This is a genomic window from Vibrio sp. Vb0349 (assembly GCF_033338975.1).
The window spans coordinates 57,672-172,094 of sequence record NZ_JAWOTS010000005.1; the positions used below are offsets into that span (position 1 = coordinate 57,672).

Here is a 114,423-nt window from a genome sequence, read left to right on the forward strand (position 1 = left end):
CGCTTGTTTCTTCATGGCAACTGAGTTGGGTATGGGGCTCGTTAGATGCGGTTTCACAAGCGGGGTGGGGAAGTAAAATGTGGCTTGGTGCTACTTACTTTCTCCCGGTTTATGCGACGGTGTTTATCGTTGGTGGTTTCTGGGAAGTTCTGTTTGCTATTGTGCGAAAGCATGAGGTAAATGAAGGTTTTTTTGTCAGCTCTATACTCTTTGCGCTGATCCTTCCCCCGACAATTCCACTATGGCAAGCGGCTTTAGGTATCACTTTCGGTATTGTTGTGGCGAAGGAGATTTTTGGTGGTACTGGACGAAACTTCCTAAATCCAGCTTTAGCAGGGCGCGCGTTCTTATACTTTGCCTATCCTGCCAACATGTCCGGTGGTGCCGTGTGGGTCGCGGCTGATGGTTACTCTGGCGCTACTCCACTTAGCCAATGGTATGAAGGAGGGCAAAGTGCTTTGATAAATAATATGACGGGAGAGCCAATTTCATGGGGAGATGCTTTTGTTGGTAATTTACCAGGCTCGATGGGTGAAGTCTCCACGTTGTTGATCGCACTAACAGGCTTGGTTCTCATCTTTATGAAGATTGCATCGTGGAGAATTGTTGCGGGCGTGTTGGTCGGTTTAATCGGAGCTTCATTACTATTGAATGCGATCGGTTCAGACTCTAACCCCATGTTCTCCATGCCGTTCTACTGGCACTTCGTGATTGGTGGGGTTGCGTTTGGTACCTTCTTCATGGCGACAGACCCTGTCTCGGCAGCTTTTACCAATAACGGGAAATGGGCATACGGACTATTAATCGGCGTGATGACGATTTTTATCCGAGTGCTGAACCCGGCTTATCCAGAAGGCATCATGTTAGCGATTCTATTTGCTAACTTATTCGCGCCACTTTTCGATTACCTAGTCAAAGAAAGTAATATCAAACGCAGAATGAAAAGGGCGAGACCTTCTTAAAATGAGGGTGACCTCACTGAAAATTGATTGAAAACTGCACTATATTGAAAAGGTCAGAGACATGGGGTTTCTGACTTTTTATTTTTATCAGGAGGACGAAGACGATGAGAATAAAGGATATTCTCGATAGCCGTTTGGTGCTGTCGTTCTGGTATAACCTAGACTACTGCTTGTCTCTTCTTAGTAAAATCTCTTCTCGTTGATTTCCTCAATGCAATCGCATTGAAAAGTATTCTATCTATTTGTTTTTTAGTCTTACGTGAAACTGCGTAGGGCAATGCGTATAAGGAAATTAACAATGAAACGTATTCCAGAACCTTTCCGTATCAAAATGGTTGAGCCAATCAAAATGACGACTTTGGCAGACCGTGAAGTCGCGTTAAAAGAAGCGGGCTATAATCCATTTCTTCTTCGTAGTGATGATGTTTATATCGATTTGCTGACTGACTCTGGCACTGGTGCCATGAGTGATAATCAGTGGGCTGGCATCATGATGGGGGATGAATCCTATGCGGGGAGTCGAAATTACTACAACCTGTGTGATGCAGTGGAGCACTTCTTCGGTTATAAGCTCACCGTGCCTGCACACCAAGGGCGTGGTGCCGAGCAAATTTTGTTCCCAGCTTTGATTGAGCGTATGCGTCAGGTGCGTGGTGGCGAAACGCCAGTATTTATCTCGAACTACCATTTTGATACCACAGCGGGTCACATTGAACTCAATGGCGGTAAAGCGATTAACGTGGTAACGGAAGAAGCATTCGACACCACTACGCCTTATGATTGGAAGGGCAATTTTGATATCGATAAGCTGGTGGCAACAATTGAAGCGCACGGTTCGCATAACATTTGTGCAATTATCACCACGATTACTTGTAATAGCTCCGGTGGTCAGCCTGTGTCGATGGAAAACATGCGCAGTGTGTACGAGATTGCAACCAAGTACGATATTCCAGTGGTGATTGACTCGGCTCGTTACTGTGAGAACGCCTACTTTATCAAGCAGCGTGAAGCGGGTTACGAGAATAAATCGATTCTGGAAATCATCCGTGAGATGTACCAGTACGGTGATATGCTCACCATGTCAGCTAAGAAAGACCCGATGGTAAACATTGGTGGCATGTGTTGTATTCGTGATCATAAGGAGTTGTTCCAGGCGGTGCAGACGCGCTGCGTACCCATGGAAGGATTTGTAACATACGGCGGCATGGCTGGGCGTGATATGGAAGCGCTCGCTCGCGGTTTGTATGAAGCCGCGGATGAGGATTTTCTTCACTATAGAATTAGCCAAGTTCAATACTTAGGTGAGCGCTTACGTGAAGGCGGTATTCCGATTCAATACCCAACGGGTGGTCATGCGGTGTTTGTGGATGCCGCTAAGATTTTGCCACATATTCCAGCGGATCAGTTTCCTGCGCAGGTATTGTGTAATGCTTTGTACTTGGAAGCGGGTATTCGAGCAGTAGAGATAGGATCGTTGCTGCTTGGTCGAGATCCGGAAACGGGTAAACAAAAAGCGTCAGAGCTTGAGTTGATGCGTTTGACCATTCCACGTCGTGTCTACACAAACGATCATATGGATTACATTGCGGATGCGATTATCGAACTGAAAAATCGTGCACATGAGTTAAAAGGGCTCACTTTCGAGTACGAGCCACCAGTGCTGCGCCACTTTACTGCTCGATTTAAAGAGATCGATTAACTCAAGTTTAAATCTAGATAAGCAAAAGGCCGCGAGTTTCACGGCCTTTTTCGATTCGTTTATTTCTTAGCGTTACAGTTACGCTAACTCTAATGTGATGCGAACGAACTGGTCGTCTTGATACTGCACTTCATAATTGAAGGTACCACTGGCGTAAATGCTGCCAAGAAAAAGTGAGCGTTGACTCATTGGTCCGCGGAACAGCATCGAAATAGGAGCGATTAGGGCGTTATTATCATCGAAGTGCTGATTTAAGTTCTCAGAAAGCACACACAGCAAACAGCCGTGTTGGTCGTGAGATAAGTCGACGTCTTCCGGTCGCGATAATAACACGGTAGTCCCCAGTTTCTTCTCAATCTCGTTGATCAGCAGCAAGTAGCTATCTAGATCGGGTTGAGGATTTCTGGGTTTGTCTGCACCGACGCAGCGCTCGAGTAATTCTTCCAGATTTCCGTTCTCACCTTTTGCCTGCTGAGTCAAAGATTTTAACGGCTTTTTAATCAGCTTATAGCGATTACTCTTCAGTTTTGGTTTCAGCCATTTCTGAAGTAAGTCATTACGTTCTTTAAGGGAGAGGCCATGCGAGGACGCGTGAATTTTAAAGTGCAGGTGTAATAAAGCGTGAACCGCAAGCTCACTCAGAAGTTGGTTAGCATCTGTAGACTGTCTTGCCTGCTTAGAACTTTGCATTACACTCGAACAAAATTAGGGAAGAAGGATAATGGTGCCGAGAGAGGGACTCGAACCCTCACACCAAAGGCACTAGCACCTCATGCTAGCGTGTCTACCAATTTCACCATCTCGGCATCATGATGCTCTGAATACTCAGAGGCCTCGAAAGAAGCAACGCGAATTATAACCAAAATCCACCTGTTGGCGAGAGCAAAATGACGAATTTTGGCTCTTTCGAGTTTGATTGCATATTTATTGGTCACTTTTATGTTTTTTACCATCAACGCCTATCCTTATTCCCTTACTTTTATTAATGGTATGACGACAAAAGAGTACTTTTGCCTAAATTTTGAACGCTTGAACGTTTGCGTAAATAAATGTGATGAATATCTCTTTTTGTTGGCTATACTTGCGTCCCGTTTAAGCGGGAATTAGGGTTTAGTTGTTCAGGACCCTTACCCATACAAGCCGTCACATGGAGCAGGCCAAGCAACATGCTCGCCAGCAGTGAATGACCCCACGGACCGGACCAGCTAAGTTCAATTGCTTGTATAAGGTAAAAATAAGATGTCGAACTATTCGTTCTGTCTACATTCTGGATCTAAAAGTGAGTTATCACTCGCTGCGTTGTCCCTTTCTTCTGCCAATTCCTTTGGCTCTTTTTTCTTTTTCAACGTTTAGTAGGTCCAGCTCATGAGTGTTCTATTTAGTCTATTTGGTATTGTTGCACTGCTAGGTTGTGCTTTCCTACTTTCTGAGGGTCGTTCTTCCATTAATTGGAAAACTGTATCTCGCGCCTTGATGCTACAAATGGGGTTTGCTGCTTTGGTGCTCTATTTCCCGTTGGGTCAAGCGGCGCTGGCGAGTTTAAGTAATGGTGTCGCGGGGCTACTCAGCTTTGCTGATGAAGGGATTAAATTCCTCTTTGGTGACCTCGCTTCTTCTGGCTTTATCTTCGCTATCCGTGTCCTTCCTATCATCATCTTCTTCAGTGCTCTTATCTCCGCCCTTTACTATTTGGGCATTATGCAAAAAGTGATTCAATTTATTGGCGGCGCTATCCAGAAGTTCTTGGGTACGAGTAAAGCAGAGTCTTTGGTTGCAACAGGGAACATTTTCTTATCTCAAGGCGAGTCACCACTTCTTATTCGTCCATTTCTTTCTAACATGACTCGCTCTGAACTGTTTGCCGTGATGGCTGGTGGTATGGCTTCAGTGGCGGGCAGTGTGCTTGGTGGTTATGCTGGTTTGGGTGTCGACCTCAAATACTTGATCGCGGCAAGCTTTATGGCAGCACCAGGTAGTTTGATGATGGCAAAAATCATCGTTCCTGAGCGTCAAACGCCAAGCGATTACAACAATATTGAGCTAGATAAATCAGAAGAAAGTAACGTTATTGATGCGCTAGCAAGCGGTGCCATGGGCGGTATGAAAGTTGCCGTTGCTGTTGGTACCATGCTTATCGCTTTCGTGAGTGTTATCGCGATGGTGAACACGGGGCTAGAAAACTTGGGTGAGATATTTGGTTTCTCTGGCGTAACGCTACAAGCGATTTTTGGTTATTTGTTTGCACCTCTCGCATGGTTGATTGGTGTGCCAAGCCACGAAATTCTAGCTGCGGGTTCATACATTGGTCAGAAAGTGGTGATGAATGAGTTTGTTGCGTTTATCGATTTTGTGCAGCACAAAGCGACACTGTCTGAGCATACTCAAATTATTATCACTTTTGCGTTGTGTGGTTTTGCGAACATTGGCTCAATTGCGATTCAGTTGGGTTCTATCGGCGTGATGGCACCTGAGCGCCGCAAAGATGTTGCAAGTCTAGGCCTAAAAGCGGTTGCTGCTGGTACACTCGCTAACCTGATGAGTGCGTGCTTAGCGGGCATTTTTATCTCTCTCTAATTTAGATTGAAGATACACACTAAAAACCCGCCTAAATGGCGGGTTTTGTTATTTCTAAGGCTTGGGCATTAAGCCGTAAGGTATCGATTTAAAAGCCTCTGGGTGCTCTTGATAAGTTGGCGCTTTATGTACCCCTTTCCAATCGAGCAGCATGATGGCTAGTACGTTACGGTGTTCGCCGTACTTGAGATCAAAGTTACCGTCGACCGACGGAATCATCCCTTTTTCTGCGTTGATTGCGTGACGAATGGCTTGGCGGGTCTTCTTTACGACCGGATCATGGTCCAAGCCTGCTAACAAAAACGAAATGCCGACTTCCGCAATCACGTCTTCTTTGGCGCGCAGTAGTATAGTGTCGATGTTGTTGCGAAAGTAATCATAAATCCATTGGTGTTTCTTCTCGCTTACTCGCTCCTGATAATACTGTGAATCGGCAAAGATGATGTGCGTCATACCATAGAGTTTGTTCCAATACTGCTGAGCTGAAAGCATCTTATCTTTATCGTCGGGGTAGGTGTTCCGGAAGGTTTGAGTGAATTCCTCGACCACATCTTGCTCTCCTAACTGACGAAGCCAGTAGACTTGGTTTGCAAGCTGAGCTGCCCATGCTTCTATCATCTCTTTGTCCGTAACGTAACGCGAGAAATCGTAGCGCCTAATAATTTTTCTCAGCGTTTTGTCTTGTTTATGCTTTAGGCCGTATTCGTTTGCTCTTGCCAATGCGCCAAGCAAATCCACACCAAGATAAAGGTACTCAGGATGGTGTTTAGTCACGGTATAGCGTCGCTGCCCTCGTTCGGTTTCTTTCTCTTGATACGTGGTCAGCCTTTGAGATGAATAGAGAATGATGTCTTCTGGTTCAACAACTTCATTAGCAAATTGGTTTAACCGGCTGGCTACTTGTGCCATGTCGGTCCAAATGGCAGCGTGATATTTCTCATCTAATGTTTGGCGGTACATGCGTAAGCCAAAATGGCCCTCTTTAAACGCCGGGAAAGTGAACAGTTCCTGTTCGTAGGTACTACGAATCAACTGCGCTGATTGAGTATTATCGAGAAGCGGTACCTCTTCCTGTGATGCCTGAGCTGCAAAGGTAAGTGAGCAAGAGAGTAAGACCGCTAAGCTAAGAGGTTTAATACGCATAAATCCATTCCCTATGAAGTCCTGAACCTAAACCTACCATCAATATTAATTGAGAATGTAAAAGCTGAGTCAATAGTTAAAAATTTGCCTAAAAGTCAGGTTGATACGTTCATCTTTGGTTTTCGCGGTTTTTGGTACGCAGTGCTTCCAGTGATGCTGTAGCTCGCCAGCCATAATCAGTAAGGAGCCGTGAGAAAGCTCGTATTCAATCTCAGTTTTACAATGTAAATTTCTAAGCAAAAATCGACGTGTTTCACCTAAGTTCAAAGATGCGATAACAGGGTTTCTACCTAACTCTGGTTCATTATCTTGGTGCCAGCCCATTGAGTCTTGGCCGTGTCGATATAAGTTAGCGAGAACAGAGTTAAAAGTGACATCAGCAACTGATTCACAACGCACTTTCAGCTGAGTTAACTCAGGAGTCCAAGGGTGAGGCTGCATGGTTAAGCCTGAGTAAGTATATGCTGCATCACCGTGCCACGCTTGTAAGCGAGGTTGAAGTACTGACTTGCCGAACATAGTAATGTGTTCTTGGTGCCATGGCAGTGTCTTTCGAAGTTGGTCAAAGTAATTATCCGCCTCAAGATGGTTAAGAAAATGAGGATCATAATAAAGTTTTCCTCTTTCTACTTCTTGCCATAGATCGCCGCCAAATAAATCGCCTTGTTGATGCATCATCTCACACCTAAAACATAAAAGTTGTCAATCACTGTTACCTTTCTGATTATGATTGGTTATTCTTGTGATAATAAGAATTTTAACAATAAATAAAAAATCTCGTAGTTGTATACGAGTTGTGGGGAGAAAATGCGTTATTTACCCAGAAAGCGATGCTATTTTGCATTGTTCTTCCTCACCTTTTTCGCTTTGTGTATTGGGGTTATTGAGCTGTTAAATCGAAACCAGCAAGAGCTTCACAAAGAGCGAGTTCAAGTTGAGGCCAAAGAACAACTTTCCATTCTCCGTTCCAATTTGGAAGCGGTACTTATGGCGGATATCTACAAAGCCAGTACTTTAGCGACACTCATTACGTTACTTCCTAAAAATCAAGAAGAAGAATTGAGTATCGCCGCTCACCGAATCCTAAATAAAAGTAAACATATTACAATCATCGGTATCGCGAAAAATGATGTAATTAGTCATGTATTTCCACGCCAAGGTAATGAGCGCCTAATCGGCCTTGATTACCGCGCAGTGCCACAGCAGTGGGTACAGGTGCAAAAAGCCAAGGATGTACAAGAAATTTTCATCGCAGGGCCAGTGACTTTGATTCAAGGTGGCCGAGGTTTGATCGTGCGTGTGCCTGTTTTTCTTGATCCTCCAATGAATCAGGACTACTGGGGAGTGATCAGTGCGGTGATTGATTTCGATGCTCTGATGAGAGAAACCGGCGTAATTGATTTCTCGTATCGTTACCCTTTAATGATCCGTGGTTACGATAGCGGTGGCTCATTTGGTGATGCTTTCTTTGGCGCGCAAAGTGTAAATAGCATGGTATATGCAAAAGAGATGGTTCATTTTCCTTATGGTGGGTGGAGTATGGTGGTTTTCTCTGGAGGCAAAGCTGATCGCCAAATCTCTTGGCATCAGTTGCATTTAGCTAGAGTAATCGGCTATCCCATTATATTCGCACTTAGCCTCGCGCTGTTCGCCATTTATCGACTGTATACCATTGCAGATGACAGAGCTTTACACGATGAACTCACGAATTTACCAAACCGTCGCTATTTTATGAAGTTTTACAAGCAGCAGTTCGAAATAGCGAAACGTTATAAAAAGCGTTATAGCTTCGCCTTAATTAATATTGACCTAGATAGGTTTAAACACATTAACGATACCTATGGTCACGACGCAGGTGACAAAGTTTTAATCGCTACGGCTGAAAGGGTAAAAAGCTCTCTGCGTAAATCAGACATCGTGGCCAGAATGGGCGGTGATGAGTTTTTAGTTGTAGTCCATCACCCTGGAACGGAAGAAAATGTTCAGTCCCTTCTACAAAAACTTCGATTAGCGCTATGCTCGACGCCCGTCATTTACGATGAAACGCTTATCTATTTGAAAGCCAGTATTGGGTACGCGATATTTGACCCGCAAATGTCATCTCCTGAGCAAATGATGAAAATAGCCGATGAGAGAATGTATCAACAAAAGCATGGCGGATGAGCCTGAACCCAGTTTCAATAAGGGGTTAGAGGAATGGTAAAGTTGGGATCCCGAAATCTCATCATCATTGAGGTGCAAGAATATGTGACTTCATATGTTCACAGACACTTTGCTGAGAGAGTCGTTATTAGCAGTGCATTTAGTGGCATATTTGCATAATGTTGCATTTTGCAAATGCAGTTTGCGAAATTAATGGTTAATAAAGCAACGATATGCATCTGGATCTACTAAAAAACGGCTTTTTTAAAGTTGGCACGCATCGTGCTTTACTTAGAGTGACCCTTATTAAGCCGAGGGTCACCTAGCCAACTGACGTTGTTAGTGAATACAAATTGTTCACAAGTATATACCGCCAATCACGTTTATTGTGATTGGCGTTTTTTCTTTCTAAAGCCCGATGATATCCACATCGTTGCCCGTCTCATCAGCTTCTTCGCACTTGCTGTAACAACTAGGTTGTCTTGGACAAACCGCCCCTCTGGAGCAGATTAACCTTGCTTGGGTTTGAATCCCGCGCTCTATCCAGTTGATGTTTAATATCTTAGCGATAGTCGTTAAGTCTTTTTTGATGTGGGGAGGAATAACACTACTTCCGCCGGAAGCGACACAAAGGGACTTAAGTTCTTCCGCTATGGAAACGGCATCGCCACCTTGTGCAGAAATGGCAGGGTTAAGATCAATACCGGCACATAGCACGCGATTATTCCCCGCAGGATCAAATACGTTGACCGATTCGCAGCAGTAGATACGTGGCTCGTCGCCAACATTTAAAATCGAAATTTGCGCTGAACTTGTATCCAAAGGCTGGGAAAGGCGTCGGAATACCGCCCAGTGCTGGCAAGGGTCGTTCACTTTGCGCATGTTACCCCAAGGCAATGGAATACCGTTTCCTCGATACACTGCTTTTAACTTGCCAGGGCCATAGGCATCAAAATAGTGCCAATGAGGGTAAGGCGAGACCACCGTCATGCGACGCATTGCAACGGAAGGAGAAACGCCGGCCTTTTTGTGAACATCAATTTCGTAACCGGAGCGGTCAAGCAACTGACGAAATGGTACTTTGGGGCAAAGCAAGGCACCAGCAAAAAAGCTGGACTCAAAATCACGCCAAGCTTGCAGGATATCTTGCGAATTGAGTTCAGAGTTCGACACAGGGCTGTCCATTTGCTCCCAATTGTTTTGATGCCCGATAGATAAAACGTTATTCATTGCATCGCTGCTATGGAGCACTCGATGGCCGATATATACCGCCAAGTCATACTTCAATCGGGTTGGATAGTCACGCATTCGTTTATTGAGATAAATAGTCCCAGGTGGCTCCATGAAAGACGTAATCAACTGTTTGGCGCTGACGCCCAGTTCATCAATCACATCTTGTGGCGCTCGATCTACCCAGCGGATATCCAATCCCATACTCTTTGCAATGTCTACGAGATCTTCTACAGATAGATTCAGCCGCTTCAAGCCGATCTCTTCGGCGGCGCGCTCTAAATCAGGAAAATGGTTTTGATGGTTTTCTTGGTGTGCACGGATCAGTAAGTGGGCGAATTGACGCCCCGTGATACCTGTTTGGGAGAGCATTTCTGGTATCGCGATTTGAAGAATATCATTGGAGAACAGGAAGCTCGGCTCCAGCGCCATGCCACTAATCCCACCACGATTCCCTTTGTTGGGTGTGATGGCTTCTAATTCGGGTTCATCATCTAAAAACCACGCAGGATCTTTTTGAAAAACTTCCGCGATCACTTCGAGCATATCGATACTCGGTACGCGTTTTCCGCGCTCAATCATCGAAAGGTAAGAAACCGAAGGAGCGTACTCTGGATTAATTCTTACACAACGGGCAGATAAATCCTCCATCGTTAAATGGTTGTTTTTTCTTAGATTACGAATTTTCGTACCAAGAAAATGAGACTGACGAATAAGGCTTTTTGACACAGACATTTTGTAAAATTCACATTGTAAAATTTTTGTTGTGAAATTGTAGTCAATATTTCGCTAGTCTACATAATGAGCAGGCAAGGAAATTAACCATCCACTTCACAGAATTGCCTGAAACTTAAATAAAGGATTTAAGTTTTTACTCTAGGACGAGTTTTTAAGTGCGAGGATATGACGATGAATATGCTGAACTTCGATAAAAAAGAGATGCAACAACAACAACGCCCATTTATCGCTGAAGCCGTATTTGCCGTCGAAGCGGTAAGTGCCGAGCAGCAGAGTGAGAAACAAGTAAAAGCGAAGCAACTGCTTGACCGCATGTTCCCATTGGAGAACGGGTCGCACCAAGACGTATCAAGTTACGTAATTGATTATCGCCATGTATTGGCTTACTTCAAAGACGGTACGCATAGCGGCCTGAAAAGTCCGAAACATTTTGTGGCGTACACTGGTGAAAAGGAAGATCCAAAGTCGATTTTGTTTAAAGATGATTCGGGCAATCATGTAGAAGTGCTGTTTGGCTGTCACAAAGGCACTGGTTGCGTGGAATTAGTGGACATTGACGATATTCAATTGGAAACTCGCACGACGTTTCATCCTGAACTAACTGGCAATGCACCAACCGCGATGCGCCATTGGATAAGCCTAATCAAAGGCGACAAAAAAGGTAAGCCGATGGCATGCAGTGAAGATAAAGAATATACCGCAAAAAATGGTGACGACTACATTCTAAGTTATTGTTACAGCGTCGATTAAGATACTCATGATTGGATACAAAAACCCCGCACTTTACAGCGCGGGGTTTTCTTTTTCATCATAAAAGTCGTTTTCGCTTAGCCAGTTTATTTAAATTGGCATCACGCGGTTACGACCGAGTTGTTTTGCTTCATAAAGCTGTTTATCGGCTTTATTGATTAAGGCTTCAGGCGTATCACCAGGCTCAAACTCTGCTACCCCAAAAGAAGCGGTAATGCTGTGAACTTGTGTGCCTGAGCGCTTATCTCTGATACGCAGTTTTTCTATCATCCGGCGTAGTGTGTCTGCATATTGGTGAGCAATTCGCAGAGATTTGTTAGGTACAATTAACGCGAATTCTTCACCACCAAAACGGTACGCACATATCCCATCTCGACAACTTTGTTGTAGCCGGCGGGCAATGGCTTTTAATACTGTATCGCCAAAAAGGTGCCCGTAATTGTCGTTAAATGATTTGAAATGATCGATATCAAGCATGATCAAGGTCATTGCCTGATTTGATGCAATAAGTGAAGAGAGATCTTTGTCAAATGCTCGGCGGTTGTATAGGTTTGACAAACCATCGAACAACGCATCTTGCTGTACTTCAGCCAGTTGGTTTTTGAGGCGAGAAATTTCTTCACTCGCGTTAGTCAATTGGCTATTCAAAAACTTTGTTGAGTGACGAATTTCGTGTGACTCTGCGACAAGTTGACGAATCACTACCATCACTTCTTCAATGCTTAGGCTATTGTCCTCAACTTTTTCCAGTTTATTAAAGCTTTTGTCTACCATCTCAGAAAAGGAGGAAGTATCTGAAATTGTATCGCTCATTGAACTGGATACTTCATGTAGCAGAACTTCTACATTGGTTCTAAGATCTTCAAGGCTGGTTTCTGCTTTGCTGGCCACATAGTTGTTGTAAAGCTGTTTATTGGTTGCTGGCGGGCAAATACCGTAGTTTTCTAACACCGTGTCTAACTCAAAGTTGAGTTCTGGAATGGTCTTGTCAACGTAGGTATACCAAAGCGCGTAGTTGGCTGGCGTGGCAGCAACATGGTTTTTGATCATCAGTGGGACCGCTTTTTTTAAATTAGCGGTTGATTTCTTAAACTCGTCGGTCATTTCTGCGATGGTACTAGCAAAATGGGATTGGGCTTAGATTAACGGATATTAACTAATGTCGCTTTAATTTTTATCACTTTTGCATGGTTTATATAGAAAATGAGTGATTAAGATCGTGATCAATACCGTTGGATTCAAATTTTATAAAATATCAGTATGAAACATGTACAGGCATTTGGTGGTATTGCGTGTTTTGAGATATCCAGCAAATGGATTCCGTGTGAACGTTAGTAACCTAATGATCGTCAAACTCTCGTTTTCGTATAAAAGCAAGTAAATCAAAAGGCTTAACGTCAGGGTCTCCGTGAAAAGAACTCGTAGACGAAGAATTAACATCTGAGGGTGCGAATTGAAAAAGAAAATAGGACTTTATTGGTTCACGAACGACTTGCGATTGCACGACAACCCACTGTTGAAAAGCGCCAGTGTAGAAATGGACGAGTTAATTTGCTTGTATTGCTACCCTTCAATGACGCCTTACTTGCATCACTTTGCGCAGGAAGCCTCTTTCGGGCGCGCGAAATTGCAGTTTCTCGACTCATCGCTTAGTGAACTCAATCAATCTTTGAATCACCTTGGTCAGCGATTATGGGCGGTTGAACTAACGCCCGATCAAGCAATCAAGTATGCTGTTAATCGCTTCGGCGTCACACATATATATGCTGACGCCTTTCCCGGTTCGGATGAGCAACAAGCGTTAGATCGCGCAGTTGAAGGCGCGTCTCATGTAAAAATAAAACAGCAAGCAATCCGGACCCTGTTAAGGGAAGAACAACTGCCATTTGACTTGAGCAATCTGCCTACCACTTTCACGCAGTTTAGAAAGCAAGTTGAAGGTTTAGACATCTCTCGGCCCCACGAGAGTATCCGTTCGTTACCTCCAATTCCTTTAGGTGTGAATCTTCCTTCCGTTACTGCATATTACTTTGACGCAAAAGCTGCGTTTCATGGTGGAGAAAGCCGCGGGCTTGAACATTGTCGCCAGTATTTTGCTTCCACACTAGCCAGTGAATACAAACAAACACGCAACGGTTTAGATGGCATGGATTACTCCACCAAGTTCTCTCCTTGGTTAGCTCATGGGTGCGTTTCTCCGAAAACTATTTATGCCATGTTGAAACGTTATGAAGCGGAGAATGGTGCAAATGATTCAACCTACTGGATTTACTTCGAACTGCTTTGGCGTGAATACTTTTATTGGTATGCCCGACGACACAAGCGACAGCTCTTCCGATTCGGTGGCATCCAAAATCGAGCACCACTCACCAGCTTTTACGCGCACCGTTTTCAACAATGGAAGAAAGGTGAAACGCCATTTCCTATCGTCAATGCGTGTATGCACCAACTTAATGAAACGGGTTATATGTCGAATCGTGGCAGACAGTTAGTTGCCAGTTGTTTGGTGCATGAGCTTGGCCTCGATTGGCGTTATGGCGCGGCGTACTTTGAGTCACAACTGGTCGATTACGATGTGGCATCAAACTGGGGAAATTGGCAATACTTAGCAGGCGTTGGTGCTGATCCGCGTGGTTCACGACAATTCAACCTCGAAAAGCAAACCGAAATGTACGACCCGCACATGGAGTTCATCGATAGGTGGCAAGGTCGTTGTCCTGGCGCGCATTTGGATAGTGTAGACATGGTCGATTGGCCGATTGTGATGGGCAGCAGTGACAAAGCTTCGTCATCGGAGAAACCGTAATGCAATTTGAAACCGTACGATTGATCTTGGGCGATCAACTTAACAGTGAGCACTCTTGGTTTCAGCAACCGGATGAGCAAGTGCTTTACCTGATTGCGGAGCTCAAGCAAGAGAATACTTACGTCACGCATCATATTCAGAAAGTGTGTGCGTTCTTTTCCGCAATGGAACAGTTTGCGAAAGAGCGTCTGAGTGAAGGTCACCAAGTTCTGCACCTCACGTTGGATGACACACAATCCTTCGACGATCTTGAGCAAGTCTTGCAACACTACGCGAGTGAAGTTGGTGCAAGTAAGTTTGAATATCAACGCCCGGATGAATACCGTCTTCTGGAGCAGTTAGCCAAACTAAAGCTTGATGGGGTCGTGACGCGTTGTGTCGACTCGGAACATTTTTTGTTGCCGTTTGAGGAAATAGAATCGCAGTTTCCTCAAGGTAAACACATCATGATGGAGCACTTTTACCGCCGTATGCGCAAGCGCTTCGACATCTTGATGCAAGACGGAAAGCCCGTCGGCGGAAAATGGAATTACGATGCCAATAATCGCAACAAGCTCAAAGCCAAAGACATTGAACAACTGCCACAACCTTTGATGTTCAGTACTGACATCCACGGCATTATTGAGCGGCTGGCACGACATGACATCAAAACCATCGGAAATCTTGAAGGGGACTTGTTGTGGCCGATTAATCGCGCGCAAAGCCTCTCTTTACTCGCGCATTTCTGCCAAGTCTGTTTGCCGTTATTCGGACGTTTTCAAGATGCCATGACAGGTCAGCACGATGCTAAGTGGAGCCTGTATCACAGCCGAATTTCATTCTCGCTCAACAGCAAATTGCTGCACCCGAGAGAAGTCATTGATGCTTCACTCAAGGCATTTCACTCCAACGCAGATATCGACATTTCTCAAGTCGAAGGGTTTATTCGCCAAATCTTGGGATGGCGAGAGTACATCCGAGGCGTCTACTGGGCGAATATGCCTCATTACCCACAAAAGAACGAGTTGGGCGCAGACAGAAAGCTGCCAGACTTCTTTTGGAATGGCGAAACCAAAATGGCCTGTATGCGCAATGCGATTGGTCAATCCCTCGATTATGCCTACGCACACCATATCCAACGTTTGATGGTCACAGGTAACTTTTGTTTGCTAACCGAGATAGATCCAGACCAAGTGGATGAGTGGTATCTCGGTATCTATGTTGATGCGATTGAATGGGTCGAAATGCCGAACACACGTGGCATGGCATTGTTTGCGGATGGCGGCATTGTTGGCACCAAACCTTACGCGGCGAGTGGTTCTTACATCAACAAAATGAGCGACTACTGTAAGGGTTGCCATTACGACAATAAGGCGAGGAGTGGGGAAGGATCGTGTCCGTTTAACAGCCTTTATTGGCGCTTTATGAACAAACACGACAAGCGCCTCGCAGCCAATCCACGAATCGGGATGATTTTCCGCTCTTGGGACAACATGGAAGAACAACAACGCCAAGCGATTCTTGATACCGCAGAGCACTACATAGAAAACGTGGAGAACTTGTGATGGAAATACTCATCGTCGGTGGCAATGGTGGAATTGGTTTGGCGATGGTGAGAGAAGCCGCAGCTCGGTTTCCTCAAGCTCGCGTGCATGCCACTTATCGTAAGCAGCAACCAGATTGGCAACACCCAAATGTCGTTTGGCATCAAGTGGATGTATCGCAAGACGAGCAGGTAAAAGCGTTCAGTGAGCAGATTGAACACGTCGATTGGTTGGTGAACTGTGTTGGTATGTTGCACACCCAAGAGAAAGGTCCTGAGAAGAATCTTAGCTCGCTCGACGCAGACTTCTTTCAGCAAACCATCACGGTTAATACTTTGCCAAGTTTGCTGTTGGCGAAATACTTCACGCCCAAGCTAAAGCGCAGTACTGCACCCAAGTTTGCGACCATTTCGGCCAAAGTTGGCAGCATTAGCGATAATCAGTTAGGTGGTTGGTACAGCTATCGAGCATCGAAAGCCGCATTAAACATGTTCCTAAAAACCATGTCGATCGAATGGCAAAGAGTGGTCAAACATGGCACGGTGCTTTCACTTCACCCTGGCACCACAGATACCGCTTTGTCGGCACCTTTTCAAACCAATGTCCCAAAGGGAAAGTTGTTCACGCCAGAGCGAGTTGCTAAGGATTTATTAGGCTTGATAGAAAAAGCAACCCCGCAAGATAGCGGGGCGTTTTGGGCTTATGATGGGACGTTATTACCTTGGTAAGAGAACGCGTACAAACGTTAATACAAATGAAATAACATACTCCAGAGAGGGTCGGAGTGACCTACGTTTTCGTTGATTTATTTCTTCGGCAACGCTCAGAACAATAAACGATTTCCTCCCAATTTCGCGCCCACTTCTTTCTCCAAGAAAATGGGCGCTGACAGACCGGACAGACTTTCATGGGAAGGTTGGATTTAAAACCTTTCATCGCGCTGAATGTTCACTCCTAATTTGGTTAAAACTACTTATCAAATAGGTACAGGTAATCGCCGTAGCCTAAACTCGCCATCTTGTTCACAGGTACAAATTTCATCGCAGCAGAGTTCATACAATAGCGCAATCCCGTCGGCTTCGGACCATCTTTAAACACATGACCTAGGTGTGAATCACCAAACTTACTGCGGATCTCCGTTCTAGGGTAGAGCAGTTTATAATCGGTTTTCTCCACGATGTAACCCGGGTTAATTGGTCGAGTAAAGCTTGGCCAACCTGTGCCAGATTTGTATTTATCAGTAGAAGAAAATAGCGGTTCACCGGTCACAATATCCACATAAATTCCCGCTTCTTTGTTGTCCCAGTATTCATTATCAAACGGACGCTCCGTGCCTTCTTCTTGCGTCACGTAATACTGTAGCTCTGTTAAGTTTGATTTGATTTCAGACTGAGCAGGTTTACTGTACGCTTTCACTTTCGAAAGCAGCTTTTTTTCTTCAATCAACTGTCGAAGTGTTTTAGGACTTTCTTTTCGATCTTCACCAAATACTTCGTCGAGATATTTATCGCGACCTGATGCGTAGCGGTAGTATTTGTACTTCAAGCTACTCTTCTTGTAGTAATCCTGATGGTACGACTCCGCAGGGTAAAACTTTTCAAACTCGATCAGCTCTGTTTTCAACGGTTTTGGATAGATCATCGCCTTGTCGATTTCCATCATAAACTGCTTAGCAATCTGCTTTTGCTCCGCATTATGGTAGAAGATCGCTGGACGGTATTGAGGACCACGGTCAACAAATGAACCTTTATCGTCGGTAGGGTCGATATGACGGAAGAAGTAGTCCAGCACTTGCTCGTAGTTCACGACAGCAGGATCGTACTTCACCTCAATCACTTCAATATGACCAGATTTACCAGAAGAGACTTGGCGGTAAGTCGGGTTTTCAATATGACCACCTGAATAACCTGATACAACATCGATTACGCCGGGCAGTTGCTCTAAATCCGATTCTGTACACCAGAAACAACCGCCAGCTAGCGTTGCGATTCTTGTATTCTCTGAAGCCTTCAGCTTATCCATCGTATCGGCGGTACCTGTTTTACTCAATAGTAGAAACAAGACTGGAAGTGCGAAGGAGAAACCGGCCAATAACTTAGACATATTCTTCATAGCTACCTCATCGTTATTTTTGTAGAAAGTGTTACTTAAATAAAAAGTGTTACGTATAGAGAAAGGTAACCGAGCGAAAAAATTACAGTAATGTTGAAAATTCCGTTGCCCTTTTATGCGATAGAGCTAAAGTATCGACAAGAAACACACCGCTAGTAAGGGCAACGATGCCTTGAATAAGCGATGCTAAATGAGGTAAATCATGCAAGCTGAAGTTAAATGGATAGAAGATTTTAAATTCCTTGGGCAATCTCAGTCGGGCCACTCCGTAGTGATGGATGGCAATGGTGGTGCAACCGCACCAAGCCCAATGGAAATGGTACTAATGGCTGCTGGTGGCTGTAGCTCTGTCGATGTTGTTGATGGTTTGAAAAGCGCAGGCCAAAAGGTGGTATCTGTTAACGCTAAGCTAACCACTGAGCGTCGTGAAACCGCGCCACGTATCTTTACGCAAGTGAATATCCACTTTGAAGTGTCAGGTGACGAGCTTGACCCAGAAGTCGTAGCAAAAGTGGCGGCTGACTCGCTAGAAAAATACTGCTCGGTTTGCCTAATGCTTGGCAAAGGTGTCGAAATGACACACAGCTGGGAAATCGTGTAAATCGATACCCTCCGCAGAATGAAAAAATAGCAAAATAGGAAAGAGAAAAGTGCAGGCTTTTCTCTTTTTTTCTTGTGCAATTCGCGTACTGTGTGTTTGGTCTAAAGTAGTAGGAATTTTCCAATGACCGAACTAGAAAAAATGATGTCCGGCCAAGTATTTGATGGCATGGACAAAGAAATTGACGCCATTCGAACTCAAGCGACTCTTGCCCTGCGCGCCTTCAATAACAACACTGACGAAAGTAAGCGCGACGAATTGCAAAAACAGCTGTTTGGCAAAGTGGGTCTTTGCATTGTTCAAGCCCCTTTCCATTGCGAATTCGGTAAAACCATCGAAATCGGCGAAGAAACCTTTATCAACATGAACGTGGTCATGCTCGATGGTGCCAAAATTACCATCGGGAACAACGTGCTCATTGGCCCGAGCGTGCAATTGTATACCGCTTCTCATTCTGTTGATTACCGAAGTCGCCGACGTTGGGAAACGTTTTGTAAACCCATCACGATTGAAGATGATGTGTGGATTGGCGGAAATTCGGTCATTAACCAAGGTGTGACGATAGGTGCTCGCTCAGTAATTGCGGCGAATTCAGTCGTTAACTATGATGTGCCGCCAGATTGTCTATACGGAGGCACACCAGCGAAGTTGATTCGTCGTCTCAACGAAGAAGAGTAAGAATCGATAGTGATGGCATGATGACTCGCTTTACAGGCGTAAGAGAATCATGCCATCAGAAAGGGATAATTCGTCAAGGAGTCTAAGATGTCGAACAAGACAGAAGTCCTCATGTGCCCTACATGTGGGGTAGAAACGCATCATGTCGTGGTGTTAGTTAGAAAAAAAAGTGGCTTTGAAGGCGATAAAAATCGCAACAAGAAAGAGTTCATCGCTGGCTTTCTCAAAAGTGTAGTGTTCGGCGCCTTCCTTGCTTCTATGGATGAATTTGAACGTCACTTGATCTGCGAAAACTGTGGTCATAAAACCATTCAACAGTAACGGATAGTTTTTCTTTCTCTGCATAAGTTCATAAGTGCGGTTTGAAGCACTGGTTATTCAAATCGCATTATCCTCTTTTAGTGCTTTTGCTCTTCTTATGTTCCTCTCTCAAAAATGAGTCACATCAGTACGCATTTTAACCGCTTGGATACGGGTAACTCACTGCTATGTATAATAAATTTTGGTGGGAAATACGTGTTTCAGCTCGATGTTTAACCTCTGTTCTATCGACACGTTTTGGGTCAGTAAACACTTAAATTTCGTTTGCTTTATGTTGTATGTAGCGTAATTGTGTGAAATTGCTCACATTAATGTTTAATTTATAAAAAAATAATTAATGAATAGTAATTCACAAATATGCTGACCGTATGTGCTATTTAGTTTTGACTTATCTTTTAATTATTCACTTGGTGAATGTTTTGTTGTTTTTAGATTGACTAAAGGTTTGATTTTCTATTCAAACTTGTGAAAGGTTGAATCGATATATTAGAAAACATGAATTTGATCTTGTTTCTATCTTTTGTTTTAAATGCGAAATTCATTATTAACAACGGATGGTTTTGATGATTTCTCTTGTGTGTATCCCACCAATTTTAGAAATTGAAAATTAAACTTTCTCAATACAATAACGACTAAAATTAAACGGAATGATGTTCTTATATTTTTATTGTATTTTAACTTATACATTTTGATTCATTCATTTTAACTGTTTTTGTTGATTTTAAGTTGTTGATAGTAATTGTCTTTTAACTTTTGTTTTAATGGCGTTGCTTTGCTGCTTCTTTAATGTTGTGGTGAGTGGCTTTGTTTATAAAAAGTCATTTTAAAGTGCGTTTTTAAGCAAAGTAGAACGCGACAATACTCAGATAAATAGTATTAAAAAATTAAATAAGGATTTAACCATAAGAGTAATTTTATGGTTGATAGGTTTATTGGGGTTGATTATCTGAATTTTTATGGAATTTCATCCCAATAATCTGTTTGTCTTTAAGTTTATTCTAATAAACTTAATTCTCATGGAAGTTTCAAAACATGCAGCACACAACAAAGTGGATGATGACGCCGCTTGCAATGTTGTTGGGTACGCTGTTTTCAGCGCCATCATTCGCGGTGGAAACGAGTGTAATTGATAGCACTAGCACGCCTGAATCTACACAAAATGAAGGAGATACGTCCTGTATTGTTTGTAAGTTTAGTGGGGCCGTTTACCTATCTTACGATACAAACATTTACGATAAAGACGACTACCGTTCTGTCCGCAATTTCTCGTGGGGAGGCGATCTCGTTTATTCCTTTTCGAGCGACACAAAAGCCTATTTTTCTACGGGGGGCTATCGTGCCCTAGAAGATGAAGTCGGCACCTACGCGACAGATTCGGTGTTGGGCTTGCAATACACGAACCTATATCGCTTTGGAGATACAGGGAAAATCGGCGTTGCGGGTCAGCTCACCATTCCAACTTCAGAAACATCTCGTAAAGATGAACTGCACACCGCGGTTCGTTTAGATGTGCCGATCTCTTTTTCAGCTTGGAGCGTCGATTTTTCGGTTTCGCCAAGACTGAGAAAAAATTTCCACGAATACAAAACCATGGGTGGACGCTCGCTGACTGAGTGGACTTACTCGTTGTTTGCTGTTGCGGAAAAGTCGTGGGAATCGTTCGCAGTGGGGATTACGGCGTTAGGTGGTAACAGCATCAGTTATCAAGGTACGCGCAGAAGCAGTTGGCAGTATGAGGGGGCGTTGTACGGCACATACGAGTTTGATGAAAGCTGGTCATTGCTACTCGCGGCATCATCAACGGGTTTCTATCAAGATGCAGAGCGAGGCACCTTGGGCAACATCGATTTGTTGGATCAAGAGAAAGCGTCTTACATCGTGACAGTGACTTACTCCTTCTAGGAAAATAACAACAATTAAGGATATCCAAATAATGTTTAAAAAATTGACTCTGGTGTCAGCAATAACGGCCGCACTTGCAGGCTGTGGCGCAGATGATCAGGCGTATGACTATGTCGAAAGAGATGCAAAAGAAGTCGCAGTAAAAGATCTTAAAGACGGTCGTTGGTTTTACGTTCCGACGACTGGTGCCGCTCCACGCTTTGCTCTTAACCAATTCCCATTCTTGCAAGGTTCACCTCGTTACGTTGAGCTTTGTTTTACCAAAGAAGGTCTGGAAGTTCGCAGTTACGATAAAAACTACCCAGACGCACATCTAAGCAAAGATGCTAATAACTACTGCGGTGAAGAGAAATTTGTCGCAGACGACGACGGCGTTAACTTCGCGCAAGTGCTGACGATTCCGGGTGACTTTGCGGCGTATCGCTGTCAAGAAGACGCGCATGGTGATTGCACCAACAAAGAAGAAACCAACGAAGACGCAAGCCTAAACTACAAGAAGAAAACCCACTTCACTCCTCGTCCTGAAGATCTCGAAATTGCAGAATTCAATATGGAAGATCTGTATGGCATTACCGAAGGCATTGATGAAATTGGCGCACCACGATTGATCTCGTGGGACTTTGACCCTAAAAACGGTCTTCTCAATTTCGAGCTAGAGCGCACGTTCCGTATCGATTTAGATAATATTTCTGATTACATCAACTTTGCAACGAAAGCGAGCTTGGATGAAGCGCTTGTGGATGGCGCGTTTAAATCTCGGTTCTACTATTCGTTAGTGCACGAAAGTGAAGTGGCAACCGAAGGTTACCAACCGATCTTGTACCCAGTGGGTGATGAGAACGACATTGGTTTCTTCACCACGTCGACGAAAAAGCTTAACCCAGTCACGAATAAATACGACCGTGATGTGGTTTACCTCAATCGTTTCAACCCAGATCAAGGCTCTATCAAATATTACTTGAGCGACAATTTCTTTGAAGAGAAGAACAAGTTGCTCTTGGATGCAACGCTGCAATCGATCGACAAGATGAACCACGCGCTGAATGTATTTGGGGCGGATGCAGGCAAGCCTGAAATCGAGATTGTGAACAAAACCAAAGCGGCTGGTATTCACCCAGGTGATCTGCGTTACAACGTGATTAACCTGATTGACGAGCCTCTAGCGAACGGTCTGCTTGGCTATGGCCCGTCGGTTTCTAACCCGATGACGGGGGAAATCATCAAAGGCCACGTGAACCAATACGCAGGCGTTGCAAGAACGGGTGTGCCTTTCTATTGGGATAACCTGGCGCGTTTCTATAATCGTAATCAACTGGACTTAGATGGCTTAGATCCATTGCCAACCAGCAGCGAATCTGTGAAAACAGAAGTTGCGGATAGAATTGAAGCGCTTTCTACAATGGCGGCGATGGCGAGCCTGAAATCGGATGAAAACATTCATGCGCCGCTCGTTTCAAAAGAAGACATCGTTTCTGGAAAAGCAGCGACGAAGAGCCCAACTCAGCTAATGAAAAACTTCAATGATGACATGGAGTTTGAAAAGGTGGTTGAAGCTGAAGAGAACCGTTTGTCTTTCTGGGCAGAGAACAACGTTTATCCAATCGAAGCGTCGTGGGTTTCTTCAACCAACAAGGCCATGTTGGACAACTTGAAGTTGGATGACGAGCGTTACTTTGAGATCAAACTCGATGACGCAGGTAACGAAGTATCGCGTCAGCTTAAGCGTTGGAAATACCTACCAAAAGAGTTGCAAGTGAAAGCCGCAGATGCGATTACGGTTGCGACTTACAGCAATACGCTTGTTCACGAGCTTGGTCATAACATGGGTCTGCGCCATAACTTTAAAGGCTCAAATGACAAAGCGAACTACTACACGCTAGAGCAAGCGCATCAACTTGGTTTGAACAACATTCCTGCTTACAGTTCGACGATGGACTACGCACCAAGCATGTTGGATGAAACGCCAACTTGGGGTCTGTACGACATTGCGGCGTTTAAGTTCGGCTACGGCCGTAAAGTCGAGACGATTCAAGATTCTTCAGGTTCAGCTCCTGCACCTGTTGCGAAACCGGCAGACAGTGCGAGCGATGAAGACAAAGCGGCATATGCTCGTTACCTCGCTGATCAGCAAGCCTACCAACAAAGCTTTGCATACAAGTTTGGCAACAATCCAGACAACACATCGCTGATGGTGTGTTCTGAAGTGAAGGCGCTAACGGGGGACGAGAAAGGCAAATCACTCTACAACTGTGACTTTAGCCGATTCGATATCGCTGCGTTGTCTGATGATCCAGAACTGAATGCGAAAACTCGTTATGGCGCACTTTACTACCTAGATAAAGTGAATGAAATTGAGCGTAAGTCTTACGATTTCTGTACCGATGGGAACGTTTCTCTAAACAGCGACTGTAACCGTTTTGACGAAGGTACAAACCTAGAAGAAATTGTTTCTTACGAGTGGCAGAACTATCTCGATAGCTATGATCGACGCAACTTGGAGTTATATGGGACTACGGGATTATTCTCGTCCGATTATCCTGGTTACTTAGTGCGCCGTTACATGGAAATGAGCGCTATCCGTGACAAGATGGAAGATCTTGAGCGCATCGATAACCTGTACACCAATCTGGGTTACACTTCGTCAACGGATAAGCCGGGTGACTTCTTATTGCGCATTGCTTCAAACCCTCAATACTGTAGCGAAGGCAAAGCCGATAACTCATGGTTCTGTGATTATGCGAATGGGGCGAAAAAATCCGCGGCGTTCTTCCTTGATATCTTGCGCACACCAGAGCATCAATGTGTGATAGAAAATGCGGCAGGCAACCAAAAAGTGATTTCTTTTGGTCAACTGTTAGACAACAACTCACACCAAATTCCGGCTGATTACGATCTTTCAACAGCCAGCTGTTTTGATGATTTGGCAGCACGCTTTATCGAAGATTCAGATGAGGGCTATATAGCTGTTGCGGAAACTGCGAATGGACGCTTCCTAAACTCAATTGGTAGCTTTGACCCGGATTACCCTTGGTCAAATGCGGTGTCTGTGTTGGGTAACTGGCCAGACAAAGCGCTTGCGAGCCACTTCTTAGCACGTCGATTCTCGAACCGTTTTACCGATGAGGTGAGCTTTGCATCGCTGCTTGATATCCCTGGGGTGCAAGCTGAATACGAAGACATCATGGGCAACATCGTGGCAAATGATGCGTTAAATACGCCAGTTAAATTGGTGGGTAAAGACGGTAAGGAATACACCAATCTAAAAGGTGTTACCGTGAACCTACACATCACTGAGCAAATGGAGTCCCTACCACCAATGCCTCGTGGTATTGCAAGATTCCTTGATATTGGCGCAGAAGGTCGCGGACGTGTTGGCGATGTCATCTTGAGAATGGGTGTGCGCCAAATGAAGTCTTACGACTACACAGTGAAGACTCGTGGTCAATCTCAGTTTGATACGTTTACGAAGCAACAAGACCGCTACGGTATTATCGCGGGTGACAAGGTTGAGTTTGTTATCGACGGCGAGAAGTTTGTGGCAACAAAAGCAAACAAGCTGGCTTACGACTACGCAAATCAACTGGTGACGTCCAAAGGTTACGATCTAAAAACGTACCTAGATAGCTATGAGCATGCAACACTAAACAAGGTTGCAGAGAGCATCGATAGCGCTTGGGGGCCATTCCGAACAGCGATTGTCCCAGCGTTCCACGATCCTGTATTGCTGCTGGATGCGCCAATGGTCAACGCAATGAAGCGAACCATTGATGCGGATATCGCGGCAGGTGTGCTGTCGTTCAGCCAGTCTTTCATCAACTTTACGACAGCGAATGTGACTTCGGGTGATTTGGTCATCGATGCAACTTCGGGCACATTGAGCTACAAAGGTGGTAAAGCGCACGATGAGCTGAAAGCGTTCGAAGCTTACACTGATGCGATGCTTTTGATTTACAACGATCACGCCGAAGACATGATGTTCGCGGTCGACAATGTGTACGCAGGGTACATGGCGTCTTCAGATGCTGACAAAGAACTTTGGCTGAAAGATCTCAATATGATTCAAGCGTATTTGCGTGGTGATATTGGCGCTGTAGCTGGTGATTACTACAAGATGCTTGATCGCCTACCAACGGCAGTGAGTTTCCAGTAAATAACTCTTAATTCACTCATACAAAGGCCTGCAGCAATGCAGGCCTTTTTCGTCATAGGATTGATGGAATTTAGGAGTGAAAGATGATCTGTCCGTCTTCTGTCATCACAAGTGTCGCTTTGCTTTGTTCGATAAGTTGGGCAGCATAAGAAGGGGTAACGGCCTGCATATCACCTTTAGATCGAAGAGTTAAAGACTCCCACGCTTGATCTCGATATTTCCCTGCTTGGGTGTATTGAATCAGTACTTTCATAGCTTCACGCTCCGGTGTGGTTGACGTGCTACTTAAGTTAACGATCTTAGGTTTGTTGTGCATCTGTTAAAAATGAAACATTAGTTTAACCCAAATGTGCCTTTCCAAATATCGCGCATTGAGCAGAGCAATTTAGAATCCTTGTGATGAAGGGATGAAAAACACTCAATCTTTCGATTCATACTGCGCAATATAATGTTTGAGAGATTTGGTTTCCGCACTCTGAAACTCTTCATCGTGCATACGCAGTGCTTGGATACGGTCGAGGCGGAACTGGCGGTAGTCATCGCGCAATTCGCACCAGGCGACCAGCGTCCAGACTTTGCCCCAAAAGAACTGGCCTAACGGTTGGATTTTTCTCTCGGTCACCTGTCCGCTTTCATCTTGGTAATCCAAACTGACCTTAAACTGATGATCAATCGCGTGGCGCAGAAGCTGCCCTCGTTTGGCAGTCTCGGATTGGGTGTGATAATCGGGCACAATCAGCGGACAATCTTCCACTTGTTGTTTGAGCTTATCGGGCAATACCGAAAGTATTTTGGTGGACGCAGAGTGAGACGCTTCGGCGAGTTCAACATCCGACCAGGCTCGAACCATCCGCATGCCCAGTTCAAGCGCCATCATCTCTTTTTCTGAGAACATCAAAGGCGGCAGATGAGAGCCAGCTTGCAACAGGTAGCCGACACCTGCTTCACCTTGAATCGGAACACCAGAACTGAGCAACGACTGAATATCGCGATAAATCGTACGTTCGCTAACTTCCATTCTTTCTGCGAGCTCTTTCGCTGTCACGGCGTAACGCTTTGCGCGCAAAAGCGTCAGTAGCTCAAACAGTCGTTCTGATTTGCTCATGATGTTCCTTATCTAGACCTACTGGTTGTTAGTGGTAGTGTGGCTGATTACTTCTCTAGCTCACTGCACATTTTTAAGTTGTGATGTTTAAGCTCGAAGCTTTCGCAGTCAATCATTGATAACAGAGGCTGAAATTCAACGGCTTGCTTAATCTGTTTTCCCGCCTGTTTTGCATCGTCCATTGAACGCCAGTAAATGATGTATGTCCACACATCGTCCGTCGCTTCGTGACTGAGTGAGCGATACAAAAAGCCCGGCAGATTCTTCACAAACGTTTGTGACTGTTTGGCAGCAGCGATCACGTCTTGCTCTGTTGTGCCTGCGGTTAGACGAAATTGCACAGTTTCGATAACGGTTTCCATATTGTGATTCCTTATTGGTTTTGGCGGATTGCCTGTTGAGTTCCAAATAAGGTTACGCGGATGGAATGTCAGAACATGTCAGTAGTGAAATCTCACTCACTTATCATCAATATGGTTATTTTTCTGGGCTGTTGTAACGATCCCAGTAAGGTAAATCTGTGCCGAGTTTTTCGCTGATAAAATCGATAAAGGCTCTTACTTTCAACGGCATGTGCTTGCGCTCAGGAAAAACCGCATAAATGGCGTGTTCTGGTAGAGAATACTCTTCCATCACCGGTTTTAGATTTCCTGCAGCAAAGTCTCTTCCTGCAATAAACGTCGGCAGTTGAGCAATGCCCGAACCTCTTAACAGCAACTGGCGAATAGCTTCGCTGTTATTGACGATAAAGTTTCCTTTTGGAAGCACTTTGTATTCGCTGCCATTGTTGATGAACATCCATTCGACGCCGCCACGGAAATAGGAGTAGCGCAGGCAGTTGTGACTGACTAAATCACTTGGTTTTTGTGGTGTTCCAAACTCCGCTAAGTAATCTGGCGAGGCACAAAGCACACTTTTACAAGGGGCGAGACGTTTTGCGATTAGATTGGAAGAGGTGAGTTCACCAATACGGATCCCCAAATCAAAACCGTCTTTAACCAAATCGACCATTTTGTCTTCGAGGTTTAAATCCACTTCAATTTTCGGGTAACGAGCGAGAAACTCGCTGATCAAAGGCGCGATATGCAGTACACCGAAAGACATCGGCACGGTAATTTTGAGCCGACCTTGTGGAGAGCCTTGCAGCTCAGATACCGCGTCTACGCCTTGCTGGGCCAGATTGAGCGCTTGAGAAGCGTACTCAAAATAGCGTTCTCCCGCTTCGGTCAGGCTCAGCTTACGCGTAGTTCGGTTAAGGAGACGAATGCCCAAATCGTCTTCTAGTTGGTTGATGCGTTTGCTGATCGCCGATTTCGTCAGATTCAGCTGTTTGGCCGCAAGGGAAAAGCTGCCGCATTCGACAACAGCAACAAAAACGGGCAGGGAGGCAATCGCGTTCACATCAATCTCCTATTATCGTGAAGCATTTATTGTTGAGCACAAGGATACAATTAATTTCCAATTATAGAGATTATCTTCAAGAAGAAAACAATCTAGACTATGCACCAGTATTACGACCTTGATTTTGGGAAGAAGAAAATGAAGTACGATTGGATCCTGTTTGACGCTGACGAAACCTTATTCCACTTTGATGCTTTCAAAGGTTTGCAGCTTATGTTTTCTCGCAAAGGCGTAGATTTTACTGAACAAGATTTTGCTCATTACCAAACCGTAAACAAACCGCTTTGGGTGGATTACCAAGACGGCAAAGTAACGGCAGATGAGCTAAAACATAAGCGTTTTACCGAGTGGGCTGAGAAGTTGAATACCACAACAGCAGATCTCAACAGCGCATTTTTAGAAGCAATGGCCGATATTTGCAGCTTGTTGCCAGGTGCAAAAGAGCTGATGGAAGCGCTGCAAGGCAAAGCTAAAATGGGCATCATCACCAACGGTTTTACAGAGTTGCAAGCGATTCGCCTTGAGCGCACAGGGATGACTGAGTACTTCGATAAAGTGGTGATCTCTGAACAAGTGGGCGTAGCAAAACCGGACTTAGGTATTTTTGAATACGCGATGCAGCAAATGGGCAACCCATGCAAAACGCGCGTACTGATGGTGGGTGACAACCTTCATTCCGATATTCTGGGTGGTAATAATTTTGGTATTGAAACTTGCTGGTTAAATACCACAGGCGCAAGCGTCGATGAGCGTATCGCACCAAATTACACCGTTGAGTCTTTGAGTGAACTAAAGAACATTTTGGTGGCGTAACCGAATCCGGTATTATTCCGCAGTAACCCTCAGAAAAATCAAGGAATAACCATGTCAGACATCAAACAGCTAGACAGCAAAGTCGTTTACCAGAATAAGTGGATGACGGTGCGTGAGGACAAAATTTTACGTCCGAGCGGCGCAGAGGGTATCTATGGTGTGGTCGACAAACCTGATTGTGCTGCGATTCTGGCTATCGATAACGGGATGATTCACTTGGTTCAGCAGTACCGTTACACCGTAGGTCAACGTTGTTGGGAGATCCCACAAGGGGCGTGGGAATCAAACCCAGATGCGGATCATCTTGAGCTTGCCAAAGGCGAGCTGCGTGAAGAAACGGGCATGCAGGCGAGCGCTATGGCGTATGTCGGCGCGCAGTTTATCGCATACGGCTTTTTGAATCAGACATGTCACGTCTACTTCGCCACTGATTTAACGGACGTGGGTAATCAACTCGACAGTGAAGAAGAGGATTTGATCACTCGCGCTTTTTCTGTTGAGGAGTTCGAACAGATGATGATCGACGGCACGATCAAAGATTGTGTCACCATCGCCGCTTATGGTTTGGCGAAGCTGAAGAAATTCATTTAGTTATCCATGACGATTTTTTAATGAAAACAGCGGCCTAGTGCCGCTGTTTTTAGTTTGGGTGAGCTCGTTGAGCCATCGCTTACTCGTCGATTTTCTTACCTAAGATTTCCACTTGCGCTTTTTTAGTCACCCCCGCGACTTGCAGCGCAGTGCTGCCAACCGATTCATAGTTCAACTCGATTTTGTCTAACTTCGCGTTATCTTTTGTTGGTAGGCTTAAGCTTCTTGATGACATGCCTTTAGTCAGAACCCCTAAACTGTCGAACGTCTTTTCCTGACCATCTTTCATGATTACTTTAACGCTTTTCAGATCGACCGTACCTTGCGTACATTTGATTTTTATGTGGCTGAAACGAGCGTTAGCAAATGGTGACAGTGGATTGACTGTGTCGGTTTCCGATTTAAAACTGACGGTCTTATCTGCAATCTTATCCCAATCGTTGTCTCCTGCAACCGATTGGAAAGAGGCTACAGCCGCTAAAAGACAGAGTGCGATGGTGTTGAACAGTTTCATAGCTTTTCCTTACCTTAGGTTTAGATATTCTGTTTAATCAGTTCGATGACGTGTGTGACTTCGTCTTGAGTTAAAGCCCCTTCTTTCACGAATAAAATTTCACCTTGTTTATTTTGTACGATAATCGCAGAACTTTCTTGCTGCAGATCCCAAGTTGTTGCTAATACGCCATTCTTGTCTAACACCATGGAAGACCAAGAGAATGTCTTTTTGCTGTCCTCTGCCGACGATTTAACAAATGTACCGGTTCCCCAAATGGCGTCTTCTTGGTTGATCACGGTTGTGGTCTGATACTGATCTTCAGGAAAGTGAGCGGCAGTGATTGCTGACATCAGCGGCGCGTTCATCTCTTTGGCTTTACTACGACCTGCAATGGCTTGTATCACACGGATTTTGCCTAACATCTGCTGAGTTGCCCAAGGTTGATAAGCCACATCGTCTCCTTGCAGCGTCATTTCGCCATCGGTATCAATGCTGACGGAAGGGGTGGTTTGACCGACAGAAAGGTTATGAGAGAAGGCGAATGTCGGGGCGAGTGAGAGTAAGAGTGACAGAACAGATGGAGTTTTCATTGGGGGGCCTGTAACGAAGTGAGGTTAGAGCGAATCAAAATAAGGGGCAAATACGATGCCCCTTATCGGATTTGGCGATTAGTTAGAAAGTACAACGCGCGCATTTAACGGTTGTAGCGGACGATTGTTTTGTCCCATGACTTCCATAAGTTTCGCGGCTTGATCTTTGGATAAGGTTTGAGTGTCTTTAAGCACAAACCAGCGCACACCTTCTGAACATGGCGGTGTGGTTAAAGAGCCGTTAAATCGATAGTAGTTTGCAGTTTTTGGCAGTAAGTCGTTAATCTCAAACGTATCTTTAAAGAACGTGGTTTGATTCTCTTGTGGGATTGCGTTGATCAGTTTAGACAGTGCTGCGTTTTGATCGCCAGCATCAAACATCACCGAAATTACCGCCAACTCGCCGTCTGCGTTGGCGTGTACAAAGTGCGCTTCAAGTGGATATTGGCGGCCTTTGATTTGGTTTTCTGAAGGTGTGTGGAAATGGAACTGTTGCAGCTCGAACGTCTCGCCATCGATGGTGAAGCTGTTACGTCCGTTCACTTGCGCTTGCAGCGTATGACCATTGTTGGTTAAACCAATGACCTGACCAGTGTACGAAAGGTTCAGTGCTTCCAGTTTTGCATCGGCTGGGTTGTCGATGTTGATTGGGCTTTGGTTTTTCGTGGTTGCGCAGTCTTTGGCGATTTCTCCCCAGTGTTCTGGCCCGTGTTTGTAATTGCCATAGCCCCATTCCGAAGCCTGAGCTGCGCTTAGAGTGAGAAGTGAGAGTGAAAAAGCAAGTAGTGTTTTGTTCATAATAATGTCTCTGTTCGGTCGCTTTGATAAGCGTTGTTACAAGGCAATGACCTAGAGGTTTGATCACTGCCTGACAAATTAGAAACGGTGGCTGAGTTGGGCACCAATTAGGAACGCATTTGAATGGGTTACGCCCGTTACCATCGGTGCAGGAACACCTTCATACGCGTACTCTTCTACGTTGACATCTTCACCAATCAAGTACGTCATGCCGATGTCAACCGTGGTATCTGATGACCATTGGTAAGAGGCACCCGCAGATAACCAGTGACGGTTCGAATCTGGGATAGAAAGCGAAGTCAGCTCATCGACAGGTGTTTTGTCGAACATGTAACCCGTGCGTAGTGTCCAACGTTCATTGGCGTACCAAGTCGCACCGATGGAGTAGTGCGCGGAGTCTTGCCACTGAAAATCTTTTAGCAACTGATCATCAGCTTTCAAGCTGTCAAATGCTGACCAACCAATCCACTGCACAGAATAGTGCAGGGCAAATTTAGGTAAGACGCGGTGATAACCGGAAAACTCCGCAATATCCGGTAGCGGCATAGCAAGTGAGTCGTACGATTCGCCAGCAAAGTGGATGTCACCCTTGGCATCGATATTAGGGCTGTGCTTGTAGCTTAAACCTAAGCGATGACGTTCGTTAAACTCGTACATCATGCCAATATTCGCACCAAGCCCAATGCCGCCGGCTTCCACATCAAGTGCGTTGCCTTTTACGGATCCACAGCGTTGTTCTAGTTCGTTTCCAAGTATGTTCCCACCAACGCAAAAACCCACGTCCATATCGCGGTACAGCTCACCAGAGCCGTAAATCACATCAATACCACCACCGATACTAAAACGATCGTTCACCTTGTATGCCAAGCTTGCGCTAAGGTTGACACTCGCTACGCTGGTGACACCGCCAAAAACAGGTGCGCCATAGTTTGGTTTAAACTCCATGTCGGTTCCGAAGTTGGAATATGCCGATAAGCCTAGATACCAGTCGTCGTTGATAGGGTGAATAAAGTAAAAATTGGGTACAACGGCTGGTTGACCAACGCCATCGACGTCATCAATGTCGGTCACGGTTTGAGAGAAGGACGGGGTAATGTCAACTTGAGGGGACGGAGGAAAACCACCCATACCAACATTGACATCCGCATTAATGTTAGCTCGATGATATTGCGCATTTTTAACGGTAACGTCAGGTTTGACGTAAGTGACACCGAACGATAAGGCATTTTGTTTAAACAGCGTCATCGCTGCGGCGTTGCGGCTGATTACAGACGCATTATCACCAATGACGGCATCACCAGCAAAAGCACGGCCAAGACCCGTCGCAGAATGTTCGTTAATTTGAAAACCACCGGCATACGCCGTCGAGGAGGCTAACCCGATTAATAAATAAATCGGTGAAAGAGTTAATTGTCGCTGCATGTTTTTCTCATGAATTAATTAGAAGTTGTATTGCAACGAAAATCAGTAAAATAAACAAATCTGACCAGTGCATTTAAGAGTAAAACTAACAGTGTGCTGACAATAAGTAAATTTAACTTAATAAATATTTATTGTTGAATTTATTAATGCTTCATGGCGTGAATATAGTGGTTATTTTACGTGTAAATTAAACTCAGAGCCCCTATTTTTATTTTTGCGGTATTACTTCTCTATTTTTATTGTGCTGACTGTTCCCTAACAAACAGAGGCAAATCCAGCGATAAAGTGTCCGTGATGGAAACTCTGAGTCATTTGTATTTCCATTGCATCCCAACGTTGGTAGTTCGAATCAGCAAGAGAACTATCGTTTTAAACCCACATGACACACTCCTCTCGGTCTTACCTGTGTTATGTGGGTATTTTTTATTTAACTTGCCACTTAACTCCTCTTTAAATTCAATCATCAAAATGACCATAATGAAATTTAAATGGATGGCATATTGAATAAGCTTAGATTTTACTGGTTTTTTGGTATTTAAAAGTTTTGTTTATAATACTTATAACTTGAATTTCTATATTAAAAATGATCTTTGTTATATTTATTGAATGATAAAGTTTTGAAGTGACTATAATATCTCGGATTTTTCACGTTAGTGATGTTATTCCTTCAGTATCTTGACGTTAATTTACCTATCTTTACGTCTCGTACCCTGTACGGCTAAGACAAATAGCAGTATAAAATCAAAACTATTATTTACTTCACTCCTGCTATGAAACTCAATAAAAAATGGCTCGTTTTGTGTGGCCTACTCGCTATTGGTGCTGGTGGTTATCATTATCTGCAACGTTCAGAACCCATTTCTCCTTACGCGACAGAAGTCGTTCGCAAAGGCAATATCGAAAAGGCGGTATTAGCCAACGGCATGTTGCAAGCGTCCAAATTGGTGAATGTAGGTGCGCAAGTATCTGGGCAAATTCAACGCCTCGCTGTGAACTTAGGGGATGAGATCAAACAGGGGGACTTGATTGCACAGATTGACAGCCTGACTCAGCAAAACAGCCTCAAAGAAGCCCAAGCGTCTCTTAATAGTCTCAACGCTCAGTACCAGGCTAAGCAAGCGCAGATTAAACAAGCAAACTATGAATACGTGCGCCAAAAAGGCATGTTGGCAGCGAAAGCGAGCTCACGAGCTGATTACGAGAATGCTGAAGCGACGCTCGCCATCTACAAAGCCGAGTTAGCGCAACTGGATGCCGAAATCGAGAAAGCCAAAATCAACGTCGACAATGCGCAGTTAGATCTCGGTTACACCACCATTAACGCACCGATGGATGGCACGGTGGTCTACACCGCGGTGGAAGAAGGACAAACCGTGAACGCCAATCAAACCACGCCAACTATTATCGAGTTAGCCAAGTTAGATACGATGACGGTGAAAGCCGAAATTTCGGAAGCCGATGTGATTTTTGTTCACCCAGGCCAAACGGCGCTGTTCACCATTTTAGGCAAACCGAATCAGCAGTTTAAAGGCACATTGCGCGCCATTGAGCCGGGGCCAACCATCATGGATGGCGATGACAGCGATCTGAGCATTTCAGATAGCGACGCCATTTACTACAACGCTGTATTTGATGTGAAGAACCCGCAAGGTATTTTGCGCATCGGCATGACTGCGCAAGTTTCGATTGTCCTTGAGCAATCGGAAAATACCTTGATTGTCCCTTCACAAGTCCTGCAAAAATCTGGCGGCAAAGGCAACTATACCGTGCCAGTGCTTGAACAGGGCCAAGTGGTGCAAAAGCCCGTGACTGTGGGTATTAACAACAAAGTGAACGCAGAAATTCTCTCAGGTTTGAAGGAGGGCGACCAAGTTGTTCTTGGCAATGCTATGGATGGAGAATCATCAAGCCGAGGTGATCGTCGTCGACCTCCAATGAGGTTCTAAGATGAGTGACGTGCTTTTAAAAGTTGAGGATTTAACTCGACGTTTTGTCTCTGGCGACGAGTCGCTTACTGTGTTGAACCACATTAATTTAGAGATAAAACGCGGTGAAATGGTCGCGATCGTGGGTGCATCAGGCTCTGGTAAATCGACGCTGATGAATGTGCTCGGCTGCTTGGATAAACCGTCCAGCGGTCGATACTTCATTAATGGGCAAGATGTCTCGACGTTGGAATCCGACCAACTGGCGGAGCTGCGCCGCGAGTATTTTGGCTTTATATTCCAGCGTTACCACCTGCTGGGGGACCTAACCGCGGTGGCAAACGTGGAAGTACCGGCGGTTTACGCGGGAGTTCCTCATCGTCAAAGAACGGAGCGAGCGCAGTCACTATTGGCTCGCTTGGGGCTGGAAGATCGTTTGACTCACAAGCCCAGCCAACTGAGTGGTGGCCAGCAACAGCGCGTGAGTGTTGCTCGTGCACTGATGAACGGTGGTGAGGTGATTCTCGCCGATGAGCCCACTGGCGCATTAGACAGTCACAGTGGGCAAGAGATGATGGCACTGCTTAAAGAATTGCATCAACTTGGGCATACGATCATCTTAGTGACTCATGATATGAACGTGGCGAACTTTGCGGATCGCATCATTGAAATCAAAGATGGTGAAATCATTGCAGATACGCTAAATGCACAAGTTGTAATCAATGAGCAAGCAGCAAATACACCGAGCGCGTCTTTTCATCGCCCAGCGCAAGTCGCCAGTAAGTGGTGGAAGTGGGACAGTTTTATTGACGCGCTCAAAATGGCGCTGCTGGCGATGTCTAGCCACAGAATGCGCACGTTTTTGACCATGCTCGGCATCATTATTGGTATAGCTTCGGTGGTTTCCGTGGTGGCACTAGGTAATGGTTCACAACAGCAAATTTTGTCGAATATTTCATCCATGGGAACAAACACCATTGATGTCAGGCCGGGCAAAGGGTTTGGTGACCGCCGCTCCGGACGAGTGAAAACGCTAACCGCCGACGATGCTAAATCGTTGGAGAGTCTACCTTTTGTCGACAGTGTCACGCCGTCTTTATCCAACAGCTTAACCGTGCGTTATGCCAATCAGGATGCAACCGCGTCTGTGGAAGGGGTTGGGGAAGATTATTTCCGTGTGCGCGGTTATGAGATCGCCAAAGGTCAGTTTTGGGATGAAGAGAGCGTGAACTCACTCGCCCAAGAAGCAGTGATTGATGACAACACCAGAAAGGAAATGTTTGCGGATAGAAATCCGATTGGTGAAGTGATTTTTCTTGGTTCATTGCCAGTGCGTATTGTGGGTGTCACGCAGAAAAAAGAAGACGCGTTTGGTAACAGCGACGCGCTGAAAATTTGGGTGCCATACACCACTATGTCGGGACGCATGATGGGACAACGCTACCTCAACGGCATTACTGTACGGATTGATGAGAACGCCCCAAGTGCGGCGGTAGAGCAGAGCATCATCAACTTGTTAAAAATGCGCCACGGTACAGAAGATTTCTTCACGATTAACACTGACACCATTCGTCAGAGCATCGAGAAAACCACCGCAACCATGACGTTACTGATCTCAGCGATTGCGGTGATCTCCCTAATTGTCGGCGGAATTGGCGTAATGAACATTATGTTGGTGTCGGTGACAGAGCGCACGAAAGAGATCGGTGTGCGAATGGCTGTGGGTGCGCGGCAAGCGGATATTTTGCGTCAGTTTTTGATTGAAGCGGTACTGGTGTGTTTATGTGGTGGCATTGCTGGTATTGGCTTGGCATTTTTGATTGGTTTTGCATTCAGTACATCTGGCAGCAGCTTCCAAATGATTTACTCAATGAACTCGATCATCTGGGCGTTTATTTGCTCAACGTTGATTGGCATCGCTTTCGGCTTTTTACCCGCTCGCAATGCCGCCAAACTCGATCCGATAGAAGCGCTAGCGAGAGACTAAAAATGAGTAACACAATGAAATTCAAAACTCGATTGGTCGCGGCTGCCTTAAGCGCAGTGTGGTTGTCAGGTTGTGGTTCGCTTATGCGTAGCGACTATCAAGCTCCTGAGGTGCAAGTGCCTGCAAATTGGCAACAGATGCATGTTGCGGGTGATGTCAGTATGGATCCTTGGTGGTTGGCGTTTAACGACCCAACGCTTAATCAATACATTACTCAGGTGTTGGCTCAAAACAACGATTTGACGCTGGCAACGCTAACGCTAAAGAAAGCGCGTTTACAGCTGGGTTTAGCGCAAGATGACCTTTTCCCTACGTTGAGTTCTTCCACATCAGGACAAGTTCAAAAATCTCTTGATGGCGGGGAATCGGCAGATAGCTACAGCACTAACTTGTCCGTCAATTACGAGTTGGATTTGTGGGGAAAAATCTCGGCGGACGTTGACCAAGCCAAGTGGACGGCGATGGCAAGTCAACAAGATCGCGAGGCGACCGCACAAAGTTTGGTGGCAACGACGGCATCGTTATATTGGCAAATCGGCTATCTGAAACAGCGTTTAAACCTCAGTCAGCGTAATGTGGAAGACGCAGCTCAAACGCTACAATTGATTGAAAAACAGTACCAACTTGGCGCTGTGGATCAGTTAGATGTGCTTGAAGCCAAACGTACGTTGGCAAGCTTACAAGCGCAGCAAAGTGAGTTTGAACAGAGTTTACTTGAGGCAAACAACGCCTTTGCGATTTTGTTCAATCAACCGCCGAAGAGCATCAGTGCAAACATCCAAATGCTGCCTGAAGGCGATATGCCATCGTTGAGTGTTGGTGCTCCGTCTGATTTATTGATCCGCAGACCCGACATTAAAGCAGCGATTTATGAAGTCAAAGCCGCGCTAGCAAATAAAGACGCAGCAGATTTGGACTACTTGCCTAAGCTGACGCTCACTGGGGCTTTGGGTGGATCGTCACAAGCGCTCAAAGACCTGCTTTCCAACCCGATCGGCAGTTTAGGTGCAGATATGACGTTGCCGTTTTTGCAGTGGAATGAGATGAAAAATAGCCAAGCCATTGCCGATTTAGACTATCAATCGGCTATTGTGAGTTATCGCCAAGTGTTGTACGCCGCATTCCAAGATGTCGAAAATGCCTTGTCGGCACGCGAGAAATTGAAGTATCAGGCGGCGCGTTTACAAGAACAATATGATGCCGCAAGTGCCGCTGAGTCCATATATGCCGCGCGGTATCAGTATGGCTCGACATCGATCATGGACTATTTGAATGCCCAAGAAGACACCAGAAACGCACAAGCTTCTTTGTTGGAGAACCGCTACAACCAGTTTCTCACTCAGGTTACGCTTTACCAGTCTTTAGGAGGAGCCGACGTTGCGCCGTTGTAATTAGGTGTCAGCTCACACTAGCGAAGCGCCATGCAACAAAGCCTTTTTTGAAGGTATTACTGGTCCCATGAATGGGACCAGTAATAAAAGCTTAAGTTACTTGGCGAACTTCTTGAAAGGTGCATCAACCGGGGTGTCAGCTAGGTGATTGGTATAGTTACTCATCACTTTTTGCGCTAGACCAAGTACAATTTCAAGCAGTTGCTGCTGTCCGTAACCCGCCGCAAAGAACTTCTCTATCTGAGACTCTTCCACTACACCACGTTGGCGCACCATTTGAAGCGTTGTCTCTCGTAGTGTTTCAAGTTTTTCGTCTGCCAATGGTGTTTGGTTGACGAGAGCATCAACAATCTCCTGATCCACTTTCATTGATGCCGCGATCGCACTATGAGCAGGAACGCAGTAGTGACAACCATGTTCAACGTTGATGGTTTGCCATACGACGGTCAATTCTTCTGCGTTAAATGATGTTTGTTGAAATAGCTCATGCACAACTTGATAACCCTCAAGCAAGGTTGGCGCTTCAGCCATAACAGCATGAAGATTTGGTAGCATGCCAAACGCTTTGACTGAATTTTCAATCAGGTGCTTTGATCCTTCGGGTGCGTTTTCTGCGGTATACAGTTTAAATTCTGCCATGTTTAAATCTCCTGTAATTGGATATGAGCGGATTAGGCAAGAACAGGATAGTTGATTTTGAGCGGTCGCTCAATATAAAATTGAGCATATGTTCAAAATTGATAATTGCTCATGGCGAATACAAAGAAATTCCAACGTGATGAAGTGGTGAAAGCCGCCTCGGATCTATTCTGGAAGAAAGGTTTTCATGCAACATCTACACGTGATTTACAAGATAGCGTGAATCTGCGTCCTGGAAGTATTTATGCGACGTTTGGGTCAAAAGAGGGGCTATATTGTGAAGCGCTAAAAATGTACGTTGCGAACTTGCAAGCCCTGTTTGAGTTGCATTTAGCTCAGAACACAACGGTTCTAGATGCAATAGAAGCTTTCGCGATTGATGTGGTTATCAATCAGCGAGACTCCAATCCCAGTGAAGTGTGCATGTTAGTCAAATCAGCAAGTGAATTTGCTGAGGATTTTAATGCGCTGCGCAATCAAACAAACAGCTTAGCAAACCAATTTGAATCTTTTCTTGCAAAGCTGTTTGAGCGAGCAATCGAGAATGGCGAAATTGAAGCCCAGGATACATTGCTTCTTGCTCAGTTGTTCCAGGTTCAGTTTACGGGTATACGAGCCTACTCATACCGCAGTGATGATGAAACCTTAAAGACGTTGATCTCTATTATGGTGAACAGCTTCCGCGGTAACGTACCAAAACAGAACGCTGAATGAGACTGCTCAAAGTCAACGTCTCTAAATCAACGGCTTGAAGTAAGCGAGCTCAAATAAACCCGTTATCGGGGGTCGATATCGATAAAAAATGACCACGAAGCATCGTGGTCATTTTTATGCAGATTAACTTGCAATGAACAACAACGGCTTATTAAAAGCGAAACTCTTCTAAGTTATTGCTGCTTTCTAACATTTTTTCAGCCACATAACGATGCGTTGCTGTGGTTGGGTGAGTCACATCCCAGAACACGAACTTATCTGCGCCAGATGCTGCACATTCAGAACGTAATGAGTGAGTGTACATGTAGTCAACAGAGGATGAACGGTTGATGTCTAAGCAAGGGTCGCTTGCATTTACGAAACCGTGTTCTTCTGGTGCCGAGGTTAACTTCTCAAACAGTGCGTGTGTATCAAACAATGCGATGTTGTAGCCTTGGGCTTTGTAGTACATCGCTTGTGCTTTGATGAACTCGTTCATCTTCAATACTTTCGCACGAATCGTTTCAATTTCTTCCTGTGTTGAGTATTTGAACTGTGGTGCTTTGGTTGCATCTGGCAGTGTCATCAACATGAAGTTCTTCGCGCCAGCGTCTGTTAAACGAATCAGAGCTTCAGCGTAATCCGCTTTTACTTCCGGCACGCTACGGTTGTAGTTCATGAAATCATTTAAACCAAACTCTAACGTAAACAATGTGTTAGCAGGGTTGTAGTTCTTCGCCAGCTTTGTGTAGGTTAAGTAAGAAGAAACTTGTTCGCCGACACCAGTTAGCGCGATGTATTGGTTTTCACCTGCTGCGCCACCAACTGCCCAGTTGTATAGCGGTAAGTTTTTGGCTTTAGCAACGTATTCCGTCCAAACAAAACCGTTTGAGAAGTGACCCAAGAACCAGCTATTAGGGTTAGGGAAGCGCCATTGGGACGCGTTAAAGATGTTGCCTGTATCAGACAAGCTATCGCCCAAAGCCACCACCTTGTTGATTTGATCTGGTTGCATTGCAACATCATTGCTCCAGATCGTGTGGTTATAAGAATAACGATTGTCGGCAGCAAAAAATGTAATGTCTGCGTTCTCGTTCGCTAGATCTAGTGTTTCCTCACAACGCTGGCGAATTACGTTTTGTGAGGTATTGGTGTAGAACATGTTTTTAAATGAAACAGAGCTCCACCAATAACCATCGATAGTGAAGTCACTACCATCTTGGTTTTTTGCCCATTTCCAATCGGTAGCCGCATCGTCCTTAGAGTGGCTCGTACGATACCAGCATCGAACGTACGTATAAGTTTGATTTTCTTGCGCGCTAACCACTTCAGCCGCAGAAACCATTGCTGGTGATAAAGTTGGCTCCTCTGCAATGGCGGAGGCAAGCGGAAGTAATGCAGTTAATAGTGTGATTGTTTTTTTCATCATTCACTCTTCTTGTAATGGTTATTGTTCCGAATGCGTGAATACGCTCGGCTATAACAGTATTTAGATGAGAATTTTTCTCACTAAACCTTCTAATTCTGAGTAAATGCTCAAGACAGTCAACAACTAAATATTCAATATTTCAGTTTTGGCATCACGGTCAAAAAATCCATTCAGCATAGCAATCGATTAAATGGGTTATATTTAGAATAATTACTCACTAACATTAATTTAACATTCACTTTTTGTTAATTAAGTAATTGCTTTATAAGGTTTTGTTGATTATTTTTAATGTTAACTTAAAGTGTTTATTGAATGATCTTTTGTACAAATTTTTATATTCATGAAACAAATTGTTTGGCATTTTTGCTCTGTAAACTATAGCTGAAGCTCTCATGCAAACATCATGATGATGACTTTTCATGAGAATATAGTGAATAAAAATTAGCTCAAATAAGGAATAGGGCAAATGCACTACACAACAAGTAAAAAACAAGGCTTATTTTCGTTGTCTGCCGTAGCAATAGCACTGACCACTTCGATGTCAGCGTTTGCGGCTCCACCAATGGGATTTGATGAATCTAAGTTACCGACGAAGTACATCGTCAAATTCAAAGAAGATGCAGTCAGCCGTTCTTCAATGGGTGGTAACTCATTCTGGGGGCCACGAATCGCGCAGGAGTCTGTTCTAGAACAGGTGAAGGCACGTAAGGTGGAAAAACTGGGCAATCGCGCCATTTACAGCGTTGAATTGGATGGCGATGACTTAGAGCCGCTTCGCAACCGTAGTGATGTGGAATACGTGGAAGTCGATCCACCTCGCTATTTGCTCAGCGAAACGACCCCATGGGGATATGAAGCGGTTAATGCTCAACTGCTAGCTGACTTCAATGCGGGTAATCGCACTGTATGTATTATCGATTCAGGGTACGACATTTCGCACAACGACCTAAGCGGTAACCGCGTTGCTGGTACTAACGATAGTGGTACGGGATCATGGAGTGATCCGGGTAACAACAATGCCCACGGTACTCACGTCGCGGGTACGATTGCTGCGATTGCCAACACCGAAGGTGTAAAGGGTGTGATGCCAAACCAGAATGTTAATTTGCACATCGTGAAAGTATTTAATGAATCGGGTTGGGGTTACTCATCTGGGCTTGTTAAAGCAATCCAGACCTGTGCCGATAATGGTGCTAACGTTGTGAACATGAGCCTTGGTGGTAGTCAATCAAGCCGAACTGAGCAAAATGCACTGCAAAATATTTACGATCAAGGCGTTCTATTGATCGCAGCTGCGGGTAATGATGGCAATACAGCGCACAGCTATCCAGCTTCTTATGACTCAGTGATGTCTGTTGCGGCCGTTGATAATCAAAATGATCATGCAGCGTTCTCACAATCTACTAATCAAGTTGAGATCTCAGGCCCGGGTGTGGCGATCTTATCAACGGTTACGGTAGGTGAAGGTAAACTTTCTGATATTACCTTGAATGGTGTCAGTCAGTTTGATCGTGGGATTGTTCCTCACAATCGTTTGATCAATAACGGTTCTTCGTATGTTCCGGATCCAATCGCGGGTTCAGTAACGGCAACGCTAGATAGCTGTGATGTATCTGGCGGTAACTTTAACTGTGGTGATATGTCGGGCAAAATTTGTTTGACTGAGCGTATCGGCAACCAGTCTTCAGGAAACTACCCTGAAGTAGATGCGGTTCAGGCTTGTTACAATGCGGGTGCGCGAGCTGCAATCGTATACAGCAACTCTGAACTACCTGGTTTACAAAACCCTTTCTTGGTAGACACAAACAACGCTTATCGTATGGTTTCGGTAACGGTTGATCGTGCATTTGGTCAAGAGCTATTGGGGTATGTTGGTCAGGAAATTACTGTTGCAACAACCTCTGGTGAAGATTACGAGTACTACAATGGTACATCAATGGCGACACCGCACGTAACGGGCGTAGCTGGCTTGGTGTGGAGTTACCACCCAACCTGTACAGCAGCGCAAGTACGTAATGCCCTAGTGAAAACTGCAACAGATATTGATGTTGCTGGTCGAGACAACCGTACTGGCCACGGCCTAGTTAATGCTGAAGCGGCGAAGCTGTTCTTGGACGCTGGCTGTAATGGACCTGATGGTGGTAGCTCTTCGGACTCTAGCTTCTCAAATACCAGCCCTGTTGCGATTCCAGATAATAAATCTTCTGGCGCAATCAGTGCAGTAGAAGTCGATCGCTCTGGTGATTCAGGCACAGTAAGTATTGACGTTGATATTAGCCACACTTACATCGGTGATCTACGAGTGACTTTAACGTCACCGACTGGTGGAGAAGTTGTACTTCACAATAATACTGGCGGCAGCGCTAACGATATAAAAAATACGTTCCAAGCGGATTTTTCTGGTTTTGAATCGCAAGGTACATGGGAACTAAAAGCGGTGGACAGTGCCAGAAGAGACACAGGCACCATCAACAGTTGGACTCTGACCTTTCAATAAGGAGTGACTATGAAGAAGTTGACCTTACTTTCTTTGTCTGTGGTAGGCGCTACCGCACTATTGGCAATCGGACTGAGCTCAAGCAGCTTGGCAAACAATCAAGGATTTCCTCTCGTGGATGAACGCCAAGATCAAGCCGAGCAGCAACCTGCGCGTTACTTTGTTAAGTATCATGAAGGAAAAGAGAGCGAAGTGAGAGCGCTTCTTCGTCAGCACAACATTGAAGTGGTCGACGCTCTGGTGAAACAACACGTGTTGGTTGTGGTGGGTGAACAGGCGGAAGTCGATAAGCTCGCGGATCACGATGCGGTCGAATACACCGAGCAAGAGCCGACAAGAAAGCTGCTATCTAACGGAAGTACGTTTCAATAAACCAAACCTCCTTAAGATAGTGCCAAAAAGAAAAACGCCCCTCACGTGAGGGGCGTTTGTTTTCTTTCATGCTCCGGTTCTTCTAAAGTCAGTCGCTTGCTATGACTAGAGACTCTTTAGGATTGATGCCGATGAGCCTATTCCCGCATCAATCAAGTCAGTTATCAGCTAGTCATATTCAGACTAACTACTTAACGAACAATCAGACCCAGTAGGATACCAACAGCGCCGAAGTCTGCGTCACTAAAGGTCGTGTTAGCAAAGCCTAGGTCACCAAGTACTGGCATTAGGAATACTGGTAGGAAGGTAATCAATAGACCTTGTGCAAAAGCACCCAAGATTGCACCGCGACGACCACCTGTAGCGTTACCAAATACACCTGCCGCTGCACCTACAAAGAAGTGTGGAACGACACCAGGGATAATCACAGTAAGCCCCATCACGTAAAGTAGGAACATGCCCAAAAGACCCGCCGCAAAGCTCGATAGGAAGCCAACCAATACTGCGTTTGGTGCGTATGGGAATACAACCGGACAATCAAGCGCAGGTTTTGCGTTTGGTACTAGTTTGTCTGAGATGCCTTTAAACGCTGGAACGATTTCTGCGATAACCATACGTACACCTTGAAGGATAACGTACACACCACCGGCGAATGTGATGGATTGCATCAATGCGAACATGAACCAGTGCTTACCACCACTGACTTCGCGTACAAAGTCACCGCCAGCGAAGATACACGTCACCATAAAGATGATGCCCATGGTGAACGAGATTGCTACAGGCGTATCACGTAGGAACAACAAGCTCTTAGGTACGTTCATCTCTTCAGTAGAGTGTTCTTTGTTACCGAACTTGCTGCCAATAAAGCCCGCTAGTACGTAAGAAAGGGTAGAGAAGTGACCAATCGCAACGTCGTCAGAACCTGTTACTTGCTTCATGTACTTGTGAGCAATCGCAGGGAAGAACACCATCACAGAGCCCACAACCAGAGAGCCAAGTGCGATCAGTGGAACACCTTTCATGCCGCTAGAAGCAAGGATCGCCGCTACCATCATCGACATAAATAGAGTGTGGTGACCTGTTAGGAAGATGAATTTCCATGGCGTGAAGCGAGCGATCAAGATGTTCACTAACATACCGAAGAACATGATCATCGCCATCTCTTTACCAAACGCTTCTTGCGCGATAGAGACGATAGCTTCGTTGTTTGGAACCACGCCAGTGATGCCGAACGCGTGTTGGAAAATCGTCGCAAAGTCACCCAGAGAAGTTACAACCAGACCCGCACCCGCACCAAGCACGATGAAACCAAGAATGGTTTTTACCGTGCCTTTAATGCACTCGGTGACCGGTTTTTTCTGGGCAATTAAGCCGATTAGGGCGATAAGACCTACCAGAACCGCCGGCTCTGATAGGACATCGTTCATTAAGAAACTGAAGAATTCCATAACGCCACCTTATAGAGCGCCAAGCTCTTGAAGTGCCACAGATAGACGCTCTTTCATTGCCACTTTGTCGACCATGTTATCAAGCGCAACGATGCGAGGTTCAACGCCAAGTGCGTTCAACTGTTCAATGATGTCGTTAGTACCGATGAAGATGTCACAATCCGTACCTTTTGCAGAACCTAGATCGATATGATCCACTTCTGCGTTTACATTCAATTCTTTCACGATGCCTTTGATGCTCATTTCCATCATTAGGCTAGTACCAAGACCGTGACCGCAAACAACCATAATTTTCATAATTCAGACCTTTTCTTTTTATAGGGGTGTATGCCCATTTTGAAGGGCACATCAGGAGTTAGTACTTTTCGATGATCGCGAGAACATCTTGTGTGTTTTGAGCGGTGCAGATGGCTTCTACATGCTCTTCATTCATAAACAACTCAGCCAGTTTAGAAATCGCATCCACGTGCGAGTTACTGTCTGTCGCGGCTAGCGTAACCAGCATTTTTACTGGATCGTTACCTTCAGAATCGAAGTTCACGCCGTTTTGAATCACCGTGATGGCAAGAGACAAACGGTTAACGCCATCTTCAGGGCGAGCGTGTGGCATTGCCATACCAGGACCTACCACGTAGTAAGGACCGAGCTCTTCGTGTGAGCGGTAAATAGCGTCCACATAGCTTGGCTCAATCGCACCATTTTCAATCAGTGCTTCACAGGATTTGCTCACCGCATCTTTCCAGTCGGTTGCGTCAGAATGGATGCGAATGACATCAGAGGTAATCAGTTCACGTAGCATTGGAATGTTTCCGATTTGTTGTTTTGTTGCTGCGTACTTTATCGATCAATTTGTCAGAAAAACCTGAGAATGATCACAAATGGTAGCGCTATCTGATAGCGCTATCATAAATTGTGATAGCGCTACCATTTTTATCAGTCATCCGAGTTTCATATGCTTGTGATCGACTTCTAATGCGCTAATATCAAAACCACTAAAACGCTGTGGTAAGATGTCGCGGCAGAAAATAGAGAACACTAAATAAAAACAATGAGCGAACCTCGCAAACGAAGAAGTACTGGCAATGTCACCTTGGCGGACGTCGCTAAAAAAGCCGGCGTAGGCACCATGACGGTGTCGCGAGCATTACGAACGCCCGAGCTAGTATCTGACAAGCTGAGAGAAAAGATTCAACAAGTGGTTGATGAGCTCGGCTATATCCCGAATAAAGCGGCAGGGGCTTTGGCGTCTGCTGAAAGTTACTCCATCGCTCTTATCATTCCTTCCCTGTTTGAAAAAGCGTGCGCGCTTTTCTTACCGAGCTTTCAACAAGCGTTGAACAAGGCAGGTTATCAGTTGCTGCTTGGTTACAGCGACTACTCGGTAGAGCAAGAAGAGAAACTGCTTTCGACATTTCTTGAGAGCCGTCCAGCCGGAGTGGTGTTGTTTGGTAATGAACATAGCCAACGTACTAATCAGCTTTTGGAAGCCTCGAACACGTCAGTATTGGAAATTGCTGAGCTAAGTTCGAAAGCCAGTTATCTCAATATCGGTGTTGATCATTTTGAGGTGGGTAAAGCCTGTACCAAGCATGTGATTGAGCAAGGCTTCAAGAACGTGGGCTTCATTGGTGCGCGCGGCGATCACTCCACTTTGCAACGTAAGCTACACGGCTGGCAAAGCGCGATGATTGAGAACTACCTTGCGCCGGACCATTTCTTAACCACGCACGAAGCACCATCTTCACAATTAGGTGCGGAAGGATTGGCAAAACTATTGCTGCGCGATTCAAGTTTGAATGCTCTGGTATGTAGCCATGAAGAGATTGCGATTGGCGCATTGTTTGAGTGTCACCGCCGAGTGCTGAAAGTCCCGACCGACATTGCGATTATCTGTTTGGAAGGCTCTTCCATGGGTGAGCACGCCTACCCAAGTTTGACCTGTGCGGAATTCGATTACGAACGTATGGGGACGAAAGCCGCAGACAAGTTACTGCAAGCCATTAAAGGTGAGCCTGTAGAACATGCAACGGACATGGGCTTTAAGCTAAAACGCCGAGCGAGTACTGCGATCAACTAACCTCATTTGGTTAGAAACTAATACGTGATACAAAAAACCTCTCGATGCTGAGAGGTTTTTTATGCGTGAGAATAATGATTCTCTACTAAGGACGCTCACCTGCTGCTAGGCGACGTTCGATATCTGCAACCACTTCTGGGAAGTCAGCGATCGTATCGATAAAGTAGTGCGGCGAGCTCTTGAGCAATTTTGCACGCGCTTTTTCACGAGCGGCATTAAGTGTTGCTTCGTCCGCAGCTTGGTATTCTTCAAACGTTAGACCTGCTTCGTTACCAGACAGCAGCAAACCAACGGTCCACATACCGGCGTTGTGACCTTCGTCGATGCCTGGGGCTGCGTCATCCACTTTGATACACGCGTTAACGTCCGTTACATTCAGCTCAATCACGTTTTTCAGTGCCATAAATGGTGCAGGGCGACCACCTTGAGGCAGGTCATCCGTTGCTACCACGTAATCTGGTTTGTAGCCGTAATCCGCTGCAACTGGAATCAGTACGTCCATCACTTCGCGAGGGTAACCAGAGCAAGAACCGATCTTGATGCCTTTGTCTTTCAGATCGTTCACAACTTCAATCGCATTGAGAATTGGCTCTGCGTGGTCAGCCACTTTTGCTTTTTGCAAAGGCATAAATGCTGCGTAGATAGCATCGATGTCTTCGCTGGTCATTGATCGACCAAACTTCTCATTCCAACGCTTATCAACCGCAGGGATGCAACCCACAGCTTGGATGTGATCCCACTTACCAAGCCCCATTGGTTCGCGCGCTTCTTCAAGGTCGATTTCAAAATCAAAACCTTGTTTGAACGCTTCCACAAAGATACTGGTTGGCGCAAAAGAGCCAAAATCGACGATAGTGCCAGCCCAGTCAAAGATCACTGCTTGAATTGGTGAAATGCTCATGTTCAATCCTTTTTTCTTGCTTGCCAGAGCGCTTGCCTACACGTTGGAACCGCGCTCTGGGTAAATTGGTTTTTGTTGAGGTCTATTGACCCTAAAAGTAGTAAAAGTCTTTACACACTTTGGCGATGGCTTCTTCGAAGATCGCCAACGCTTCTGTCAGTTGTTCACGAGTAATGATCAGCGGTGGGCTGAGCTGAATCACGTTACCTTGCGATACCTTGAAGCTCACGCCGTTGTTGAGGCATTGGTACAGTACAGCTTCCGCTTCGTCATACGCGCGTGCTTTGCTTTCGTGGTCAGTGACCAGTTCAATGCCCCACAACATGCCGATGCCACGCACATCACCAATCACTGGGTATTTGGCTTTCATCTCTAGCAGCTTTTCACGCATGAACTGGCTGTCGGCTTTGGCTTTATCTAGCAAGCCGTCTTGCTCAATAGCTTCCATGGTTGCCAGTGCCGCAGCACAACCGATAGGGCTTTTCTCATGAGTGTAGTGACCCATGGAGATTTGCTCGGCGGTGTTGTATTTGTCTTTGGTTACCATGGCTGCGATAGGTACTAAGCCTCCGCCCAAACCTTTACCGATGCAGAGCATATCTGGCTCGATGTCGTAGGCTTGGTAGGTAAACCATTCACCGCTGCGACCCATGCCATTCGGGATGTCGTCGATGATCAGCATGACATTGTGTTTGCCACAGATTTCTCGAATGCGTTTCCAGTAGGCTTTGCTTGGCACTTGTACGTCGGTATTACGAACCGCTTCTGCGATAAATGCGCCCACGCCGCCTTCTTTCTCAATCACGTATTCAAGGTAGTCGGCGTAATGCACGTCGCTGCCGTCCTCTACTGGGAAAGCGCCACGGTAAGATACGGCTGGTGGAATGCGCTCAACACCTGCCATTAATGGTCCCATGCCTTGTCGGAAACACGCTTCGCCACCTACTGAGATGGCATCCAATGATGCGCCGTGGAAGGAATCCCACAGAGACACCACCTTGTAGTTGCCCGTGATGTGGCGTGCTAATTTAAGAGCCATACCAACCGCAGATGTGCCACCCGGAGCAAACAGCACACGGTTCAATTCACCGCCACAGATTTGGGTGAGCTTTTCGGCACATTCAATCGCGGTCTCGTTGGTAAAACGACGTGGTGAAAACGGCAGTTTGGCAATTTGCTCTTGCACGCGTTTCATCACATGCGGGTGACCGTAGCCCAACTGGTGGACGTTATTGCCATGGAAATCCATGTACTTTTTGCCCGTGGCATCTTGGATGTAGATGCCTTCTGCTGCTTCCAAGGTATCTAAGCAAGGCGTCGACATAGCTTGATGAAGAAAGACCTCCGAATCACGCTTCAATAATGTTTGCGTGCGTTCGTCATCCATCGATGCATTCCAAGCTTGGCGCGCTGGTGTTGTGTTGACATCGCCTTCGCTGCGGAAATGGGTCGGTTTGATATTCTGAGTCATAACGCTCTCTCAATCAGAAGGCTGCTTTACGCAACTTGCCAATACATTGCTTTTTCAATCGCACCGATTAAGCGCTCGATATCTGCTGGATAAACTTCACCGATGTTACCGATGCGGAAGCAATCTGCGTTCGATACTTTACCCGGATAAATCACAAAACCTTGCTCTTTCAAACGTGTGTAGAACGCTTTGAACTGGTAATCACTGTGTGTCGGAGAGTAAAAAGAAGTGATGATTGGCGAGTGAAGGTCATCACTCAGTAGCGGTTCGAAACCCAAAGAGCGCATACCTGCAACCAGTGTTTTCTGGTTAGTTTGGTAACGGTTATGACGAGCTTCAATGCCGCCTTCTTGTTCCAGCTCTAACAAGGCTTGGTAGAAAGCGCGAACCGTGTGCGTTGGAGACGTGAAACGCCATTTACCGTGGTTCACTTCCATGCAGTGCCACTGGTCGTAAAGATCAAGGCTCAAAGAACGTGCCTGACCTTGGCACTTTTCGAGCTCAGTTTGCTTTGCAATCACAAAGCCAAAGCCCGGCACGCCTTGAATACATTTGTTTGCAGAGCTGATCATAAAATCGATGCCTAGCTCTGCGATATCGATAGGAATGCCACCAAAGCTCGACATGGCATCGAGAATCACCACTTTACCGTGTGCTTTTGCCGCGGAAGCAAATGCCTCAATTGGATTCAGCATGCCAGTGGTTGTCTCGCAGTGAACAATCGCCACGTGGGTGATCGCAGGATCCGATGCCAATGCAGTTTCCACCTCGTTCAAGTGTGGCTGTGATGTTTCGCCTGGGGAAACTACATGGCATGGAATATTTAGGTAATCAGCGATCTGAGCGATACGCGCACCGTAAGCGCCGTTGTCGACAACCAACAACTTCCCATCTTTGCCAATGGCGCTGCCAATTGTCGCTTCTACTGATGCGGTGCCGCTACCTTGCATTAGTACGCTGGTGTAGCCGTCTTGCTCCGTCGCCAGTTTTACAAGCTTAGTGCGGATCACTTCTACAATGTCTTTGTTGTATTCATCATCCCAAGTACACCAGTCTTTTAGCATGGCTTCACGTACCGTTTCAGAAGTAGATAGAGGACCTGGAGTCAGTAGTAGGTATTCGTTTTTCATCTCGATTTCCATCAGAATAGGCTAGTTGGTCTACACCAAATTTCGAGTTCACTCTAGCGAGGAAGAAAAGGGCAGTAAATAGGCGAATATTCAATTTCATAAAACTTTAACATCCAGAAAATGGCGGATCAATTGAACGATTATTCATCGCAAGTTTTCGTAAAACTGCCATTTAATGGTCATGATTTCGTCACAAAGGCTAAGTAGGGTGTATATCGTCAACTGGTACAGACCAAATGAAAACTTAGCCAAATTAACTGGAGAAAATGATGAAAAACCGTTTGATGAAAGGATCGCTGGCTGCACTTGTCTCTCTGCTAGCTACGAATGCAATGGCAGCACAGGAAGTCACGGTTTACACCGCTTTCGAAACTGACATTCTTGCGAAATACAAGTCTGCGTTTGAGAAAGATAACCCAGATATCAAGATTAAGTGGGTTCGCGATTCCACCGGTATCATGACGGCGAAGTTGCTGGCAGAAAAGAACAACCCTCAAGCGGAAGTGGTTTGGGGTCTTGCTGGCTCGTCAATGGCACTGCTTAAAGATGAAGGTCTTCTTAAGCCTTACACACCAAAAGGTTTGGAAGAGCTGCATGCGAATCTAAACGACCCTCAATCAAACCAAGCTTGGTTCGGTAACGATGCATTCTTTAACGCAGTTTGTTTCAACGAAGCGGTTGCGAAACAACTTAACCTACCGAAACCAACGTCCTGGGAAGACCTAACAAAGCCGGTTTACAAAGGTCACATTGCAATGCCTAACCCAGCGTCTTCAGGCACTGGCTACATGCAGGTTTCTGCGTGGCTACAAAACATGGGTGAAGATCAGGCATGGACCTACATGCGTGACCTAGACAAGAACATTGCACACTACACGCACTCTGGCTCTAAGCCATGTGTTCAAGCGGGCATGGGTGAAGTGGCTATCGGTATTTCGATGGCAAGCCGCGGCGCGAAGTTGAAAACACAAGGCGCGCCACTAGCGGTGATCACACCAAAAGGCATCGGTTGGGAATCAGAAGCCGTTGGTCTAGTAAAAGAGTCGGATGCAGCGAAACGTGTTGTCGACTGGTCAATCTCTAAAGCGGCAAACGAGCTTTACGTAGAAATGTATCCGGTGGTTGCACATAAAGAAGTGAAAGCGACTGTGTCTAACTTCCCTAATGTTCAAGAGAACATGGCGAAGATGGACTTCGCGCAAATGGGCAGTAAGCGTGCAGAGATTTTAGCAGCATGGTCTGAGAAGTTCGATGCGAAATCAGAGCCAAAATCTTAATTGAATTTGCTTTGAGTTGAATGCTGAAATCCACCTCGGTTGAGGTGGATTTTTTGTTTTCTCTGTTATTTCAGAGTTTGCTGCAAGTAGATTCCTAGTCTCACCTAGGTTCGCTGGAATGACGGACTTAAGAAAGTCGGGAATCTCTAGTTACCACTCTCATCGCCCTTCATCTATTTGTCATCTTCTGGCTATAAATTTGTCATTGGAGCGTAACACTCCAAAACTAAAATTGGTATATACCATTTGGAGCATGTGTTATGTCAACTAACCAACATTACCTAAATATCGAAAATGTAGTGAAGCAATTCGGACAGTTCACTGCGTTAAAGAAAATCTCGCTAGCGATTGAAAAGGGCGAGTTTGTTTGTTTTCTTGGTCCTTCTGGCTGCGGTAAAACCACTCTGCTACGTGCCATTGCAGGTTTAGACTTGCCAACGTCTGGTGCGATTTTTCAAAACGGTCAAGAGACCACATTTCTACCACCAGAAAAGCGTGATTTCGGCATTGTGTTTCAGTCTTACGCGCTGTTTCCGAACCTAACTGTGCAAGAGAACATTGCGGTGGGTTTGAAGAACCAAGGTATGTCGACCAAAGAAGCGTTAGAGAAGGTGGATTACTGGTTAGAAACCATTGGTCTTCCAACCTCTAGCGAGAAATTCCCTAACCAACTTTCTGGTGGTCAGCAGCAGCGTGTTGCTTTGGCTCGTGCATTGGCGTTGTCACCGGGTCTACTGTTACTTGATGAGCCGCTGTCAGCGCTAGATGCAAAAGTACGTGTTCACTTACGTGACGAGATTTGTAAGCTGCAACGTAAGCTGGGCATCACCACCATCATGGTTACGCACGATCAGGACGAAGCATTGTCGATGGCGGATCGCATTGTGGTGATGAACCATGGCGTGATTGAGCAAGTCGGTACACCTCAAGAGATCTACCAACAACCAGCAACGCGCTTTGTTGCTGAGTTTGTCGGCAGCATGAACTTTATTGAAACCTCAGCCGCAACAGACTCCCAAGTGCGCATTGCTGAAACCTTGATGCCAGCGCCAAGCTTGACTAATCGTAAGATCCAACGTGGTGACCGCTTCGACCTTGCGGTGCGTCCTGAAAGCATCAAGTTCGTTGAAAACTACAATAACTCTTTACCTGTGCGAGTTACGGCAACCGAGTTTCTGGGGGCGTTTTTCCGCATTGATTGCGTATTGCAAAACGACAGCTCAACGAAAACCATCGTAGTGGATGTGCCTGTGGAAACGGTTCAAAAACTCAATATCAAGGCGGGCGATGTACGTTACATCCAGTTTGCTGAAGAAGGGCTGCATGGTTACGCCGTGCCCTCGGTTGATAAAGCGCTAGCAGCGTAGGTGTAAACATGGATGCGAAGACAATGACGATGAATAGCCTGACCACACAAGACAAAGCAAAATCCTTACTCGGACGTGTCAGCCGCGATAACCTTGTGTTGTTCGGTTTGCTCGCAGGCTTGTCGACCATGATGGTGCTGTTCATCTTAATGCCGCTTTGGGCAATGTTGACCAAGAGTGTGCAAAATGCCAATGGCGAATTTGTCGGATTGGCAAACTTTGCGACGTACTTTTCTTCTTCAAGCTTGTGGGTGTCGGTGGGAAACACCTTCACTTTGGGCGTGATTGTGACCTCGGTAGTGGGTGTGCTTGCGTTTGGTTATGCCTACGCGCTGACTCGTTCATGTATGCCGTTTAAAGGTTTGTTTCAAATCCTAGGTACTGCGCCAATTCTTGCGCCTTCGTTGTTGCCGGCGATCAGTTTGATCTTCCTTTTCGGTAATCAAGGTATTGCCAAAGAGATGCTGTTAGGAAACTCGATTTATGGCGTGATTGGTATCTCGATGGGTTTGATTTTCTGGACATTCCCTCATGCATTGATGATTTTGACCACTTCGCTGCGTACTTCAGATGCCCGTTTGTATGAAGCAGCTCGTGCACTTAAAACCTCTCCCATCAAAACTTTCTTTATGGTGACGTTACCTGCGGCGAAATACGGTTTGATCAGCACGCTCATTGTCGTCTTTACGCTAGTTATCACGGACTTTGGTGTGCCGAAAGTGATTGGTGGTAGCTACAACGTTCTGGCGACTGACATCTTCAAGCAAGTCGTGGGACAGCAAAACTTTGCCATGGGTGCGGTGACTAGCATTATGTTGTTATTCCCTGCGGTAATGGCGTTTGGCGCAGACCGCTGGGTACAGAAAAAACAAAAGAGCTTATTCGACACTCGCTCGGTGCCTTATCAGCCAGAACCTAATAAAGCGCGCGACAGCATCTGTTTGGTTTACTGCAGCATCATTTCTATCGCAGTGCTGGCTGTGCTTGGCATGGCGGTGTATGGCTCGTTAGTTACGTTCTGGCCTTGGAACAAAGCGCTGACGCTAAACAACTACAATTTTGCTGAAATGAGCACCTACGGTTGGAGCCCATTCTTCAACTCGCTAACACTTGCAGGTTGGACGGCGGTTATTGGTACAGCCATTATCTTTGTCGGTGCTTACTGCATTGAGAAAGGGCGTGCGTTTGGTCCAATTCGTCAGGTGATGCAAATGCTTAGCGTGGTGCCAATGGCGGTTCCGGGTATGGTGCTTGGCTTGGGTTACATCTTTTACTTCAATGATGCGAATAATCCTCTGAATGTGCTTTATGGCACCATGGCGTTCTTGGTGATTAACACGGTAGTGCATTACTACACAGTGGGTCACATGACCGCCCTGACAGCGCTAAAGCAGTTGCCATCGGAGATTGAAGCCACAGCAGCATCGGTGAAGCTTCCTCAATACAAGTTGTTCTTTAAAGTGACATTACCTGTATGTTTACCTGCGATTTTGGACATTGCGACTTACTTGTTTGTTAATGCATTGACCACCACTTCTGCGGTAGTATTCCTTTACTCAACTAATACGATTCCGGCTTCGGTCTCGATTCTGAATATGGACGATGCAGGTCAAACTGGCGCTGCAGCAGCGATGGCTGTGATGATCATGATGGCTGCCGCGATTGCGAAGATTGTTCAGATGACTTTGGGTAAATTGTTAGAAAATCGCACACAAGCTTGGCGCAAAAGATAAGGACACTTCGTGCAATACGTAAAAATTAAAGATTCGATTGTTGAACAGATTGAAGCGGGCATGCTATCGCCGCGTCAAAAACTGCCAGCAGAGCGTAAGTTGGCGGAGTCGTTCGATACTACACGCGTCACTCTGCGTGAAGCTTTATCACTGCTAGAAGCGGAAGGTCGAATCTATCGCGAAGATCGCCGAGGTTGGTTTATCTCACCTGAGCCATTGCGTTACGACCCAACCCAAACACTGAACTTCCCGAACATGGCGAAAGCGCAAAATCGCGTGCCAAAAACGGAGTTGGTCGCAGCAAAAGGGACGTTGGCAAACAAACAAGCCGCACGCTTGCTGGACTTGCAACCTTTCTCGGACGTGTATCGAGTCGACCGTGTGCGATACCTTGAAGATAGACCAGTGGTATTCGTAACAAACTACATTCGCCCAGAGCTGTTTCCGAACCTGTTGGACTACGATTTATCAAATTCACTGACGGACATTTACCGCGATCATTATGGCGTGACGTATCAAAAGATTCGCTACCGCATTTCAACGAGCACTTTGTTGGGTGAAATGGCTCAGGCACTGCGCGCGACAGCTGGCACTCCCGCGATGGTGGTGGAGCGCATCAACTACAACCAGCACGGTGAGTTGATTGATTGCGATATCGAGTATTGGCGACACGATGCCATCAGCATTGAATCTCTGGCGGAACTCAATCGTTAAGTGGATTTTCTCATTATCTAAGGCTCCATCTCGGGGCCTTTCTTTTATTCAGACAGGAACGTTGAAATGGATTTGTTGGCGATTGGTCTCGTCGTTTTCTCTGCTGTTCTCCATGCGGGCTGGAATATCCTTGGCAAAAGCAACTCAGGCTCTGGACTCGCGTTTACCATGGCCGCCAGCTTTTCTGCATGTTTCATTCTTACCCCTTATTTGATTTGGTATTTGGCAACCATTGGCTGGACATCATTACCGAGTGAGTTTTGGGGATTGCTGTTCATTAGCGGCATTTCACAAATGGTTTATCTGGTTGGTTTGATTGTCGCTTATAAGCACGCTGATGTGGGGGTGGTTTATCCGATTGCTCGGGCACTGCCTGTGATGATGGTCGGCGCAATCAGTGTGGCATTGGGGCATGAATTATCCAGTCAGCAGTGGCTTGGATTCTTGCTGATTACCCTTGGTTGTATGCTGGTACCACTGACGAACTTTCGTCAAATGACATTGGGCTCTTATTTGAACGTTGGTGTGTTCTGGGCATTGATTGCCGCAATAGGCACAACGGGTTACTCCCTGGTTGATAAAGAAGCGCTGAGTTTACTCACAGGGCAAGCGGCAGAGATCTTGAATGATCAGTACAGTGCGATCTTTTACTTAGGCGTGCAGTTTTGGGCAATTGGTATTCCTGCTCTTGTTTGGTGCTTGGTTACAGGCAAGCCAGATGAGATTAAGACTGCGTGGCAGATCCGCAAAACAGCCAGCATGGCGGGGGTAATGATGGCATCCACCTACGGTTTGGTACTGTTTGCGATGACCATGACAGACAACGTGAGCTTGGTCGTAGCACTAAGGCAAATCAGCATTGTGTTTGGATTGTTTATGGGGATTTGGTTTCTGTCTGAGAAATGGTATCTCACCCGAGGGCTTGGCGTTACTTCTATCGTGGCGGGGATCATTCTCGCGCTTGCGTATTGACCTATATTCACGAAAAAAGGCAGCGAATGAGCCTCTCGCTGCCTTTTGTATTAACTTGTAAGCCTTGTTTAAAAACGCAGTTGCGCACCAAACATCACGCCGCTAGAGTCAAAATCGCTGTTTTTTGAGTACACATATTCTGCATTCAAACCAAAGTGTTTATAGCTCCAGCCGATACCGCCAGCCGCTTCACCTCCGACACTTGAGTGTTCGATGTTCTTGCTCTGACCGTTCACTTTATAAGTGTATTCGAGAGTGTAGAGAGTGACACCTGCCTTGCCGTACAGTTCGAAACCTGAACCCAGAGGATAGCTAGCATAGCCACTCAAGCGAGGTCCGGAGAAGCTCGTATCGGTGACTTCTGAAATCGGACTCACGAGTATCGAGCCGATACCGTCAAACGCGCCTTTATAACCTGCTTCGATACCAAAGTTATGTGTTGGCATGTAGCGGTAATATATTTCACCTAAGAACATGTCGCCTGATTCTTTGCTTGTCGGAGCATCGTAGTTCACATCGCCATAGCCAATGTTTGTACCTATGATGTGCTCACTGGTTTCTGCATTGGCTGACAAAGAAAAAGCCGACAGCACTAAAGCAGTAATGAATGAATAACGCATGAACGCTTCTCCTTAGCTTTTAGCTTGCTCGCCTTTTAATATTTGTTCGAAAGTGACCTTGGTGTTGTCTAGCCATTCATAACGGCGACGATACATCGAACGCTTAGAGCGCGACATGCCTTCGATATCTCGACGGGGTGCATTTACATCAATTGAGTAAAAATGACGATTGTATTCGGTGCCGCCCAATTCTTGCCAGAGTGCATCGTAATCCGTTTTTATTCGCCCTTTGCTGTAACGTTTAGCTGCGTAAGTATGGGACTGCGTTTTCACCGCTAGAATCGTATTTACTTCCCAAATTTGTGCGAGCAAAGTGAGCAAGCTCACCATCAAGCTTTTTGGTCTCTGTCCGTAAAGCTTACGAGTTAGCTTTTTAATTTTCGCGTTGTTTTCTTCACTGCTTCGCGGTCCTTGTAAGCCGCCAATCATAATGCTGCGTCCAGATTCGATGTGACCTAGCGTAAAAGAGAGCGTGTAGAAGTTGCCATCTTCAGCGCTGTGCAGCACTAGGCTCATGTCGCCTTCTTTTTGATAACGTGCTTCGTATACTAATCTCACCGAGTACAGTATTTCGTCAATTTCAAAAGAGGCTAATGTTAGGCCTTTCGAGTCTGTGTAGATTTCTTCGATTGTTTGTTTAGAAAACAGTTCTGAAATAGTTTTATAGTGATCAACTACCAAGTTAGAACGATCGAACGCTGAGTTGTTTTTGATGATATACGGACGAAACGGTTTCTCTAAAAACCGATGCGTACGTGTACAAAGCAACTCTAACAATGACGATTCAATATTGTCTGAAAGGTGCTTAAATGCACGTTTGTAATAAAGCGCACGTAAGATGAACTTAGCTCTGTAGGTCCAAATTGGCTTGTAGACATCAGCATAATCATCTGAGTAAATCGATTTGCTATGGTAAAAAATGGATTTGTTCGCGGTCATTTTCACTCCAGATTAACTTGTGCTCAATAGCGACAATTAAGAACCGACGGACGAGCAGCGAAGAACCCGAAAAGGAGGAATGCAAAGCACGACTGAAAAGAGGTGGTTTTTGCTGTGTCCGACGTTTGTGTAAGGTTTTGAACACTGTTCTTTTGCTGGAATTCTAAGAGAAAATTGACCTTAGGTATTGTATGGTTTGGTAAGGAAGTGTCAGGTTGAAACCCATTGTTCAAAAGAAAGAAAATGCGAATGTCGGCTGAATATGACGTTGAGTTGCTAAGTTAATGTGAAATAAGTTGAACGAAAATTGAACATTATTTGAAATTGTTTTGACGTGTTTTAGGTCTTTATACGTACCTTATAAGTATCGAGCCAATTTTGGCCCGATGTAAAGGTAAGTAAGGAGAGGTTTATGAAACGCTTAACAACTTTAGCAAGTACGATTGCTCTGATTGCTGCACCTTCTATGGCTCTTGCTAGTGGTTATCAGTGGACAAACGATACCGAAACTATCCATGGCGACGTAATGGATAGCAAACAAGCGGCTTATGAAATGGGCCGAGACATGATCCAAAGCTACCAAAATAAATCATCTGGACAACTCCGTGATGAGTTTACGAGCCTTACAACGTATGTTGATCGCCAATCGTTTTCTATCACTGACTCAAAAGTCATGGTAAATGAGTTCTTGCAAAGTGACGGGCAAGTTGTTTACCAGCCTATTCTCAATGTTCAATACGAGTACCGCATGCGTGATACCGGTAAATACTAACCAGTAAGACGGACTTGAATTGTTTACCACTAATATTTTTTGCTGTTTGTTTTGGGGAGCCACGAGCTCCCCATTTTGTTTTTGTCGAAAGCGAAAATTTTCACACTCTCAGTGCAACATTTTCTATCGCTCAGCGTTAGATTTTCTTGCTCGTTGATTGTCATCATCGTTTGTAAAGTGTTTGCGGAAATGGATGTAACGCACTAACGAGGATACCCGATGACACATCATTCATATTGGTTCAAGCAGGCAATTGAAGCTGAGCAACCAGAAACGCCACAACCGTTACAGCAGAACATTAATACTGACGTTGCGATTGTTGGTGGCGGATACACCGGACTTTGGACCGCGATTATGATTAAGCAGCAATCTCCGGAAAAAAAGGTAGTCGTGATTGAAAAAGGCCTTTGTGGCAGTGGTGCATCGGGCGCAAACGGCGGTTGTATGCTTACTTGGTCTACCAAGTTTCCGACATTGAAACGGTTATTCGGTGAAGAACATGCTGCTTGGTTAGTAAAAGAGTCGGAACAAGCAGTGCTAGAGATTGACGACTTTTGTCAGCAGCACAACATTGATGCGCACTTATCGTTGAAAGGGGTTTATTACACTGCAACCAATCAGGCTCAAACTGGGGGAATGCAGCCAGTTGTGGACGAGTTAAAGCGATTAGAAGTGAACAGTTGGCGTCGTTGCTCGGTGGAGGAACTGCGTGCCAATGCGGGTTCACCTCGACATATAGAAGGCTTTCACTCTCCAGTTGCAGCCAGCGTTCAACCTGCATTATTAGTGAGGGGGTTACACCGTGTTGCTATTGATCTGGGTGTAGAAGTTTATGAGAACACGCCGATGACGCGTCTAGATTATGGAAAACCTGCCACTGTCTGTACACCTAAAGGAAATGTTCAAGCGCAGCAGGTGGTATTGGCATTGAACGCATGGATGGTGGAGCAGTTTAAACAGTTTAAAAACAGTATCGTGGTGGTCTCTTCCGACATGGTGATCACCAAGCCGCTTGGTGACGCACTACCTCAATCTGGTTGGCAGGCAGGTTCTAGCGTGTTGGATTCACGTATCTTCGTCCACTATTACCGAGATACGCCAGATGGCCGTTTAATGTTGGGGAAAGGCGGCAATCAGTTTTCTTTCAATAACCAAGTTGACGCAATGTTTAACAAGCCAACACGCTACCAAGGTCTACTGCGCAAGTCGTTCGATAAGTTGTTTCCTCATTTGAGAGGGGAGGAGTTTGCTTATTCATGGACGGGGGGCTCTGATCGTTCTGCTACTGGTTTCCCTTTTTTCGGCGAGCTAGATAAACAGAGCAATATCTTTTACGGATTTGGTTATTCAGGCAATGGTGTAGCGCAGACTCGAATGGGCGGAAAAATCTTATCTTCGTTGGCATTGGGAATCGATAATGAATGGACGAAAAGCGGTTTAGCCAAAGGGCCGTTGGGGCATTTCCCGCCAGAGCCATTCCGTTGGACGGGAGCAATGATGGTACGCAACGCGGTACGTCGCAAAGAGGAAGCAGAAGATAACGAGCAGACGCCATTCATCTGGGATAAGTGGCTAGCAAAACTCGCGGGACCAGCAGGCAAAGCGGATAAGCTTGACTAAACTGAAGACTTTAGCCACAAACGAGACAGTTTGCAGTGAAAGTCATTGGGGCGCGATGAAGCCTTGTGTTAGCCTCTGTCTTTCAAGCTCAGATTTAAAAGGTGAGTCATAAAATGAAAGTATTCAGCAACTTCGATAGCGGCAGCATTCACGTAGTGAAAGCGGACGACAAAAACGACATCCAACTCAAAATTCCTAACGACAATATGTCGGAATTCTACCAGTGGTTCCACTTCCGTCTTGAGACAGAAGCCGAGCAATCACACACCATCAAATTGCTTGATTTGGCTAAATCGGCTTATCCAGAAGGATGGCAAGGTTACGATGTGGTTGCGTCTTACGATCGTGAAGAATGGTTCCGAGTACCGGCAGAGTTCGATGGCGACACGCTGACTTTCACTGTAATCCCTGAGCGCAGCTCAATTTACTTCGCGTACTTTGCGCCATACACGTACGATCGTCATTTAGACTTGTTACACATGGCACAAAGCGCGCACCACTGCCAACTAGAGACGCTTGGTCATACGCTAGATGGCAATGACATGAGCTTGCTTACTTTCGGTGAGCCAGAAGAAGGCAAAAAGAAAATCTGGATGATTGCACGTCAGCACCCAGGTGAGACCATGGCGGAATGGTTCATGGAAGGTATGATCCAACGTCTGTTAGATGAAAACGACATGGTTGCGCGTGCATTGCTTGAAAAAGCGGTGCTTTACGTCGTACCAAACATGAACCCAGACGGTGGTATTCGCGGTCACTTGCGTACCAACGCAGTAGGCGTAAACCTAAATCGTGAATGGCAAACGCCATCAATGGAAAAGAGCCCAGAAGTCTACCTTGTGCGTCAGCGCATGCTGGAAACGGGTGTTGACATGTTTTTAGATATTCATGGCGATGAAGCGATTCCGTATAACTTCGTCGCTGGCTCAGAAGGTATTCCTTCTTACGATGAAAATCTTGCCGCTTTAGAGACATCATTTAAGCAAGCGTTACTGACTATTACGCCAGAGTTCCAAGATGAGATTGGTTACGATAAAGATGAGCCTGGTAAAGCGAATTTGACGGTCGGTTCAAATTGGGTTGCAGAGCAGTTCAAATGCTTGTCTTACACAATCGAAATGCCATTTAAAGATAACAACAATCACCCAGATCCACTTTACGGTTGGTCTCCTGAGCGTAGTGTTTTGTTTGGGCAAGATGTATTAGCTGCAACGTTAACCGTAGCGGATAAAATTTAGCTCGACGAGTTAACGCTTTTTCATTATTTCGAAAACAGCTCATTTAAATGAGCTGTTTTTTTGTGCTCTCCAGAACCACGCTCCCCTGTAAAAATTTGTTGCCATTCACAAGCTTAAATGATGATTCTTAAATTTGAGAAAGTGGCCTTTTATGGTGATTTGCGTCACAGAAAGTTGGCTTCTTTGTGATATTCTCCGCAACGAATTGACTATGGCTAAACCAACGCAACGAACTTTATTTTTCGGTTGGGTATGCGGATGAAGCTCATGAATAGATGGTCTTGAGGTTACCTTTTTCCGTTTTACGTCATTGGCGTTTGAATATCATTTTTGATTCTTTCCTACGCTATTTAGCTATTTCTATTCGAAGAAAAGAGAAAGTTACGGCTTCATATTTTACGGCAGTATGCTGCCGCGATGTGTTGCTTTGTGTACAAGAAAAAGGAAAAGAATAATGAAAAAAATCGCTATAGCAGTGGCTACTGTACTTGCTGGTGGTGTGATCTCAAACGTTGCACTTGCTGACACTTACATGGGCGGTAAAATAGGTTACAACTCTCTAAACGATGCGTGTTACCTAAACGAACCTTGTGACGACGACAGTTTTGCAGCATCTATGCACTTAGGCTACAGCTTCAACAAGTACGTTGCAGCAGAGTATGGTGTTGATTACCTTGGTGACTTCACTGCAAACTTCAAAAAGCCAGGCCTAAACACCGTTGATGGTGATCTTTGGGCGTTGACGCTTGCTCCTAAATTTAACCTACCGCTAACGGATTCTTGGAATCTATTCGCGAAAGTTGGTGCTGCATACATGATGGCTGGTGACGAGAAAGATTTCGTACCAACTGGCTCTCTGGGTGCTGAATACCAAATCAACTACAACTTGAGCCTACGTGCTGAATACCAACGCTACCAAGATATGTCTGATGATGTAATTGAAGACATGGATTCAGATTTCTTCGGTATCGGTTTCAACTACAAGTTTGGTTCTGAGCCAGTCGTTCAAGAAAAAGCCGTTGAAGAGGTGGTAGAAGCACGTCCTGCAACACGCATTGTAGATCACGTTTACCCTGCTCAAACAACAGCGACAGTACAATTCGACTTAGAAAGTGCAGAAGTGAAAGACACGTCGAACCTTTCTGGTACCGTTGATTTGATGAATACTTACCCACAAGCTCAAGTTGAGATCACGGGTTACAGCGATACGACAGGTTCTGCTGCTTACAACAAACAACTCACAGAAAAACGTGCGAAAGCCGTTGCTGACGAGTTCCAAGCAAAAGGTATTGCGGCTGAGCGTATGACAGTGAAAGGCATGGGTGAAGCTAACCCAGTGGCAAGCAACGAGACACGTCAAGGTCGTCAAATGAACCGTCGTGTTGAAGTGGTTGTTCCTGCGTTTGAATACCAAACAACTGAAAAAGCAGAATAATTCCTGCTTAAGATAAAGTTCCAAAAGCCAGCGTGTATCACGCTGGCTTTTTTGATCCCGCTTAACAAACTAAGTAGTTGTGTAGAAACATAGTTATATCGGGACGCTTTGACATATGCTCAACATACGTAAACTCAGCACCTTCATCAATTTGTCATCACCAGTTCATAGCATGACAGCTAAATGTCTGGGAGAATGATATGCAAAGTTTACCGCCGCTCAATTTGCTCCGAGCTTTTGAAGCCACGGCGCGACTACAGAGTTTTACAAAAGCCGCAGAGGAGCTAAATGTGACTCGTGCGGCCGTAAGCCAACAGGTGAAATCGCTAGAGTCACAGCTCAATGCGACGTTATTCGAGCGCAAGGGCACGCACCTTACGCTGACCTGCTCAGCACAAGAATACTGGCCTGTGGTTAATCATGTGCTTCAAACATTGTCGACCACGACGCAGCATTTATTTACTCGTCCCAAGAATACGCAAGTTAACTTACATGTCGCTCACAGCTTTTGCTCTCAGTGGTTAATGCCAAGGTTGGCTGATTTTCAGCGACAATTCCCAGACATTTCCTTTAAAATCTCGACCACTGCTAATACGGTTCCAAACGCCAGTGCGATTGCGGATATCGAAATTATTAACGGAGATGGAGATTGGCAAGAGCAAGAAGCCATACGATTAACCCAAGAAAACTGGATTGTTGTCGCAAGCCCCGGCTTTATGCATTTAAACCCGATAAATGACCTCTCGCAGTTAGCTAAAGCGCCTAAAATCTGTACTAGCGGTTATCATGAATCTTGGCAAGAGTGGCTTTCACACCAAGGTTACCAAGGGAAGGTGAGCAAAGTCGTCGCCGAGTTTGAACACTCATTGCTTGCTATTCATGCTGCGATTAATCAACTTGGCGTGTTGCTGGTAAGAGACTTTCTTGTTGAGGATGAGCTGCAACAGGGCGTATTAGTCCAGGCTGGAAATTGGCATATGCCAAGTTCTGGTGCACATTATATGATGGTTCGAGCATCCGAAAAATCACACGTAAACACCTTTGCTCAATGGTTAATACAGAGTCTTTAATGTTCGTTCAGCGAGTGAGTAGAGCGCATGTGTGGTTTAGCTATTATTAGCAGTAGCAAGTCATCAGTCTAGGACTGAGCGACATGCTTAATGACATCTAATAACCACTGATTTACCGGAGCTTGCTGTTGAGAGCGACGACAGCTCATCACGTAGCGAACATCAAGCTCTAGCCCAGCAGGAAGCGCGATACTCCGGCAACCCTTAGGAACATGTCCACTCATCGTTATGCCAAAATGATTCGTTTGCAGAAGCACTTTTTGAATCATCGCTGGATGCTCAATTTCCACTTTAGGTGTGGTTCTAAAACCCATATGTTTGAGCCTTTCCAACACTGGGTATCGGTAGTCATTCCATCCCGGCGTTTTAAAAAGTATAAAAGGGTATTCTTCTAGTTCTTGGGAGTTTTGAGCGGGATGATCTTGTCGAACAAAAAATACCGCTTTTCCTCGCCCTAGTTCGGTCTGAACAATTGACTGTGGCAGATCTTCATCAAAGTAATGAATCGCAATGGCGTTTTCACCGTCAATTAATCGTTTTTTTGCTTCGCTACCCCAGCGCAAACATGAGAATTTTGCGTTTGGGGCGTGCTTTAGTAACTCCAAGTAAAACTTGTCACCAAAGTACTCCCAAAACAATGTGTTGGCATAAATAGTGATTGAACCGTCAAAATGAGCTGGTGAAAAATGCTGTGGTTTGATGGAATCAATACTGTTGATTATTTGCTCAAAATGCGCAATGTTCGCTTCCACAAAAGCTGTTGGTTCAAAGCCATTTTTGGTCTGAACGAATAGCGGATCATTGAGCTGAGTTTTCATCTTAGTCAGATTTTTGCTGATTGCTCCTGACGTTTTACCGAGTGATTCTGCGACTAACCGGACGTTACGTAGCTCATACATCCGTTTTAATACCAAAATGTTTTGAATATCCAGATTAACGCTCATACATTCTCTCGCTTGGCTTTTGTCGACAAATCATATCGCTGAATTTCTTAAGAAAAGACAACGCTCGGTCAATTTAAGTTGCTGCCTTATCCCTGATTTATTGAAGGTAACGATAAGTTATTCTTGGTTACATCAGTTTATTAGCATGGATTTCCATTTGGTAAATAATGGCTTTCCTCGTATGAGCGCGTTTCTGTTGTTACAGTTTTTCCACCGACAGAAAGTAAGAACGATAATAGAGGTGATGTATGAAAAAACTAATCGCACTTGTTTTGATGGTTTGCTCAACAAACGTAGCATTTGCTGGCGATGGGTCATACACGGGCACGATTGATATGACGATGGCAACGAAAAATCAGGTTGACGTAGAGCGTGCAGATTCTCAATTGACGCTGAAGGGTCGCAATGAAATGGCCTATGGCGGTGTAACAATCCATTCGGATGCTGCAACTCAAAAAATTGAACTTCGTGGTCGACGTGATTAATCGAATAGTTTCTTGTTAAGAAAATGCCGCGAAGAACGCGGCATTTCTATATGTAATATCATCAGATCATAATTACCAGATAAGCGTATGGTGAGAAGCTAAGCGCAATGACCACTTGCCATTATTCGCATGGCGGTGCCATATGAATGACAGCTAAGCCGCCCAAAGAGGTTTCACGGTATTTTTTATTCATATCTTTACCAGTCTGATACATGGTTTCGATAACTTTATCTAACGAAATTAAGCATTTACTTGTGCGCTTTAATGCCATACGCGATGCATTAATCGCTTTCATTGCTCCCATGGCATTTCTTTCAATACAAGGTACTTGAACCAAGCCGCCAATCGGGTCACAAGTCATACCCAATGAATGCTCCATCGCAATTTCCGCAGCAATACAAATTTGCTCGTTACTGCCCCCTCTTAGCGCTGTTAAGCCAGCGGCAGCCATGGATGAAGAAACCCCAACTTCTCCCTGACACCCCACTTCTGCACCAGAAATTGACGCGTTAGTTTTATATAAGATGCCGATAGCGCCGGCGACTGCGAGAAAGTCTTTTAGCTGTTTAACATCGAGCTCTTTGATGAAGCGATGGTAGTACATCAATACCGCCGGAATCACCCCTGCTGCACCATTCGTTGGAGAAGTGACGACTTGCCCTCCTGCTGCATTTTCTTCACTAACCGCAAAGGCGAAGAGATTGATCCAATCCATGATCTCCATCGGATCGTTTTCAACTGCAGCGTTGGCTTCGAGCTTTTTCAAAAGGTTTGGTGCTCGACGAGTGACATTTAGACCACCTTCCAAAATCCCTTCCGTATCGAAGCCACGTTGCATGCAGAGCGACATCACTTTCCAAATTTGCTCTGCTCTTTGGTTAATTTCTTCGTCTGAGCGAAATGCGAGTTCGTTTTGGAGGATCATGCCTCCCAAGCTGAAACCGTTCGTCTCGGCTTTTTCCAGCATCTCATCTGCGGATGTAAACGGAAATGGTACTGCGACCTCATCTTGTTGCGTGCCGTTCTCTAGTTCGTCGGCGGTGGCGATGAATCCGCCCCCAATGGAGTAATAAATTTCAAACGCGACTTGATCTCCAGCAGCGTCTAATGCCGTAATCGTCATGCCATTTTCATGCAAGGGAAGGTTGTCGCTATGAAAGACGATGTCATGGTCGTAGCTAAACTCAATCTGGTGTGTACCGGCGAGCATGAGCGTATTATTGTCTATGGTATTTTGTAGCGCACTTTTGGCACTGCTCATTTTGATGGTATCAGGTTTATTTCCCATCAAACCAAGGACCGTGGCTCGGTCTGTATGGTGCCCTCGACCTGTCAGTGACAATGAGCCATAAAGGTCCACTTGCACCCGATGCACTTTCGCCATAGAGTCGCTAACTAGCTGAGTGAAATGGAATCCGGCAAGCATAGGACCATTAGTGTGGGAGCTGGATGGCCCGACACCAATTTTAAATATATCGAAAATCGACAGCATAATTGACTTCCTTTAGCAGTGAACCTTTATAAAGGTCTCTAGAACAGTGTTGTTAACTAGATGTTAAAGCTTGTGGGTCGGGAGTGAAAGAAGATTTTTGTAACACTGCCAACTAAGCGCGAGATTTTAAAATGAAGTTAGACAACATCGTCATCGTTTTAGGTAAACGCCTCGTCAATAACAGGTTGACCTCTGAGGGCATAACCAGAGTCGAAGCTTTGTCTTGTAGGACTGCATCACTACCGATAGAGCGAACGGTGATTGTTTTTTGTGGTGGAGTAACGCAAGGACAAAGCGTTTCTGAAGCAGAGGCGATGTACGCGTATTTTAGAGCCCTAAACACAGACTCTGTGAATCCGTTCCCTGAACGTCATATACTCTTAGAAACGGAGTCGTTGAACACGTTTCAAAACATGCGTTATGTTTCCCAAGTTTTGTGCAAAAGTGGGTTGTTCGAGTTATGGTCGGGGCATCCGGTTGAGGTTATCTTGCTGTCTAATGACTACCACCTCGAACGAATCATTGATATCCAGAATTTGATGGATGAGCAAGGCTTATTACGAGTACTTAAATCCGATTGCGAATCCATGGGGGTGACCCTCAATATTCCACTGGATATCAGCAAACATATTAGCGTGCCATACCCACATAAAGGGCTTATGGCGGAGACATTCTTGCTACTCGATGAACTCACAACCTACCGAGTTTATTTAGAAGGGATCAAGCATGGCGCATTTTTCCGAGATTTATCAATTGTCCGAAAAAAGCCACTTATGATCGCAAGAGATACTATTCACAAATTGCTCTCTTTCCCGCTTGATAAAGAGGCTTTGCAACATATTGAAGAAATGAAAAAGGCCGTCGAAATGACGGCCTTGGATGAATCTGTAGGTGCTGCGGAAAAGGCATTAAGTATCTTCCATCCGATACTGACTGCATTGAACCGTCGCTTTGATCCAGAGTCTATTCATTAAGCTCGCGTTTTGTGCGGACGGCGCTTAATGCGATCAAACAGTAGCAAAGCAGTTCTATACCTTCTTCTGAGATATTTTTAACATCACGGATGTAATTTTCGTCCATCACTTGTTGCCAAAAACTACCCATACCATACAAACGAGAGAAGACTAATAATAGCATTACAGCACCAACTAATAGCTTCATATGTGGCACCGTTAAAATGGTCGCCATTTCGTTCATGGTACCTTTACCACCTTGGTAAGCTTTGGCGCAAGCCAGTGCGGTGACAGCAAGTGCTGGGAAAACCCAAGAGCCATGATGAATCATGTCTGTCCAATAGTCCGTTTCGCGAATAATCAGTACTGCAAAAAATCCTGCAATCAAAATAGCCGCATGCTTTAGCTGAGGCTGTTGTTTCGATAAGCTGAAAAACGACCATGATGCAATAGCAAGCATCACAAGCTGGAGCGTTTCTGTAACGGAAAGCTCGCCAAGGCTTGATCCCAACACGACATAATCAAGACGAAGACTAAGGTTAACGAGAATACTTATAGCGACAATCATCAAGGCGTTTAAACTCGATTTATAAATAATGCGCTTTGATTTTTCAGTAACAACGTTGCTTGGGGCTGACTCGGCTTCTTTTACTATTTGTGTTTTCATCTTGCTCACCTGTCCCAGAAAATGTGGAAGAAATGTGAATTAGTGTGATCTGTGTTTGGAATTTTATTGTCCAAGTGGAAAGTTATGTCAGGGGAATGTCAAGAATAGAACACTGTTCGATATAGGGTCGATGTGCGGTAAAGTCAGAGATATGTAAAAACAACGTAAGAACACTTTGATAAATCAAATAAAAAGGAGCCCAAAGGCTCCTAAGTGATAGAGGGAAGGTGACGTATCGATAAAAATAATTAGTAGTTGTCACCCTCATTTTCTTTGTGATTCTCGCGATAGTATTCCCATTGCTCGACGCGTTCATTGTCCGACAGCACACAGTAAGTGACACGTTCGCCGTTTTCCGACACGGTATCCAGCTCACCACCTTGCTGAACACAGTATACGGCTGCGGGATTTGCAACGGAGGTATACTCAGTTGATCGGGTCGCTCCCTCGTAAGTTGAACAACCAGCCAGTACCAATGTTGCAGCCATAGCCATCATTAAATTTGTCTTTTTCATTCTTTATCTCCGCATGGGGTGGGCGAGTATTGTATTGATTATAGGCAACTTTAAGAGATTATTGTCTTATCGATGTTAAAAGTAAGAGGGACGTATAAGAATTTAGATATTTTCATTTATTGCTGATTAGCACGTCACACTTCTGTTCTTGGCGTATTGTTGTGAAGGTCATATCAATCACTTCCTGACAAGCGCTCGAACGTACCTGGCCTACAACAATGATTTAAAGTGTGAAATTCGGTAATATGCGCACAAAACATTGACCGTGGTATTTTCGATGAGACATTTAAAATCGACCGTTCATCCAGACATAGAGCATTTGGATGACAAAATTGTTTTTCAGCGCAATGCAGCGCGAGCCATTGTACTTGATGGTGAAGATGTGCTGTTGCTCTATACAGAACGTTACCATGACTACACGCTACCAGGCGGTGGTATTGATGATGGTGAAGATGTCATTGCTGGATTAGTCCGTGAATTAGAGGAAGAAACGGGCGCCCAAAATATACATGGTATTAAGCCTTTCGGAATCTTTGAGGAGTTTCGTCCGTGGTACAAGGATGACGCTGACGTGATGCACATGGTGTCGTATTGTTATACATGTAAAATCGAACGTGAGCTAGGCGAAACGGCGTATGAAGATTACGAAGTTAAAAATGGAATGCGCCCGGTATGGATGAACATACACGAAGCAATTGCACACAATGAAAAAACGATGGCAGAAAGCCCGAAAAAAGGCATGAGCATTGAGCGCGAAACGTTTTTACTTCAGTTGATTTCTAAAGAATTACTATAAACAGTTAGTTTGCATCATTACGACTTAGCTTCTGTTGGCTCTATTGTGGGCAAAGATTTTAGAGCAATAAAAAAGTCCGGACTCCCCCCCGGAACCCGGACTTATTCCAGACGCGCAAGCGAAGCGTCATCTTGATATGTTAGATTTGTTTCGAACTATGAAAACAATAGCTGTTTTACATTTAGTGTGTAAATAATTATTAGGTCTGACCATTGGTTTTCATGTTTTTTTGCAAACGCAATGTGACGCATATCTACCCAATTGCCAAGCGCAATTGGGGCGCTTTTTAGTAAACCACTACTCTTTCTTATCTTTGAGATACCTTACCTCAACTTTTTTGCACACGTTTGCATAGAGATCACGAGTTTTCAAATTCGCCGAACAGGATCTTGTAATTTTACGTTTCTCTGACATTGAGCTCTGTCGTAGCTTTTATCACAAATTAACTAGCGGAGGCAGTCGGCTAAAGTCGACCAGCGGTTGTGAAATCATAGGAGCGTCTGGAGCAAACAAGAGTAAAGGTTGAAATGATGAGGATTGTAACTGACCGATATCTATCAACTTTTCCAATGCATAGAAGCGGCTGACATATTGGCGAGTCTCGTTAGGCAGCGTGAGTTGTTGGAAATCTCGACTTCCTGCTCGCTGAATAGCACGTGCAACACGTCCTTCTCCGGCATTGTAGGCAGCTAAAGTGAGAGCCATATTTTGATCGAATTTGTTGTATAAAAACGCCAGGTACTTGAGCGCGGCCGTTGTGCTGGCTTCTGTGTCAAAGCGATCGTCTTGTTTTGTATTTATCGTTAATCCGAATCGTTTCGCTGTGGCTGGTATCAGCTGCCAAAGTCCGGCGGCGTTAGCGTGAGAAACGGCTTTGGGGTTGTAAGAAGATTCTAACATTGGCACTAAGGCTAGGCTATTTGGTAATGAGTGGTTTTGAAGCTGTTTGAAAATGTGGTTAATTACCGGCTTGGATGAATCGAGACGCTTGGCAATTTGTGGCTTGTATGGGGCTAATACTTGATACTGCGTTTGAATATCGACAGCATTTGGTTTTGCCTGGCATGTGAATGGAAGGTAGGACAGAAAGGCAATAAAAATAAAAAGGCCTACAGTACTCAGCCGAGATGGCGACTGAATCTGTAGGCAAGACGAACATCGTTTAGAACGATTTATCTTCATAAGTGTGTTGCACAGGTTGTTTGAGTTGACTGACCAACTCATGGAACGCCGCAGAGCTGTGGCCATTGCTCTGATTGTATTGTTGGCACTGACTTACCAACGTTTCCAATAGCGCCCATTGTTTTCTAGCTTGCATACCTATTTGGGCAGGCAAAGCATTGAAAATTCGTTTTACGCTGGCGTCATTACACGCTAACCCCAGCGCTCGCATACACTGGCTTCTGTCATTGGCGGAGCGGCTGAGTTTATTGAGTATCGGCATTTGTTTCTGAACATTGTCGTTCAGTGCCTCTCCATCAAACTTTAAGTACAATACCTTTTGCTGCTGAAGCAAAGGAAGCAGTTGTTGATAAAGCTTAATATCCTCAGATATAGAGCGAACAAATTGTTGAATTCGCTGCGATACTGCGCTTGCCATGATGTCTTCCTAGCGTTTTATTACTCGTGACCTGTATGGAACTGCATGATTGCCTTGGATAGCACTTTTGTATCTAGGCTAAGTTCACCACGCGCTAATGCGTTGCGTACTTGTTCTACTTTTTCCATATCAACATCAGGTAGTGATGCCATTTCAGCTTGAGCGCGATCTATCGCTACGGTATTCGCTTGAAATGCAGGCTCGTGTACTTTGCTCTGTTCGACGACGTCGACAGGCTGTTTGCTTGCTTGCTGTAATTTTGTTTGTGGGACATGACCGCCCGCGACTTTGTCGATTTTCATGCTGTGGTCCTCATCATCATGTTCTAAATTAAGTAGGCGGTTAGAATGTGATAAACATTAAATATTTTTTTTGTACTCGAAGTTCAGTGTTACTGACGAGAGCCAAAATTAAAAAATGTTACCCCGAGTCAAAAAATCAAAATTGAGTATGAACCTGGTTTAATCCAGTTACGACTGCTCTTATGACCTTGCCCGAACTTGGGTTTTCCACGTCAATTTGTTGCCCTTTCGCTCCATCTTCTAAGGCGACTCCTTTTGTGCTGGCACTAAATCCATTTTTGCTCGCAATGACTATGACTTCATTGCCTTTCTCGATTAGAGGTGGGGCCGACAAATTGGATGGATTAACCACTTGTCCAGCCCTCAAACGACGAGAGGTTTCTAAGCCTACTGCTTGCTCGGGGCGAGTATAAAAATCGTCTTGGCGAGAGATGGTTCGGGTTTCAAGCTTTATGTGTTTAGCCGTTACGACTTCATTTCGGCCAACCGTGGTTGTCGCGACTAAAACAGGCAGAGTCAGCGAAGACTTTATCGTAACGTTAATTCGCCATGGTGATGCGATATTGTCGCAGCTGACTGAGCGCTTGAGGTTACCGACTGGCAACGTGTTGTTGTCACGACCTGTGATAACTAAAGGCGATTGACATTCTGGCAAGTGATTGGCAGAACCGGGCACCCACATGTCGAAGTCCAGTTTGTACTCCCCCCACTGATTGGAGAGCGCTACGCGATCCACCTCTTGTTCGAAATCCGTTGCTACAACGGATTTTATCTCTTCAACGCTGAGGGTTTTGTCATTGGTGTTGGCGAATGCTTGTTCTGATGTCAAAGCGAGTAACGTCAGCATTATTGTTGAGGAAGTAGACACTTTCCTCTTGTTTTTAATGCTTTCCGAGAACCGGAAGTCTGGCTTCCATCCTTGTTTGTAAATCATTGATATATATGGCTATTTTTTATGGCACGTATCTTGTTTGTATGTTGGCGTATTCGAGCCAACTGTAAGGAAGATGCATGGCGATCACATTTGAAAATGCTTTAGGAGTACATCCAGAGGCACTTAATTTTCGCGTTCAGCGTACCAAAGTCCTCGCCAGTAACCTAGCAAATGTTGACACCCCTGGGTATTTGGCGAAAGACCTAAGTTTCACCACCGTAATGAACCAAGTAACGGCAGGTGGTGTGAACAAACCGGTGCCAAAGTTCCAGGTTCAGGCCCAATACTCGGTGCCTTACCAGAATAGCAAAAATGGCAACACCGTAGAGCTTGGTGTTGAACAAGCAAAATTCACGCAAAACAACATGGACTTTCAAACTAGCCTGACGTTTCTCAACATGAAATTTAATGGCTTAGCGAAAGCGATTGAGGGACGTTAATTATGTCATTCACTGATATTTACTCGATCACTGGTTCCGCGATGACAGCACAAACTGTGCGTCTGAATACGGTAGCCAGTAACTTAGCAAACGCAGATGCAGTATCTGCAAATCCAGAAGATGCTTATAAAGCGCTTAAGCCAGTATTTGCGACTGTGTACCAAAAAACGCAAATGACAACAGAAAATGGAGCTTATCCCAATGCAGAAGTTCGCATTGTTGACGTTGTTAAAAATGCTGGAGATGCAGAGAAGCGTTTTGAGCCGAACAACCCACTGGCTAATGATGAAGGCTATGTGTTTTACCCCGATATTGATGTAGTTGCTGAAATGGCAGACATGATGTCCGCAACACGCAGCTTCGAAACGAATGTTGAAGTATTAGCCAATGTAAAAAGTATGCAGCAAGGTCTGCTTAGATTAGGGCAGGGCAGCTAATGAGTATTGCACAATACACCCCTTTATCGTCTGACGCTCCAGTAAATACAAAAGCAAAAGACAGCAACGGTATCTCACCAAACCCTAAAGACATGAACAGCGCTTCTTCATTGGAGAATGAGTTTATTTCTTTGATGGTGGCTCAAATTCAAAACCAAGACCCACTTAATCCCCTTGATGGTACGGAATACGTTGGTCAATTGGCTCAGTTCTCGCAGGTACAAAGTACCGAGAATATGTCTAAGACAATGCAACAGAGCATGGTGTTACTGGACAACATGCAAGTGCTATCAACAGCGGGCCTTGTTGGGCAAACGGTTTACGTCAATGCGGATGAATTTCAGCTTGGTGAAGACGTACAAAACGGAAAAATCGAACTCGCTCATAGCTCAAACCAAGTCACGTTAGTTGTTAAAGATGAATTTGGTCAATCAACTAAAGTGCCACTAGGTGCTCACGGCAAAGGTGACGTCGACTTTTCAATTAATCCTGAAGAACTTGGTCTTAAACCAGGCAAATACTCAGTGGCCGTAGAAGTGCAAGAAGGGCAAGCAAGTCCAAATGTGCTGATGGCAGGCACTGTTGAGCAAGTGCGCATTCCTAATACCGGTGGCGCAGCATTAGTCAATGTCCATGGCGTTGGCAACGTTCCTTTCTATCAAATCACTCAGTTTGGTGCTTAACCAAATACGGAAATCAGAGGTCTATTTATGAGTTTTAACATCGCACTAAGTGGTCTGGACGCGACCAACACAGAGCTAAACACAATCAGTCACAACATTGCCAACGCATCAACGTATGGTTTTAAAGGTGGCCGCACAGAATTCTCCGCTGTATATAACGGCATGCAACTTGGTGGTGTGGAAGTCGCGTCAATTTCACAGAACTTCGACAAAGACGGCAGTATCACAGGAACTGGCCGTGCGATGGACCTAGCTATTAATGGCGGTGGCTTTTTTGTTACTAAAGATAATATGGGTCAAATGTTGTACACACGTTCAGGTGTGTTCTCAACGGATAAGAACAACTTTGTTACGGCTAACAGCGGTGCAAAGCTTCAAGGTTACAGTGTCGATAGCAACAACAACCTAATGACAGGTTCTGTGGGTAATATTCAGGTATCGACTTCCTCACTGAATGCTAAAGCAACAGACAGCTTAGATTTTGTTGCGAACTTCGACGCAAGCGCGTCTGTTATTGATAAAGCCGTAACGCCATTCAATCCAAAAGATCCAAGCTCATTTAACTCGTCTTACACAACAAAAGTCTACGACTCATTGGGTAACTCGCACACGGTAACTCAGTACTTTACTAAGACTGCTTCTAACTCGTGGGAAGTGAACGTTCAAGTAGATGGCGGTACGACGCCAGTAGCAACTGTGCCTGTAACGTTTGGTAAAGATGGCTCGCTTTCAACACCGACAGCACCGTTTAATGTTTCATTCCCTGCTGCAGGCGCGAACGCGATGAGTGTAGACATTAACCTGAAAGGCAGCACGCAATTTGGTGCAGCTTTTGGCGTAAGTACTAATAGCCCTAACGGTTACACATCAGGTGAACTTGCAGGTGTACGCGTTGAAGGTAACGGCATGGTTTACGCGACTTACACTAACGGCCAATCACAGCTACAAGGTCAGGTTGTTCTTGCTGATTTTGCAAACACACAAGGCTTAGCGAAAGTGAGTGGAACATCATGGACTCAAAGCTTTAGCTCAGGTGCTCCAATTATGGGTGTTCCGGGTTCAGGTACGATGGGTGACCTAACTCCGGGTGCATTAGAAGGTTCTAACGTTGACTTAACCAGCGAGCTTGTTGCTCTAATGACTGCACAACGCAACTACCAAGCAAACGCAAAGACAATTTCTACCAGCGACAAGCTTACTCAAGCTTTGTTTAACGCGGTGTAATGGGAGTTTTGCATGGATAGTTTGTTATTTACGGCAACGTCGGGTGCCAGCCGAGTTCTTAAAGCGCAGCACGTTCGTTCAAACAACTTATCAAATGCTGATACTGCGGGTTTTCGAGCGGATATGGAGCGTGTGCGTAGTGTAGAGATGCAAGGCCCTGGTTTTGATGGTCGCACTATGGTTGTGACCAACTCTGCCTCAACACGTTTCGACGCTGGCGATATTGTGAAAACAGGACGTCCGTTGGACGTTGCGGTTATGGGGGAGGGGTATCTCTCTGTAGAAACCCCAGCGGGTAACGAAGCTTACACCCGTGCAGGCAATATTCAGGTCGATACTTTTGGCGCTCTAACAATCAATGGGTTCCCTGTCCTCGGTGACAATGGTCCTTTGGTTGTGCCGGATTACCAAAAGATTGAAATCAGCGAGCGTGGTCAAGTCTCAGTGATCCCACCAGGTGGCGGCGCAGAAATTGTGGCAGGCACTTTGAAGTTGGTTAAACCGGAAATTAATCAGCTGCAAAAAGAGAGCGATAGCTTGCTGCACAGCGTAGATGGCGTGCCATTCGCGGCAGATGAAACCGTGCAACTCTCTCCTGAGCACATTGAGGGCAGTAACGTATCTGCTATTGATGAATTGGTTAGTGTGATGTCGCTGACGCGCAACTTTGAAATGCAAGTTCGCATGATGAAAACGGCGGAAACTCTAGCAAAAGCTGGTAACAAATTAATGGCGGCGAGCTAAGTCTCGCCCCGCAAGGAGTAAAAAATGCATTCAGCATTATGGGTAAGTAAAACAGGCATGGCAGCGCAAGACACTAAGATGACTGCCATTTCTAACAACCTAGCAAACGTAAACACGGTAGGCTTTAAGCGTGACCGAGTTGTATTTGAAGATCTTTTCTACAGCATTCAGCGTCAACCAGGCGCTCAAGTAGACCAAGTTAACGAACTACCAAGTGGTATTCAGCTAGGTAGCGGTGTTCGCGTTGTTGGCACACAAAAAGTATTCACTCAAGGTAATACCCAAAACACAACGCAAGAGTTGGATCTTGCTGTAATGGGTCAGGGTTTCTTCCAAATAGAAAACTCGGACGGACAGATCATGTATACACGTAATGGTCAGTTCCATCGAAACTCAGAAGGCTTAATGGTGAACAGTCAGGGCCTGCCTTTAGAGCCTCAAATCCAGATCCCAGACAATGCGGTCTCTTTCTCTGTGGGTGTTGATGGCACCGTGACTACAACAACAGCAGACGATCCAACACCTCAGCAGCTTGGTCAAATTACACTTGCAAAATTCATCAATCCAGCCGGCTTAGAGGCCATGGGTGGCAACTTATTCCGTGAAACGGAAGCCAGCGGTCCAGCTGATGAGCTGATTGCAGGAGCTGATGGTGCCGGCATTATCAAGCAAGGTGCACTGGAAGGGTCAAACGTACAAGTAGTAGAAGAGATGGTCGACATGATCACCACTCAACGTGCGTATGAGATGAATGCGAAAGTGGTCTCTGCTGCAGATGACATGCTGAAGTTTGTTTCGCAATCAATGTAAGTATGAAATTGGTGATGATGAAGGAAAAAGCAATGAAATGGCTTTCTAAGAGTTGGGCAGTAGCCGCCGTGTTGCTGGTGGGATGTGCTGGCCGTCAGGAATTTATTCCGCCTGAGCCGAATGCTGAGGAATATGCACCACCAACGCTCGATTACACGCTGCCGGAAACCCAATCTGGTAGCCTTTATCGTCACCAATACACGATGACCCTGTTCCAGGATCGTCGTGCTTACCGAGTTGGCGATGTATTAACGGTTCAATTATCAGAAGAAACCTCATCGAGTAAAAATGCGGGTACTAAGTTCGGTAAAAGTTCAGCAATTAACTTTGTGGCTCCGACCATAGGCACGAAAACTATCGATGAGTTAGGGGTTAGCGTGGATGGCAAACGTAACTTCGATGGCAGTGCATCAAGTTCACAAGGCAACAAGCTTCAGGGTGCCATTACGGTAACGGTACACGAAGTATTACCTAATGGCGTATTGCGTATCAGCGGTGAAAAATGGCTTCGTCTGAATCAAGGCGACGAGTTTATTCGTCTAACCGGTATCGTCCGTGTGGATGATATTAACCGCAGTAACCAAGTTTCTTCTCAACGAATTGCTGATGCAAGAATTACCTACGCAGGTCGCGGAGCCCTAGCTGACAGCAACGCAGCCGGGTGGCTAACTCAGTTCTTCAACAGCCCATGGGTACCTTTCTAATGAAGACAATGCAATCTTTCTTTATGTCTCTCCTATTGGTGTTGACCTTGGGACTACCAGGCACTTCACGTGCTGAAGCGGAAATTCCGATCATGGACTTGGTCGATGTTCGCGGCATTCGAGAAAACCAACTGGTTGGTTATGGTTTGGTGGTTGGCTTAGCCGGCCAAGGTGACCGAAACCAAGTGAAATTTACCTCTCAATCTATTACCAACATGCTACGTCAGTTTGGGGTTCAAATTGATGACAGTATGAACCCTAAGCTACGAAATGTGGCTTCTGTGAGTGTGACAGCGTCCGTTGATCCAATGGCAGGCCCAGGACAAACGTTGGATGTGGTTGTGTCTTCAATCGGTGATGCAAAGAGCCTTCGCGGTGGTACGTTATTGCTAACGCCTTTACGTGGTATTGATGGCGAAGTGTACGCGATTGCGCAAGGCAACGTGGTTGTGGGGGGCTTATCTGCAGAGGGGCGAAGTGGCTCCAAAGTAGAAGTGAACACACCAACGGCGGGTCGCGTTCCGAATGGTGCGACTTTAGAGAGAGAAATCAAAACCGATTTCAACCAACGTGATGAAATCACCCTAAACCTGCGCAAGCCTAGCTTCACTACAGCAAAAAATATTGCGCGTGAAATTAACAACACTTTTGGACCTAACGTTGCAGTTGCGATCAATAAAGCGCGCATTGATATGCGTGCACCAAAAGATACACAGCAGCGTGTCGTCATGATGTCGATGCTTGAAGAAATGAGCGTCGTTGAAGGCCGTAAACCAGCTCGTATTGTCTTTAACTCTCGCACTGGCACCGTGGTGATCGGCAAGAGTGTCAAAGTGAGTGAAGCAGCAGTAAGTCACGGTAACTTAACCGTGCGAATTTCTGAATCACAACAAGTTAGTCAGCCTAATGCGTTTGCAAATGGCGATACGAAAGTCGTTAACCAAACGGATCTTGATGTGAATGAAGATCTCGCTCAGATGGTGATTTGGCCTCCAGGCACGGAACTTAACACCATAGTTAATGCGGTAAATAGTTTAGGTGCCACGCCTACAGACTTGATGTCTATCCTGCAAGCTTTGAGTGAAGCGGGTGCATTGAACGCTGAATTGGTCGTGATATAAGGAGTTAAGGATGAAGCTAGACAGTACCAATGAACAAACTCAGTTAAATTCGATGCTTTATCACGACAACAGTGCATTGGCTAACATCAAGCATAGTCGTGATCAAGAAGGCGCACTTGAAGTCGTCGCAGGTCAATTTGAGGCAATGTTCTTACAAATGGTGTTACGCCAAATGCGCAGCAGTAGTGATGCTCTTGCTGATAAAGACAGCCCGTTTGCCAGTCAGCAACAAGGGGTATTCCGTGATATGTATGACGGTCAGCTGGCGATGGAACTAGCAAAGAAACAGAGCTCAGGCATTGCCAATATGCTCATCCAACAGCTGAGCCCGTCTATGCGTGAGGTTGCTTTCGATGCTGCGCGCAACATCTCATCCGCTAACGATGGTAAAGCTTCGAATTCTGAATCTATCTCACAAGTAGATTCTAAAGAGGTGGAGAAGAATTCAAGCCTATTTAATACCGCTTCTCAAGCCGTCGCCTCTGTTAAACAGGTATTCGGTGAGGCCGGTATGACTACCGCGTTTTCTCAGCCGTTGATCAGAAAAATGGAGCTGTAAATGAACCTAGTTAATATTGCCCTTTCAGGTTTAGGCGCGAACCGTGTGGCCCTAGACGTAACCGCGCAAAACGTGGCAAACGTGAATACCGTGGGTTACAGTCGTCAACAAGCGTTGATGGCGTCTGTCGATGATGGTAAAGCCAATCGCTTAAGTCCAGGTTTAGGGGTAGAAGTCACTAGCATTCGCCGCGTTACTGATCAATTTCTGATTAAGCAAACGTGGTCGACTAACAGTATGGCGGCATACGCATCTGGATACACCAGTAACATGAGTCAGCTGGAGAATACGCTTGGTGCCGATGGTTTCAGTATATCGGCTGGCTTGGACTCGCTAAACGCTGCGCTTAACGATGCGACCGTTAAGCCGGAATCCATACCTTACCGCCAGCAGATCATTAACGAATCTGAAGCTTTGGCCCGCCGTTTTAATACGCTTACCGAGTCATTATACAATCAACATAAAGACATGAGCGACCAACGTAATGCAGCGCTTAACCACGCGAATAGCCTTATGGAAAATATCGCGAAGGTGAACAAGCAACTGGTAGAGATGCAAGGTACAGGTGGTAACCCATCACAGTTAATGGATGAACGAGATAGGTTAATCGGTGAGTTATCTCAAACCATTGAAATCAAAACAACACAGCAGCATGACGGCAGTGTTCAGGTCACACTAACCTCTGGTCAACCGCTTGTGATGGGTACGGACCATGGCAAACTGGAAGCCATTCCTGACCCGAGTGATCCTTACTTAGCGGACTTACACGTCACGTTCTCGAATCAAAGCTTTGCGATTGGTGACTCGCTTGGTGGCAAATTAGGTGCGATTAATGACTATCAAACCGAAGTGTTGAAACCAAACCAACTGGCTCTGAATGACATGGCGAAAGCTCTCGCGGATGAATACAACGCCGTGCTTGCAACTGGCAAAGACTTAAATGGCAACCCAGGTAAACCTTTGTTCAGCTATGACCCAGCAAACCCTGCAGCCAGTTTGGATATTACCAAGCTAACTCCAGATGAGCTTGCGTTCTCAAGTGATGGAACACCTGGTAACGCAGATGCGTTGCAATCATTGATCGAGTTAAGCAACAAGCCAGTGGCGGTATCAGGTTACGGCTCAGTAAGCTTGAACGATGCCTTTAGTTCAATGGTGGGTCAAACCGCAATTAAAGCACGCCAAGCTAATGCTGATTATCAAGCGAAGTTAGCCATGAACAAGCAAGCGCACGCAGCTCGCGATAATGTTAGTTCCGTAAACAGCGATGAAGAAGCGGCTAACCTAATGATGTTTGCTAATGCGCACAATGCCAACATGAAAGTGATCAGCACAGCAAATCAACTGCTCGATTCTATTCTGCAGTTATTCTAAGAGGAAAGTTTAGATGCGAATTAGTGACAATCAATTTAGTCAAATGATGTTGCACAGCTTGCAGAGCAATAGCGCGGGACTAGGCGAAGCTCTGCAACAGATGTCTACTGGCAAGCGCTTGACCAAGCTGTCTGATGATCCAATGGCTTCGATCAAGTTGCTTAACTTAGACCGAGAAACCAGTGCGATTGCTCAGTACAAAAACAATATTGAAAACGTAAAAACGACGCTATCGAGTCAAGAAACCCATTTAGATTCGATCAAAGAAAGCTTAAAAAGCATGCGAGACATCGCGCTTTGGGGTGCGAACGGCTCTCTTACTGACGAAAGTCGTGGCGGTATGATTACAGAGCTTAAGAGTTACCGTGACTCTATTGAGTCGTCTTTTAACGCGCAGGATGAAGAAGGGCACTACCTTTTCTCTGGTACTAAAACGGATACTGCGGCTGTAAGTAAAGCGAGCGGCAGCTACGTAATTGAAGGTAATAGTGACAAGCGCGTAGTAACAATTGCTAAAGGTGTCACGATGGATTCCAATATGACTGCAAAAGAAATATTGGACCTTGGGGGAGGCCATAACGTGCTTAACCAAATTGATGCGCTGATCAAAGAGTTTGAGAGCCCTACCGCCAACTTCAGAGCTGAAGTTGAGGCGAGTATCAGCGCTATCGACGATACTTTTTCAAACGTACTAGGGACCATGACTGAGATTGGTGGTCGACACAACAACTTAGATCTTGTTGGTGGCGCGCACAGTGAAAACAAGCTGTTCGTTGACAAAGTATCTGGAGACCTCTCTGCTCTGGACTATGGTGAAGCGTCGGTACGATTGAGTAATTACATGGCCGCTTTGCAAGCAACGCAAGCAAGCTATGTGAAGATCGATGGTTTGTCGCTGTTTGACCGTTTATAAGGTTAGGAAGTTCTTTTTATGGTAATGAGTACAGTAGAGGTTAGACCCCATAGCATACGCTTAGGTGGACAAGAACAAGCCTCTATCATGCCGACCCGTTCTGCAGACTCAAGTACGGCAATTAAACCGCGCCCGGCGCAAATTCAGGCTGACACTGCGTCAGCCTACTCTGTATCTGGTATTCAGCTTACGCAGGGTCAGCAGCAAGCCACGGCGGTTCAGATCGCGTCCAAATCGCTGCAGGTGATTGGCAAAGAGCTCACGCAAATTAAACGTGGTTTGACGCAAGCTATTAATCAAGGCGTACAAAATGTTCCTGGTTTGCAGGATACATTGGTTCGTTCTAAAGCCACCATCCAAAAAGTCGTTGAGCAAGCACGTTTCGATGGCCAGAAAGTCCTAAATAACGAACTGCATTTAAAACTGGATAAAGCGGATATTCGTCGCTTTTCTATTCCAGGTTTGAATGTTCATCGCTTAAGCGACAAGGCCGAGCAAATCCGTTTGGATTTTCCTCAAGGTCAAGCGGTGATGATTCAGTTTGATGGACAATCAGACGGTGAGCGAACGGTCAAAATGCTGGATCGCAGCTTGATTGCGTTAGGAATGCGAGCCTCATTAGCCGATGATGGCAGCATTTTATTTGAAGCCAGAGACAACGCTTATCAACAAATGCAGCAAAAGGTGATGGTAACGGGGGAAGGGCACCGATTCCCTGCGGGACAGCCTAACGTTTTGAACTTAAAGTCTGAGCCAGATGGTATTGCGGAGCTCGGGTTTGATCTAGGCTCACGCGACGGCATCAAGCAGACGATTGCCAAAGTAAATCAGCATCTGAAACAAGTTCAAACGAGCTTGCAGGAAGCGAAAGCTTTTCATGGTGAACTGAATACTCAAATGCGTTCTATCCAAACCAAAACCGCACAGCTTTCAGTCAATGAGGTGAATGCAAAACTGGATGGATTCATGCAAAAGTCTGGCGAGTTTACTTCGACTTTTCAGGCATTGAATGCGCAAGCAAACGTGCGTCGTCATACTGTGGTCGCTTTACTGAAGTAACGAACACTCCAATGATTCCCGGCTTTACACTGTTATCGTCCCCCAATAACGAAAACAGCGCACTGTCGGGAATCTCTCTTCGACTCGTCTAGGGCTCGAGTGCTTTTGCCACCGAACGATTCAATTTCTGGAATAGCCATCCAAGTGCTATCAAAGACGCACCTAAGCCTAAGAAGCTTATCGCTCGCCAGAACCCATCCAGAGAGCTCACATCCCATAAGAATACTTTCAGTGCGACACAGGCAAGGACCACTAGACCGACACGCTGCATCATCAGCCCCTGTTGGGTCACGCCGCGCCAAGTCAGCAATCCACCTACGAGCAAGCCAGCCACTGAATAACTGAACAACTCTGCCATGCTGGTTGGCTGATACAGCATCATCGATGTGGTTTGCCAGAATTGACGGATAGACATCCCCAACCAAATGGCTGCAAGTAAAAAGCCTAGACTAGCAATCGCAAATCGATGAACTTGCAACGTATTCCAGCGCTTAAACGTTGCGATAAGCAGGATGCAAGCTGGTAACAGCCAGCCGATACTCAGCATGTTAAAGATGGGAAGTGCTTGTGCCGAGACGTTATCAGTCACCAACGGCGATTCTGCCGTATTAAGCAAAATAATCAATATAGCGAACGCGCACCAAAGCAAGTAACTATAGATTTCGTAGATACGACTTAAGCGTTGCGCAAATTGGCTGCGGTAGCTGTATACCAAACCCATAACTAATGCTTGATTGGCAAAGACTGCCGCACTTGTGAAGTCGATGTGCCCCAAGTAACCATATTGCCCCGTTAACCAGTAGTTAGTTTGGGTGAACAATGCCATTAAGAATACATGTAAAAACGCCCCTTCAAACCAGTTGGTCAGTTCTCGGTCCACTTGTTTTAGTGTTGAACGAGCATAAGACAAGATGAAGAGAGAAGGCATATAACTCACAAGAACCCAAGCCCAATGCCCAGCTTCTACCGGTTGCCATTCGGGTATGAAAGGTAGCAGCGTGAGTCGGATAACCAGTATTCCCATTGCCACTTTAATCGCCCAACTCGCAGGTCGAAATAACCCGACTTGAGCCTGTAAGGCCATTATCGCAACTTGTATTGAGATTGCTGTTGTTAACCAAGTATCGCTCAACCAAACAAAAGCGATACCTACGATTAAAGCATGCATAACGGCAGAGCATTCTAATGCCAACGAACGTGCACGCTGACCAAGCACAACATAGTAAGTGGCCATCAATGCGCAGAAGGTAGTCCAATACCACAGGTAGCCTTGCATAAATTCGTCAACATAAAGCAACGTAATTAAGCTCATCGCGGGAGCCAGTACCAGCAGAAGCAGCCCACTGAGTTGCGAACGGTCACTAAGTGATTGGCAATATGTTCGATAGCCGATCAGTGCAATACTCACCGCCAATGCGAATAGAATGCTAGCTTCTCGCTCTAACATATACAGCGCATCAAAAGCGATGGTAAGAACAATCAGCGCGGTTGCTGAGACGAGAATAGATGGCAAAAATACACGTAATGACCAGCCTGTACGAAGTGCTGGTAGCCAGATGATCGCAACAAGCAGCGTATAACAGTACGCCATTTGTAGAGTGTTCAGCTCCGGCATTCTGGTGACGGCAGAAAAGGTCAATAAAGCAGTTGCGAGAGCGGTAGCGGTCGGCGAGTTTGTCCACTTGCTTTGATAGTGACGAAAGCGAGGATTGAGCCTCCAACCCATTCTCGGAACCGCGAAAATGAGATACAAAGTGATGGAGAGATAAATCGCGAGCCACGAGAACAACCGTTCTGTTGGTACACTCTCAATCAACAGCAACATCCAAATGACATGTGGAATCGCGATACTTGGCGTAATCCATGCCCTACGCACTTTTTGCATCAATAAGGTCGCCGCGAACGAAATTGCGCAGATGTATCCGGCTAACAAAAAGTAGTTGGGTTCACTACCTCCAATCCACAGTGGTGCTGTGTAGCCACCAATTAAGCCAAGCACGGCCATTAACGGCCCTTGTCGCAATGATAATGCTAAACTGAAAAATGCCGCTGAAGCCAAGATGATCAACGAGATACTCGGCGTTAGCATTTGATAAACCACAAAGGCAAAAATGACGGTGCAGTAAATGCCCGTTAATCCCGTACCGGTAACAGCAGCAGGAACATACGTAAAGCCTTGGGCTCGTGCCGCCCGTTGCGGATTCTGTTGTTCTTTACGGTGAAACCACTCGCCAACAAGCACCATAAGTAATGAGAGCACAAAGGCAAAGGATACTCGCATAAATGGCGAAAACTGGATGTGGCTACCAATCACCTGTACGAGATAACCTCCACCGATCAGCATGGCCAATGCGCCTACCCAAACCAACCAATTTTCTTGAATGTTGCTAAGCAGGCTCTGAACTTTACTCTGAAGGAATGACTCATTTTCTTGACTAAAAACATCCAGTTGCACTTCTCTTGTCTGGGCGTACCCTTGATTCGCAGCGCTCTGGTCCAAGTCTAGGTTGGCAGCTGGATCATGTTCCCCAGAGGATGAGACATTTTTCTGTTGTGATTCTATGTGAGGTGACGTCGCTACAGATGGTGTGTCTTTTTCGATGCTGGATTGTTGGTGCACTTGTGGGTTTGAGCCCCCATGGACACTGGCTCGTAGTGATGTGACTTCCTCACGAAGTTTGGTTAGTTCTTTTTCTAAAAGTGCAGCTCGGTTGGCGGCTTTCACTCCGATGAGGATGGCGAGACACGCCATGAACAGTGCTAGTATTACGTACAATCCATTTCTCCTTGCGTACGTCGCGTGACCCACGATTCTTAACTTTGAGCACTTACGCTAAAGCTTAGTTCATGCTCTATGCCTTAGCCTCATATAGTGCTAGGTTCCGCGCTTTCTTCAGAAATCATTCTACATAATGAAACTCAATGCGTAATGATGAATTCGACAAAGTCGCACACTTGTGTGCCACTTTAAGACCTGATGAACAAAAATGAGTCGTTAAGTCATTGGGGGTCAACTATATTCATAGTTCTGATGCGATCGCCAAAGGACTTCAAACATGTGCGTTTCGTAGCGATGTCATCGAAGGTCAGTCGTTTGATTTGCACGTTCGGTTGTTTCTATTTGACCGTAAGGCTGAATGTATTCGGGTATAGCGCATTCACGCGAAAAAAGACAAAAACAGGTAATTATTGATGCAAGTGGGTAATGAAGCGCTGGTGCTGTCAGCGGTTGGGGTTATTGGTTTAGGTTGCCAATGGTTAGCTTGGCGATTGCGTTTGCCAGCGATTTTATTTTTGTTGTTGGCAGGGCTGATCGTCGGGCCATTTATGCAGTGGTTAAATCCTGATGAGATATTAGGTAATTTGCTCTTTCCGTTGGTCTCTTTGGCGGTGGCAGTGATTTTATTTGAAGGCAGTTTGACCTTAAATTTTAAAGAAATTCGTGGCGTGAGTGGTTCGGTATGGAGCATTGTTTCCATCGGGGCGATCATTTCGTGGGCGGCGACCAGTATCGCAACACACTATTTCCTCGGCTTTACTTGGGAGCTTGCCATGTTGTTCGGCAGCTTAACCGTAGTAACAGGGCCGACGGTCATCGTGCCACTTCTACGAACCGTAAGACCTAACAGTACGCTTGCTAACATTTTGCGATGGGAAGGGATTTTGATTGACCCGCTCGGTGCGCTTTTTGTTGTGATGGTTTACGAGTTTATCGTATCTCACAGCGCGATAAATAGCGTCGAAGTGTTTGGGACGATCATTGCTGTCGGCGTCATGCTAGGTGCGGCCTCAGGCTATGCAGTTGCGACGATCATGCGTCGCTCTTGGCTACCGGAATATTTGCAGCCATTTGCGGTTTTGATGGTGGTTCTAGGTGTATTTTCGGTCTCTAACCACATTGAGTCTGAAGCTGGGTTACTAACCGTCACCGTAATGGGTATGTGGCTCGCAAACGCTAAAGACATCAATATTCAGCAAATTCTGCACTTTAAAGAGCATTTAACCATTTTACTGATCACCGGATTGTTCATCTTCCTTGCGGCTCGAATCAGTCTGGATGATTTTGCTGCGCTAGGTAGCGGTGCGTTATTGTTGTTTGTATTTATGCAGTTAGTGTCGCGTCCGTTATCGATTTTTCTTTCAACCTTCCGCAGCAACTTGCGTCTTAAAGATAAGCTGTTTTTGTCTTGGGTTGCACCGCGCGGTATTGTTGCTGCTTCGATTTCGTCTCTTTTCGCGATCAAATTGACCGAATACGGCATTGATGAAGCGATTTTACTGGTCCCTATGACCTTCATGGTGATTATAGGAACGGTCGTGTTACAAAGTGCGACGGCACGTCCTGTAGCGCTGACGTTGGGCGTTGCAGAGCCAGCACCACGCGGCTTCTTGTTGATTGGTGCTAACCGAGTAGCAAGAGAAATAGGGCAGGCGCTGGCGCGTTATGACCGCCGCGTATTAATGACTGACTCAAACTGGGAGTACATCAGTCAGGTTCGTATGTTGGGATTGGATTACTATTACGGCAACCCTATTTCTAGTCACGCGGACGACAACTTGAACTTGATAGGAGTTGGACAAGTGGTTGCATTAACGCCCGATCAGCATTTCAACATTATGGCTTGCATGCAATTCGTCGACGAGTTTGGGGAAGATAAAGTTCACTGCTTACAAAAAGTGAAAACCAACGGCAATGGCAGCGAGAAGCACTCCGTGGCTCAGGAGTACCATGGTAAATTGCTGATGGGCGGCAATGTAAGCTATACCCAGCTAGCCAGTATGTTAAGTCGTGGTGCAGAGGTTAAACACACGAAATTGAGCGATAACTTCACGTATCAAGATTATTTAGCGCATCACAAAGGTAGTTCAGTTGTACCGCTGTTCCATGTAGAAGAAAAAGGAAAAATTCAATTCTGTGATGATCCCGAACAGTTTGAACCAACGACGACAAGCACTGTTGTGTCGCTAATTCTGTCGGACAGCGTAAAGTAAACTACAGAGCAATGTGATCCATTTGCATCATGGGTATCGTACGCTGATTATCTCAATTTGAAGAGAAACTTGCCGGCTTGTTTAAAACGGAAAGCGAGTTTCTTTTCTTATAATGTCAGGGGCAGTCGAGATTCATTACTCGTTTCGGAAAAGTAATCCGGCAAATTCACAAAATTCGCATTGACGTTACTGATAAGGATCGCAATACTGCGCGACTGTTTTACTTTAGGGTGACATTATGGCTCCGCAAACTAACCGAAAAGATTTACACCTAGATGCTGTTTTACATCATGATATGAGCATGAAGCATAAAACGGCGGGTTTTGAGTCTGTCGAGTTTGAACACTGTGCGCTGCCAGAATGTGACTTTCACGCGATTGATTTATCGACAGAGTTTCTTGGTCATCAATTAGCGCTACCGTTTTTGATTAGCTCGATGACTGGCGGAGCAAAAGACGCAGAAACGATCAATTGTCGTCTAGCTGAAGCAGCAAGTGAATTAGGTATTGCCATGGGTGTGGGCTCGCAACGGATTAGCTTAGAAGAAAGTCAGCATTCGGGCTTGGGTAAAACCATTCGTGAGTTGGCGAAAGAAGTACCGTTGTATTCCAATCTTGGAGCCGCTCAATTGCTCGATAAAGGTAAACTCGATAATGCGCAACGTGCGGTTGAGGCGATTCAAGCAGATGCCTTGTTTGTGCACGTTAATCCAATGCAGGAAGCGTTTCAGAAAAATGGCGACCACAATTGGGTTGGTGTTTTCCAGGCAATTGAGATGCTTAAATCTCGCGTGAAGGTTCCTATCATTATCAAAGAAGTCGGTTTTGGTATTAGCGGACACGTTGCGCAGCGATTAATTGATGCTGGTGTGGATGCAATTGACGTTGCGGGCGCGGGTGGTACAAGCTGGAGTGCGGTTGAAGGGTATTGCCAAGACAATCCGAAAATGCAGCGTGCAGCCGAGCTTTTCCGCGATTGGGGTGTCCCTACAGCAACATGTTTGGCTCAAATCCGCGCACTGCATCCTACATTACCGTTGATCGCCTCGGGAGGTGTTCATAACGGACTTGAAGCGGCGAAAGCCATTCATTTGGGTGCTAATCTCATTGGGCAAGCTGGTGCGGTATTAAAAGCTGCGACGATCAGCACGCAGTCTGTCGTCGAACACTTTGAACAAATGGCATTAGAGCTGCGTTTAGCGTGCTTTGGTACTGGCTCTTCTAAGGTTGGTGAGCTAACGAAAGCGCGCTGCCTATAGCTTTTAGAATGGCGCGCTTTACACAGAGTCGCTCAATAATTTTTCGATGTCTTAACACGTAGACTGATAATTTCGTTATAGTTGATACAAAAGTCACTTCAGCTAGTGACGCCTTTATTCAGACACCTGAATGGGCACGTGTTGAAGAGATTGAGTTTAATTTTACTATTGTTTGCAACTGGAACCTTAAATTTATGAAAAAACTAGTCATGCTGATGTTGGCGGCTTCTGCTTTGACCGCTTGTAGTGATGAAGTGGGCACTGAAGGCTGGTGTAACGACATGCGCGATAAGCCAAAAACAGAATGGACAGCAGACAACGCGGTAGACTTTGCAAAGCATTGTGTTCTGCAAGATGGTGTCGGCAGCGAGCAATGGTGTGAAAACCTGAAAGATAAGCCGAAAGGTGACTGGACTGCAAACGAAGCGACCAGCTTTACTAAACACTGCATTTTTTAAGCACAGCGGAAAGCGCCTTTTCTGAGGCGACATTCTGTGAGGTAAACACCAAGCGTTATTGCTTGGTGTTTTTGTATCTAAAATAGCTCGATTTTTCACGTGTCGAGCGCACTTCACTCTGAATGGAATGTTTTACATTTTCGTTTCATTTTTGAAAACCTGTATTGCCTGTCTTTAATTTTTCGTATTGCAGTGGCATGGTGTCGAGATAGCCATCTAATTCAATTAGATTCATAACAAAAAGGAATTCAAATGGAAGTACTGAAAGGCTCATGTCTGTGCGGCAAGGTAAAGTTGGAAGTGGCAGATGAATTCAAGTACATGGGAAATTGCCATTGCTCTGAATGCCGCAAGTTCACAGGTTCTGACTATTCATCTGCCGGTGGTATTGCGTTGGATAAACTGCTTATTATCCAAGGGAAAGAAGATATTCAAACTTATCAGAAAAGCGAAAATACCATGCTATGCTTTTGTCGCCACTGCGGATCAAGTCTGTATTCGAAAAAGAACAATGGGATCGTCAATATTCGCCTTGGTATCTTGGATGACACACCTTCTCACAAGCCCGATTTCCATATTTTTGTCGCGTCGAAAGCGCCGTGGCTCGAGATATCGGATAACCTGACTCAATTTGATGCAGGGCCAAAATAGAGTTGTTGTAGATAAGTATTTAGAAACAGAGCGCGTTACAATACGCTTGGGACACGCTCTGTGCTTTTACTTTGTATATTAGAACGGAGACGACTATTTGGCGTCTTGTAGTTCTTCTAAGCCACCTGCATTGTGCAGATTCGTAAAGCCTTGCGTTTGTAAGTATTGATACGCTTTGCCAGAGCGGTTACCACTGCGACAGTACAACACGATAGCTTGATCTTTATCGACGTCTTGAAAATGTTTATCAAGTTCAGATAAAGGGAAGTTGACGGCATTATCCAAATGCCCTTCAGAAAACTCTTGCGGCGTGCGCACATCGACAATCATCGCGCCCTTGTCAATCAATTGCCACCCTTGTTCAGCTCGTTCAGAAGCCGACACGTTGGGGGAGAGGAAGCCAATGCACAACGTTGCAAGAAATAGAGATACGGCCTTTTTCATTGTTTGATTATCCTTTTTAAGAGTACGTAATCACTCTAGATTTGATTAAGCATATTTTCCATCATAAAGAGATGCTAAGTGGTTGTGAATGCGATAATTCGATAGAAAATTTTATTTAATTTAATAAAAATTTTTTATCAAATTCACCTCTTGAACTCTAATTTTTCGACCTTATTATTTTCATCGAAAGCGAGCTGTCGATTCGCAAATCCATCTTGATGTTTATTTTGTCTTTTATTTTTGGTTCCAAGTAGGAGGCACTTAAAAATGAAAATTCGTCCTTTAAATGACAAGCTAATTGTTGAAAGACAAGAGGTGGAAAATAAATCTGAAGGGGGAATCGTTTTAACTTCTCAGTCGGTGAAAAAATCAAACCGCGGGAAAGTCATTGCTGTTGGTTTAGGTAAACGTCTTGAAAATGGCGAACGCGCTGCGATGGAAGTCAAAGTGGGCGACCAAATCATTTTCAATGACGGTTACGGCGTGAAAACCGAGAAAATTGACGGCGCAGAATACTTAATTCTGTCCGAATCTGATGTGTTAGCAATCGTTGAGTAATTATTTTTGTAGTAGTTTTTTGAGGAGATAACCATGGCTGCAAAAGACGTATTATTTGCTAATGACGCACGTCAAAAAATGCTGAAAGGTGTGAACTTACTGGCGGACGCAGTAAAAGTGACACTAGGCCCGAAAGGCCGCAACGTTGTGCTTGATAAATCTTACGGCGCGCCAACCATCACCAAAGATGGCGTATCTGTAGCGAAAGAAATCGAACTGAAAGATAAGTTCGAAAACATGGGCGCACAAATGGTGAAACAAGTGGCGTCCAAAGCGAATGATGAAGCGGGGGACGGTACAACGACCGCTACCGTACTGGCGCAATCTTTCATCAATGAAGGTCTTAAAGCGGTAGCCTCTGGCATGAACCCAATGGACCTAAAACGTGGTATCGACAAAGCCACTGAAGCGGCGGTTGAGAAACTACGTGAAATGTCTAAGCCATGCAGCGACAAAGAATCCATCACCCAAGTGGGTAGCATTTCTGCAAACAGCGATCGCGCGATCGGTGAAATCATTGCAGAAGCGATGGAGAAAGTGGGTCGCAATGGCGTGATTACGGTTGAAGAAGGCCAAGGTCTAAACAACGAATTGTCTGTGGTTGAAGGTATGCAATTTGACCGCGGTTACTTGTCGCCATACTTCATCACTAACCAAGAAAATGGCAGCGTAGAGCTAGACAACCCTTACATCCTATTGGTGGACAAAAAAGTCAGCAGCATCCGCGAGCTATTGCCTGTACTAGAAGAAGTGGCGAAATCTTCTCGCTCGCTATTGATCATTGCTGAAGACATCGAAGGTGAAGCGCTAGCGACATTGGTTGTGAACAACATGCGCGGCATCGTGCGTGCGACCGCGGTGAAAGCGCCTGGCTTTGGTGACAACCGTAAAGCGATGATGGAAGACATTGCGGTACTAACTGCTGGTACGGTCATCTCTGAAGAAATCGGCCTAGAGCTCGAAAAAGCAACGTTAGAGCAACTAGGTAGTGCGAAGAAAGTTACCATCACCAAAGACACAACAACCATTGTGGGTGGTGCAGCAGAAGCAAGCGCGATTGCTGATCGTGTGGCTTCGATTGAAAAACAAATCGAAACAACCACTTCTCAATACGACAAAGATAAGCTTCAACAACGTGTTGCGAAGCTTTCTGGCGGCGTAGCGGTGATCAAGATCGGCGCTGCAACCGAAGTTGAGATGAAAGAGAAGAAAGACCGCGTGGACGATGCGCTACACGCTACCCGCGCAGCGGTTGAAGAAGGTATTGTTGCTGGTGGTGGTGTTGCCCTAACTAAGATCGCGAAAGAATTGGCGGATCTAAAAGGCGACAATGATGACCAAAACGTGGGTATCCGAGTTGCGCTACGTGCAATGGAAGAGCCTCTTCGTCAAATCGCAACTAACGCAGGTGACGAAGCTTCTGTTGTGGCGAACGCTGTCAAAGCTGGTGATTCCGATTACGGTTACAACGCTGCAACAGGTGAATACGGCAACATGATCGAAATGGGCATCTTGGACCCTGCGAAAGTAACACGTTCAGCGCTTCAATTCGCAGCGTCTGTTGCTGGCTTGATGATCACCACTGAAGCGATGATCACCAACCACGTTGAAGACAAAGAACTTGATATCTAACGTCATCAATCGCTAGTGATTAAGTAAGCGTTAAAATAACAATAACATTGCAAAACCTAAGCGGGCTCGCTTGAGCCCGCTAATCAGTCATTTGAGGTAAGTGTTATGACCCGTTTACCTGCGTTTTCTTTCTCAATATCTGAGCCGGGCGGTAATGAAGCTTCGTCAACGTGGCCGACTGCTATTCACTTCCCCCTCGTTCCAGCTGGGCCAGAGTTTTCAATCGAAAATGCTCTGCCTAAACGTCCGACAGTGACGATATTCACTATCGATCTGTCTCAGTTATTTAAAGGGGACGCTCGGGTCATCCATTAACTGTATCGAAACAGCCAGCGCACGTTGGCTGTTTTTTTATAATTTAAAGTATTGATAATGTTGATTTTTATTTGATTACTGCCACTTGTTCAATGATCAATTTGAACTGGGGTAATCGGACCGCAAGCGTACTACACCTTTAAGCCCAGCATTGCGCCGAAAATGATCAATCCCGCCCCACATGCTTGATTGAGTCGATGCTTAATCTTCAACAAGAAAGCTTGTAGCTGGGGTGACGTGAATAAAACAGCAACGATAGAAAACCAAATACCATGCAGCGCAATCATATAAATCCCGTAGAACAAGGCGATGTGTTGCTGACTAGAGTCGGGAGAAATCACTTGGCTAAAAATACTCAGAAAAAACAGCATCGTCTTGGGATTGAGTAAATTACACAGAAATCCCTGCATGAAAAATCGCCACATTGAATACTCGCTCTGTTGAACGGTTTCTGAGTTTGATGCAGGTTGCGAGGAGAATATTCCTTTAATCCCAAGGTAGACAAGATAAGCGGCCCCAAGATAGCGCACGAGATTAAACAACCATTCATTTTGTGAAATTAAGTAACTGATCCCCAGCATGGAGTAAGCGATGTGGATGCTGATCGCCATGCTGATACCAATCGCACTGTACACGCCTGCTTTTCGTCCTTGATTTAAGCTATTTCTTAATACCAAAACAAAGTCTGCGCCAGGGCTAATAACAATAAGCACACCTAATAACGCAAGAGTTACAAATTCCATATCGATTTCCTGTTTGAATGATGAAGTCTGGGATGTAGCGGAATTGTAGGCGTCTTTATTACTGACTATAATCGAAAAATATTCCCATATTGGTGAGAAAAACTCACAGATGCGTCACCTGAAATCTTTTTATGTATTCCACGTTGCGGCGAGCTCTTCAAGCTACACTGAAGCGGCTGACAAACTGAACATTACCCACGGAGCCGTGAGTAAGCAGATCAAGCAACTTGAGCAATATCTGTCTCAACCTTTGTTCTTCAAAGAGGGCAGGAAAGTCGTGTTGACGGCAGAAGGCGAATTACTCAAGACATACACAGAAACGGCATTCCAAACGCTAGAAACAGGCGTGAATACGCTTATTCAAGAGAAGCATCAGCATCTTGAAGTGTCTTGTGAACCGACATTAACCATGCGCTGGTTGATGCCAAGGTTGGCCGCGTTTAATGATGAACACCGTGCTGATGTTCGTTTGTCGACGGCTGGTGGCCCGGTAACATTAGGATCAACTGGGCTTTCGATGGCGATTCGTCGAGACGATTTTGCGCAGCATCACGATTACGACAAAACCATTCTTGTGGAAGAGTGGGTGGGGCCGGTATTTTCTCCTGAGTATTGGCAATTCATTAAAGACAATTTGAAAGCAGCTCGATTGTTGAATAGCCAAACCAGACCGAATGCTTGGGCGGATTGGCAGCAATCAACACGTTGTGAAACTTTCAACGGCAACACTCAGCAATCATTCGCGCATTTTTATTTTTGCATACAAGCCGCAGTGGATGGCTTAGGCGTCGCAATGGGATCGTATCCTTTTGTCATGGACGATATTAAGCGTGGTAATTTGGTCGCACCATTTGGGTTTTCTCCATCAAGTTGCAATTACGTTTTATTGAGTCAAGATAAAAAGCGTACAGAACTTGAACATAAATTTATCACGTGGTTACAAACGCAAATGGCAGAGTGTGTGCCACTGTCATCACAGCAGATTACGCAAGGCGAATAGAAGGCATAGAGCGAGATTACGTCAGTCAGTTTTATGGAAAAAGGCTTAGGAAATTGGAAATGGAAAACCTCAATATTGTTGAAATCAAATCATTTGTTCCGGCGAAAGATTACGCGCTATCAAAACGCTTTTATGAGGCGATTGGCTTTGAAATGGCGTCGGACTTCGGTGATGTAGCATACTTCTCTCAAGGTAGCTGCGCGTTTCTTTTACAGAATTTTTATGAGCCAGAACACGGCAATAACTTCATGATGCACTTGCTCGTAGAAGACGCAGAAAGTTGGCATCAGCACTTATCCAAAGTGGGTCATGAGGAATTTGGTTCGCGTTTGACAGAGCTAGTCGAGCAACCTTGGGGCATACGCGAATGTTGTTTGTTTGACCCTAGTGGCGTTTTATGGCGAATTGGCCAGAACATGAATACTGACTAAAGCCAGTCTTATTTTCACCGCATCTACGCGCAGGTATTGAGATCTCGATATCTGCGCGTTTTCTTTTTTACTTAGCCTTGCCAACGTTTGTAGCGCACTCACGCCCTTTTCGAGGTGGTGTGCGATGGGCTAACGCCAAAAAACTCCTCAAGCAGCATGGCTTTGAGTTCCGCTCTGACTTCTGCGCCACCGATTAACGCCAAAAGTGCGAGTCCTCCTGGAATAAGGATGACCATTAATATCGGTCTTAAAATATACGAAAAGCAGAAGATGGTCGGGAAGAAAATCAATCCTTGGCCTAGTTTGTTTAATACGTACATGAGCGATTCCTTTTGTTTTTATATAAAATGAGCATGCTCAATTTTATAAATGAGCGCGCTCAATTTGTCAATCTCAACCACGCAAGGTATGATCCTTTCAGGCTCATTAAGCAGACACATCAATGACGAAGCGACAACAAACCAGAGATAAAATTCTAAAAGCCGCATGGGCATCTTTTGCTCAAAATGGCTATGACATGACGACCACAAGGCAGATGGCGAGAGAAGCAGGAGTAGCCGATGGCACAGTGTTTAGCCATTTCCCGACTAAACTGTCGATTTTGCGCGAAGGGATGCTGGCGCAACTGCAACAGATCAGCCAAGAAACGCTAGTCAGTGTGGAAGGTAAAACCGATATCGACATTGGTTTGGCGCTGACGGAGAAATACTATCGCTACTATTTTGCGAACGTTGAGCTGAGCCGAGCTTTGTTGAAAGAGGTGATTTGGGATTTGGATTATTATCAGTCGTTTAACCAAGCTTTGTTTCAATCTGTAAACGGAAGCTCCGTCCTTGAGGGGAAAATACCGCTGATTTTTGACTGCTATTTTATGACGTTAATCTCGCACTTGAGCCGTGCAGAACCGGATGTTGAAGCGGCACTTGAAGAGCTTCATGCTAAGTTTCAGCAAATCATTGCGACTGCATAACATGGCCCCAACGCAGGATCTGAAAGAATATACTGCCTGTCATTTTATTTGCTGGACTCCCATTTTCTCGTTTCAGTTGGCGTCTCACCAAATAGCCGCTTGTAGCTTTGACTGAACTGCCCGAGATGGAAAAAACCAAAGTCAAAAGCAATTTCTGCAATTGTTCGATTATCTTCAGGGCTTTGTAGCACTCTACGTACTTGATTCAGGCGCATTCGATGTATGAACTGCTTTGGGGAAGTATTACAGCAATGTTCAAAGGTGTACTGTAGTGTGCGACGACTGACGTGTACTGCGTCACACAGTTCACTGACGGTTATTGGTGTACGGTAGTCTAGATCCTGTAGCTGTTGTTTTATACGCTGCATCACGTGTTGACGATGAGAGATTGATATCGGATGGCTCGTGTGCAGTGAACTGAGTGAGAACAACTCCAGCACAATGTCTTTTAAGATTGCTTGATGTGTGGTTTCAGACCATCTTGGCTCGGCGGAACCAAGTAACGTGCCTAAGTAGTATTTAAGTTGTTGAATGTGTTTTTCCGTCAAACCCGTTAAGTGTAATGTGTTGTTTTGGATACTCCCAAGCTCAAGTTGATTTTCTATGATGTGAACGAAGTTTTTGTCGAGCACTATTCCATAGATAGAAAACTGCTCCGGTGTCATTAACTCAAAATCAGCGCCACCTTGCCTAAGCAAAAGTTGGCTTGAATTAAACTGACTGTGATTTAGGTGTAGCGGCTTATTTTCCGCACTCAAACCCAACCAAATACCTCCCTGTTCAACCCTGCATTGCTGTCTTAGCGAGCGGTTACTGTCTTCACGAAATACATGTAAATTGGGAAATCGTCGTTCTCGAATTTGACCTAAAAATCGACCATCGCTGAGTTGGTCATATTCCTGTTGCCAGTTTATCAGACTCGCAGCTTGTTGGTTTGCATCCTTAGTGTGATGGATGCACAGCATTGGTGCAGTTTGGGGCATTTGGTTACTCATCCTTGTGATGCTCATTCCTTTTTTGTGAGTCATGTTGGAGCAGTATTTACATAACTCATTGTTTATTATTGGTTTATAAATGTTGCCAGTTTTTGATAACGCTACGGAACACATTTGGCAATACTTTCTTAAAGCTTATTGATAGTTCAGCAAAAAGCGAACCAAATAGTGAAGAGGAAGAGCAATGACGGCAACTTATCGTCGGCAACAAGGAAGTAAAGTCTATACCTTTAAGTCATTAGCTGACTTGATGGCGAAAGCGACACCCGAGCGCTCAGGCGATGCGTTAGCCGGGGTTTGTGCTCAGTCAGCGGCAGAACGTGTAGTCGCACAAATGGCGCTGTCTGAGTTACCACTTAAAACGTTTCTTAACGAGGCGGTTATTCCATACGAAAGCGACGATATCACTCGCCTAATTATCGATACGCATGACCTTGAAGCCTTTAAGCCGATTGAGCACTTGACGGTCGGAGATTTTCGAAATTGGCTGCTGAGTGAAGAAGCCGATGGTGAAACGTTGGCTAAAATTCGTCAAGGTTTAACACCAGAAATGGTGGCCGCAGTCAGTAAGATTATGCGCAACCAGGATTTGATTCTCGTTGCTAAAAAATGCCAAGTTGTCACGGCTTTTCGGAATACGATTGGTTTGCCGAGTCGCCTGTCTACTCGCTTACAGCCGAATCATCCCACTGATTCTCTCAACGGTATCGCAGCGACCATTTTTGATGGTCTGATGTACGGAAATGGCGATGCGGTTATCGGTATCAATCCGGCAACAGATAATGTACCTCAAGCTATTAAGTTAATGAACTTAATGGATGAGGTGATTCAACACTATCAAATACCGACTCAGTCTTGTGTGTTAACTCATGTCACGAACACGATCGAAGCCATTGAAATGGGTGCACCAGTCGATCTCGTTTTTCAGTCGATAGGCGGCACGCAAGGGACGAATGATACCTTCGGAATCGACTTGTCGATTTTGAAAGAGGCCCATGAAGCCGCGTTGTCTTTGAATCGAGGTAGTGTAGGAAATAATGTGATGTATTTTGAAACCGGACAAGGTACAGCGCTGTCTGCTAATGCATTTCATGGGGTCGATCAGCAGACTTGTGAAGCCCGCGCTTATGCTGTCGCGAAACAGTTCGACCCTTTGTTGGTTAATACTGTCGTTGGGTTTATTGGCCCTGAGTATCTGTTTGATGGCAAACAGATCATTCGTGCTGGGCTTGAAGATCATTTCTGTGGGAAGTTGCTTGGTTTACCTATGGGTTGCGATATCTGTTACACCAATCATGCCTATGCCGATCAGAATGACATGGATAACTTGCTGACACTATTAGGTGTGGCCGAGTGCTCGTTCATCATGGGTATTCCAGGGTCTGATGACATCATGCTCAACTATCAAACTACCTCATTTCACGATGCCCTTTACGCAAGAAAAGTACTCGGTTTGAAGCCAGCACCAGAGTTTGAACAATGGTTAATGGAGATGCAGATTTTCGAGAGCGTGCAAGACGTTCGATTAAGTGAGCAAATCTCTCGCTCGTTTTCGGGAGCAATTAACCAACTGAATAAGGGGTATTCTCATGGGTAAAGTAATCACCATTGCTCAGTCCCCACAAGATGAGTCTGAAGTTGTCACACATAACCCTTGGGGCAAGTTACGCGACTTCACCTCTGCTCGGATCGCTCTGGGTCGCAGCGGGAACAGTGTACCAACCAACGAGTTACTCTCATTTCAGCTGGATCACGCCCAAGCTATGGATGCAGTGCATTGCAGTTTGAATACTGAGTCTCTCGTTGCTGGTTTGTCGGACTCTTACTCGATTCTTGAAAATACCTTAGAGCCTCCAGTGGTAGTGAGCAGTCAAGTGAGTGACCGACTTATGTACCTGCAAAGGCCCGATTTAGGACGGCTGCTTGATGAATCTTCTTGGCAAACGCTCAACTTGATAGCAAATGAGCATAACACTGACATTGATCTTGCGATTGTTATTGCTGATGGACTTTCTTCCGTCGCAATTCAAAACCATGCCGTGCCTGTTGTTACTCGATTGATTTCTCTTTTAAGCGCTGATGATGAACATCAATGGAAATTCGCACCTATCACAATCGTAAAGCAAGGAAGAGTAGCGGTAGGGGATGATGTTGGTGAATGTTTTAACGCCAAGGCCGTGCTGGTTTTAATTGGAGAGAGGCCCGGTCTAACTTCTCCGGATAGCATGGGTATGTATCTCACTTGGGGGGCTAAACGAGGCTCTAAAGATTCCCAAAGAAACTGCATTTCCAATGTGCGTCCCCAGGGGCTCAACTATGACGATGCCTGTGAACGCGCATTTTACTTGCTCAAGGAGGCTCGAAAATTACAACTGTCAGGAGTGAACCTGAAAGATCGCTCCGATATCAATGAGCCAAGTGGCGCAAGCGTTGAAGATAAACACAGCGACAACTTTTTAATTTCATCAAAGTAGAAGGATTTACTATGTCTAAACATCAGGAGTACTTGGCCAAAAGGCAGCTAAAAAGAGGCACCGCAGGTTGGATTTTACTTGCTGGCTTAGGTGTCTCGTATGTTATATCTGGTGACTTTGCCGGTTGGAACTTTGGCATCGCTCAAGCAGGATGGGGAGGCTTTCTTATTGCTGCTATCGCGATGGCAATAATGTATTTCACGCTAGTATTGTCTTTAGCTGAAATGTCTGCGGCGATTCCTGCTGCGGGTGGTGGTTACAGCTTCGCAAGACAGGCGATGGGGCCGACAGGCGGCTTTTTCACTGGCTTATCAGTTTTGATTGAATATGCGCTCGCGCCTGCTGCGATAGTGATTTTTATTGGCTCAGCAGTGAATGAATTGGTTGGTATCGATGGCCCTGTTGTTTACGCACTTTTCTACGCCGTCTTTATCGCTATTCATATGGCAGGGGTAGGCGAAGCTCTCAAAGTAATGATGGTCATCAGCGGTTTGGCTGTGCTAGCTATTCTCATTACTGCTGCTGTGCTTATTGGTCACTTTGATGTTAATAACTTATTCGATATTGCTCCGGCGACGGCTCAGGCAACAGAAATCTTGCCGTTTGGGTGGTATGGCGTATGGGCTGCGTTGCCATTTGCAATGTGGTTGTTTCTTGCGGTTGAAGGTGTGCCTTTAGCGGCAGAGGAGGCAAAAAATCCGGCAAAAGATGTTCCCAAAGGCATCATTGGTGCGATGCTGTTTTTATTGCTAACCGCAACTCTCGTAGTCGTCCTTTTGGCTGGTGCGGTTGGCTCAAAGGTCATAGGCGATAGCGCGGTGCCATTAGTTGACGCCCTAAAGCTTACGGGCAATTCAACGGTAGCAATGGCCGTGAACTTACTTGGATTGGCTGGCCTTATCGCTTCTTTCTTTTCAATCATTTATGGTTACAGTCGCTTGGTGTTTGCGCTTTCCCGCGCGGGTTATTTACCGCAAACTTTGTCATTAACCAGTGACAAAAAAGTGCCTTCTCGTGCGCTTTTGGTTCCGGGCGTTTTTGGGTTCTTGGTTTCACTTACGGGTGAGGGGGACTTAATCTTGGCGATGGCTGTTGTCGGTGCGACTGTATCGTACGCATTAATGTCCTTGAGCCATATTTTATTGCGAATTAAACAGCCGGAATTAACTCGTCCATATAAAACGCCTGGTGGGATAATTACTTCGAGTATTTCTCTGGTGCTTTCTTTGATCGCAATGACAGGTGTTTATGCTTTTGATCCCTCAGCCTTTTTCATGACAATGGGATTGTTTCTTATCGGTGGTGTTTATTATGGGTTATACAGCCGCAACAAACTGGTGGCAGCAACCGCCGAGGAAGAGTTTGCCATGCTGTCTGTAGCAGAGCTAGAGCTTGAATCAGATGTCGTACGATAGTCACTTTGATTCTTGTTATTCAGCATATTAAGGGAGCCATAGGCTCCCTTTGTCATTTCTATCAAAAGTGCATAGCGCACAAATGCATCACTTTAACTTTATAAGCGGTTAATCATGTGAAAGTCTAGTCTGGATAACGATGGCGCAGATCCATCACAGGTAAAGGTTAAGTTTTCAAGGAAAGAGCATGATAAACAAGGTATTTAATACACTTTTGGGAACAGAGTTACCGATTATTCAAGCGCCAATGGCCGGTGTGCAAGACAGCCAAATGACCATAGCCGTCAGTAATGTTGGCGGGCTTGGCTCGTTACCTTGTGGAATGCTGAACAAAGACGCCATCGTAAAAGAACTTCAACTTATCAAGCAGGCAACTAACCGACCGTTTAACCTCAATTTCTTTTGCCATGAAATGCCGGAGTATGACGCCAACAAGCACGAAAAGTGGCAAAAAACGCTGCAACCGTATTTTTCCGAGGTTGATGCAACCGTTCAGGCTCAGCCAAACGCTCCGACAAGGATGCCTTTCAATCATGATATTGCTGACGCGATTGAACCATTTGCACCGCCAGTGATCAGTTTCCACTTTGGTTTGCCAGACGATGATCTGTTAACTCGAATTAGAGGGTGGGGAGGGAAGATCCTTTCGTCAGCGACTACGGTGGACGAAGCACTTTGGCTAGAAGCAAAAGGCGTTGACGGTATTATCGCCCAAGGCTTGGAGGCTGGTGGACACCGAGGTATGTTTTTATCGGATGATTTAACTACTCAATTAAGTTTGATGGCGTTATTACCACAAATCGCCAAACGGGTGAATTTGCCTGTTATTGCTGCAGGCGGAATCGCTGATAGAAGTGGGGTGGAAGCCGCGTTGAGATTAGGAGCGAGTGCCGTTCAAGTTGGCAGCGCCTATTTGTTGTGTGATGAGGCGAAAACATCGTCTTTACATCGATATGCCATTGCCAGTGAACGCGCGCAACATACCGCTGTGACCAATGTTTTCTCGGGCCGACCAGCGAGAGGCATTGTGAATCGCGCGATGTCGGAGCTAGGCTACATCAGTGAGTTTGCGCCGAAATTCCCATACGCCTCCATTGAAATGGCTCAACTAAGAGCGCTTATGGAAAAGCAAAACCGAGATGAATTCACACCGTTGTGGTGCGGACAAAACTCGTCGGGTTGTAAGGAAATATCGGCGGCAGAAATGACATTGTCATTAGTGGAAGGCATCGATTTAAACTGATATGCATCTTGCCTTTTAAAGCGATGCTGACTGAATGGTTACGAGTTATCCCTGTATTTATGTAGTAAATCTAATGGGATGTGGCAGTAATCATTCGGAAAGTTTGTGAGTCTGTCTTGGTGCTCATCATCACTTGGCACATAATTTGTGAGTGGCAGTACTTCTACGGCGATCTTGTCGGCGTCCGGTCGTACTGCGATAAACGCTTTCGCCATGGTGAGATGCTGTTCGTTTTGGCTATAAACACCACTACGGTACTTCTCACCTACGTCTTCACCTTGCTTGTTAACGCTGTAAGGGTCGATTATCTCAAACAAATACCCCATTAAAGTTTCAACCGAAACTTGCTCAGGGTCGAACTGGGTTTTCACGCACTCTGCGTAGCCATCGTATTCGGATTGAGTGTTATCCGTTGTGCCATTTGCTCGCCCGGCTTCTGTGTTGATTACGCCCGGAAGGTGGCGCATAAATTCTTGCACGCCCCAAAGGCAACCGCCTGCGAAGTAAATTTCTTCCATTACTTTTATCCTAGTCTTTACCGGTGTTGGGATGTAGGGAGTTAACCCCTCTTCTTCCATCCCATTTTCGTTGCCCTATTATCTGTTGATGGGAGCGATATTCGCAAGGTACAGCTTGGCTAATCAGACCACGCGTTTTTTCCTTTTTACTTTCAAGTTCTTTTCATATGAAACATCAGGTGAGTATACTGTAAGCTCATCAATAAGGAGCGAACCTGTGAACCCAAGACAAAATGAAATCCTGCAATTAGTGAACGACCGTAAACGCGTTCAAGTCACAGAGCTTTCTGACATCATTGGCGTGTCGGGTGTGACCATCAGACAGGATTTGAACTTTCTGGAGCAACAGGGCTACCTAAAGCGCGTTCACGGCGCAGCTACCGCGTTGCAAAGTGATGACATTGATGCCCGCCTAGAAGTACGTTTCGATATTAAACAATCGCTCGCAAACCAAGCTGCGGATTTGGTCGCATCGAATGAGACAGTGCTGATTGAAGGAGGCAGTGCCAATGCGTTGTTGGCTCGGACATTGGCTGAGCGCGGCGATGTGACCATTATTACGCCATCGGCGTATATCGCCCATCTCATCCGTAACACTTCTGCCAACATTATCTTGCTTGGTGGCGTGTATCAGCACCAAGGCGAGAGCTTGGTCGGACCGCTGACTAAGTTGTGTATTGAGAACATTCATTTCAGCACGGCCTTCTTGGGTATTGACGGCTTCCATCAAGACACTGGCTTTACTAGCCGCGACATGATGCGCGCTGAGATCGCAGAAACCATCATTGCGAAAAAAAGGCGCAATATTGTTCTAACGGATTCTAGTAAATTTGGGCAAATTTATCCCTCATCAATTGGTAAGACTGACGAAATATCAGTGCTGCTGACTGACAAAGCCGCTCCGAAAAGCGACCTTGAACAAATCAAAAAGCGAGGTGTGGAAGTTATATTAGGCTGATTAAGCCACGCTTCGTTTTCTCTTCGCGAGCATTGCTGTTGGGGAGAAACCGGTGACTAGCATAGTGCCGCTAAGCACTAGAATTGTTCCTATGATGGTGTTAGAGCCGACGGGCTCATCTAGCACCAAGTAGCCCCATAAGATACCAAAAACAGGAACAAGAAAAGTGACAGTCAGTGCTGACGCTGGGCCGATATCAGAAACTAAGCGGAAATAGAGCAAATAAGCGAACCCTGTGCATACAACGCCGAGCGTGACAACAGAGCTCCATTCGAAATGACTTGGTTCTGCACGCATTGGTAAGAATGGTAGCAGCGGCAGTACCCAAATAACCGCCGCCCACATGCTGCCGTGAGCATTGTCAAAAGCAGGTACTTGTGGCGCATTTTTAGTGTAGTTGGTAGCAATGCCATAGCTGAAAGAAGCCATCAAACTGGCGGCAATAGGGAGCATGGCTTCTTCACCTATGGTTGAAGTATCTAAGCCGACCAAGACTGCAACGCCTCCAATGCCTATTAGCATACCGAGAACAGATTTTGCTGTGAGTGGGCTGCGGTACCAAGCAAAGCCAACTAGTGCTCCCCATATTGGGGCGGTTGAGTTCAATATTGCTAAAGTTGATGCATTCAGTGTCTGGGCTGCGTACGCAAAGAGTAAAAATGGAACTGCGCTATTGAATAAGCCAATAATAAAGAAGTGTTTAGTATGCGCAGTTAACGTGAGTTTCTTCTTCAAATATACGGCGATCAATAACAAAGCGACGGCGGCAAATGTAACTCGAAATTCGATTAAGTAAGCTGGCCCGAATGTGTTGGCGGCGACTCGCATAAACAGAAACGAGCCACCCCAAATAGCAGCGAGGCAGAGTAAGCGAAAAAAACTGACGGCAGTCATTTGACATCCTTGGTCGAGGTCTAGCGCCTCATCGATTAATTGTTGCGCTAACAGTGAATTAAACCAAGGATGAGGTCAACCAGAAATGTAATGCCAGTTCCGGATCTGGCTAGCTTGGGCTCACGTTGATGGTGTGTTGTTGATTTATGATGACTTAATGGCTCTCTGACCATACTGCGAATTCATTTCCACTCGGTTCAGTGAAGTGGAATCGACAGCCGCCGGGGAATTCGAAAATAGGGCGGATAATTTTTCCACCATGCTGCTCTACTTTTGTCTGAGTGGCCTGAATGTCTGAGCTATAAAATACTAAAAGTGCGCCACCATTTGCGGTTTGGTTTATAAACTCAGATTTGAAGAATCCGCCATCCAACCCTTGTCCTGAAAATGCAGAATATTCTGGACCATAATCGGTAAAGCTCCAGTCAAAAGCACGCTCAAAAAATTGTTTGGTCGCACTGACATTAGTGGAACCAAATTCAACGTAATTCAATTTTTCATGTTGATGCATGGTGAAATCCTTCTCGGTTACTATCGTTTCTAGGCGAACTTTTCTACGATGATGTCGTCCGCTTTTTCGACAAATAATGCGCCATTATCTCTGAGCTCTGTCAGCACATTCTCTACATTATCAGGCAGCACCGCACGAGTTGAAGCAAGATTAACTACCACATTGTAGCCAAGTTCCAGCGCTTGCATGACGGATTTTTTCACGCAAAAGTCTAAGGCAAGGCCACCTATAACTAAGGTATCAATCCCGTTGAACTTTAGAAATTCATGCGCGCCTGTCGTTTTGGTGTCGGCAATATCATGGAAAAAAATACCGTAAGGGTGTGCGTCAGGATCCATACCTTTATTAACTTGAAAATCATAGTCCAACACGGGTGGTAAGCCATCTAGCAGCTCAGAACCTGTTGTGCCAAGCACACAGTGACGGTTCCACTTTATATCCACATTCGGTAAACCAACGGGCTCAAGCATATTGGATGGCGATTCTGCATCCCACTTTGCTTTTGGTGGGTGTAAGTCACGACTGACCAGTTTTAATCGGCCTTTGGCATGATTGTTCAAAAGCTCCGGTACGATTTCCAACGCACCTGCAACGGGCAGTTCATTTGGACATAACTCACTAAAGCCTTTCTCTGGATCAACGTCGATCACTGCTGTAGTTTGATAGTTTACTCGAACAGTCATGGCAGACTCCTTGTCTGTCTGATTGTCTGCGTTTATCCACGCAAACAGTTTTGAAAAAAGGTTACTTCGTCGCTAGTCAGCGTATATACCATTGCGGGTTTTCCACCTTTGCCTTTGTTGGTTGAAGCGACTTTATTAGTGGGTTTTAGTACGCCCGAATCTATCAAGCGGCGCTTAATCGTCATTCGGCTGATATCAATACCAAACTCTTGATAAGCAGAAATGATGTCCGCAACCAAAAACTCTTTGTCTAATGCAAACAAAAGAACCGATGTGTATTCAATGGATGCACGAAGCTTTTGCCACGCTTTTTCAATGGTTTTTTGATGATCAAATGCGAGGGTTTCTTCTCCATTGAGAATAGCCTGTAGCGAAAACCATTTAAGTTGGCATTCCGGTACACCTGCATTATTTATTTGCTCTACATTGTTACGATCGACTAAGGCGTAGTGCGTAATGTTTAAGCTCCAGTCTTCTGGATCGCGCTTTGGATCACCGTCGATAAACGCTTCGCTAAAATGGCGAGGGTAGGTATGGATTTTCTCACGGCAAATTCGGCGACGCGCCGCTTCAAAGTTTTCATCGGCCGGGCGTCCGCCTTCACTGGTTAAGTCTTTATCAAAGACAAATCCGCCCGGTAGTGCCCAGACTCCATGGTATGGCCGATTTGGATTTGAACGTTTAATCAACAACACTTCCAATCCCTTATCGGCACAGCCAGATAGCCTGAATGGAATAATGTCGACAGATACGATCATGGTTGGGTCCTAATATTGATTTGTAAGTAATCTAGCGCATAACAAGTGGTCAATCAATGGGTAAGTAACGAGTTGTTAGAAACGTTTTTGGTAGTGTTCGTAATACGGTTTGAGCATAAATTTAAGGATGACTCTGACTTATTCACAATGCTTGCTCGAATTCTAGACAAAAAAACCTTATAAAAATGAGTGGTTAGTAACAAAAGTTGACAAACTATAGATGGGTGTTTATTGTTTACGCAAATTAGTTAGTAACAAAAAGTTATATACCCAGGAAGGGCATGTAGAAGGGCACCTAATGACCACCAAACTATTTTCTTCCCGCATCATTCAAAGCGCTTTGGATTTCGATGTCTACAAAGTCAATATGATGAGTGCTGTAACAGCGCTTTACCCTGATGCGATGGTGTCATATAAGTTTATCGTGCGCAGTGAGGAAGACCTCTCTGAGCTTTTGCCCGAGGTAAAAGCCGAAGTCCTTAAACTGCAAGATATTCAATTTACGCAAGAAGAAATTGAATATATTAAGCGTGTCGCGCCTTACCTGAATCCTGACTTTGTTGATGCACTGCGCCATTTCCGTTTCAACCCACAAAGTGATGTCTCTTTCCATAACAAAGCCATGGCTGATGGCTCAAGCCAGTTAAGAATTACTATTAACGGTTTGTGGCGAGATACCATCTTGTACGAAACGATCATCATGAGCATCGTGTCTGAAGTTCGTAGCCGTCAGCGTTGGTCAGATATCCCTGTTGTGCAATTTACCACTGTTTTAGAAGAGAAAATTCGGCACCTAAAGTCGGAACTAAAACGTCGTAACATCACTAACTTTAAATTTTCTGACATGTCGACGCGTCGACGTTTTTCCTTCCAAGCTCAGCGCACTATGCTGGAATATTTGTGCCAGGAAGTGCCGGAATGTTTGACAGGAACAAGCAACTATCACTTAGCAAAAGAGCTGAATTTGACGCCTATCGGCACCGTTGCTCATGAATGGTTTATGGGACACCAAGCTCTGGTGAATGTGCGAGATTCGCAAAAAGTGGCGTTGCAACGTTGGCAAAAAATGTTTAATGGTGCACTAGGTATTGCGTTAACCGATACGATTGGTATCGATGCTTTCCTTAAAGACTTTGATGAAGAACTAAGTAATGCGTACTTCGGTGTACGTCACGATAGTGGTTGCCCTTATAGCTGGGGTGAAAAAATGATTGCACACTACCAGTCGCTGAATATAGACCCATTAACAAAAACATTGGTGTTTACCGACGGACTTAACTTCGAACAAGCGTTAGATATTTGCGAGTATTTCCAAGGACGTATTCAGGTGAGTTTTGGTATCGGTACTTTTCTTGCCAATGATATGGGTGATTATGTCAATAAAGATGGTGAAGCCTACCAGCCACTTTCTATCGTGATAAAAATGGTCACGTGCAATGGTTCACCGGTCGCCAAAATCAGTGACGAACCTGAGAAAGCCATGTGTGAAGATATCTTCTTTTTGATGAATCTCAAGCGCCGCTTTGAACAACCTCTTGATTTAAATGAGTGTCGTAAAATGATCGATCGTTTAGAAACTGAAGGTCAAAATTATCTCATCGACGCGTAGGCGTTATCCTCTCTCCATGATAAGCACCCTCAATCGTTACGACAAATTTATATAGGTAAACGTGGAGGGTGATTTCGTTATAGTAATATACAGAAGTAACCAGATACAGCGCAGGAAAGCACTCAAAAGTTGATGTGTTATCTGCCTTTGATTGGTGTAAATCGATACGTTACAGCATCGTGGACGGTGTATCTCATCCGACACTAAACTCAGTCTAATCACGTAGTTTATTCCCACGTACCATGAGCTCACTCGGGTATAGACGTCTATCTGCTTTTATGACTTTGGGCTTCACGTAGTTGCTTGAATCAGGAGTCAAAATGAACCTAGTAGTACATTTGCAAAAGAAAGCGATCCGAAAATATGGCTATGAGATGGCCACTCGCCAAGCATGGAAGTGTGGTATCAAGGCAAATCTTGTAAAGCGCGTGATTGGCCTTTTTAAAGGACAAATTGTTTGTGTGGTTGAAGGTTGCCGAGCAGAGTTTTCTTCTCCTCTTAATAACCCCCTTCACGAAGATGACAAGCAGGGGCGATATGTGTTTGTTGGCGGTGTATGCTGGGAACCAAATAACATTATAGCGCCTGGTTTCCCTGATTTTATGTTTATGCACGTGCGTAATCTAAGCCACCGTCATAAGTATTTAACGGATGACGAACTATTTTTGAGCTTGGCTTAAAAATAAATCTCATAGACTAGTCCAGCCCAATCATAATCAGTAGTGATACAGTTTTAGCTCTGTTGACATTCTGCTGAGTGTTTCTTGACGTACCTCTTATAAAACAGTGTTTCTTTACTTGTTAATAACAGAGGGTTTGTTTTCGTCTGATATGATTTCCCTTTTGCGATTTACCATAACGCTCATCAAAGCAAACCATACTGGGATGTAAATCATGAATATGAAATCTATCGCAATTGCAACGGCAGTTGTTGCTGTACTAGCAGGCTGTAAAGACAAAACGCCACCAGCTCCAACTCAAGCAAACATTACTTTGGTTGAAGCGGTGACTGAAACGGTGAAAAAGCCGCACCAAGTATGTAAAGACGTGGTAGTAACCGAGCAAGTTGCCCCTGCGGATGACAATAAAATTATTGGTACGGTTGGTGGCGCAGCAGCTGGAGCAGCGCTGGGCAACCAAATCGGTGGTGGCTCAGGTAAAGTGATTGCAACTGCAGCTGGTACGATTGCTGGTGCACTGACAGGTCGTAAGATCCAGGAGAATGTGCAAAAAGGTGATGTAGTAACAACGACGAAAAAACAGTGTCATACAGAATATACGACATCTGATAAAGTAGTGGGTTACGACGTCACTTACGAAGTTTCAGGTGCACCAACGACGGTTCGTTTGGCGAGCAAGCCAGCGACAAAAACGTTCCCAATTCAAGATGGTAACGTTGTTCTACCACAATAGTTAGCGACTTAACCGAAGCGATTAACAAGCCCTTTTATCTTTGAGATGAAAGGGCTTTTTCACACAAGCGGCGTTTTCATCTGTTTTCCTATTGGAATGTGCGGCCAGAAATACCCGTTAATTTCCGTGTTCGATACAATCACTTTTCTAAAAGTACGAACGGAAAAAACATGGAAGATTTTTACCTGACCGAGCACGGTTTGGCTGGTTATTTCGAAGCGCAATGGTTCGACAAGTTCATTGAGGATCAACAGATTGAGATGATAACCAGTCGCTCAAAACAAGTCCCACTTTCTTTTTTTGTCATCACCTCACTGCTCCCAAGTTGCTGATTTTATTGCGCAAGCGGTAATCGAAAGCAGCGTTCAGCCGTATTCCCTACTTGAGGTTGGGGCGGCGCTGGGAAGAAATTATTATGAGCTAGTGCAACGCTTACCTAACCTTAAAGAAGCGACGCTTGTGGAGCCTTCAAATAGGTTAATGGATGGCTTGAAGCAACTATTAATAGAAGAACAGCGCGTCGGGCTTACTTACCTTCACGATGTGAACACCTTAAACACTTTAGAGGTAGAGAATAGAGGTATCGTACAGAAATGTGCTCATGTTGATTTGACGCTAATTAACCAGCCTTTTGAGCTCGATACTCTCCAATCTCGCTTTGATTTAGTCGTATGTTTAAATGTGATTGATCAATGTGAGTCGCCACTTAGCGTGATCAATGCTCTAAAAAAAACCACCAATGTGGGTGGGCTGATCGTTGTCTCTTGCACTTATCAGTGGAACGCGAAACACATCAAAAATAAAGAAGAGGCGGTTGATGATATCAAAGAATACTTTGCTGAAGGCTGGCGTCTAGTGTCGGAAGCCGAGCATGAATATCGCATCCGGTTTAATGATCGCTTTGCAAGGCAGTTTTTATCTCACGTAGTCGCTTACGTAAAAACCGATTAGAGCCACATAAAAAAACCGAGCACTTACGGCTCGGTTTTTTAGTCTTTGGGTTAGAGCACAACTTTAAGTAACGTGCGCTTCTTGTTGCTCTTGCAACTTTTTCTTGCGACGCTCTCGTTTAGAAAGCCAAACCAGAGGCACAACAATCATAATGGTTCCTATTGCCATAAATATATCAGGCACTTCTCCAAACCAAATCAATCCCACAAACACGGCACCAATTAAGCCACTGTATTCAGCGCTGGCAATTTTGTTGCTATCGATCGAGCGGTAAGCGATGACACATGTTGCTGCATAAATCATGATGAACAAACTTGAGCCAGCAGCAACAGGGAAAGCACTCCAGTCCCAAGGTTCTGCTTCGATCAGAACAAGCAAGAAGGCTACTGGAATACCTGCCAAGTTTGTCATCAATAACGTTTGCATCACAGACTGATTTTTTGGCAGTTTTCGAATGAGCAAGTTATTGATTGCTAAAGTAATTGCAACAACTAAAGCCGAAATCGCTGCCCAGTCGATTTGATCTGGACGAATGATGACCAACACTCCAGCAAAGCCCATGATCGCAGCCGCGACCGATTGTTTAGATAGCTGTTCGCCAAAAAATATCGCGGCAAGCGGCAGCATGATTAATGGCGCGGCGTAAAAGATCGCGTTCGCAGTTGCGAGCGGTAAAGATGAGATCGCCAAAACCATGAATATTGCACCAAGTAACCATACGTGAGCGCGAACAGCATGCCACTTAAACCCTTCAAGAAAAGGCGCATTTTTTGTTAGCAAGTAGACTGGCAGCAGGAAAAGCACCGCTGAAATTTGTCGGAAAAAGACAAATTGAAAAATAGGCACTTCATTTCCGACACTTTTAATTAAAGAGTCTGAAAGCACCGCAATGAGATTTCCAACAATTAATAGCAGCATCGCTGCTCCGACCGATGTAACTTTCACTTTTTCCTCTCCTCTTTCTTTGCCAAAGAGTAGGTGATGTCATAGGATGAAGTGAAGTGATATTTATTAGTTTAAGCATGAGATTTTTAGATAATGAAATTGCCACCACTCAGAGCGGTTCACTGTTTTGAATCTGTTGCCAGAAACTCTAGCTTTTCGCTTGCTGCTGAAGAACTCAATGTGACGCAAAGTGCCGTTAGCCACCAGATACGATTATTAGAAGATTATTTGGGTGAATCATTATTTATCCGTCAAGGCAGAAAGCTCTCTTTGTCCGATACGGGCGCACGCTATTTAGAGGATATTAGCCCAGCAATTAGCTCAATTGCGATGGCCAGCCAAAAGGTGCGAGAAGGGGACAAAGGCAGCATACGGTTGGCGATTTATAGCTCGCTTGCCGTAAAGTGGCTTATTCCGCGTTTGTCTGATTTTAAGCGCTTACATCCAGAAATCGATCTGACACTCAATATGGTCGTTGGTGATCCTGAACAGACAGACAGCGTTGGCGATTGTTTTATCACGGTAGAGAAGCCAAAGCGAAACTACATGTCGGTAAAGTTATACGCGGAGACGTTGTATCCGGTCTGCAGCCATAAAATTTGGAAAGAGTTGCAAGATCAACCGATTCCAGAAGCGCTTTGGCGATACCCTATTTTGTCGACAGACTCAATTTATCGAGAGAGAGGAAAAGATTGGGCTGAGTGGTGCAGAGCGGGCGGTTACACCTTGCCGAAAGATGTCGATGTTCAACATTTTAGTCATATGTTGTTGGCAATAGAGGCGGCGCGTTATGATCAAGGCATCGCATTTGCGAATGATTTTATGCTCAATGAAAGAGATAAAGCGCACGATTTGGTGTACATCCCTTCTCATGGATTGGAAACCGGAGACAGCTTTTATTTTATTCATAAAAAGAGTCGAGCCAAGCAAGCGGAAATCATCAAGCTCACTAACTGGTTGAAGCAGCAATGCTTGTGAAATGACTAAATTGTCAAAATTAAGAAAGAAAGTGGCAAAGTTGTGTCTAAATATTTCATGTTTTATTGAGTTTTTATTCATTAACATCCACTTGGTTTTGAAACCAAGTGAAATGGATAGCATGGCATGCTTAAGGATGGGCAAAACACAACCTCAATAATTAACAGGCAGTGAAATACAATGTTTAAAAAAACATGGCTAATGACAGCCCTTCTAGCAACATGTTCTGTTGCAAACGCAGCTCCTTACGTTGGTGCATCTGTAGGTCAAGCATCGTTTGGTGATGTTAATGGCTCTATCAATGGTGGTGGTACTAACGCTAGCACTAAACTTAAACTTGAAGATGACTCAAGCCTTTCAGGCAAAGTATTCGGTGGTTACAAATTCAACGAATACATTTCTCTAGAAGCAGCCATTGGTGGCTACGATGCTTTAGACGGCAAAGTTGTTACTGTTGGTGATATGAAGTATCTATCGATTCAGCCAAAAGCGACTCTACCGATTGGCGATCGTTTCAATCTTTTTGCTAAAGCTGGTCTTTCTTACTTCAATGCTGAATTCAAAATTAGCAACTCTGTGATTGACGGTAGCGCAGGCCATACCACCATTTCTGACAGCACTGTAACAGGCATGTACGGTTTAGGCGCAGAGTTCGCTATTACTGAAAACTTTGCTCTACAAGTTGAATGGGAATACATGATGCCTGAGCTAGACATTGCGAAATTTGGCAATGAAAAAGTAACGGTTGATGCAGACATCAATGTGTTCTCTGTAGGTATGAGCTACCGTTTCTAAGAATACTTATTCAAGTTACCTCTTGGCTTAGTAAACGTTTTTGACTTCTGTTGGTCGAGCTGAGTCCAAGCTTTGAATTTGTTTAGATATAGCACAGGAAGTTTAGTTGCTAAGCGTCCTGTGCTATTTTTTTGCTTTGGAATAACTCTTAGGAATCTTTGTGAACGATGTCAATCTTAGGTATCTGGATCTACTGTTAAAGCACTTTGAACCTCACCAGTATCACCTTGTTACGCTTTCTGAGCTAGAAGCGGTGATTTGCACGTCGAGGCGCAATGTTTCTATTGTGATGAAAAAGCTTGCCACTTACGATTGGGTCGATTGGCAACCTGCGATTGGCCGAAGTAACGCTAGCCGTCTCAGTATTAATATTTCCCTCCAACAAGCGATGACCGAGTTTTTGGTTGAGGAGCTTGGCAGAGGAAGAATGAACTCAATAACGAAACTTATTGATTGGTTCGGTCAAACCGCGGTTAGAGCACTAACTATCGCATCTGAAAAAGTGAATCGATTGAATGAATCAAATAACGCTATTTTGATTTCTTCTTACCCTTGGGTATCCAAAATCGACCCTGCGAATACTTACCGTCACACTGAATTACACGTCGCGAAAAGCGTTTATGACGTATTGCTGACCCAAAATTCCAATGGTGGTATCGAGCCATCGTTAGCACACGAATGGAAAATGGAAGGCAAGGTAATGACGTTATGGTTGCGGCCAGGCATATATCGCCATGATGGCGAGCCCCTTAACATACAGGATGTGGTTTGGAGTATAGAAAGACTCAGGGAGATAAAAGGACCAGTTCAC

113 protein-coding genes, 1 tRNA gene and 1 pseudogene (2 of these 115 running past the window's edge) are annotated in these 114,423 nt (G+C 45.2%); 69 read left to right on the forward strand and 46 right to left on the reverse strand.

From position 1 onward, the window contains the following. Together R7Q47_RS08000 and R7Q47_RS08005 are read left to right on the forward strand one after the other, a co-directional pair. Positions 1–962, forward strand: partial view of an NADH:ubiquinone reductase (Na(+)-transporting) subunit B gene (locus R7Q47_RS08000; protein WP_047102825.1) — the 3' portion only. Its footprint begins 283 nt before the window's first position; the window shows 962 of its 1,245 coding nt (coding positions 284–1,245); its start codon lies off the left edge, out of view; the stop codon is at positions 960–962. Between the two features lie 298 nt (positions 963–1,260). After that, positions 1,261–2,661 (forward strand): tryptophanase, encoded by a 1,401-nt coding sequence (locus R7Q47_RS08005; RefSeq protein WP_005384172.1) that lies wholly within the window; start codon positions 1,261–1,263, stop codon positions 2,659–2,661. 78 nt (positions 2,662–2,739) lie between these two features. On the opposite strand, the gene R7Q47_RS08010 is transcribed toward R7Q47_RS08005, so the two are convergent. The 3 genes from R7Q47_RS08010 to R7Q47_RS08020 form a co-directional block, all read right to left on the reverse strand. Further along, a complete protein-coding gene (locus R7Q47_RS08010; protein ID WP_005384170.1) occupies positions 2,740–3,351 on the reverse strand; it encodes a DUF2913 family protein in 612 nt (203 codons plus the stop codon). Between the two features lie 32 nt (positions 3,352–3,383). Next, a tRNA-Leu gene (locus R7Q47_RS08015) sits at positions 3,384–3,467 on the reverse strand. Continuing rightward, positions 3,432–3,614, reverse strand: coding sequence for a hypothetical protein (locus tag R7Q47_RS08020; RefSeq protein WP_021035910.1), 183 nt, complete (start codon positions 3,612–3,614; stop codon positions 3,432–3,434). The genes R7Q47_RS08015 and R7Q47_RS08020 overlap by 36 nt, the downstream gene beginning before the upstream one ends. A gap of 412 nt (positions 3,615–4,026) precedes the next feature. Between R7Q47_RS08020 and R7Q47_RS08025 the strand changes: the two genes are divergently transcribed. Continuing rightward, positions 4,027–5,235 (forward strand): NupC/NupG family nucleoside CNT transporter, encoded by a 1,209-nt coding sequence (locus R7Q47_RS08025; protein ID WP_154204160.1) that lies wholly within the window; start codon positions 4,027–4,029, stop codon positions 5,233–5,235. A 54-nt stretch (positions 5,236–5,289) separates the two neighbouring features. On the opposite strand, the gene R7Q47_RS08030 is transcribed toward R7Q47_RS08025, so the two are convergent. Continuing rightward, positions 5,290–6,378: a DUF3541 domain-containing protein gene (locus tag R7Q47_RS08030; protein ID WP_213969632.1), complete on the reverse strand. Its 1,089-nt coding sequence runs from the start codon at positions 6,376–6,378 to the stop codon at positions 5,290–5,292. Positions 6,379–6,447: 69 nt separating this feature from the next. Further along, positions 6,448–7,053 (reverse strand): alpha-ketoglutarate-dependent dioxygenase AlkB family protein, encoded by a 606-nt coding sequence (locus R7Q47_RS08035; protein WP_025768047.1) that lies wholly within the window; start codon positions 7,051–7,053, stop codon positions 6,448–6,450. A 132-nt stretch (positions 7,054–7,185) separates the two neighbouring features. On the opposite strand from R7Q47_RS08035, the gene R7Q47_RS08040 reads away from it, so the two are divergent. Beyond that, positions 7,186–8,541: a diguanylate cyclase gene (locus tag R7Q47_RS08040; protein WP_005374160.1), complete on the forward strand. Its 1,356-nt coding sequence runs from the start codon at positions 7,186–7,188 to the stop codon at positions 8,539–8,541. A gap of 387 nt (positions 8,542–8,928) precedes the next feature. Here the strand turns inward: R7Q47_RS08040 and R7Q47_RS08045 are convergent, their stop codons facing one another. Next, positions 8,929–10,485, reverse strand: coding sequence for a DUF3612 domain-containing protein (locus R7Q47_RS08045; protein WP_005374158.1), 1,557 nt, complete (start codon positions 10,483–10,485; stop codon positions 8,929–8,931). Positions 10,486–10,659: 174 nt separating this feature from the next. Between R7Q47_RS08045 and R7Q47_RS08050 the strand changes: the two genes are divergently transcribed. After that, complete coding sequence (locus R7Q47_RS08050; RefSeq protein ID WP_005374156.1) at positions 10,660–11,238, forward strand: malate synthase; 579 nt, start codon at positions 10,660–10,662, stop codon at positions 11,236–11,238. A 90-nt stretch (positions 11,239–11,328) separates the two neighbouring features. Here R7Q47_RS08050 and R7Q47_RS08055 read toward each other — a convergent pair whose 3' ends face one another. Then, entirely contained in the window at positions 11,329–12,342 is a 1,014-nt protein-coding gene (locus R7Q47_RS08055; RefSeq protein ID WP_318088909.1) for a GGDEF domain-containing protein, read from the reverse strand. Positions 12,343–12,691: 349 nt separating this feature from the next. Between R7Q47_RS08055 and R7Q47_RS08060 the strand changes: the two genes are divergently transcribed. From R7Q47_RS08060 to R7Q47_RS08070, 3 genes are read left to right on the forward strand one after another with little or no spacing between them, the layout of a single operon-like run. Then, positions 12,692–14,044, forward strand: coding sequence for a DASH family cryptochrome (locus R7Q47_RS08060; RefSeq protein ID WP_031778851.1), 1,353 nt, complete (start codon positions 12,692–12,694; stop codon positions 14,042–14,044). Continuing rightward, positions 14,044–15,588, forward strand: a complete 1,545-nt coding sequence (locus R7Q47_RS08065; RefSeq protein WP_213987154.1) for a cryptochrome/photolyase family protein — start codon at positions 14,044–14,046, stop codon at positions 15,586–15,588. The genes R7Q47_RS08060 and R7Q47_RS08065 overlap by 1 nt, the downstream gene beginning before the upstream one ends. Further along, positions 15,588–16,295, forward strand: a complete 708-nt coding sequence (locus R7Q47_RS08070) for an SDR family oxidoreductase (RefSeq protein WP_213987153.1) — start codon at positions 15,588–15,590, stop codon at positions 16,293–16,295. Before R7Q47_RS08065 ends, R7Q47_RS08070 begins: the two co-directional genes overlap by 1 nt. Positions 16,296–16,356: 61 nt before the next feature. Here R7Q47_RS08070 and R7Q47_RS08075 read toward each other — a convergent pair whose 3' ends face one another. Further along, on the reverse strand, positions 16,357–16,503 hold the full coding sequence (locus R7Q47_RS08075; RefSeq protein ID WP_005374142.1) for a DUF2256 domain-containing protein: 147 nt from the start codon (positions 16,501–16,503) through the stop codon (positions 16,357–16,359). Positions 16,504–16,536: 33 nt separating this feature from the next. Beyond that, entirely contained in the window at positions 16,537–17,679 is a 1,143-nt protein-coding gene (gene msrB, locus R7Q47_RS08080) for a peptide-methionine (R)-S-oxide reductase MsrB (RefSeq protein WP_005374134.1), read from the reverse strand. A 202-nt stretch (positions 17,680–17,881) separates the two neighbouring features. Between msrB and R7Q47_RS08085 the strand changes: the two genes are divergently transcribed. The 5 genes from R7Q47_RS08085 (at position 17,882) to R7Q47_RS08105 (ending at position 25,331) form a co-directional block, all read left to right on the forward strand. Further along, positions 17,882–18,280: an OsmC family protein gene (locus tag R7Q47_RS08085; RefSeq protein WP_213987152.1), complete on the forward strand. Its 399-nt coding sequence runs from the start codon at positions 17,882–17,884 to the stop codon at positions 18,278–18,280. A gap of 123 nt (positions 18,281–18,403) precedes the next feature. Beyond that, a complete protein-coding gene (locus R7Q47_RS08090) occupies positions 18,404–18,958 on the forward strand; it encodes a sugar O-acetyltransferase (RefSeq protein WP_213987151.1) in 555 nt (184 codons plus the stop codon). Between the two features lie 87 nt (positions 18,959–19,045). Then, on the forward strand, positions 19,046–19,279 hold the full coding sequence (locus tag R7Q47_RS08095; RefSeq protein ID WP_005393681.1) for a hypothetical protein: 234 nt from the start codon (positions 19,046–19,048) through the stop codon (positions 19,277–19,279). Between the two features lie 1,032 nt (positions 19,280–20,311). After that, positions 20,312–21,181 carry a hypothetical protein gene (locus R7Q47_RS08100; RefSeq protein WP_005384146.1) on the forward strand — a complete coding sequence of 290 codons (870 nt, stop codon included), beginning with the start codon at positions 20,312–20,314 and terminating at the stop codon, positions 21,179–21,181. A gap of 31 nt (positions 21,182–21,212) precedes the next feature. After that, positions 21,213–25,331 carry a M66 family metalloprotease gene (locus R7Q47_RS08105; RefSeq protein WP_248486010.1) on the forward strand — a complete coding sequence of 1,373 codons (4,119 nt, stop codon included), beginning with the start codon at positions 21,213–21,215 and terminating at the stop codon, positions 25,329–25,331. Positions 25,332–25,401: 70 nt separating this feature from the next. Here R7Q47_RS08105 and R7Q47_RS08110 read toward each other — a convergent pair whose 3' ends face one another. From R7Q47_RS08110 to R7Q47_RS08125, 4 genes are all read right to left on the reverse strand, one after another. Further along, the gene (locus tag R7Q47_RS08110) at positions 25,402–25,584 is read right to left on the reverse strand and encodes a hypothetical protein (protein ID WP_005393690.1); all 183 of its coding nucleotides are present in this window, start codon (positions 25,582–25,584) and stop codon (positions 25,402–25,404) included. 165 nt (positions 25,585–25,749) lie between these two features. Beyond that, positions 25,750–26,436: a helix-turn-helix transcriptional regulator gene (locus R7Q47_RS08115; protein WP_005374113.1), complete on the reverse strand. Its 687-nt coding sequence runs from the start codon at positions 26,434–26,436 to the stop codon at positions 25,750–25,752. A 47-nt stretch (positions 26,437–26,483) separates the two neighbouring features. Continuing rightward, the gene (locus tag R7Q47_RS08120) at positions 26,484–26,798 is read right to left on the reverse strand and encodes a hypothetical protein (RefSeq protein WP_005384326.1); all 315 of its coding nucleotides are present in this window, start codon (positions 26,796–26,798) and stop codon (positions 26,484–26,486) included. A 115-nt stretch (positions 26,799–26,913) separates the two neighbouring features. Next, the gene (locus tag R7Q47_RS08125; RefSeq protein WP_005384329.1) at positions 26,914–27,837 is read right to left on the reverse strand and encodes a LysR family transcriptional regulator; all 924 of its coding nucleotides are present in this window, start codon (positions 27,835–27,837) and stop codon (positions 26,914–26,916) included. 138 nt (positions 27,838–27,975) lie between these two features. Here R7Q47_RS08125 and yjjG point away from each other — a divergent pair, with 138 nt between their 5' ends. Together yjjG and R7Q47_RS08135 are read left to right on the forward strand one after the other, a co-directional pair. Continuing rightward, positions 27,976–28,650 (forward strand): pyrimidine 5'-nucleotidase, encoded by a 675-nt coding sequence (gene yjjG / locus R7Q47_RS08130; RefSeq protein WP_005374109.1) that lies wholly within the window; start codon positions 27,976–27,978, stop codon positions 28,648–28,650. 51 nt (positions 28,651–28,701) lie between these two features. Further along, complete coding sequence (locus R7Q47_RS08135; RefSeq protein WP_017635078.1) at positions 28,702–29,241, forward strand: NUDIX domain-containing protein; 540 nt, start codon at positions 28,702–28,704, stop codon at positions 29,239–29,241. A gap of 79 nt (positions 29,242–29,320) precedes the next feature. Here the strand turns inward: R7Q47_RS08135 and R7Q47_RS08140 are convergent, their stop codons facing one another. The 4 genes from R7Q47_RS08140 to R7Q47_RS08155 all read right to left on the reverse strand — a co-directional run bounded on the left by R7Q47_RS08140 (position 29,321) and on the right by R7Q47_RS08155 (position 32,547). After that, the gene (locus R7Q47_RS08140; RefSeq protein WP_005480927.1) at positions 29,321–29,755 is read right to left on the reverse strand and encodes a hypothetical protein; all 435 of its coding nucleotides are present in this window, start codon (positions 29,753–29,755) and stop codon (positions 29,321–29,323) included. Positions 29,756–29,775: 20 nt separating this feature from the next. Further along, positions 29,776–30,327: a YtfJ family protein gene (locus R7Q47_RS08145; protein WP_086047559.1), complete on the reverse strand. Its 552-nt coding sequence runs from the start codon at positions 30,325–30,327 to the stop codon at positions 29,776–29,778. Between the two features lie 78 nt (positions 30,328–30,405). Then, the gene (locus R7Q47_RS08150) at positions 30,406–31,125 is read right to left on the reverse strand and encodes a carbonic anhydrase (protein ID WP_137282850.1); all 720 of its coding nucleotides are present in this window, start codon (positions 31,123–31,125) and stop codon (positions 30,406–30,408) included. Between the two features lie 78 nt (positions 31,126–31,203). Continuing rightward, on the reverse strand, positions 31,204–32,547 hold the full coding sequence (locus tag R7Q47_RS08155) for an OmpP1/FadL family transporter (protein ID WP_258474734.1): 1,344 nt from the start codon (positions 32,545–32,547) through the stop codon (positions 31,204–31,206). A 770-nt stretch (positions 32,548–33,317) separates the two neighbouring features. Between R7Q47_RS08155 and R7Q47_RS08160 the strand changes: the two genes are divergently transcribed. Genes R7Q47_RS08160 through R7Q47_RS08170 form a run of 3 tightly spaced genes read left to right on the forward strand, consistent with a single transcriptional unit; the run spans position 33,318 to position 37,850 of the window. Further along, positions 33,318–34,493, forward strand: coding sequence for an efflux RND transporter periplasmic adaptor subunit (locus tag R7Q47_RS08160; protein ID WP_140327275.1), 1,176 nt, complete (start codon positions 33,318–33,320; stop codon positions 34,491–34,493). Between the two features lies 1 nt (position 34,494). Next, positions 34,495–36,459, forward strand: coding sequence for a MacB family efflux pump subunit (locus tag R7Q47_RS08165; protein ID WP_161610504.1), 1,965 nt, complete (start codon positions 34,495–34,497; stop codon positions 36,457–36,459). A 14-nt stretch (positions 36,460–36,473) separates the two neighbouring features. Further along, positions 36,474–37,850 (forward strand): efflux transporter outer membrane subunit, encoded by a 1,377-nt coding sequence (locus R7Q47_RS08170; protein WP_081048933.1) that lies wholly within the window; start codon positions 36,474–36,476, stop codon positions 37,848–37,850. Positions 37,851–37,946: 96 nt separating this feature from the next. Here the strand turns inward: R7Q47_RS08170 and R7Q47_RS08175 are convergent, their stop codons facing one another. Further along, positions 37,947–38,489, reverse strand: coding sequence for a carboxymuconolactone decarboxylase family protein (locus R7Q47_RS08175; RefSeq protein ID WP_005374097.1), 543 nt, complete (start codon positions 38,487–38,489; stop codon positions 37,947–37,949). 111 nt (positions 38,490–38,600) lie between these two features. On the opposite strand from R7Q47_RS08175, the gene R7Q47_RS08180 reads away from it, so the two are divergent. Further along, the gene (locus R7Q47_RS08180) at positions 38,601–39,203 is read left to right on the forward strand and encodes a TetR/AcrR family transcriptional regulator (protein ID WP_005384344.1); all 603 of its coding nucleotides are present in this window, start codon (positions 38,601–38,603) and stop codon (positions 39,201–39,203) included. A 151-nt stretch (positions 39,204–39,354) separates the two neighbouring features. On the opposite strand, the gene R7Q47_RS08185 is transcribed toward R7Q47_RS08180, so the two are convergent. Further along, a complete protein-coding gene (locus R7Q47_RS08185; RefSeq protein WP_213893582.1) occupies positions 39,355–40,611 on the reverse strand; it encodes an SGNH/GDSL hydrolase family protein in 1,257 nt (418 codons plus the stop codon). 466 nt (positions 40,612–41,077) lie between these two features. On the opposite strand from R7Q47_RS08185, the gene R7Q47_RS08190 reads away from it, so the two are divergent. Both R7Q47_RS08190 and R7Q47_RS08195 read left to right on the forward strand, forming a co-directional pair. Beyond that, positions 41,078–43,108, forward strand: coding sequence for a S8 family serine peptidase (locus R7Q47_RS08190; protein ID WP_025768035.1), 2,031 nt, complete (start codon positions 41,078–41,080; stop codon positions 43,106–43,108). A 9-nt stretch (positions 43,109–43,117) separates the two neighbouring features. Further along, a complete protein-coding gene (locus tag R7Q47_RS08195; RefSeq protein WP_151515817.1) occupies positions 43,118–43,480 on the forward strand; it encodes an ATPase in 363 nt (120 codons plus the stop codon). A 191-nt stretch (positions 43,481–43,671) separates the two neighbouring features. On the opposite strand, the gene R7Q47_RS08200 is transcribed toward R7Q47_RS08195, so the two are convergent. Genes R7Q47_RS08200 through R7Q47_RS08210 form a run of 3 tightly spaced genes read right to left on the reverse strand, consistent with a single transcriptional unit; the run spans position 43,672 to position 45,727 of the window. Further along, complete coding sequence (locus R7Q47_RS08200; RefSeq protein WP_005384349.1) at positions 43,672–44,928, reverse strand: PTS ascorbate transporter subunit IIC; 1,257 nt, start codon at positions 44,926–44,928, stop codon at positions 43,672–43,674. Positions 44,929–44,937: 9 nt separating this feature from the next. Next, positions 44,938–45,225 (reverse strand): PTS sugar transporter subunit IIB, encoded by a 288-nt coding sequence (locus tag R7Q47_RS08205; RefSeq protein WP_318088916.1) that lies wholly within the window; start codon positions 45,223–45,225, stop codon positions 44,938–44,940. A 58-nt stretch (positions 45,226–45,283) separates the two neighbouring features. After that, positions 45,284–45,727: a PTS sugar transporter subunit IIA gene (locus tag R7Q47_RS08210; protein WP_005384357.1), complete on the reverse strand. Its 444-nt coding sequence runs from the start codon at positions 45,725–45,727 to the stop codon at positions 45,284–45,286. 249 nt (positions 45,728–45,976) lie between these two features. Here R7Q47_RS08210 and R7Q47_RS08215 point away from each other — a divergent pair, with 249 nt between their 5' ends. Beyond that, positions 45,977–47,005, forward strand: coding sequence for a LacI family DNA-binding transcriptional regulator (locus R7Q47_RS08215; protein WP_206955053.1), 1,029 nt, complete (start codon positions 45,977–45,979; stop codon positions 47,003–47,005). Positions 47,006–47,090: 85 nt separating this feature from the next. Here R7Q47_RS08215 and phnX read toward each other — a convergent pair whose 3' ends face one another. The 3 genes from phnX to phnW form a co-directional block, all read right to left on the reverse strand. After that, positions 47,091–47,906 carry a phosphonoacetaldehyde hydrolase gene (gene phnX, locus R7Q47_RS08220; protein WP_213893581.1) on the reverse strand — a complete coding sequence of 272 codons (816 nt, stop codon included), beginning with the start codon at positions 47,904–47,906 and terminating at the stop codon, positions 47,091–47,093. Positions 47,907–47,997: 91 nt separating this feature from the next. Then, a complete protein-coding gene (locus tag R7Q47_RS08225) occupies positions 47,998–49,377 on the reverse strand; it encodes an aspartate aminotransferase family protein (RefSeq protein WP_213893580.1) in 1,380 nt (459 codons plus the stop codon). A 26-nt stretch (positions 49,378–49,403) separates the two neighbouring features. Beyond that, the gene (phnW, locus tag R7Q47_RS08230; RefSeq protein ID WP_005432490.1) at positions 49,404–50,507 is read right to left on the reverse strand and encodes a 2-aminoethylphosphonate--pyruvate transaminase; all 1,104 of its coding nucleotides are present in this window, start codon (positions 50,505–50,507) and stop codon (positions 49,404–49,406) included. A gap of 266 nt (positions 50,508–50,773) precedes the next feature. On the opposite strand from phnW, the gene R7Q47_RS08235 reads away from it, so the two are divergent. From R7Q47_RS08235 to R7Q47_RS08255, 5 genes are all read left to right on the forward strand, one after another. Then, complete coding sequence (locus tag R7Q47_RS08235; RefSeq protein WP_213903194.1) at positions 50,774–51,784, forward strand: putative 2-aminoethylphosphonate ABC transporter substrate-binding protein; 1,011 nt, start codon at positions 50,774–50,776, stop codon at positions 51,782–51,784. 260 nt (positions 51,785–52,044) lie between these two features. Continuing rightward, positions 52,045–53,151, forward strand: a complete 1,107-nt coding sequence (locus tag R7Q47_RS08240) for a putative 2-aminoethylphosphonate ABC transporter ATP-binding protein (protein ID WP_054728638.1) — start codon at positions 52,045–52,047, stop codon at positions 53,149–53,151. 8 nt (positions 53,152–53,159) lie between these two features. Then, positions 53,160–54,884, forward strand: a complete 1,725-nt coding sequence (locus R7Q47_RS08245) for a putative 2-aminoethylphosphonate ABC transporter permease subunit (RefSeq protein ID WP_054728643.1) — start codon at positions 53,160–53,162, stop codon at positions 54,882–54,884. Positions 54,885–54,893: 9 nt separating this feature from the next. Beyond that, positions 54,894–55,598, forward strand: a complete 705-nt coding sequence (gene phnR / locus R7Q47_RS08250; protein WP_005442366.1) for a phosphonate utilization transcriptional regulator PhnR — start codon at positions 54,894–54,896, stop codon at positions 55,596–55,598. A gap of 66 nt (positions 55,599–55,664) precedes the next feature. Next, positions 55,665–56,570 (forward strand): EamA family transporter, encoded by a 906-nt coding sequence (locus R7Q47_RS08255; RefSeq protein WP_213870237.1) that lies wholly within the window; start codon positions 55,665–55,667, stop codon positions 56,568–56,570. 68 nt (positions 56,571–56,638) lie between these two features. Here R7Q47_RS08255 and R7Q47_RS08260 read toward each other — a convergent pair whose 3' ends face one another. Then, the gene (locus R7Q47_RS08260; protein WP_005374044.1) at positions 56,639–57,190 is read right to left on the reverse strand and encodes an outer membrane beta-barrel protein; all 552 of its coding nucleotides are present in this window, start codon (positions 57,188–57,190) and stop codon (positions 56,639–56,641) included. Positions 57,191–57,202: 12 nt separating this feature from the next. After that, entirely contained in the window at positions 57,203–58,129 is a 927-nt protein-coding gene (locus R7Q47_RS08265) for a VirK/YbjX family protein (protein ID WP_005374042.1), read from the reverse strand. 412 nt (positions 58,130–58,541) lie between these two features. Here R7Q47_RS08265 and R7Q47_RS08270 point away from each other — a divergent pair, with 412 nt between their 5' ends. From R7Q47_RS08270 to R7Q47_RS08290, 5 genes are all read left to right on the forward strand, one after another. After that, on the forward strand, positions 58,542–58,901 hold the full coding sequence (locus tag R7Q47_RS08270) for a DUF3316 domain-containing protein (protein ID WP_005374041.1): 360 nt from the start codon (positions 58,542–58,544) through the stop codon (positions 58,899–58,901). A 219-nt stretch (positions 58,902–59,120) separates the two neighbouring features. Further along, a complete protein-coding gene (locus R7Q47_RS08275) occupies positions 59,121–60,521 on the forward strand; it encodes an FAD-dependent oxidoreductase (RefSeq protein ID WP_248486004.1) in 1,401 nt (466 codons plus the stop codon). Positions 60,522–60,634: 113 nt separating this feature from the next. Further along, positions 60,635–61,759, forward strand: a complete 1,125-nt coding sequence (locus R7Q47_RS08280; protein ID WP_262688919.1) for a M14-type cytosolic carboxypeptidase — start codon at positions 60,635–60,637, stop codon at positions 61,757–61,759. 454 nt (positions 61,760–62,213) lie between these two features. Next, entirely contained in the window at positions 62,214–63,194 is a 981-nt protein-coding gene (locus R7Q47_RS08285; protein ID WP_318088917.1) for an OmpA family protein, read from the forward strand. Between the two features lie 200 nt (positions 63,195–63,394). Further along, positions 63,395–64,264 carry a LysR substrate-binding domain-containing protein gene (locus R7Q47_RS08290; RefSeq protein WP_064369425.1) on the forward strand — a complete coding sequence of 290 codons (870 nt, stop codon included), beginning with the start codon at positions 63,395–63,397 and terminating at the stop codon, positions 64,262–64,264. Between the two features lie 68 nt (positions 64,265–64,332). On the opposite strand, the gene R7Q47_RS08295 is transcribed toward R7Q47_RS08290, so the two are convergent. Then, positions 64,333–65,208 carry a LysR family transcriptional regulator gene (locus R7Q47_RS08295; protein ID WP_005384388.1) on the reverse strand — a complete coding sequence of 292 codons (876 nt, stop codon included), beginning with the start codon at positions 65,206–65,208 and terminating at the stop codon, positions 64,333–64,335. Between the two features lie 248 nt (positions 65,209–65,456). Here R7Q47_RS08295 and R7Q47_RS08300 point away from each other — a divergent pair, with 248 nt between their 5' ends. Beyond that, positions 65,457–65,693, forward strand: a complete 237-nt coding sequence (locus tag R7Q47_RS08300; protein WP_005374030.1) for a hypothetical protein — start codon at positions 65,457–65,459, stop codon at positions 65,691–65,693. A 121-nt stretch (positions 65,694–65,814) separates the two neighbouring features. Here the strand turns inward: R7Q47_RS08300 and R7Q47_RS08305 are convergent, their stop codons facing one another. Continuing rightward, positions 65,815–67,185 (reverse strand): L-serine ammonia-lyase, encoded by a 1,371-nt coding sequence (locus R7Q47_RS08305; RefSeq protein ID WP_017819764.1) that lies wholly within the window; start codon positions 67,183–67,185, stop codon positions 65,815–65,817. 131 nt (positions 67,186–67,316) lie between these two features. Between R7Q47_RS08305 and R7Q47_RS08310 the strand changes: the two genes are divergently transcribed. Continuing rightward, on the forward strand, positions 67,317–68,159 hold the full coding sequence (locus tag R7Q47_RS08310) for a YdcF family protein (protein WP_318088918.1): 843 nt from the start codon (positions 67,317–67,319) through the stop codon (positions 68,157–68,159). Here R7Q47_RS08310 and R7Q47_RS08315 read toward each other — a convergent pair. Both R7Q47_RS08315 and R7Q47_RS08320 read right to left on the reverse strand, forming a co-directional pair. Then, positions 68,149–68,805, reverse strand: a complete 657-nt coding sequence (locus tag R7Q47_RS08315; protein WP_005374025.1) for a hypothetical protein — start codon at positions 68,803–68,805, stop codon at positions 68,149–68,151. The genes R7Q47_RS08310 and R7Q47_RS08315 overlap by 11 nt on opposite strands. A 248-nt stretch (positions 68,806–69,053) precedes the next feature. Then, positions 69,054–69,320 (reverse strand): DUF333 domain-containing protein, encoded by a 267-nt coding sequence (locus R7Q47_RS08320; protein ID WP_005374023.1) that lies wholly within the window; start codon positions 69,318–69,320, stop codon positions 69,054–69,056. 277 nt (positions 69,321–69,597) lie between these two features. Here R7Q47_RS08320 and R7Q47_RS08325 point away from each other — a divergent pair, with 277 nt between their 5' ends. Continuing rightward, positions 69,598–70,116, forward strand: coding sequence for an NUDIX hydrolase (locus tag R7Q47_RS08325; protein WP_005374021.1), 519 nt, complete (start codon positions 69,598–69,600; stop codon positions 70,114–70,116). 435 nt (positions 70,117–70,551) lie between these two features. Here R7Q47_RS08325 and R7Q47_RS08330 read toward each other — a convergent pair whose 3' ends face one another. The 4 genes from R7Q47_RS08330 to flgA form a co-directional block, all read right to left on the reverse strand. Beyond that, positions 70,552–71,298, reverse strand: coding sequence for a lytic transglycosylase domain-containing protein (locus R7Q47_RS08330; RefSeq protein ID WP_042523341.1), 747 nt, complete (start codon positions 71,296–71,298; stop codon positions 70,552–70,554). Beyond that, positions 71,279–71,716 carry a flagellar export chaperone FlgN gene (gene flgN, locus R7Q47_RS08335; protein WP_005374018.1) on the reverse strand — a complete coding sequence of 146 codons (438 nt, stop codon included), beginning with the start codon at positions 71,714–71,716 and terminating at the stop codon, positions 71,279–71,281. The genes R7Q47_RS08330 and flgN overlap by 20 nt, the downstream gene beginning before the upstream one ends. Positions 71,717–71,736: 20 nt before the next feature. Beyond that, the gene (flgM, locus tag R7Q47_RS08340; protein ID WP_005374016.1) at positions 71,737–72,018 is read right to left on the reverse strand and encodes a flagellar biosynthesis anti-sigma factor FlgM; all 282 of its coding nucleotides are present in this window, start codon (positions 72,016–72,018) and stop codon (positions 71,737–71,739) included. Positions 72,019–72,154: 136 nt separating this feature from the next. After that, a complete protein-coding gene (gene flgA, locus R7Q47_RS08345; RefSeq protein WP_213886208.1) occupies positions 72,155–72,952 on the reverse strand; it encodes a flagellar basal body P-ring formation chaperone FlgA in 798 nt (265 codons plus the stop codon). Between the two features lie 77 nt (positions 72,953–73,029). Between flgA and flgB the strand changes: the two genes are divergently transcribed. Genes flgB through R7Q47_RS08405 form a run of 12 tightly spaced genes read left to right on the forward strand, consistent with a single transcriptional unit; the run spans position 73,030 to position 83,020 of the window. Beyond that, on the forward strand, positions 73,030–73,392 hold the full coding sequence (gene flgB / locus R7Q47_RS08350; protein ID WP_005374013.1) for a flagellar basal body rod protein FlgB: 363 nt from the start codon (positions 73,030–73,032) through the stop codon (positions 73,390–73,392). Between the two features lie 2 nt (positions 73,393–73,394). Then, the gene (gene flgC / locus R7Q47_RS08355; protein WP_005374012.1) at positions 73,395–73,829 is read left to right on the forward strand and encodes a flagellar basal body rod protein FlgC; all 435 of its coding nucleotides are present in this window, start codon (positions 73,395–73,397) and stop codon (positions 73,827–73,829) included. Beyond that, positions 73,829–74,512, forward strand: a complete 684-nt coding sequence (flgD, locus tag R7Q47_RS08360) for a flagellar hook assembly protein FlgD (protein ID WP_005384410.1) — start codon at positions 73,829–73,831, stop codon at positions 74,510–74,512. The genes flgC and flgD overlap by 1 nt, the downstream gene beginning before the upstream one ends. 27 nt (positions 74,513–74,539) lie before the next feature. Further along, the gene (gene flgE / locus R7Q47_RS08365) at positions 74,540–75,736 is read left to right on the forward strand and encodes a flagellar hook protein FlgE (protein ID WP_137282833.1); all 1,197 of its coding nucleotides are present in this window, start codon (positions 74,540–74,542) and stop codon (positions 75,734–75,736) included. Positions 75,737–75,748: 12 nt separating this feature from the next. Beyond that, the gene (flgF, locus tag R7Q47_RS08370) at positions 75,749–76,480 is read left to right on the forward strand and encodes a flagellar basal-body rod protein FlgF (protein WP_005374009.1); all 732 of its coding nucleotides are present in this window, start codon (positions 75,749–75,751) and stop codon (positions 76,478–76,480) included. A gap of 24 nt (positions 76,481–76,504) precedes the next feature. Continuing rightward, positions 76,505–77,290, forward strand: a complete 786-nt coding sequence (flgG, locus tag R7Q47_RS08375) for a flagellar basal-body rod protein FlgG (protein WP_005374008.1) — start codon at positions 76,505–76,507, stop codon at positions 77,288–77,290. Between the two features lie 32 nt (positions 77,291–77,322). Continuing rightward, positions 77,323–77,994 (forward strand): flagellar basal body L-ring protein FlgH, encoded by a 672-nt coding sequence (gene flgH, locus R7Q47_RS08380; RefSeq protein WP_017635111.1) that lies wholly within the window; start codon positions 77,323–77,325, stop codon positions 77,992–77,994. Continuing rightward, entirely contained in the window at positions 77,979–79,115 is a 1,137-nt protein-coding gene (locus tag R7Q47_RS08385) for a flagellar basal body P-ring protein FlgI (protein ID WP_086026720.1), read from the forward strand. Before flgH ends, R7Q47_RS08385 begins: the two co-directional genes overlap by 16 nt. A gap of 10 nt (positions 79,116–79,125) precedes the next feature. Further along, positions 79,126–79,674 (forward strand): rod-binding protein, encoded by a 549-nt coding sequence (locus R7Q47_RS08390; protein WP_005374002.1) that lies wholly within the window; start codon positions 79,126–79,128, stop codon positions 79,672–79,674. After that, a complete protein-coding gene (gene flgK / locus R7Q47_RS08395) occupies positions 79,675–81,048 on the forward strand; it encodes a flagellar hook-associated protein FlgK (RefSeq protein WP_005374000.1) in 1,374 nt (457 codons plus the stop codon). A gap of 13 nt (positions 81,049–81,061) precedes the next feature. Further along, entirely contained in the window at positions 81,062–81,961 is a 900-nt protein-coding gene (gene flgL / locus R7Q47_RS08400; protein ID WP_005373998.1) for a flagellar hook-associated protein FlgL, read from the forward strand. Positions 81,962–81,979: 18 nt separating this feature from the next. Further along, a complete protein-coding gene (locus R7Q47_RS08405; RefSeq protein WP_005373996.1) occupies positions 81,980–83,020 on the forward strand; it encodes a flagellin in 1,041 nt (346 codons plus the stop codon). 88 nt (positions 83,021–83,108) lie between these two features. Here the strand turns inward: R7Q47_RS08405 and R7Q47_RS08410 are convergent, their stop codons facing one another. Further along, positions 83,109–85,772, reverse strand: a complete 2,664-nt coding sequence (locus R7Q47_RS08410) for a DUF2339 domain-containing protein (RefSeq protein WP_395240412.1) — start codon at positions 85,770–85,772, stop codon at positions 83,109–83,111. A 440-nt stretch (positions 85,773–86,212) separates the two neighbouring features. Between R7Q47_RS08410 and R7Q47_RS08415 the strand changes: the two genes are divergently transcribed. The 4 genes from R7Q47_RS08415 (at position 86,213) to R7Q47_RS08430 (ending at position 90,379) form a co-directional block, all read left to right on the forward strand. Then, the gene (locus R7Q47_RS08415) at positions 86,213–88,012 is read left to right on the forward strand and encodes a cation:proton antiporter (protein ID WP_005373994.1); all 1,800 of its coding nucleotides are present in this window, start codon (positions 86,213–86,215) and stop codon (positions 88,010–88,012) included. Between the two features lie 238 nt (positions 88,013–88,250). Then, on the forward strand, positions 88,251–89,270 hold the full coding sequence (fni, locus tag R7Q47_RS08420; protein ID WP_025768016.1) for a type 2 isopentenyl-diphosphate Delta-isomerase: 1,020 nt from the start codon (positions 88,251–88,253) through the stop codon (positions 89,268–89,270). 194 nt (positions 89,271–89,464) lie between these two features. Further along, complete coding sequence (locus tag R7Q47_RS08425; RefSeq protein ID WP_005373992.1) at positions 89,465–89,728, forward strand: DUF3012 domain-containing protein; 264 nt, start codon at positions 89,465–89,467, stop codon at positions 89,726–89,728. A 252-nt stretch (positions 89,729–89,980) separates the two neighbouring features. Continuing rightward, positions 89,981–90,379, forward strand: a complete 399-nt coding sequence (locus tag R7Q47_RS08430) for a GFA family protein (RefSeq protein ID WP_005388696.1) — start codon at positions 89,981–89,983, stop codon at positions 90,377–90,379. Between the two features lie 93 nt (positions 90,380–90,472). Here the strand turns inward: R7Q47_RS08430 and R7Q47_RS08435 are convergent, their stop codons facing one another. After that, positions 90,473–90,823 (reverse strand): rhodanese-like domain-containing protein, encoded by a 351-nt coding sequence (locus R7Q47_RS08435; RefSeq protein ID WP_213886204.1) that lies wholly within the window; start codon positions 90,821–90,823, stop codon positions 90,473–90,475. Between the two features lie 267 nt (positions 90,824–91,090). On the opposite strand from R7Q47_RS08435, the gene R7Q47_RS08440 reads away from it, so the two are divergent. The 3 genes from R7Q47_RS08440 (at position 91,091) to R7Q47_RS08450 (ending at position 93,328) form a co-directional block, all read left to right on the forward strand. Continuing rightward, on the forward strand, positions 91,091–91,381 hold the full coding sequence (locus R7Q47_RS08440; RefSeq protein WP_005373989.1) for a co-chaperone GroES: 291 nt from the start codon (positions 91,091–91,093) through the stop codon (positions 91,379–91,381). 33 nt (positions 91,382–91,414) lie between these two features. Next, entirely contained in the window at positions 91,415–93,013 is a 1,599-nt protein-coding gene (gene groL / locus R7Q47_RS08445) for a chaperonin GroEL (RefSeq protein ID WP_053304624.1), read from the forward strand. A 105-nt stretch (positions 93,014–93,118) separates the two neighbouring features. Next, positions 93,119–93,328, forward strand: coding sequence for a hypothetical protein (locus R7Q47_RS08450; RefSeq protein ID WP_005373984.1), 210 nt, complete (start codon positions 93,119–93,121; stop codon positions 93,326–93,328). Between the two features lie 131 nt (positions 93,329–93,459). Here R7Q47_RS08450 and R7Q47_RS08455 read toward each other — a convergent pair whose 3' ends face one another. Next, positions 93,460–94,071, reverse strand: coding sequence for a LysE family translocator (locus R7Q47_RS08455; RefSeq protein ID WP_005388704.1), 612 nt, complete (start codon positions 94,069–94,071; stop codon positions 93,460–93,462). A 109-nt stretch (positions 94,072–94,180) separates the two neighbouring features. Between R7Q47_RS08455 and R7Q47_RS08460 the strand changes: the two genes are divergently transcribed. Both R7Q47_RS08460 and R7Q47_RS08465 read left to right on the forward strand, forming a co-directional pair. Further along, complete coding sequence (locus R7Q47_RS08460) at positions 94,181–95,071, forward strand: LysR family transcriptional regulator (RefSeq protein ID WP_104976287.1); 891 nt, start codon at positions 94,181–94,183, stop codon at positions 95,069–95,071. Between the two features lie 59 nt (positions 95,072–95,130). Then, a complete protein-coding gene (locus R7Q47_RS08465; protein ID WP_053304622.1) occupies positions 95,131–95,502 on the forward strand; it encodes a VOC family protein in 372 nt (123 codons plus the stop codon). A 98-nt stretch (positions 95,503–95,600) separates the two neighbouring features. On the opposite strand, the gene R7Q47_RS08470 is transcribed toward R7Q47_RS08465, so the two are convergent. Beyond that, positions 95,601–95,822 carry a hypothetical protein gene (locus R7Q47_RS08470; protein WP_213872739.1) on the reverse strand — a complete coding sequence of 74 codons (222 nt, stop codon included), beginning with the start codon at positions 95,820–95,822 and terminating at the stop codon, positions 95,601–95,603. Between the two features lie 122 nt (positions 95,823–95,944). On the opposite strand from R7Q47_RS08470, the gene R7Q47_RS08475 reads away from it, so the two are divergent. Next, positions 95,945–96,472, forward strand: a complete 528-nt coding sequence (locus tag R7Q47_RS08475; RefSeq protein ID WP_318088919.1) for a helix-turn-helix domain-containing protein — start codon at positions 95,945–95,947, stop codon at positions 96,470–96,472. A gap of 44 nt (positions 96,473–96,516) precedes the next feature. Here the strand turns inward: R7Q47_RS08475 and R7Q47_RS08480 are convergent, their stop codons facing one another. Then, positions 96,517–97,467 (reverse strand): helix-turn-helix domain-containing protein, encoded by a 951-nt coding sequence (locus tag R7Q47_RS08480; RefSeq protein WP_213886201.1) that lies wholly within the window; start codon positions 97,465–97,467, stop codon positions 96,517–96,519. 184 nt (positions 97,468–97,651) lie between these two features. Here R7Q47_RS08480 and R7Q47_RS08485 point away from each other — a divergent pair, with 184 nt between their 5' ends. From R7Q47_RS08485 to R7Q47_RS08500, 4 genes are all read left to right on the forward strand, one after another. Next, positions 97,652–99,064, forward strand: coding sequence for an ethanolamine ammonia-lyase subunit EutB (locus tag R7Q47_RS08485; protein ID WP_005388715.1), 1,413 nt, complete (start codon positions 97,652–97,654; stop codon positions 99,062–99,064). Next, entirely contained in the window at positions 99,057–99,941 is an 885-nt protein-coding gene (gene eutC / locus R7Q47_RS08490; protein WP_005388717.1) for an ethanolamine ammonia-lyase subunit EutC, read from the forward strand. Before R7Q47_RS08485 ends, eutC begins: the two co-directional genes overlap by 8 nt. An 11-nt stretch (positions 99,942–99,952) precedes the next feature. Then, positions 99,953–101,356 carry an ethanolamine permease gene (gene eat, locus R7Q47_RS08495; RefSeq protein WP_104980411.1) on the forward strand — a complete coding sequence of 468 codons (1,404 nt, stop codon included), beginning with the start codon at positions 99,953–99,955 and terminating at the stop codon, positions 101,354–101,356. Between the two features lie 187 nt (positions 101,357–101,543). Then, entirely contained in the window at positions 101,544–102,599 is a 1,056-nt protein-coding gene (locus tag R7Q47_RS08500) for a nitronate monooxygenase (RefSeq protein ID WP_318088920.1), read from the forward strand. 38 nt (positions 102,600–102,637) lie between these two features. Here the strand turns inward: R7Q47_RS08500 and R7Q47_RS08505 are convergent, their stop codons facing one another. Continuing rightward, the gene (locus R7Q47_RS08505; protein ID WP_213886200.1) at positions 102,638–103,117 is read right to left on the reverse strand and encodes a peptide-methionine (S)-S-oxide reductase; all 480 of its coding nucleotides are present in this window, start codon (positions 103,115–103,117) and stop codon (positions 102,638–102,640) included. A 217-nt stretch (positions 103,118–103,334) separates the two neighbouring features. Here R7Q47_RS08505 and R7Q47_RS08510 point away from each other — a divergent pair, with 217 nt between their 5' ends. Beyond that, positions 103,335–104,075 carry a DNA-binding transcriptional regulator YciT gene (locus tag R7Q47_RS08510; protein WP_054865466.1) on the forward strand — a complete coding sequence of 247 codons (741 nt, stop codon included), beginning with the start codon at positions 103,335–103,337 and terminating at the stop codon, positions 104,073–104,075. Here the strand turns inward: R7Q47_RS08510 and R7Q47_RS08515 are convergent, their stop codons facing one another. The 4 genes from R7Q47_RS08515 to R7Q47_RS08530 all read right to left on the reverse strand — a co-directional run bounded on the left by R7Q47_RS08515 (position 104,076) and on the right by R7Q47_RS08530 (position 106,921). Further along, on the reverse strand, positions 104,076–104,969 hold the full coding sequence (locus R7Q47_RS08515; RefSeq protein WP_213911841.1) for a DMT family transporter: 894 nt from the start codon (positions 104,967–104,969) through the stop codon (positions 104,076–104,078). Between the two features lie 154 nt (positions 104,970–105,123). After that, the gene (locus R7Q47_RS08520) at positions 105,124–105,480 is read right to left on the reverse strand and encodes a VOC family protein (RefSeq protein WP_042523322.1); all 357 of its coding nucleotides are present in this window, start codon (positions 105,478–105,480) and stop codon (positions 105,124–105,126) included. A 29-nt stretch (positions 105,481–105,509) separates the two neighbouring features. Further along, positions 105,510–106,163, reverse strand: coding sequence for an isochorismatase family protein (locus R7Q47_RS08525; protein WP_017635129.1), 654 nt, complete (start codon positions 106,161–106,163; stop codon positions 105,510–105,512). 32 nt (positions 106,164–106,195) lie between these two features. Then, positions 106,196–106,921, reverse strand: a complete 726-nt coding sequence (locus tag R7Q47_RS08530; protein WP_005373953.1) for an NUDIX domain-containing protein — start codon at positions 106,919–106,921, stop codon at positions 106,196–106,198. Positions 106,922–107,219: 298 nt separating this feature from the next. Here R7Q47_RS08530 and pncB point away from each other — a divergent pair, with 298 nt between their 5' ends. From pncB to R7Q47_RS08550, 4 genes and pseudogenes are all read left to right on the forward strand, one after another. Further along, complete coding sequence (gene pncB / locus R7Q47_RS08535; RefSeq protein WP_213911844.1) at positions 107,220–108,530, forward strand: nicotinate phosphoribosyltransferase; 1,311 nt, start codon at positions 107,220–107,222, stop codon at positions 108,528–108,530. A gap of 320 nt (positions 108,531–108,850) precedes the next feature. Then, the gene (locus R7Q47_RS08540) at positions 108,851–109,210 is read left to right on the forward strand and encodes a hypothetical protein (protein WP_005373947.1); all 360 of its coding nucleotides are present in this window, start codon (positions 108,851–108,853) and stop codon (positions 109,208–109,210) included. A 214-nt stretch (positions 109,211–109,424) separates the two neighbouring features. Continuing rightward, positions 109,425–109,943, forward strand: a complete 519-nt coding sequence (locus R7Q47_RS08545) for a glycine zipper 2TM domain-containing protein (protein WP_005373945.1) — start codon at positions 109,425–109,427, stop codon at positions 109,941–109,943. 170 nt (positions 109,944–110,113) lie between these two features. After that, positions 110,114–110,894 (forward strand): annotated as a pseudogene (locus tag R7Q47_RS08550) (class I SAM-dependent methyltransferase). 63 nt (positions 110,895–110,957) lie between these two features. Here the strand turns inward: R7Q47_RS08550 and R7Q47_RS08555 are convergent. Then, positions 110,958–111,839 (reverse strand): DMT family transporter, encoded by an 882-nt coding sequence (locus tag R7Q47_RS08555; RefSeq protein ID WP_005373940.1) that lies wholly within the window; start codon positions 111,837–111,839, stop codon positions 110,958–110,960. A gap of 93 nt (positions 111,840–111,932) precedes the next feature. Here R7Q47_RS08555 and R7Q47_RS08560 point away from each other — a divergent pair, with 93 nt between their 5' ends. The 3 genes from R7Q47_RS08560 to R7Q47_RS08570 all read left to right on the forward strand — a co-directional run. Beyond that, the gene (locus R7Q47_RS08560; protein ID WP_005392662.1) at positions 111,933–112,817 is read left to right on the forward strand and encodes a LysR family transcriptional regulator; all 885 of its coding nucleotides are present in this window, start codon (positions 111,933–111,935) and stop codon (positions 112,815–112,817) included. Between the two features lie 180 nt (positions 112,818–112,997). Beyond that, positions 112,998–113,612, forward strand: a complete 615-nt coding sequence (locus tag R7Q47_RS08565) for an outer membrane beta-barrel protein (protein ID WP_005373936.1) — start codon at positions 112,998–113,000, stop codon at positions 113,610–113,612. 160 nt (positions 113,613–113,772) lie between these two features. Then, a protein-coding gene (locus R7Q47_RS08570; RefSeq protein ID WP_130546440.1) for an ABC transporter substrate-binding protein crosses the window boundary here: on the forward strand, positions 113,773–114,423 show its 5' portion. The gene runs 1,017 nt beyond the window's last position; only the first 651 of its 1,668 coding nucleotides appear in the window; its start codon is at positions 113,773–113,775; the stop codon falls past the right edge of the window.

Coding starts and splice junctions, on each gene's coding strand:
- R7Q47_RS08515 (WP_213911841.1), bottom strand. CDS start 104,969: ATGACTGCCGTCAGTTTTTTTCGCTTACTCTGCCTCGCTGCTATTTGG.
- R7Q47_RS08055 (WP_318088909.1), bottom strand. CDS start 12,342: ATGACCGACGAGTTTAAGAAATCAACCGCTAATTTAAAAAAAGCGGTC.
- flgH (WP_017635111.1), top strand. CDS start 77,323: ATGAAATGGCTTTCTAAGAGTTGGGCAGTAGCCGCCGTGTTGCTGGTG.
- flgL (WP_005373998.1), top strand. CDS start 81,062: ATGCGAATTAGTGACAATCAATTTAGTCAAATGATGTTGCACAGCTTG.
- eutC (WP_005388717.1), top strand. CDS start 99,057: ATGGGTAAAGTAATCACCATTGCTCAGTCCCCACAAGATGAGTCTGAA.
- R7Q47_RS08170 (WP_081048933.1), top strand. CDS start 36,474: ATGAAATTCAAAACTCGATTGGTCGCGGCTGCCTTAAGCGCAGTGTGG.
- R7Q47_RS08145 (WP_086047559.1), bottom strand. CDS start 30,327: ATGAAAACTCCATCTGTTCTGTCACTCTTACTCTCACTCGCCCCGACA.
- flgG (WP_005374008.1), top strand. CDS start 76,505: ATGCATTCAGCATTATGGGTAAGTAAAACAGGCATGGCAGCGCAAGAC.
- R7Q47_RS08085 (WP_213987152.1), top strand. CDS start 17,882: ATGCAAGCTGAAGTTAAATGGATAGAAGATTTTAAATTCCTTGGGCAA.
- R7Q47_RS08425 (WP_005373992.1), top strand. CDS start 89,465: ATGAAAAAACTAGTCATGCTGATGTTGGCGGCTTCTGCTTTGACCGCT.
- groL (WP_053304624.1), top strand. CDS start 91,415: ATGGCTGCAAAAGACGTATTATTTGCTAATGACGCACGTCAAAAAATG.
- fni (WP_025768016.1), top strand. CDS start 88,251: ATGGCTCCGCAAACTAACCGAAAAGATTTACACCTAGATGCTGTTTTA.
- R7Q47_RS08275 (WP_248486004.1), top strand. CDS start 59,121: ATGACACATCATTCATATTGGTTCAAGCAGGCAATTGAAGCTGAGCAA.
- R7Q47_RS08540 (WP_005373947.1), top strand. CDS start 108,851: ATGAACCTAGTAGTACATTTGCAAAAGAAAGCGATCCGAAAATATGGC.
- R7Q47_RS08105 (WP_248486010.1), top strand. CDS start 21,213: ATGTTTAAAAAATTGACTCTGGTGTCAGCAATAACGGCCGCACTTGCA.
- R7Q47_RS08545 (WP_005373945.1), top strand. CDS start 109,425: ATGAATATGAAATCTATCGCAATTGCAACGGCAGTTGTTGCTGTACTA.
- R7Q47_RS08245 (WP_054728643.1), top strand. CDS start 53,160: ATGGATGCGAAGACAATGACGATGAATAGCCTGACCACACAAGACAAA.
- R7Q47_RS08415 (WP_005373994.1), top strand. CDS start 86,213: ATGCAAGTGGGTAATGAAGCGCTGGTGCTGTCAGCGGTTGGGGTTATT.
- R7Q47_RS08390 (WP_005374002.1), top strand. CDS start 79,126: ATGAAGCTAGACAGTACCAATGAACAAACTCAGTTAAATTCGATGCTT.
- R7Q47_RS08035 (WP_025768047.1), bottom strand. CDS start 7,053: ATGCATCAACAAGGCGATTTATTTGGCGGCGATCTATGGCAAGAAGTA.
- R7Q47_RS08520 (WP_042523322.1), bottom strand. CDS start 105,480: ATGCATCAACATGAAAAATTGAATTACGTTGAATTTGGTTCCACTAAT.
- R7Q47_RS08450 (WP_005373984.1), top strand. CDS start 93,119: ATGACCCGTTTACCTGCGTTTTCTTTCTCAATATCTGAGCCGGGCGGT.
- R7Q47_RS08295 (WP_005384388.1), bottom strand. CDS start 65,208: ATGAGCGTTAATCTGGATATTCAAAACATTTTGGTATTAAAACGGATG.
- R7Q47_RS08270 (WP_005374041.1), top strand. CDS start 58,542: ATGAAACGCTTAACAACTTTAGCAAGTACGATTGCTCTGATTGCTGCA.
- R7Q47_RS08525 (WP_017635129.1), bottom strand. CDS start 106,163: ATGACTGTTCGAGTAAACTATCAAACTACAGCAGTGATCGACGTTGAT.
- phnW (WP_005432490.1), bottom strand. CDS start 50,507: ATGAAAAACGAATACCTACTACTGACTCCAGGTCCTCTATCTACTTCT.
- R7Q47_RS08160 (WP_140327275.1), top strand. CDS start 33,318: ATGAAACTCAATAAAAAATGGCTCGTTTTGTGTGGCCTACTCGCTATT.
- R7Q47_RS08185 (WP_213893582.1), bottom strand. CDS start 40,611: ATGATGAAAAAAACAATCACACTATTAACTGCATTACTTCCGCTTGCC.
- R7Q47_RS08155 (WP_258474734.1), bottom strand. CDS start 32,547: ATGCAGCGACAATTAACTCTTTCACCGATTTATTTATTAATCGGGTTA.
- R7Q47_RS08330 (WP_042523341.1), bottom strand. CDS start 71,298: ATGAAGATAAATCGTTCTAAACGATGTTCGTCTTGCCTACAGATTCAG.
- R7Q47_RS08215 (WP_206955053.1), top strand. CDS start 45,977: ATGAGCGAACCTCGCAAACGAAGAAGTACTGGCAATGTCACCTTGGCG.
- flgD (WP_005384410.1), top strand. CDS start 73,829: ATGAGTATTGCACAATACACCCCTTTATCGTCTGACGCTCCAGTAAAT.
- R7Q47_RS08175 (WP_005374097.1), bottom strand. CDS start 38,489: ATGGCAGAATTTAAACTGTATACCGCAGAAAACGCACCCGAAGGATCA.
- R7Q47_RS08050 (WP_005374156.1), top strand. CDS start 10,660: ATGAATATGCTGAACTTCGATAAAAAAGAGATGCAACAACAACAACGC.
- phnX (WP_213893581.1), bottom strand. CDS start 47,906: ATGAGCATTTCACCAATTCAAGCAGTGATCTTTGACTGGGCTGGCACT.
- R7Q47_RS08120 (WP_005384326.1), bottom strand. CDS start 26,798: ATGGAAACCGTTATCGAAACTGTGCAATTTCGTCTAACCGCAGGCACA.
- R7Q47_RS08255 (WP_213870237.1), top strand. CDS start 55,665: ATGGATTTGTTGGCGATTGGTCTCGTCGTTTTCTCTGCTGTTCTCCAT.
- R7Q47_RS08075 (WP_005374142.1), bottom strand. CDS start 16,503: ATGAAAGGTTTTAAATCCAACCTTCCCATGAAAGTCTGTCCGGTCTGT.
- R7Q47_RS08505 (WP_213886200.1), bottom strand. CDS start 103,117: ATGGAAGAAATTTACTTCGCAGGCGGTTGCCTTTGGGGCGTGCAAGAA.
- R7Q47_RS08240 (WP_054728638.1), top strand. CDS start 52,045: ATGTCAACTAACCAACATTACCTAAATATCGAAAATGTAGTGAAGCAA.
- R7Q47_RS08300 (WP_005374030.1), top strand. CDS start 65,457: ATGAAAAAACTAATCGCACTTGTTTTGATGGTTTGCTCAACAAACGTA.
- flgC (WP_005374012.1), top strand. CDS start 73,395: ATGTCATTCACTGATATTTACTCGATCACTGGTTCCGCGATGACAGCA.
- R7Q47_RS08040 (WP_005374160.1), top strand. CDS start 7,186: ATGCGTTATTTACCCAGAAAGCGATGCTATTTTGCATTGTTCTTCCTC.
- R7Q47_RS08165 (WP_161610504.1), top strand. CDS start 34,495: ATGAGTGACGTGCTTTTAAAAGTTGAGGATTTAACTCGACGTTTTGTC.
- R7Q47_RS08045 (WP_005374158.1), bottom strand. CDS start 10,485: ATGTCTGTGTCAAAAAGCCTTATTCGTCAGTCTCATTTTCTTGGTACG.
- R7Q47_RS08090 (WP_213987151.1), top strand. CDS start 18,404: ATGACCGAACTAGAAAAAATGATGTCCGGCCAAGTATTTGATGGCATG.
- R7Q47_RS08030 (WP_213969632.1), bottom strand. CDS start 6,378: ATGCGTATTAAACCTCTTAGCTTAGCGGTCTTACTCTCTTGCTCACTT.
- R7Q47_RS08095 (WP_005393681.1), top strand. CDS start 19,046: ATGTCGAACAAGACAGAAGTCCTCATGTGCCCTACATGTGGGGTAGAA.
- R7Q47_RS08025 (WP_154204160.1), top strand. CDS start 4,027: ATGAGTGTTCTATTTAGTCTATTTGGTATTGTTGCACTGCTAGGTTGT.
- yjjG (WP_005374109.1), top strand. CDS start 27,976: ATGAAGTACGATTGGATCCTGTTTGACGCTGACGAAACCTTATTCCAC.
- R7Q47_RS08485 (WP_005388715.1), top strand. CDS start 97,652: ATGACGGCAACTTATCGTCGGCAACAAGGAAGTAAAGTCTATACCTTT.
- R7Q47_RS08020 (WP_021035910.1), bottom strand. CDS start 3,614: ATGGTAAAAAACATAAAAGTGACCAATAAATATGCAATCAAACTCGAA.
- R7Q47_RS08385 (WP_086026720.1), top strand. CDS start 77,979: ATGGGTACCTTTCTAATGAAGACAATGCAATCTTTCTTTATGTCTCTC.
- R7Q47_RS08285 (WP_318088917.1), top strand. CDS start 62,214: ATGAAAAAAATCGCTATAGCAGTGGCTACTGTACTTGCTGGTGGTGTG.
- R7Q47_RS08100 (WP_005384146.1), top strand. CDS start 20,312: ATGCAGCACACAACAAAGTGGATGATGACGCCGCTTGCAATGTTGTTG.
- flgN (WP_005374018.1), bottom strand. CDS start 71,716: ATGGCAAGCGCAGTATCGCAGCGAATTCAACAATTTGTTCGCTCTATA.
- R7Q47_RS08320 (WP_005374023.1), bottom strand. CDS start 69,320: ATGAAAAAGACAAATTTAATGATGGCTATGGCTGCAACATTGGTACTG.
- flgB (WP_005374013.1), top strand. CDS start 73,030: ATGGCGATCACATTTGAAAATGCTTTAGGAGTACATCCAGAGGCACTT.
- R7Q47_RS08530 (WP_005373953.1), bottom strand. CDS start 106,921: ATGATCGTATCTGTCGACATTATTCCATTCAGGCTATCTGGCTGTGCC.
- R7Q47_RS08410 (WP_395240412.1), bottom strand. CDS start 85,772: ATGGCGTGTCTCGCCATCCTCATCGGAGTGAAAGCCGCCAACCGAGCT.
- R7Q47_RS08110 (WP_005393690.1), bottom strand. CDS start 25,584: ATGAAAGTACTGATTCAATACACCCAAGCAGGGAAATATCGAGATCAA.
- R7Q47_RS08135 (WP_017635078.1), top strand. CDS start 28,702: ATGTCAGACATCAAACAGCTAGACAGCAAAGTCGTTTACCAGAATAAG.
- R7Q47_RS08315 (WP_005374025.1), bottom strand. CDS start 68,805: ATGAAAACACAAATAGTAAAAGAAGCCGAGTCAGCCCCAAGCAACGTT.
- R7Q47_RS08210 (WP_005384357.1), bottom strand. CDS start 45,727: ATGCTACGTGAACTGATTACCTCTGATGTCATTCGCATCCATTCTGAC.
- flgK (WP_005374000.1), top strand. CDS start 79,675: ATGAACCTAGTTAATATTGCCCTTTCAGGTTTAGGCGCGAACCGTGTG.
- R7Q47_RS08430 (WP_005388696.1), top strand. CDS start 89,981: ATGGAAGTACTGAAAGGCTCATGTCTGTGCGGCAAGGTAAAGTTGGAA.
- eat (WP_104980411.1), top strand. CDS start 99,953: ATGTCTAAACATCAGGAGTACTTGGCCAAAAGGCAGCTAAAAAGAGGC.
- flgE (WP_137282833.1), top strand. CDS start 74,540: ATGAGTTTTAACATCGCACTAAGTGGTCTGGACGCGACCAACACAGAG.
- R7Q47_RS08150 (WP_137282850.1), bottom strand. CDS start 31,125: ATGAACAAAACACTACTTGCTTTTTCACTCTCACTTCTCACTCTAAGC.
- R7Q47_RS08070 (WP_213987153.1), top strand. CDS start 15,588: ATGGAAATACTCATCGTCGGTGGCAATGGTGGAATTGGTTTGGCGATG.
- R7Q47_RS08260 (WP_005374044.1), bottom strand. CDS start 57,190: ATGCGTTATTCATTCATTACTGCTTTAGTGCTGTCGGCTTTTTCTTTG.
- R7Q47_RS08475 (WP_318088919.1), top strand. CDS start 95,945: ATGACGAAGCGACAACAAACCAGAGATAAAATTCTAAAAGCCGCATGG.
- R7Q47_RS08305 (WP_017819764.1), bottom strand. CDS start 67,185: ATGCTGTCGATTTTCGATATATTTAAAATTGGTGTCGGGCCATCCAGC.
- flgA (WP_213886208.1), bottom strand. CDS start 72,952: ATGATTTACAAACAAGGATGGAAGCCAGACTTCCGGTTCTCGGAAAGC.
- R7Q47_RS08005 (WP_005384172.1), top strand. CDS start 1,261: ATGAAACGTATTCCAGAACCTTTCCGTATCAAAATGGTTGAGCCAATC.
- R7Q47_RS08180 (WP_005384344.1), top strand. CDS start 38,601: ATGGCGAATACAAAGAAATTCCAACGTGATGAAGTGGTGAAAGCCGCC.
- R7Q47_RS08265 (WP_005374042.1), bottom strand. CDS start 58,129: ATGACCGCGAACAAATCCATTTTTTACCATAGCAAATCGATTTACTCA.
- R7Q47_RS08235 (WP_213903194.1), top strand. CDS start 50,774: ATGATGAAAAACCGTTTGATGAAAGGATCGCTGGCTGCACTTGTCTCT.
- R7Q47_RS08440 (WP_005373989.1), top strand. CDS start 91,091: ATGAAAATTCGTCCTTTAAATGACAAGCTAATTGTTGAAAGACAAGAG.
- R7Q47_RS08290 (WP_064369425.1), top strand. CDS start 63,395: ATGCAAAGTTTACCGCCGCTCAATTTGCTCCGAGCTTTTGAAGCCACG.
- R7Q47_RS08435 (WP_213886204.1), bottom strand. CDS start 90,823: ATGAAAAAGGCCGTATCTCTATTTCTTGCAACGTTGTGCATTGGCTTC.
- R7Q47_RS08470 (WP_213872739.1), bottom strand. CDS start 95,822: ATGTACGTATTAAACAAACTAGGCCAAGGATTGATTTTCTTCCCGACC.
- R7Q47_RS08010 (WP_005384170.1), bottom strand. CDS start 3,351: ATGCAAAGTTCTAAGCAGGCAAGACAGTCTACAGATGCTAACCAACTT.
- R7Q47_RS08500 (WP_318088920.1), top strand. CDS start 101,544: ATGATAAACAAGGTATTTAATACACTTTTGGGAACAGAGTTACCGATT.
- pncB (WP_213911844.1), top strand. CDS start 107,220: ATGACCACCAAACTATTTTCTTCCCGCATCATTCAAAGCGCTTTGGAT.
- R7Q47_RS08065 (WP_213987154.1), top strand. CDS start 14,044: ATGCAATTTGAAACCGTACGATTGATCTTGGGCGATCAACTTAACAGT.
- R7Q47_RS08190 (WP_025768035.1), top strand. CDS start 41,078: ATGCACTACACAACAAGTAAAAAACAAGGCTTATTTTCGTTGTCTGCC.
- R7Q47_RS08115 (WP_005374113.1), bottom strand. CDS start 26,436: ATGAGCAAATCAGAACGACTGTTTGAGCTACTGACGCTTTTGCGCGCA.
- R7Q47_RS08480 (WP_213886201.1), bottom strand. CDS start 97,467: ATGAGTAACCAAATGCCCCAAACTGCACCAATGCTGTGCATCCATCAC.
- R7Q47_RS08200 (WP_005384349.1), bottom strand. CDS start 44,928: ATGGAATTCTTCAGTTTCTTAATGAACGATGTCCTATCAGAGCCGGCG.
- R7Q47_RS08560 (WP_005392662.1), top strand. CDS start 111,933: ATGAAATTGCCACCACTCAGAGCGGTTCACTGTTTTGAATCTGTTGCC.
- R7Q47_RS08280 (WP_262688919.1), top strand. CDS start 60,635: ATGAAAGTATTCAGCAACTTCGATAGCGGCAGCATTCACGTAGTGAAA.
- R7Q47_RS08565 (WP_005373936.1), top strand. CDS start 112,998: ATGTTTAAAAAAACATGGCTAATGACAGCCCTTCTAGCAACATGTTCT.
- R7Q47_RS08465 (WP_053304622.1), top strand. CDS start 95,131: ATGGAAAACCTCAATATTGTTGAAATCAAATCATTTGTTCCGGCGAAA.
- R7Q47_RS08455 (WP_005388704.1), bottom strand. CDS start 94,071: ATGGAATTTGTAACTCTTGCGTTATTAGGTGTGCTTATTGTTATTAGC.
- flgF (WP_005374009.1), top strand. CDS start 75,749: ATGGATAGTTTGTTATTTACGGCAACGTCGGGTGCCAGCCGAGTTCTT.
- R7Q47_RS08405 (WP_005373996.1), top strand. CDS start 81,980: ATGGTAATGAGTACAGTAGAGGTTAGACCCCATAGCATACGCTTAGGT.
- R7Q47_RS08460 (WP_104976287.1), top strand. CDS start 94,181: ATGCGTCACCTGAAATCTTTTTATGTATTCCACGTTGCGGCGAGCTCT.
- R7Q47_RS08310 (WP_318088918.1), top strand. CDS start 67,317: ATGAAGTTAGACAACATCGTCATCGTTTTAGGTAAACGCCTCGTCAAT.
- flgM (WP_005374016.1), bottom strand. CDS start 72,018: ATGAAAATCGACAAAGTCGCGGGCGGTCATGTCCCACAAACAAAATTA.
- msrB (WP_005374134.1), bottom strand. CDS start 17,679: ATGAAGAATATGTCTAAGTTATTGGCCGGTTTCTCCTTCGCACTTCCA.
- R7Q47_RS08140 (WP_005480927.1), bottom strand. CDS start 29,755: ATGAAACTGTTCAACACCATCGCACTCTGTCTTTTAGCGGCTGTAGCC.
- R7Q47_RS08225 (WP_213893580.1), bottom strand. CDS start 49,377: ATGACTCAGAATATCAAACCGACCCATTTCCGCAGCGAAGGCGATGTC.
- R7Q47_RS08205 (WP_318088916.1), bottom strand. CDS start 45,225: ATGAAAATTATGGTTGTTTGCGGTCACGGTCTTGGTACTAGCCTAATG.
- R7Q47_RS08325 (WP_005374021.1), top strand. CDS start 69,598: ATGAGACATTTAAAATCGACCGTTCATCCAGACATAGAGCATTTGGAT.
- R7Q47_RS08195 (WP_151515817.1), top strand. CDS start 43,118: ATGAAGAAGTTGACCTTACTTTCTTTGTCTGTGGTAGGCGCTACCGCA.